The sequence below is a fragment of the Yersinia aleksiciae genome (assembly GCF_001047675.1).
Lineage (GTDB): Bacteria > Pseudomonadota > Gammaproteobacteria > Enterobacterales > Enterobacteriaceae > Yersinia > Yersinia aleksiciae.
Genome location: NZ_CP011975.1, coordinates 226,721 through 342,063, shown reverse-complemented (window position 1 = coordinate 342,063; position 115,343 = coordinate 226,721). Strand labels below are relative to the sequence as shown.

Here is a 115,343-nt window from a genome sequence, read left to right as displayed (position 1 = left end):
AACCAATCTCCACCGCGCCGGATTTGGTGGCGATATCACTGGCGATAATCGAGGCTTCGCTCGGGGTGATGGTCAGAATGCCGATGGCGCTGCTGACATCATTCAGCCCCAGTTTTTTGTAGAGCGCCTTATTGGGATTGGCGATGAGATGTGCGAGGGTGATCTGTTTACCGGGAACATATTCCTGAATCACGCGCTCGGGGGTGCTGCTCTTTTCCATCATGCCTCCTGAACTAACTGACGCCACAGCGCCTCATGGGGACGGGGGATCAGGGTGCTGTACACCAATAATCCCTTCTCACCGGCGCACTGGCTGGCAACCTCGACGGCGGTCTGCACATCGGCAATATCGCCGCTGAGCACTTGGTAACATTTGCCGCCAATACCAAAGGCCATATGGATGCGCACCAAGGTGACGTTAGCGGCTTTCACCGCGCGATCGGCGGCGGTAATGCAAGCCGCCACACTCCAGGTCTCCACCACGCCCGCGGCCTGACGGTTCTCCACCGTATTCAGACCGCTGATTGCCGGTAACACCGACGGGTGCAGATTGGGTAGCACGATGCTGTCGACCAATAAGTGACCGCTGTGCTTTTCGCCATTCTGCACTGATTGGCTGACGGCCCCGATATCACCGCCTACCATCAGCAAATATTTACCGGGGCAGAGGGTCTTACTGACCAGCAGATTGACGTTGGCGCTTTTCAGCATTAGGTCGCAAACTTCCATCCCTTTGGCGATACTGCTTAACTCAACAATTCCAATGGCTTGAGACATGCTCACTCCTGTTAAATGCCGCGACGAAGGGTAATGGCGCTGGCATTGATAGCCGTGACGACCCCCGAAATACTGGCGTGCACGGGAGCACCCAAGGCGTTATTAGGGATCTGCCCGATCAGTTGGCCGTGCTTGACCGCTTCACCGACACTGACCACCACTTCGGCGGCGGCACCGATATGCTGGCGCAGAGGCAAAATCACCTGTTGTGGCAGGTACTCCTGCTCGCTGAACGGCGCGGGCTGATACCAATCGGTGAGATCCAGCCGCGCAATCAGCCGCGCTATCGGCACCATGCGGTAATTCGCCATCGGATCCGCCTCTCGCAGCTCCCCTTGATAGCGAGCCCCCTGCGCACGCAACTGGGTTTTCAGCAGCCGATTGATGCGCATTGGCGAGATATCCACCGGACAAGCGTAGCTTTCACACAGCCCACACTCGGAGCAGGTGAGGGCACTGAGCAAGATATCTGGCGTGGCGACCTGCTGATAGATAATCGCCCGCACCAGCAGATGCGGCGGCAGTTCATGGCCGATAAGGTGGCGCGGGCAAAGTTCGGTACACATGCGGCACTGCTCGCAGACGGCGCGGGCGATGGCGAGCACATCCTGATCACTGCGCGTGCGGCGGGTGATCAGCAAGTGATTGGCAGGTAGCACCAACAGGCCGCCAGTCGTTTTGGTCACTGGCTGATCGAGGTCGTGTAGTGCATGGCCCATCATCGGCCCGCCATTGATATAAGCGGGATTGTCGATGGTCGCGCCCCCCGCCAGTGCCAACACTTCCCGCAGTGAGGTGCCGAGCGGCACGGTCAAGGTTAACGGTTGTGCCACGGCACCATTGACGGTCAGGGTACGGCGGGTGACTGGCCACTGCTGTTCCACTGCCCGTGCGACATTGAGCAGGGTTTGCACATTATTCACCACCACGCCAATACTGACCGGCAGGGCGGCGGGCGGTACTCGTCGACCCGTCGCCAGCCAGATAGTGATCACCTCATCACCGGCGGGGTAAACGTCGGGCAAGATATGCAGCCGAATCTGTGGTGGTAGCAGTGGTGTCAGTGCCGCAATCGCCTCGACATATTTGGCTTTGAGCGCAATGATGCCTTCGCGTGCGCCAGTGGCGACCATGCCATAGAGCACACCGCGCACCAGTCGTGCCGCCTGACGTGGCATCAACTGCTGATCCACTTTCAGCATCGGCTCACACTCAGCGGCATTGACCAGAAAAATCTCAGCCTGCGCTTGCAGTTTTACCGCCGTCGGGAAGCCGGCCCCGCCAGCACCGACCACCCCGGCATCGCGCACCCGCTGCTGAATAGTGGCGGCGTCACACTGCGCCAGTTCACCGCAGGCGAGGGGGGCGCTCAGTCGTGGCGCAACGGGCAACGAGAGCTCACTCATACAGCGCCTCGACAATGCCACGGATATCTTTTTCATCCGCCGAGCGCGGGTTGGTGCGCAGGGTGACGTCCGCCAGTGCGGCGGTGATGATGTCTGGAATGCGCTGCTGCAATTGGCGTTCGTTGACTTTCATCGCCGCCAGCGGCTGTGGTAATCCGCACTGGCGTTTCAGTTGCTCAATCTGATGAATTAGCTGATTCACCGCGCCGCGATCTTCCCCATTGGCGGGGCTGAAATGGCATATTTTCGCCAGCCGTGCATAGCGTTTACGCGCCCGTACGTCAGCGGCATTAAAGCGAATCACCGGGACTAACAGCAGTGCATTGGCTAACCCGTGGGCGATATGGAACTGGCCGCCCAATTGGTGAGCAATGGCGTGATTGATCCCCAACCCCGCCTGACTGAATGCCATGCCCGCCAGTGTCGAGGCGTTATGCATCTTGCCTCGGGTAATCAGGCAGTCGCCCTTCTGGCAGGCGGTTGGCAGATGGCGAAACACCAGTTGCACCGCTTTCTCTGCCAGCGCATCGGTAAAATCACTGGCGCGCGGCGAGACATAGGCTTCCAGCGCATGAGTCAGCACGTCCAATCCAGTATTGGCGGTGATAACGGGCGGCACCGTGACCACCAGTGCCGGATCCAGAATGGCGATATCTGGGTAGATCTCATCGTCAAAGAGCGGATATTTAATGCTCTTTTCCGGATCGCTGATCACGCAAGCGCTAGTGACTTCCGACCCGGTGCCGCTGGTGGTGGGGATGGCGATACAGGTTTCGATCTCCAGCCCTTGCTGGCGGCTAAACCAGACAATAGCTTTGGCGGCATCCAGTGCTGAACCGCCACCAAAACCGATCACCACATCAGGGCGCAGGGCTTGCATCTGCTCAATGCCCTTAACCACAGTGCTGATATTCGGGTCCGGCGTGATGTCGCTGAACAGGCTGATCTGGTTATCCGTCGCCAGCACCGCTTTTAAGCGATCCAGTAGCGGCGAGGTGGCGAGAAAGCCGTCGCAGACAATCCAGATTTTGCGCTGATGGAAGCGTTGCAGCACCTTGAGGCTGCCTTCCCCGCTATAAATACGCGTTTGCAGGAAAAATGTCTTCATACGTCCTCGCTCAGCGAATGGAGAAACCGTTAGTCAGCACACAGCGGCGTTGGCGTGCAAAGGTGCGGGCCGAGGTGGTGCCTTCACCGGTTGGGGTGGCGATGGTAAAGGTGGTAAAGCCCTCGCCACCGACCCCGATCCCCGCATAAGAGGGGCCGTTTTTCACAAAAATGGAGGTCTGCAACAGGCGGGCCGCCAGATTCAAGCGTGAGACATTTTGTGAGTGCATGGTGGCGGTGTGATGCAGGCCACCCTCCACTTGCAGCGCCAGTGTCAGGGCCGCATCAAAATCCTTTACCCGCACTACCGGTAACAGCGGCATCAGTTGTTCCGTGGTCACCAGCGGATCATCACCGGCCACCTCCACCAGCAGCAGGCGCGGGGCTTTGGCTGGACAACTGAGGCCAGCGGCTTTCAGCAGTTCAAGCGGGCTTTTGCCCACCAGATTTTTGTTGGCGTGGCCTTGGGGTGTTAGGCAAGCCTTGCGCAGGCTGTCGACATCTTGCGGATTGCTGATCAGCAGCGCATCGAAGGCCTGCATCTGCTGCAATAAGCGGTCGGCGACACTCTCCACCACAATCAGGCTCTTCTCGGCGATGCAGGGCAAGTTGTAGTCGAAGGATGCGCCGGAAACGATATCTTGCGCGGCTTTCGCCAGTTCAGCGGTCTCATCCACCAGACAAGGTGGGTTACCCGCGCCGGCACCAATCACTTTTTTGCCGCTTTTCATGCCCATCGCCACAATGGCGGGTCCGCCAGTGATCGCCAACAGAGCGATTTTATCGTGGGCCATCATCTGTTGGGTGGCTTCGAAACTCGGCTCTTGCACCGTCACCACCAAGTTGCGGATGCCGCAACTGTTGAAAATGATCGCCTCGATTTGGGCGATAAGATCCAGTGAGACCGCTTTGGCACCGGGGTGCGGACTGAAATAGACTGCATTTCCAGCAGCCAACATGCTGATGCTGTTATTGATAATGGTTTCAGTGGGGTTAGTGCTGGGGGCGACGGAACCAATCACGCCAAAGGGCGAATACTCGAACAAGACCATGCCGCCGTCGCCAGTTAGGGCGGTGGTGGAGAGATCTTCGATGCCGGGGGTGTTCTCTAGCGCCGCCTTGTTTTTCAGGAATTTATCTTCTTTATTACCCATGCCAGTCTCACTGGCCCCACGCTCAGACAGTGACACCAGTTGCGGTTTTAGCTGCTCACGCAGGGCGCTGATAATGGCGCTGCGGGTTTTCATTGGGCTTTGCTGATAGCGCAAAAAGGCGCTGTGAGCGGCATTAACTGCTTCATCCACGCTGGCAAAAATGGCGCTGGAGGCAGACGCAGTCGCAGGCGTCAGTTGCTCGGTGAGGATAGTGCGAATGAGAGATTCAAGGTCATTGGTGTTCATTATTCATTCCTCAGATGTAAAGCCGATATGGCCGCTTCTGCTATGTGCATATCTTGTTCGACGCTGCCGCCGCTGATGCCTAAGCCGCCCACCAACTGGCCATCACGCCACAGGGGGTAGCCGCCACCAAAACTCACCACTTTGCCACCCGTGCTGGCTTCCAGTTGGAACAGGTCAGCCCCCGGTTGTACGGCACTGCTGAGTTGATGAGTGGCGGTTTTCAGGGCCACAGCGGTCCAGGCTTTTTTCGGTGCCAGTTCGCTGCTGACCAGCAAGGTATCGGGCATACGGTAGGTCATGATCAGGTTGCCGTGGCGATCAGTCAGTGCCACCACTACGGCGATTTTTAGTGTCATGGCGGCTTCAACCGCCAACTTAACTAATTGATGGACGTCAGAAAATCCCAGCCCAGCGCGAGTGAGCGGCGTGACTGTCGCGGCGATGGCAGGATGTGCCGCCTCGGTGGCCGCCAGATAACGGGCCAGCACGGTTTGCGCGGTTTGCTGCAACTGTTGGCGCTGATCTTCATCGCGGGCCAGTGCATACAGGCAATCGGATAAGCGGTTGAGATACTGCAACAGCACCGAGCGCACTGGCACCTGTTCAGCCAGTTCTATCAGCCGCCGTTCACAGCGCCGCGCAAGGGTGCGGGCAAAATGCAGACGGCTACCGGCTTCGGTATCGCCGGGCAGAATAAAACCTTTTACTGGCGGTAATTGCGCCATGCAGCGGTCAACTGCCAACTCCAGCGCCTGAATATCGTGCTCGCTGATGCTTTTGCGCCCGACAGGCGGGGTGTCGATGCCTTCGCTGGCTAATTCAGCACTGAAATAGAACAGCTGATGTTGTACGGCATCCAGTAACTGACGGTTCTCCTCGCCTTGCGTCACACGGGCGCACAGGCTCAGCGCGGCGTTAAGTTCATCCAGCGTGCCGTAGGTTTCCACCCGTGGGTGGCTCTTTTTCACCCGTTGTCCGGTGAACAGGGCCGTGGTTCCTGCATCGCCGGTTTTGGTATAGATGCTCATAAAATCACCGTTAACTCAGTAAGATACAGATCATCAGTAAGAACACTCATCGACGATGGCGACAATCGCCAGATCGATAGCATCATTCGGCTCGGCAAAGACCCGTCTGGCACTGGAGCCTCCCGCCAGCAGCACCAGCTCTCCCTGACCTGCGCCGACGGAATCAACCGCCACTTCATCCGGCGTTTTGCTGTCTGGTGGCAATGAGCCGTCACCGGCTACACGGCGCACCAGTAGCAGCTTCTTACCAATCAGCGTCGGCGATTTTTGCGTTGAGACCACCGAACCTACCACTCTGGCCAGTTGCATGATTTACTCCTGCCTTAACAGTTGAATGTGACGGGCTGACAGGGTGTCCTGTGCCAGCGGTGTAACCAGCGTGTGAGCATCAATCAGCAGCCAGCCGGGGTTGAGAGTGGCGATATCGCGATAACTCAAGACCTTGCCTGCATGTAGCCGTACCGCATTCCCCTGACTGTCGCTAAAACTCAGCGGCAATGGGCGCAGTGCGGCGGCGGGCAGGGCGGCCAGCAGTTGGCGATGCAAGCTGATATGCACTTTCATGCCCCATGACCAGGCCTCGTTCAGTGCCATAACCGCAGGACAAGTGGTATCGGACTGCGCCAAGCGGTGCATAAATGCCAGATCCGGCAGCATCAGGTGCAGCGTGGCATGGTGCACGAAGACCGATGAATCAAGCCCGGCGCGCAACTGAGGCAGCAGCAAGGCGTGAACCCGCCGTTCGCGCTCGGTCAACCGCGTGACAATCTGGCTGACCAGTTGTTCGGTTTGCGCCTGAGTCAGATTCATGGCTGCGTTGTCCGTGGTGACGTGAGCAGAGTGGCGAAAGCTGCCGGATCATCTGCGCCAGCGGCATTGGCCTCGTCGGTGTCGATGTGCATCTCCAGTTTCATTTGCGGTGAAACGCGAATGGCCACATCGTCCATGATCAGCCGACGGTCACTGCCCTGAATCGCCACTTGTACCCGATCACCGTGCTTAACCCGGTAGATCAGGGCGTCCAGCGGCGACATATGAATATGCCGTAGCGCCACAATCACCCCATGGGGCAACTCCACTTCGCCATAGGGACTGACCAAGCGGATAGCGGGTGTTCCCGCCAGATTGCCGGACATGCGTAGTGGGGCATTGATCCCCAGCGTACGGGCATCGGTGCGGGAGATCTCCACCTGACTTTGGCTGCGTAACGGCCCCAGAATGCGCACGTTTTTCAGGCTGCCTTTCGGCCCGACCAAGGTCACCGTCTGTTCGGCGGCATACTGGCCTGGCTGGAGCAGCGTTTTTTTCTCAATGAGCGGCTGCTCAGGGAACAGCCGTTGGTAGTCCTGCGCCGAGAGATGCAGGTGTCGGTTGGAAACCCCAAGCGGGATCGGACGAAGACGCATTTCGTCGAGGATCTTACTGACAACGGGTTCCAGTAACGCTTTTTCCATCAGACTTTTCCTCGTTTACCCAAGTGGATGCAGCGAAAGCGAGGCTCACCTTTATGGCGTCGGCAAGCCGGGTCGAGGCAGAGATTGCAGCTCACACGAGGAGCTGATTGGGCCTCACTTTCTGTGTTGTTATTACCCACACTGCTTATATTTATACTCGCCGTAGCTGCGGGGGCATCGTCGGTGGCAGTGTCAGCTGCGGCTGGGGTGTCGGCCTCTTCTGTCTCCTCCGATGCACTCACTTTTTCGGCTTCAACGGGTACCTCGCGGGGGATTTCAGCGGCAGGTGCCTGCCAATAGGCCATCAGGCTGTCTGCCGGACGGGCCAGTACCGCACGAGAGACCAGACCCTGATGCTGTTCGGCAAAGGCGGCACCGGTACTGATTGCCGCCTGAACTGAGGCCACATCACCGGTCAGGCGGATTAACATCCAGCCGGAGCCGTTGGTTTTTTCTATGCCGATCAGCTTGACGGAAGCGGCTTTCGCCATGGCATCCGCCGCGCCGATAGCCAGCGCTAGACCGCTAACTTCAAGTAAACCCAGTGACGTTTTCACGCTGTGCTCCTCGTCTTACCCTTAGGCAGAGGTCGGTAAAATGGCTTCTACATCGCTGTGCGGGCGTGGGATCACATGACAGGAGGTCAACTCGCCTACCGCGCTGGCCGCAGCAGAACCGGCATCGACTGCCGCTTTAACTGCGCCGACATCGCCACGCACCATCACAGTGACCAGGCCGGAGCCGATTTTTTCGTAGCCCACCAGTTGGACGTTGGCGGATTTGACCATGGCGTCAGCCGCTTCAATGGCAGCGACCAGGCCTTTAGTTTCGATAAGTCCAAGAGCATTATTCATAAATTTGATTTCCTTGTTAATTTGCGGGTGATCACTTAAACGGTAAACCTTTCACTAATCGGGCGGCGTTGTTACCGAGCCGCCGTAATTGCTCTTCGTCTTGCCCCCGCGCCTGCCGAAATAACGGGCTGGCGGGGGGTAGATTACGGAAATGCACCACCACTTCGTCGGCAGAACAGGCCAGCCCCACCAATAACGGGGAGCGGGTGGCGGCTTGCCAGGCGCGTTGTGTTGCATCGCCGTCGTCGTCTTGTTGCCACTGCCAGGGAATGCCCTCCTCCTCAATGCCCAGCAACACTTGATGCCAGACGGCCTCGGGTGTTGGCGTGGTCAGGCTGATCAGGATGGCAGGAGCGTCATGGGTGAAATTCATCAGTGGCTCTCCCGCTGATAAGCCAGAATCAAGCCGGTTGCCACGGCATTACGTGGGCCTTCACTGGCGCGGATATTGCCGCGGCCCGCCACCAACTTGTAGTGGGAGAGGGCGTCGGTGACCAATTGCGGGATCTCGAAGTCCAGCGACGAGCCGCCGACCAGCACCACGAACGGGATATCGCGGATATTGCCGGTGGGGCTGACTTGGCGCAGAGCGCGAAGCGCATTGGTGACAAATACCCGCTGTTTGGCAGAGCGGCGAATGTTACGGACTTTTTCCAGTGCGTAATCGCCCGGCAGTGGCACCAAACCTTCCGGTTTGACCACCACCAGTCGGGCAAAAACTTCTGGTGCCAGCGGTTGTGGGAAGAACTGAACGCTGCCATCTTCGTGGCGCAGGTGGAACAGACTCTCCACTTTAGCGAGCGGGTACTTTTTGATGTCCTCGGCCAGATAGCGGTCTTGCAGATCCAGTTCCGAGGCGATGATCATCGTCACCATGTCGCCCGCCCCCGCCAGATGAGTGGCGACGATTTGGCCTTGGGCATTGATGATGGAGGCATCGGTAGAACCCGCCCCCAAGTCGAGGATGGCGAGTGGCCGTCGCGTCCCTGGTGTGGTCAGCGCGCCGAGTATCGCCGCTTCGGCTTCCGCCCCCCCAACCTGTACATCAATACCTAAGGTTTTTTCGATCTCACTGGCGATATGCGCCATTTGCAGGCGGTCAGATTTCACCATCGAGGCGATACCCACCGCTTGCTCAAGGGAGAACTCGCCCGCCAGACCGCCAATGACATTGACTGGCACGGCCGTGTCAACGGCAAGCAAGTCTTGAATGAAGATCTCATTGGTCGGTTTGTTGGTCAGTTCGGCCATGGTTTGGCGCACGTGTTCGAGCATGCCGCCGATATTGGTACCGGCTTCACCGCTGACATTGTCCAGATGCCGGAAGCTGTTAACCGCCGCCATAATGGCTTCACTGCCGGTGGCGACATCCACCCGCACCGTGCGGCCATCGGCGAACAGCTCCAGATGACCCGCCGGAATGGAGCGCGCTTTAACGTCCCCTTCTGGCGTTTTCACCACCACCGCGGAACGGGTACCAATCAAGGCGCGCGCCACCGGAACAATGTTTTTGGTCTCTTCGGCACTCAGTTCAAATACCGTGGCAATGCCATAGGGGTTAGAGAGGGTTTCAATCACCTGACCCGGCATGGCCACTTCCACCGCCGCCAACATGCCCATCGGGATACGGTCGATATGCAGTACCTCATCGACGATCGGCAGTGGGTGGGTGAGGCGGTTACTGACCAAGACGCCATCGTCACGTTGCAAGATAATCGCCGTGATGCGGTATCCGGCCCCGTTGGCGGCATTGACCACCGCCGCGACATCAGCAAAATCGACCGCCGATGGCACCACCAGAATGTAGGGTTGGGCGGGATCACGGGTGACCAGCTCATCAAGGGTGATGGTCAGCCCAACCCCCAACCCCAGTCCACCGGGGGTTTTCGGGTTGTGGCCGATCATGGTGGATTCCGTGATGATGGTTTCCGTGATGGTTTCCATCGCCACATCGCCAATGACCGGAGTGGCCTCGTTGATGCGGATCAGACTGATATCGCCCAGCGCGATACCGGCCTTTTCCACCAACATTGTCAGCGCTTTGTTGATGCCGAAAATGTTACGTTGCGTCCCCTTGATACCGGTGGTTTCGGTCAAGGCACTGGTGACAAACAGCAACTGACCGTCAGCCGCGCATTGTGCCAATGCCACTTCTGTTGATGAGTTACCGATGTCGACACCGACGATATAGCGCATATCCCGTTCCTCTATACCCTTCATCTTTCAAGTTGCAGCGGTGTTGGCTGCGCTCACTTACCCCAGTCACTGACTTGAGTCAGCTCCTGGGGATTCTTTCTCTTGCCGCCTACCTGCAACGTGAAATCTATTGGGTATATCTCCTTTATCTTTCAAGTTGCAGCAGTGTTGGCTGCGCTCACTTACCCCAGTCACTGACTTGAGTCAGCTCCTGGGGATTCTTTCTCTTGCCGCCTACCTGCAACGTGAAATCTATTGGGTATATCTCCTTTATCTTTCAAGTTGCAGCGGTATTGGCTGCGCTCACTTACCCCAGTCACTGACTTGAGATTAATTGATGAATTAATCGTCGCCTTTCAGCTTTTTGCGCTGAACATACAAAACGGCAGCTTCGCGCACGAAGGCAGCACAGATGGTCGCTTGGTAGGTTTTTTCCAGATCATCTGCAATGGCATTCAGCTCTTCTTTGCTTGAGCGGAAAGGGCGCAGGGCGTTGTAGATATCCAACACCTTGTCATCCGGCACTGCGGTCAACTCAGCGGCGCGCTCGAAGTTCATTGCCAGCAGCGGGCGACCCGCGTCTTTGGCAATGGAGGCTTGAATACGCAGGATTTCCGGGGTAATACGCAAATCCTGTGAGGTGACACTGCCGTTCAACACGTTAGCCAGCGTCAGATCATCCAGCGTTTTATTGGTGGCGGTTTTCACCCAATCAGGGTGTTTGTTCGCCAGCGGATAATCTGAGACTTTGGCATCACTGCGCGAACTGACCGCGGGTGCCGAACAAGCCGCAGGCGCTTGGCCTTGCAGGCTGTTCATCTTGTTCAGCACGTCGCGAACCATGGATTCAATAGCTTCGGAATTCATTGTGTTTTCCTTTGTTAAAGCGCCACCCGGAGTTCCTGAGGATTCTTGCCGGTCACCACATATTTGGTTTCTTTAATGTGCAGAATCGCTGATTTGGCCTGATATTTTGGCCGTGCCATCTGGTCGTTCAGGGTCGGCACCGGTTGTGGTGATTCCCGTTTGGCGTAGCGCGCTGCGTTTTTACCAATCAGGCGGTAGGTTTCCAGCGTCAGCAATGGTGCTTGCGGGAACAACTCCAGATTGGAGAGTGGCGGCAGACCTTGCTGATGAATGACCGTGGTGCCTTTGGATTGAATGCCGATAGAGATACCGGAACCGCTCAGGCGGTTGCCTTCGACCGCAACAAAGGCCACATCGGAGGATTTAAAGCAGCGGATCACCCGTGCTTTGATACCCTCCTCTTCGATACCGGCAATCAGCTCGCGCAGAATGTTTTTGTGCGGTATGCCGACGATGTTGGCGGTTTGCGACAGACCAAATGCCGGGCCGACCGCAATGATCACTTCATCCTGATTGCTGCCAGGGCGGGCTTCACCCACTTCGGTGAGGAAATCCCCGGATGCCACGGCCGTTGTCGCCGTGGCGGGTTGGGACTCTTGCTTAAAGGAGACGCTGTTTTTGTCTCCCTGCATTTCCTGCAATACGCCTTCGATAATTTGGCGTAACAGTTTTTCGTTAATATCCACCATCTCGTGAACCCCTTAGCCAAGCTCATTCGGATCAAGCGCGTTTGGAATGTTTTTGATCTCTTCCCAACGTGCACCTTCCAGCCGGTAACCGGTAGCTGGACCCGCGTAGTCATTGACGTCATTCACCGCTGACAGCACTTGGTTGTCACCTTTGATGATCGCCGAGGTGTGCAGGTAGTCACCGGCAATTTTGGCTTTCTGGATGTTGAGCATGTCTTGCGCCACATCTTCGAAACCGCCTTGTGCCAAGGCTTTAACCACTTCCAGACTGGTGCGGTTTTTGCTGATGATCTCCTGAGCGAACTTGATGTCTTCGACGATGTTACGTTCCGGCATATCTTTCGAGCCGTGGGCATAAGTGGCAGCAATCACTTCTTCGTCAGTGATTGGCGGCAGACCCATACCGGCGAACACCGCTTGCAGGGCGCGTGCGGCTTTATTACGAATTGCCACTACGTCAGCTTCCAGCACCGGACGCAGACCGCCATCCACTTTCAGGTCGCGCTGCAACACGTTGTAATCGTCAAAGTCTTCGGCGTCTTCGTTGGAGCCAGCGAACATGTTGTCGTAGTTCGGCACCGCAGAATAACCGGAGGAGATAAAGTCAGTCCCCGGTAGGAACTGCATCAGCAGACGTGCGGTACGGCGCATATCTGAGTGGGTAAAGGTCTGGTCGTTACTGGAGGCACACTCTAAATCCAGCGCCGAACAGATCAGGTTTTCTGCCAAAATGGCGCGAATACCTGACGGCACCGCGGATGGCACACCAACGCAACTGACAGAGCCGTTTTGCAGCCCTTGTACCCCAGCCGCTTTGGTGATGTAGATGCAGCGAGCTTCCAGATAGAGCATGGATTTACCCTCGGCGTAGCCCATTTGGACTTCGGAGCCAGAGCCGGAGGTAAAGCGCATTTTCAAACCGCGTGACGCATAGGAGGAGGCGAGGAAGCCTTTCGACCATGGGGTGTCATCGCCGTCGGTAAATACCGGTTCAGTGCCGTAAACCGAAATGGTTTCGGCATAACAGGTGTGGCCCAGCATCCCTAGCTTCAGCTCGGTGGCTTCTTCCAGCGAACATTGGGTCAGTACCCCGGGGCGGCCCACTTGCGAACCGACCAACAGCGCGATGGCGTTAAAGGGCGCGTAACGGGCCACGGCGACGGTGGTCTCCTGTTCGTCGAAGCCACGGAGTGCCCCTTCGGCCGCATCAGCAGCAATCTGCACCGGGTTATCTTTCACGTTGGTGACGTGAGCTTGCTGTGATGGAGTACGACGCGCGCGCATTTTCTGCATCGACATCATCATTTCCACCACGTTCATATGGGAGACCACTTCGACGATTTTGGCCGGTGTCATGGCGGTCGTCAGCGGCACAATAGTGCGGCGTGATACATTCGGATCACACAACATATTGGCCAGCTTGATGGAGTCCATCTTCATCACTTCTTCCGCGTGGTCCAGATTAATACCGTAGCGGGCGATAAAGTGGTCGATCAGGTCGAAACTGCTCTGTGGTTTGCCGTCTAACTCGGTCACCACACCGTTGACGATCTTGATGGAGGGTTTAGGATCGTTCGGGCTTTCCATGGCAATAAAGCCTTCCTCGATCCACTCTTTGACAAAGCCGTCCTGATTAACCGGGCGTTTCGCCAACGCTTCAAATCTTTTCGATTTCATGAAACAGCCTCACTGTGGCGTCAGATATAAGAAGGGCGGTCGTTTTTCGGTTCAGAACCTAAGGTTCCTAATACCGTTTTGCCGATCTCACGGGCAGAAATGACTGCCTGACGGACTGCGCCAGAATCGCCGGAGATAACCAGAATCACTTCGTTACTGAAGCTGGTGCCTTGTGCTGGCGAGCTGTATGCCACCACGTCAACATTGGCGGATTTCACGGCGGTATCGGCCATCAGCACCCCAATCGACGCTGGAGCGCCGACGATCACGCCACAAGAGCGGCCCAGTGGTGCGCCGAAGGCTTTTTCTAATGCATGACTGGCGCGAGCGCTGTATTGCAGTTCGATGTGGCCCGCTTCATTGGCGTAAACGTCGCCGAACGTTCGGTCCAGCTCTTTCAGTGCCACTTCCACCGCGCGTTTGACGTCAGAAACATCATCGCCACCGAAGATAATCAGCGAACCATGACCGGCACCGCCTTTGGTATCGCGGGGTAACTCAATGCTAACCACTTCGGTATTGGTGGCTTTTACCGCTTCATCAGCCGCCATAATGTGCGGGCCTGCACCGGTACGAGCGCCCAGAATACCGATCGAGCGATAGCGTTTTTCCAGCTTCATTGCGTCCAGTAGGGCGCTATCGACGTTGGCTATTACCAATCCGACCGTGTCACCGATCGCGGTTCCAACAAATTCCGTTAAACTGCAAGTTTTCTCAGCCATAGCCGTATCTCGTTGTTTATGGGAGGGTTGCGTAGAAGACGCCGGGGCGTGTTCACTGACTTTCGCTATCACCTGCGCCATGATTTGGTCGACCAGGTCATTGCTTTTCATTCGTTACTTCCCTTTGATGAGGAGCCCTTTGGCGAACGGCCCTTGGGTAAAAAAGCCTCGACGTCGGTATGCGGGCGCGGGATAACGTGGGTTGATTTCACTTCGCCCACTTTCGCAGCCGCGCTGGCACCCGCATCAGTGGCCGCTTTAACCGCTCCGACGTCACCGCGGACGATGACGGTCACCAGACCTGAGCCGATTTTTTCGTAGCCCACTAACGTCACATTGGCCGATTTCACCATGGTGTCAGCGGCCTCAATAGCTGCGGTCAACCCTTTGGTTTCCACCATTCCTAGTGCTTCTTGTTGCATAAATACCTCGACGGAATATCAGGAGCCTTGTTCTGGCTTGAAATGTCATGTTGAAATATTGAATTGTCAGGTTCGTGCTGAGAACGAATATACAAACAAGCAATGAAAAAGAATGGCTGTATTGAATTTACTGGCAAGAATGGTTAGCGACTAAATAACAAAATATTGTCATCGTTATGCGCTAGTAGTGTGTTTTTTATGGCTATTTTAGTTATCTTGCATGGTAATAACTGGTTATTGAATATTCAGAATTACAATTAATTGGGTGACAGTGTTTATTTATTCTGCTAAATGCGCACCTGCCCAATAAATAGAGTGTATAGCGGTGAACATTAAATATAAATCGATTGGCGGGGGGGAATTAATGGTAAAAGTGCGAGCCTGATAACAATAACGGAAAGAATAAACAGCAAGAAAGTCATATTGGGGAATAAAAACAAAAGGTCTCTGTTTACGCGAGGTTGACCCTAATTTCGGTGGCAGCAATGACAATAATTTGTTATTGAAAGTCTAGTTTTTGTTTAATGAATCACCAATCACGACAACACTTTCATTTTGCGTCTCTTTATAGTGACTGAGTCAAGGGCCGTGCATTACTTCATCTACTCTTGGGTAGATTGATCATAATAATCACAAGCAGGGTAACTCTATGAACGACTCACTCAAGGCTCAGTGTATTGCGGAATTCCTCGGTACTGGGTTGTTTTTATTTTTTGGTATTAGTTGTCTGGCGGCACTGAAAGTGGCAGGGGCCAGTTTTGGGTTATGGGAAATCTGCATCGTGTGGGGGCTGGGGATCTCACTGGCGGTCTACCTGACTGCAGGGATTTCCGGTGCTCACCTCAACCCCGCCATTACCATTGCTTTATGGCTGTTTGCTTGCTTCCCTGGCCGCAAAGTGATTCCTTACTCGATCGCCCAAGTCGCAGGGGCTTTTGGTGGCGCGGCACTCTCCTATCTGTTGTATCACAACTTATTTACTGATTTTGAAACCGCCCATCAGATGGTGCGCGGCAGCCTGGAAAGCCTGCAATTAGCCAGTATTTTCAGTACCTTTCCATCTCCGGCTATCAGTGTATGGCAGGCCGCATTTGTTGAGATCGTCATCACCTCGATTCTAATGGGGCTGATTATGGCACTGACCGATGATGGTAATGGCGTGCCACGTGGTGCCTTAGGGCCATTGCTGATTGGTATTCTGGTGGCGGTGATCGGGGCGTCAACTGGCCCATTAACGGGTTTTGCCATGAATCCGGCGCGTGATTTTGGCCCGAAATTATTTACCTTCTTTGCGGGCTGGGGAAAAATCTCCATGACCGGTGGTCGCGATATTCCTTATTTCATTATCCCGATCGTGGCCCCTATTATTGGTGCTTGCCTGGGTGCGGCGGTCTACCGTTTCTTCATTGGCAAAAATCTGGCATGCAATACCTGTAAATTAGAGGATGAAGAAGCCACTCATTAGTTGTATATCAGTTAACGCGTTTCCTCATCTTACGACTGTAACGCTGTCGCTAGATGAGGAAATTTCGTGATCCATTCACCTTAATGGATCATTAATTGTCCCCTGTAGATTATGACTCTGGTAAAGTGAACTGTTATTTTTCTTCATTTAACCGAAGAGTAAACCTTCACAGGGAAATAGGTTTTTTCGCCTTGCTAACGGGAATGAAAATATAACAATGCGTTAACACATTAAACATTACAGGGATGATTTATAGCAACAAATAAAAACTTAATAACAATAAATTAACTGAGAGGTTTTATCATGATTTCTGCCAGTTCTCTAAACTCAGAGCTCATAAATAAAATCGCGCAGGATTTTGCTCAGGCAACCGGGTTGGCCGTGGTGGTGGTCAATATTCATGGTGAAGAGATTTCCGACTTATTTAATTTCACCCCATTTTGTCAATTGATGCGCCAAGACCCAGTTAACCACCTTCGCTGTCGAATGAGTGATCGTTGCGGCGGCCTTGAAGCCTCAAAATCCAATGAGCCTTGTATCTACCGCTGTCATGCTGGGTTGACGGATTTCTCTATTCCACTGGTGATTGCCGGACATCTGGTGGGTTTTGTTTTATGTGGTCAGGTGCGGCTGCACTCTGATGTTTATCTGATTGATATTTTGAATGTTGATAATCACTGGCAACAGGATCCGGCGTTGATGGATGAGTTCCACAATGTGCCGATCATGGATTTCTCGCGGGTGATCGCCTCGGCGGACTTACTGAAGCTGATTGTAGAAAACTGCCTGAAAAAGCACCTCAATTTTGTGGTGATTAATGACAACATGGGCAGCAAAGAGCCGGGCAAGATACGGCCTGTTCATCCACACGACAGCAAAATGAAGAAAGTATTACGCTACATCGATACCCATCTGTCGGAAGAGTTGCGACTTGAGGATGTGGCGAGCAAGGTGTACCTCAGCCCTTACTATTTCAGCAAATTATTCAAAAAATATCAGGGCATCGGCTTTAATGCCTGGGTCAATCAACAAAGAATGGCCAATGCCCGCGAGATGCTGCAACACAGCGATTGGAGTATTGCCAGCATTGCCAAGAATTTGGGATTCTCGCAAACCAGCTATTTCTGCAAGGTGTTCCGTCAGACCTATAACGTGACACCGCAGGTATTTCGTTCACTGTCATCTGATCGTCACGAAATGGAATAACCGTGACTGAGTTAATATTATTCAATCTTGCCCTGTGCTTTGATTTTCTATTTAAAAATAAGCTAAAAATTAAGTATTAAAAATTATTAATGACAATTTTTTGTTATCCTTCAAATGGATTATTACACCGCAATGTATTGTTTTATATTGATTCTTAAGTTTGCCATGACAATATTGTGTTATACTGCGGCAAGAAAATCATCATCAAAAAATGAAATTCACCATTTTTTATGAACAGAAAGGCGTATATTAATTTTATGACGCGCTAATAAGATACCAATTAATAAACACGCTGTTATAACAGTGTAAATAAAGAGATAAATTAGATAACGAAATAAGAAATTAAATAACGAATACAGATGAAGCTGATAGGTGGAAAATGTACCGAATGGGGCGTAAACGGCATGAGCCGTCGGAGTGCCATAGGAACAGTCGCCCCGCCAGACGCCGAACGATAAAGTGATTTGTTACTCATTTCAGTGCAATTTTTTATATACCGAAATGGTCATGTTATGCACTCATGCATAACTGGGAAGGGGGTGACAATCCCCCGCAGCCCCCGCTGCTGTGATGCTGACGAACCCGCTGTTACCACTGATCCATCGGATTGGGAAGGTTGCGGGGGAGAGTGACGCTAAGCCAGAAGACCAGCCAGATCGGTAAAAGATATTCAACTCCTTCGGTGGGAAGCGGGTTGTCATCAGATGCGCGCAGCGGTGACGTTGCGTAGACGCACCTTTTTGACACTGCATATCCCGCTTGAAATGGCGGGATTTTTTATGCAACGGTCAGGCAAACACGCCTTTATTATCGCCGGAACAGGCAGCGGATGCGGCAAAACCACCGTGACGTTGGGTATTCTGCGCGCCTTAATTGCACGCGGATTAGCGGTGCAGCCGTTCAAGGTGGGGCCGGATTACCTCGATACGGGCTGGCATACCGCCGTCAGTGGTGTAACGTCACGTAATCTCGATGCCTTTATGTTGCCCACCGCGACTCTCAATGGGCTGTATAACCAGCATATGCGCCATGCCGATGTGGCCGTGATTGAGGGCGTCATGGGGTTATATGATGGCTACGGCACCGACCCCGATTATTGCAGCAGCGCCGCAATGGCTAAGCAACTGGGCTGCTCGGTGATCTTGCTGGTGGATGGCAAGGCGGTATCGACCTCAGTGGCCGCCACCGTGATGGGCTTCAGCCAGTTTGACCCCAATCTGGTGATTGCTGGGGTGATTGTGAACCGCGTCAACTCCGACACTCACTATCAGCTACTACGCCATGCCATCGAGCACTATTGCGGTATTCCGGTATTGGGCCGACTGCCGGTGATGGAGGATGTGGCGCTGCCTTCGCGCCATTTAGGGCTGATTCCGGCGCAAGAGCGCGGCGAGACGGGCAAACAACCCGATAGCGACCCGCGCTGGCAGCGACTGGCGCAACAGATTGAGGCGACCCTTGATCTCGATCGGCTATTGGCGCTGACTCATTGCTCAACGCTGCCCGCAGGCACCCCACCTGAGTTATCTCCCCAGGCACTGGCCGACGGCCTGACACTGGCTCTCGCCGAAGATGAAGCCTTCAATTTCTACTATCCCGACAATCTGGATCTGCTTGAGCAGGCCGGAGTGCGCATCCAACGTTTTAGCCCACTGCATGACCGCCAGCTGCCCCCTTGCCAAATGATCTATCTGGGTGGCGGCTATCCGGAGATCCACGCCGCCAAATTGTCCGGCAACACGGCGATGCGCGGAGCGTTACAGCAGGCTCACCGCCAACAGATCCCCCTGTACGCCGAATGTGGCGGCTTGATGTATCTCGGCGATGGCTTAACCGATGAGCAGGGGCAGCGTCACCCAATGGTGGGGATTTTGGCGGGGGAGAGCCGGATGGGAAAACGGCTGACCCGCTTTGGTTACTGTCAGGCTGAGGCCCGCCGCGACACCTTATTGGCGGCGCAAGGCGAGATCCTACGCGGCCATGAATTCCACTATTCCGATTTTACCAGCGCACTGACGCCGGTATTTGAGAGCAGCAAGTGGCGCGATGGCGTGGCAATCCAGCGCTGGCAAAGCGGCTATCAGGTGCAGCGCACCCAAGCCAGCTACCTGCATCTTCATTTCGCCCAACGCCCCAATTTACTCAATGGCTGGCTGCGCGTGGCCCGGAGCCTGCTATGACCCTCGCCGCTTGGTTTGTCGCTTACTTGCTCGATCACTGGCTCGGCGATCCGCCGCACTGGCCCCATCCGGTGCGCTGGATGGGCAATCTGATCACGCTGCTACAACGGATAATTCGTGCTCGATGCCACAGCGAACGGGCGCTGAAGTGGGGCGGGGCGCTGCTGTGGTTGTTGGTGGTGGGCATCACTTGGCTAGTGAGCTGGGGTTTTTTAGCGCTGATGACGCAGATTCACCCGTGGCTCGGCTGGTTGGCGCAAGTGTGGATGATTTACACCCTGCTGGCGGGGCGCTGCCTGAGTGAAGCGGCACTGCTGGTGTTTGATGCGCTGCAACAGGGCTCGCTGGCGCAGAGTCGCGAAAAGCTGTCGTGGATTGTTGGGCGCGATACCTCGCAACTGGAGAAACCGCAGATCACCCGCGCGGTGGTGGAGACCGTGGCTGAAAACAGTGTCGACGGGGTGATTGCGCCACTGTTTTTCCTGCTGTTAGGCGGCCCACCACTGGCGATGGCCTACAAAGCGGTCAATACCCTCGATTCGATGGTGGGGTACAAAACCCCGAAATATCGGGCGATCGGTTATGTGTCGGCGCGAATGGATGATCTGGCGAACTGGCTACCCGCGCGGCTGAGCTGGTTACTACTCAGTGCCGCGGCATGGCTGATTCAGGCTGACTATCGGCAGGCACTGCGCATGGGTTGGCGCGATCGCTATCAACACGCCAGCCCGAACTGTGCATGGCCGGAAGCCACGGTGGCAGGTGCGCTGGGGCTGCGCCTCGGTGGCCCGAATGATTACTTTGGCGAGCGGGTAGAGAAACCCTGGATCGGTGATGCGCAGCGCGAAGTGGCACTCAATGACATTCCGCGCAGCATCCATCTGATGCAGATGGCGTCGCTGTTAGCCCTTTTACTGTTTGCGTTGATTCACCTGCTGCTGGTCGGCATTTAACAAGGATAACCTGATGAACTATATAAAAAATCCGCAGCAGATCGAGCAAAACAGCTTTGTGATTATCGGCGATATCATTGCTGAACAGCGGCCTGATTATCACTTCGCCAGTGAGATGCACCAAGCGGTGATCAAACGGGTTATCCACACCACCGCCGATTTTGACTGGCTGGATATTTTGCACTTCTCGCCGCAGGTGTTGACCCAGATTACCGAGGGCATCCAACGGGGGTGCACTCTCTACACCGACACCACCATGGCGATGTCCGGCATCAATAAAACGCTACTCAAGCAGATGGGCTGTGAATGCCGCTGCTATATCAGTGACCCACGGGTGGTAGAAAGCGCGCCGCAACAGGGCATCACCCGTTCGATGGCGGCGGTGGATGTGGCGCTGGCAGAAGCGGGCGAAAAACTCTTTGTGTTCGGCAATGCGCCTACCGCGCTATTCCGTCTGCTGGAGCGGCAAGCCACGCCGGTGGCGGTGATTGGCGTGCCGGTCGGTTTTGTCGGCGCGGCTGAATCCAAAGATGCCTTGGCGGCAAGTGATTTGCCCTGTATCGCCGCGTTGGGGCGCAAAGGCGGCAGCAATGTGGCGGCGGCTATCATCAACGCCATCCTCTACCAGTTACGGGGGCCGCTATGAGTGATGTTGCCCTGAGTGACAATCAAGCGCGGCAAAATCAGCCATTGGATAGCATTTGGCATAACGGCAAGGAGTACCGCAAAGGCTACACCACCGGGTCTTGTGCCACGGCGGCAGCGAAAGTGGCAGCGTTAATGGTGTTGCGCCAGCAAGTGATTGATCAGATTTCCATTGTCACCCCTTCCGGCATCACCTTGAGCCTGAATGTCGAGCAGCCGCTGATTGAGGGCCAGCAAGCCACGGCGGCGATCCGCAAAGATGGCGGTGATGATGTCGATGCCACTCACGGCATGCTGATTTTCGCCCGCGTCACCCTCACTGAACAGCGTGAAATCACCCTGTGTGGCGGCGAAGGGGTGGGCAGGGTCACTCGCAAAGGCATTGGCCTGCCGGTGGGCAGCTCCGCCATTAATCGCACTCCCCGCCAGACCATCGAGGCGGCAGTGCGCGAGGTTATTGGCCCATTACGCGGTGCGACTATCGAGATCTTTGCGCCAGAGGGGGAAGAGCGGGCGAAGAAAACCTACAACGGGCGGCTGGGGATCCTCGGCGGCATCTCGATCATCGGCACCACCGGCATTGTCACGCCGATGTCGGAGGAGAGCTGGAAACGCTCACTGGCGCTGGAGCTAGAAATGAAGCGGGCGGCGGGGGAAGATCGCGTGATTCTGGTGCCGGGTAATCACGGCGAGCGCTTTGTGCGCGACCATCTGGGCTTGGATAGCCAGCGGGTGGTCACCATGAGCAACTTTGTCGGCTACATGTTGCAAGAGACGGTGCGGCTGGGTTTTCGTCAGGTACTGCTGGTGGGGCATCCCGGCAAATTGGTTAAAGTCGCCGCCGGGATCTTCCACACTCACAGCCATATAGCCGATGGGCGCATGGAGACACTGGTCGCCCATCTGGCGCTGATGGGTGCGCCCCATGCGCTGTTAGTTGAGGTGAATCAGTGCGATACCACCGAGGCAGCGATGGAGCTGATTGCAGAGCAGGGCTGGCAGGGGGTCTACACCCGCATCGCTGAGCGTATTGGTGAGCGTATCGCCGAGATGATGCGCTTCTCCGTTAACCCGCCGCAGTGCGACGCTATTTTATTCTCTTTCGATAATCAGGTGCTGGGCAGCAGCCGACCTCTGGATCAGATTTTGGAGGCGCTACGATGATTACTGTTGTGGGCATTGGCCCCGGTGATACCCAACATCTTACCCCAAGTGCGCTACGGGCCATCGATCAGGCCGAGGTGCTGGTGGGCGGCAAACGCCATCTGGCCACTTTCAGCGGTCATGGCCGCGAAACCCGCTTGTTGGATGCCGATCTGCTGGGCCTGTTGGAGTGGCTAGATAACCATAAACAGCGCGCCATTGTGGTGCTGGCTTCCGGCGATCCTCTGCTGTACGGCATCGGCAAACTGCTGGCGGCCAACTTCAACAGCGACGAACTGCATATCGTCCCCGGCATCAGCGCCATTCAATATCTGTGCGCCAAAGTGGCGCTGGATATGAATGACCTGTTCCTCACCAGCAGCCATGGTCGAGAGCCCGATTTTGACTGGATCTTCCAGCACGACAAAGTGGCGATGGTGACCGACGGCATTATTGGCCCGCGTGCCATTGCCGATGCGCTGCATCAACGCGGCCTGGTCCGCACCCTGATTATTGGTGAAAACCTCTCCCAGCCCAACGAACGTATTCACCGCCTGTCGGTGGAGCAAGTGGCGGCCCGTTACGAGATGAATGTGGTGGTGATCCTCAATGAGAGATGAGCTTTTTATTCGTGAACAAAATACACGCGGACGCACCGTGCCGATGACCAAAGAAGCGGTGCGCGCACTGGCACTGGAACGGCTGGAGTTATCCGCTGCCGCTCATCTGATTGATGTCGGCGCGGGAACGGGCAGTGTGGCGCTGGAAGCGGCGCTGCGCTTCCCCGATTTACGGGTGACAGCCATTGAGCGCAATCCGGCGGCACTGGAGTTGATTAGCGAAAACCGCCAGCAGCTAGGCTGCCGCAATGTTGAGATCATCGCGGGCGTAGCCCCGCTGCCACTGCCCGACAAAGCCGATGCCATTTTTATCGGCGGCAGCGGCGGCCATCTGACTGCGCTGATCGACTGGGCGCTGATGACGCTCAACCCCGATGGCCGTTTGGTGCTGACCTTTATTCTGCTCAACAACCTCAATGACGCATTGGGCCACTTACAGAGCTGCGCGGTGAGCCAGTTGGATTGCGTGCAGTTGCAACTCGCCAACCTGACGCCGCTGGGCAGCGGACACTATTTCAAACCTAATAATCCTACTTATCTTATTTCCTGCCACAAGGAGGCGCGCCATGTCTGAGCATCCTAATAACGTGCAAATCAACCAAATACCCTTGGATACCGCCCAGCCATGGGACACGCAAAAAGTCTGGTTTGTCGGCGCTGGGCCGGGTGACAAAGAGCTGATCACGCTAAAAGGCTACCGCTTGCTGCAACAGGCGCAGGTGGTTATCTATGCCGGATCGCTGATCAATACCGAGCTGCTGACGTATTGCTCGCCACAGGCGGAGTGCCACGACAGTGCGGGGCTGAATTTGGCGCAGATCATCACCTTGATGGTGGAGGGGGTGCAGGCGGGCAAGTTGGTGGTGCGACTGCAAACCGGGGACCTCTCGCTGTATGGCTCGATTCGTGAGCAGGGCGAAGTCTTGGGTGAACACGGCATTGGCTTTGTGTCGGTGCCGGGGGTCAGTGCATTCCTTGGCGCGGCGGCGCAACTGGGAGTGGAGTACACGGTGCCGGAAGTGGCGCAGAGCTTGATTATCACCCGCATCGAGGGGCGTACGCCGATGCCGCCGCTGGAGCAGTTGGAAGCCTTCGCCGCCCACCAAACCTCCATGGCGATCTTCCTCTCAGTGCAGGAGGTGGATCGGGTGGCCGAGCGATTAATCGCTGGCGGTTATCCCGCCACCACTCCAGTCGCAGTGGTGTACAAAGCCACGTGGGCGGAAAGCCGTACGGTGCGTGGCACCCTGACAGACATTGCCGAGCTGGTGCGGGCGGCTGCGATCAATAAAACCGCGCTGATTTTGGTGGGGGCCTTCTTGGGGGATGAGTACCACTACTCCAAACTCTATGACGCGGGGTTTAGCCATGAATACCGTCAAGCCTGAATCGATTGCGGTCTTTTGCCTGACCCCCGGCGGGGTGCGGTTGGCGCGGCGTTTGCAAACCCACTTACCGCTGACCTGTTTTACCAGTGACAAGCTGCTGGAGCCGGGCTTCTTGCCGTTTAACGGGACTTTTGGTGAGACCCTACGCGAGGCGTTTAAGCAGCACTCGGCGCTGGTGGTGGTCGGGGCCATTGGCCTGACGGTGCGGGTGATTGCGCCACTGGTGCATGACAAAATGACCGATCCTGCGGTGGTAGTGATTGATGAGCGTGGGCAGCACGTCATTAGTTTGCTCTCGGGCCACGTCGGCGGCGCGAACACGCTAACCCGCTATCTGGCGGGCATTTTGGGGGCGGATCCGGTGATTACCACCGCCACTGATGTCAACGAAATGGCGGCGCTGGACACTTTGGCAACCCAGTTGGATGCCGAAATGCAGGATTTCCGCCACGCGGTCAAAGTGGTCAATCAAATGCTGGTCAGCAGCCAAAAAGTGGGGCTGTGGTGGGATACGCCACTGCTGGCTGAACGGGCGCGCTGCGACACTCGAGGCTTTATCCCCGTCGACTCGCTGGACGATCTGCCCCCACTGGACGCCTTAGTCTGCATCAGCCTACGCGACAGCCTGCCGCTCTCTGCCGAGCAACAGCACGCTTTGCCGGTTTACAAACTGGTGCCACGCCGCGTGGTGGCGGGCATCGGTTGCCGCCGTGCCACTTCGCTGCAAACACTGGTGGAGCTGCTGCAACAGCAAATGGCAGAAAATCACTTTGATCTTATGGCGCTACGGGCCATTGGCAGCGTCACCATCAAAAAAGATGAACCAGCGCTCCATCAACTCGCACAGTGCTGGCGCGTGCCATTCGAACTCTTCAGTGTCGGCGAACTGAGCCGCCATGAACAACGTTTCCCCGCTTCTGAATTTGTCCGCCAAACGGTGGGTGTCGGCAGCGTTTCACAACCGGTCGCTTGGCTCATGAGCGACGGTAAATTGGTCGGCAATACTCTGCGTCAGCAGGGCGTCACCATCACTCTGGGAGTATCGCATTAATGTTAACCGTGATTGGCATCGGGCCGGGCAGTGAATCGATGATGACGCAGGACGCCATTGCGGCGATCCAAGAAGCTGAAATTATCGTCGGTTATAAAACCTACACCCATCTGGTCAAGTCGATGACCCAGGATAAGCAGGTGATCAAAACCGGCATGTGCAAAGAGATTGAGCGCTGTCAGGCGGCGATTGATCTGGCGCTGGCGGGCCATAAGGTGGCGCTGATCAGCAGCGGCGATGCTGGGATTTATGGTATGGCGGGGCTGGTGTTGGAGTTGGTCACCCAACAGCAGTTGGAGCTGGAAGTGCGGCTGGTGGCGGGGATCACCGCCAGTATCGCGGCGGCCTCCTTGTTGGGTGCGCCGCTGATGCATGATTTCTGTCATATCAGCCTGAGTGATTTGATGACCCCGTGGGCAGTGATTGAAAAACGCATTATCGCCGCCGCACAGGCCGATTTTGTGATCTGCTTCTACAACCCCCGCAGCCGGGGCCGCGAAGGCCATTTGGCACGGGCATTTGAGTTAATGCAGCCGTGGAAAAAATCCACCACGCCAGTGGGGGTGGTGAAAGCCGCTGGGCGTAAAAAGCAGGAGAAATGGATCACTACCTTAGGTGAGATGGATTTCGAACCCGTGGACATGACCAGTCTGGTGATTGTCGGTAATCAGGCCACCTATTGTCGCAACGGCCTGATGATCACCCCTCGGGGTTATTCATTATGACAGGGCATTCATTGTGACCAGCAACGGCCATCCACCGATCCACCTATTCGGTGGTACCAGCGATGCACGGTTGATTTGCCAACGCCTTGATGCTGCTGGCGAGCGCTATAGCCTGTCGGTTGCCACCGAGGCGGGTAAGCAACTGGCGGGGGATATTCGCGGCGAGGTGTTGGTCGGGCGCATGGATGCGGCGGCGATGGTGGATTTTCTGACCACCCGAGCAGTACGTTGGGTGATTGATGCCTCGCACCCCTACGCCGAGCGACTCAGTGACAATGTGGTCGCCGCCTGTGAACAGGCGAATGTGCCGCTGATCCGCTATCAGCGCCCAAGCGAAATTGACGCGCTCAATCATCCGCTGCTGCACAAAGTCGATAGCTTAGCCGCAGCTTGTGCGGTGGCTCAGGGGCTGGGGCCACGGGTGCTGCTTACCACTGGCAGCAAGCAACTGGCGGAGTATCAGCACGGGTTGGCAGGTAAAACGCTGCTGGCGCGGGTGCTGCCGACCGCCGAGGTGCTGAGTCAGTGTGAAGCACTGGGGCTGGGGGTGGACAATATTATCGCGCTGCGCGGGCCATTTAGCGCGCAATTCAATCAGGCGCTGTATGAGTATTGCCAGCCGGATGTGGTTATCACCAAGGAGTCCGGTGCACAGGGGGGTTATCAGGAGAAAGTGGCCCCCTGTCTGGCGCTGAATATCCCCTGCATTGTGGTGCGCCGTCCGGCGACGGTGGTCTTGGGCCGTATCGGGCAGCAAGTGACTTCATTAGATGAATTTAGCCAACATCTGACCCACTGGCAGCAATCTGATCCACGGGTAACCATCTGATCCACTGCAACAACAACGAGGACAATAAAATGAAAAAAGCACTGTTGGTGATCAGTTTTGGCACCAGTTACGAGCAGACCCGCCAGAAGAATATTGATGCCTGCGAGCAGCAGTTGGCAGCAGCTTATAGCGATCGCGATCTGTTCCGCGCCTTTACCTCGGAGATGATCATTCGCAAGCTGCGGAAACGTGATGGCCTGCTGATCAATAACCCGCGTGAAGCGTTGAAACAGCTGGTTGAGTTGGGCTATCAGGATGTCGCCATCCAATCGCTGCATGTGATCAATGGCGATGAGTACGAAAAAGTGGCCAATGAAGTGCGCGCCTTCGGCGACGTTTTCCACTCGCTGGTGCTGGGTACGCCGCTGCTGAGCAGCTTTGCCGATTACCAGCAGTTACTGGGCGCGCTGCAAGGGCAGATGCCCCCACTGGCAGCGGATGAACGAGTGGTATTTATGGGCCACGGGGCCAGCCATTTCGCCTTCTCCGCTTATGCCTGCCTTGATCATCTTATGACTTCGCTGAACTTCCCCGCCCTGGTCGGGGCGGTCGAAAGCTATCCGGAAATCAGCCATATCATCACCCGTCTACAGCAGCAGGGGGTGCGCAAAGTGCATTTGATGCCACTGATGCTGGTGGCCGGGGATCACGCCATCAACGACATGGCCTCTGACGAGCCGGACTCATGGCACTCCCAGTTGGAAGCCGCAGGGATTAGCGCTCAATCATGGCTGCAAGGATTAGGTGAAAACCCATTGATTCGCCAAATGTTCGTGGAACATCTGGATCACGCCCTACAACAGAAACAGCAGGAGGCAGCGTAATGAGCGGCAGACTTTATGCCTTAGGTGTCGGCCCCGGTGCCAGTGATTTGATTACGGTGCGCGCGGCGCGATTAATCGCCAAACTTGATGTGCTCTATGCCCCGGCAGGGCGCAAAGGCGGCGACAGCCTCGCACTCTCTATCGTGCGCGAATACTTGTCGCCCACCACTGAAATTCGCACCAGCCACTTCCCGATGAGTGCCGATGATAGCGAAAAACAGGCGGTGTGGGATGAGGTGGCACAACAGCTGCAAACCGAGGTCGCTAATGGGCGTCAGGTGGGCTTTATCACCCTTGGCGACTCAATGCTATTCAGCACTTGGGTGTTTTTGCTCGAACGCATTGGCCGCCCTGATTGGTTGGAGATTGTACCGGGGGTAACCTCCTTCGCCGCTATTGCTTCCCGCGCCGCCCTGCCATTGGCGATGGAGCAACAGTCGCTGGCGATTATGTCCTGCACCGCGCCGGAAGCAGAGCTGGAGCGAGCATTGCGCGATCACGACTGCGTGGTATTGATGAAAGTTTATGGCCGTTTTGCCCGCATTCAGGCGCTGTTGGCCCGTATGGAACTCTTCCCCCATGCGCTGTTGATGTCGGAAGCCTCGCTACCGGGGGAGGTGTGCTGGCGTCAGTTGGATAGCATTGCCGCTGACCAGCCATTGCCCTATTTCTCGACCATTTTAGTGAATAAGCAGCAATGCGTTAATGGATAACAGGTGAGTTAAATAGCGGTTAATGAATGTTAAATGACTCCCCAAACTCATCGGCGTTGCAGCTAACACCGCTGCGACTGCCAGTCAGCAGGGGAAAAGGAGTACAAAATGGAAAAACAGCTAAAAAAATTGTCATTTACGGGTCTGGCGATGGCCATCCTACTGACAATTGCCCCAAATGATGTTTTTGCGATGCACATTATGGAAGGTTTTTTACCGCCGATGTGGGCGCTGGCTTGGTGGGTGCTGTTCCTGCCATGCCTGTTTATGGGCCTGGTGCGTTTAAAGCAGATTGTGGCGGAAGACAGCAATCAGAAAGTATTACTGGCGCTGTGTGGTGCTTTTATATTTGTGCTCTCCGCGCTGAAAATTCCGTCCGTCACCGGTAGCTGCTCGCACCCGACGGGGGTTGGGTTGGCGGTCATTCTGTTCGGGCCCGTGGTGGTGGCAGTATTAGGGGCGATTGTGCTGCTGTTCCAGGCGCTGTTATTGGCGCACGGCGGGCTGACCACCTTGGGCGCGAATGGTATGTCGATGGCGGTGATTGGGCCAGTAGTGGGTTATCTGGTGTGGAAACTGGCCTGTAAAGCGGGGTTACGCCGTGATGTCGGGGTGTTCCTGTGTGCCATGCTCGCGGACTTAACCACTTACTTTGTCACCTCGGTCCAGCTCGGGCTGGCCTTCCCAGACCCACAATTTGGTGTCAGCGGTTCGATTATCAAATTTATGGGGGTGTTCTGCATCACCCAGATCCCGATTGCCATCGCCGAAGGCTTGCTGACAGTGATGATTTACGACCAATTGACTAAGCGCCAGTTGATTCACGCGGAGACTCACTAACATGAAAAAGACCCTTATCTTACTGGCGATGGTGATCGCACTGGTGATATTGCCGTTCTTTATCAATCACGGCGGTGAATATGGCGGCTCAGATGGCGAGGCCGAAGCTTTGATTCAGGTCACCGCGCCACACTATCAGCCATGGTTCACGCCGCTTTATGAACCGGCCAGCGGCGAGATCGAAAGTCTGCTGTTCACCCTGCAAGGCTCCATTGGTGCGGCGGTGATCTTCTATATCTTGGGCTACTACCGGGGGAAACGCGGTGAGCATGCTGGGGATTGATAAACTCAGTTATCAAAGCCGCTGGCGACAGGCCGATCCGATGGGAAAACTGGTGCTGTATGGGGTTTTCCTGCTGCTGGCCATGCTGAGCCCGCCAATGTATCAGGCGCTGCTGCTGCTGTTTATCGCCGCGCTGACCTGCTATTTGCTGCGGGTTGGCCCGCGCCGCTATCTGCGCTGGCTGGCGATCCCGCTCTCTTTCCTGCTGGTGGGGCTGGTGACCATTGTGTTATCGCTGGCCCGCCAACCGGAGAGCTTGTGGTGGGGGGTACAAATGGGCAACTGGTGGTTCGGCATCGATAGAGTCGGCCTCGCCACCGCCAATCAAACGTTGTGGCGCAGTCTGGCGGCACTGGCGGCCACCTTCTGGTTTGTGCTCAATACGCCATTTCCGCAACTGATTCAGCTATTGAAACGCTGCCATGCCCCCCGTTTGCTCACCGAGCAGATCCTGCTGACCTGGCGCTTTATCTTTATTTTGATCGAGGAGGCGGCGGCGATTCATCAGGCGCAGTCACTGCGATTTGGCTATATCTCGTTACCCACGGGTTACCGCTCACTGGCAATGCTGGTGGGTATGCTATTTACCCGCGTGATGATTCGCTATCAACAGATGGTCATCTCGCTGGATATGAAACTTTATCAGGGTGATTTTCACCTGTAAGGCAGGATCTGATGTTAGCCACCCGACAGTTAAGTTTCAGCTATCAGGATGAGCAGGTATTGCACGATCTGACACTGGATTTCAGTCAGCACGCGGTCACTGGTGTGCTGGGGGCCAACGGTTGCGGCAAATCCACACTGTTTATGAATTTGACTGGCATTTTGCAACCGCAGCAGGGGGCGGTACTGTGGCAAGATGAGCCGTTGAGCTACAAAAAAGCCCCGTTGCGGGCGCTACGCCAGCGGGTCACCACGGTGTTTCAAGATCCAGAACAGCAGATCTTTTATACCGATATCGACAGCGATATCGCCTTTAGTTTGCGCAATCTCGGGATGCCAGAGGCGATAATTGCCGAGCGGGTTGATCGGGCGCTGACTTTGGTGGATGCGCAGGGTTTTCGCCATAAATCGATCCAGCACTTGAGCCATGGGCAGAAAAAACGGGTGGCGATTGCCGGGGCGCTGGTGATGGAAGCGGAGTATCTGTTGCTGGATGAACCCACTGCCGGACTCGATCCCGCAGGCCGACAGCACATGATCAGCCTCATTGAGCGCATTGTGGCAGAAGGAAAACGGGTTATTCTATCCAGCCATGATATCGATCTGATTTATCAGGTTTGTGATTATCTTTATGTTCTCTCTCACGGTCACCTGATGATTGCGGGTGAAACCACTGACGTTTTCATGCAACAAGATAAACTGCAAGCCGCCGGTTTGGTTCAGCCATGGCTGGTTAAAATGCACACTGAATTGGGGTTGCCTTTGTGCAAAACCGAAGAACAACTTTTTGCGTTGATGCGTCAACGTGAAGCGGAGGAGGCGCGATGAGTTTATCGGCGACGAAGGCAGCGGCGACACATTTATCGATCATGGTGCAAGGCACGGCATCTGACGTCGGCAAAAGCGTGTTAGTGGCGGGGCTATGCCGCATTTTTATGCAGGATGGTTATCGCTGCGCACCTTTTAAATCGCAGAATATGGCGCTGAATTCGGGCATTACGCCGCAAGGCGAAGAGATGGGGCGGGCGCAGATTTTTCAGGCCGAAGCGGCGGGTATCGCCCCTGATGTGCGCATGAATCCGGTGCTGCTAAAACCCACCAGTGACCGCAAGGCGCAGGTGGTGTTGATGGGCAAAGTGGCCTGCAATATGGATGCGGTGGAGTACCACCAGTACAAACCGCAGTTGCAGCAGCAGATCAGCGAGGTTTACCACAGCTTAGCCCGCGAGTATGACGTGATGGTGCTAGAAGGGGCAGGCAGCCCCGCAGAAATCAACCTGCGCGATCGCGATATCGTCAATATGGGCATGGCGGCGATGGCAGATGCGCCCGTCTTGCTCGTGGCGGATATCGATCGCGGCGGTGTATTTGCCTCTATTTATGGCACGCTGGCGTTACTGCATCCCCATGAAAAAGCACGGGTCAAAGGGGTGATCATCAATAAGTTTCGTGGGGATATCGCGCTACTTAAACCCGGTCTGGAACAGATTGAAGCCCTGACGGATGTCCCGGTTTTGGGGGTGATGCCGTGGCTGGATATTGATTTGGAAGATGAAGATGGCGTGGCACTGCAAAATGGCAAATATGACGATGCGGATGAAAAGGCGCTGGATATTGCGGTGATTCGCCTGCCACACATTGCCAACTTTACCGATTTTAATGCCTTGGCCGCTCAGCCGGATGTGCGCTTACGCTATGTTTCGCAGCGCTCCACCTTGGGTCAACCGGACCTGATTATCCTGCCCGGCAGCAAAAATACGCTGGGTGATTTGCAGTGGCTGCATCATAGCGGGTTGGCGGCGGCCCTGCTGGCGCAACATCAACGGCAGGTGCCGGTTATCGGCATTTGCGGCGGCTATCAGATGCTGGGTAAGCGCATTGTCGATGGGGTGGAGTCGGGCGTCGAGCAGATGGACGGTTTGGGGTTATTGGATGTCGAAACCCAATTCGCGCCGGACAAAGTCACCACGCGGGTGAACGGTCACTGTCTGGCGGCGCTGCCGGGAATGCTGGCAAGTGCCGCTGAGCACCCACTGGAGGGCTATGAGATTCATATGGGCGTCTCTCATCTGGGGGCTGATGCCACCCCTTTTGCCCGCCTGACATTACGTAACGGGCAGGCGGAGCAGTGGGTCGATGGGGCGGTGAACGCTGACGGCAATGTGCTAGGCAGCTATATTCATGGCCTGTTTGACAGCCACGATTTTACTCGTGCGTTGCTCGACAATTTACGTCAGCGCAAAGGGCTGGCGGTGTTCGATGGCGTGACCGTCGATTACGCGCAACATAAGCAGCAACAGTTTGATCTTCTGGCGGCACAAATGCGCCAGCATATTGATATAGAACGTATTTATCAGCTAATGACAGCACATCAACAGGAGAGCGCGCAGTGATTTTGATTACCGGTGGGGCGCGTAGCGGGAAAAGTTCGCTGGCTGAGCGGCTCGCGGCGCAGGCGTGCGATCGGGTGTTTTACATCGCCACCTCGGTGGTGACCGATGGGGAAATGGCCGAGCGGGTTGCGCTACATCGCGCCACGCGTCCGGCACATTGGCGCACGTGGGAAGGGTATCGGGATCTTGGCACGGTACTGGATCAGCAAGTGGCGGCGGGCGAGGCGGTGATGCTCGAATGCATTACTACGCTAATCACCAACCTGCTGTTTGAACTGGCGGGCGACACGCCACCTGAGCAGATGGATTTTAGCCAGTTGGAAGTGGGGATTCAGCAACAGATCACCGATCTATTAGCCGCCTGCGCCCGCAGCTCAGCGCCGATCTATCTGGTCACCAATGAGCTGGGCATGGGGATCGTGCCGGAAAACCGCCTTGCGCGGCATTTTCGCGATATCGCTGGACGGGTCAATCAACGGCTGGCGGCAGCGGCGGATCAGGTGTTTTTAGTGGTTTCTGGTATTGAGGTCAAAATTAAATGAGCCTGCGGTTATTTCTCGCCACCTTGCAGTTTATGACCCGCATTCCGGTGCCTGAGCGTTGGACCCAAGGGTTGGCAATGGATCAATACGAACGCGGTATTGTGGGCTTCCCATTGATTGGCTTGATTGTTGGGGTGATCGGTGGTCTGGTCTTTACCTTGCTGGCCCCTTGGTGCGGCCTACCCTTGGCGGCGCTGGGCTATGTGCTGGCCTTGGCACTGGTTACCGGGGCTTTTCATCTCGATGGGTTGGCAGATACCTGTGATGGGGTGTTTTCCGCCCGTAAGCGCGAGCAGATGCTGGAGATCATGCGCGACAGCCGGCTCGGCACCAATGGCGGCTTGGCGCTGATCTTTATGGTGCTGGCGAAAGTGCTGGTGGTGAGCGAACTGGCGCTGCGCGATGTGTCGATGCTTGCCATGCTGACCGCCGCCTCAGTCGCGGGTCGCACGGTGATTGTGCTGCTGATGTACCGCCAGCGCTATGCTCGCGAAGGCAATGGGCTGGGCAACATTTACATTGGTAAAGTCACTGGCAGACAAACCGCCATCACCTTGGCGGGCGGCTTGATCTTGACATTACTCCTCGGCAAAGGCGCAGCGGTGCTGGCATTGGTGATCACCATAGCGGTGGTATGGCTGCTGGCAACCTATCTGCGCAGCCGCTTGGGTGGGCAGACCGGTGACACACTGGGGGCCGCTGCCGAAGTGGGCGAACTGGTGTTTTTACTGGCGTTGCTGTGATATCGCAACCCCCTGAACACTCTCAATAGTGGGCCATGCTATGCGACTTTTTCTGGTACGCCACGGACAAACCGAGGCCAATTTGCGCGGTGTTTTTTGCGGCCTGACCGATTTGCTGCTGACCCCACAGGGTGTGGAGCAGGCCGGACAGGTCGCCGCGTGGCTGGCGGAGGTAGATTTTACCCACGCGGTAAGCAGCCAATTGCTGCGCGCGCGCCATACCGCCGATATCGTGCTGGCGGGGCAGGAGATTAACGCCACTATCGATGCGCAATTGAATGAGATGAATTTCGGTGATTGGGAAATGCGCCATCACCGTGATTTACAACGTGAAGATCCCGCTGCCTGGGCGGCATGGGTGGCCGATTGGCAACAGGCCAGCCCCACCGGTGGGGAGTCTTTTCCACAGTTTTTGGCCCGCATCGAAGGGGCCGTTGAGCAACTCAAGTCAGTGCAAAATAACGACAATAATCGGCTATTGGTCGCCCATCAGGGGGTATTAAGCCTGATGTTGGCCCGTCTGCTAACGATGCCCGCAGCGGCCATGTGGCACTTTCATTTTGAGCAGGGGGCATACAGCGTGTTGGAGATCCATGACGGGTTTATCACGCTGCGTGCATTTAACAGTCGGGCTGTTTGGCAGCCTGCGACACGAGGTTAACGAGATGCACACACTTTCATCGATTTTGGCGAGAATTCCACCGTTAGACAGTAAAGCGATGGCGCGCGCCAAAGTGCGGCTGGACGGCTTGCTTAAGCCAACCGGTAGTCTGGGCCGCCTGGAGCAATTGGCGATCCAACTGGCGGGGATGCGCGGGTTATATGGCCATCAAGTCGATCGCAAGCAAATTATTGTGATGGCCGCTGATCACGGGGTCTACGACGAAGGTGTGGCGGTCTCACCCCGCGTGGTTACCATGGTTCAGGCGCTAAATATGGTGAAGGGCGTGACTGGCGTTTGTGTGCTCGCGGCCAATGCGGGTGTGGAAGTGAAGATTGTCGATGTGGGTATTGATAGCGAAACACTCCCCGGCGTGCTGGATATGAAAGTGGCCCGTGGCAGTGGCAACATCGCCCGTGAAGCGGCGATGACCCGCCAACAGGCAGAAGATTTACTGTTCGCCAGTGCGGCACTGACACTACAACAAGCCGCTGATGGGGTAAAAGTCTTTGGCGTCGGTGAGCTGGGGATGGCGAACACCACACCAGCTGCCGCGATGGTCAGCGTGTTTACCGACAGTGACCCCGAGCAGGTGGTGGGTATCGGGGCGAATTTCCCCAGCGAACAACTGCACCATAAAGTGGCGGTGGTGCGCCGCGCCATCGAAACCAATCAGCCGGATGCCAGTGATGGCATTGATGTGCTGGCAAAAGTCGGCGGCTTTGATTTGGTCGGTATGACCGGTGTGATGCTCGGCGCGGCAGCGGCGGGATTACCGGTGGTGCTGGATGGTTTCCTCTCTTATGCCTCCGCATTGGCGGCTTGCCGTATCGCACCCGGTGTGCGTGAATACCTGATTCCGTCCCATATGTCGGCAGAAAAAGGTGCGGTAATTGCCCTTCAGCACCTGCAACTGGAGCCGTATTTGCAGATGGGGATGCGCTTGGGTGAGGGCAGTGGGGCGGCCATCGCCATGCATTTGGTCGATGCAGCCTGTGCGATGTACAACAATATGGGGTCGTTAGCTGAGAGTCATATTGAGTTACCGACGTCCGGTGGCAAAAGAATTTAGCCCGTCATAATACGGCGGGATGGTGAATGGAACTATCCCGCTACCTCTATTCTTTATAATAAATCAGCTTCCATCTAATCAATGAATTTATATTAGCACCTGTTAACCTATTAGCCGTGATACTTAGTTAATTATATAATGTAATTAATGCCATTTAAGTATAGCCACCTTGTATTAAGTAGTAGCGTATTAATCGAAGTAACTTAATTAATACACTTAATATGAGAGGTTATTATGTCATTGGTGCCAGAACACTCTTTTAAATTTGATCAGTCACGTGACTTACTGGATAAGATTAAATCGTCACTATACGAAATAGGTTATTTCTCAGTGACATCAGGAAATAAAAAAGCGGCGAAAGAGTTTCATGAGGGATTATGCTACGCATTATCTGCGCAATTTATGATTGCAGAACGTAATTATGGTGCGGGCGGAGGCAAGCAATATTTCGATTGGCTAAATACTGCAATTGAAAGTTATAAAAAAAATGCTCAAATAACAAACTCTAATCCAGGTGATATTCAGAAGAAATTACTCATGCAGTTTCATCGGCAATTTCTTTATACTGAGTTGGAAAGAATACAAAAAATGCAATACAGCCAAGATGTATCGAATAACTATCTTAATGTCAGAAATGATTTTGGGAATCTGCCAAGGTCAATTAGGAACGATACAGATAATGAAACGAGAATTAATGTATTTTCATTCGCGCAGGAAGTAAAAGAAAAAAGTGTCTCAGGGAGAATATCTAATAATAACTTAATGAATATAATAGAAAAATATTTAAGTGGTAAAAACAATAATGTTAAGGAATCGATTAATAATGCCAGAAAAAATGGAAAGAATAAATCATACTTTATTGACTCCATCGTAAATAAGTTAGTTGAAGCTCATAATGATAAAAATAGTGTCTACAATAGCAAAGGGCAACGAATTGAAATGCCTAGTGAGGAGGTTAAATCGACTGCTTTCGGCGAAATTCTTAAAGTAGCTATCGATAATGAATCGATAAGAGCAAATAGTGAATATGCCGGCATCCTACTGAGTGATGGATTGATCATTTCTGATCCAGATAGGAGTGTAGATAACAGACACATTAAAATGAAAGAAGATTTTTCTTCTAGCTATGAGAAACTTAATTTATTAATAGATGGATTATCAGACGTTAAAAATAATAGCTATATTAGTATTATGTCGCCTAACCATGCGATGGCCATATCTATTACTCTAGATGAGAATAATAAAAAACATTGGACTTTTTTCGATCCGAATATTGGGGCGAAAACATATGATAATCATGCTGATTTTAGACAAGGTATATATGATATTTTTAATAAGCACGTCGGTATAACAAAACTGGGTGCTGCATATGGTTTTGATAAAAAACTCTTCGAGAATATGGATTTTCAAGTTGAGTACATTAAATTTGAGGATGAAATAAGAACGAGTCAAGCTGAAAGTACATGGAAATTAGCACGCGACGGTGAACAATCCTATATTATCAGAGCGCTAAAAGAAAATAATATTACCTTCAATGTAACGCCAGAGGTGACTGCTAGAGTTATTGATTTTTCTGTCGACCAAGAAATGTCAGTTAATCAGAAAATAGCAGACTCGTGGCAGGTTAAAAAAATAGTCATGGAAATTACCACAGATGGCACAAGATTTAATGTGCACATGAATGCGAGTAGTTTTGATAACGCTTTAACGGCACTGAAGCCCAATATCGATATGCTATTGAATTATAAAAATGATAATCCGTTAGTCATTGATATGGATTTTAATCATAATGTCGTAAAAGAATTAGTTGTATCTACTAAACCAATTCCATCAAAGAAAAACAGCGAAATACCTGACTATCATATTGAATTAGAAACCCTCAATACACGCTCTAGGGATGTTATTAAGATATTGGATCGATTGGTTTCAAAAGAGCTTTCATTGGGTGACCTAAGTGAGAATACCCGAAAGTCATTAGTAGAGTTTTTGGGCCATGATGATACTGACTCGACTAATCGAAAAGTTATAAAAGCAATGACAGATGTTGATTATTATTTAAAGCTGCGACTTGAACTCTCCGAGTTACAGCAGGTGAGTGTCAATAATCCAGAATTTGAAAAACTTAAAGCAAGCGAAGCATTAAAAATTAGCCGACAATGGCACGCTGAAAAGATTGATAAAGGATTAAGCCTATCGTCTTTGGCGAGTAAAAATGACGCTAGTGAAGTATCAAATATTAATCAAGTTTTAACGTTATCACCTGATGCAGGTAGAGCTAGACAAAATAAAACGAATTTGGGGTTTTTATACTTACATTCTGCTTATAAGGGTAAATTAGGTCAGTTGAAAGACACGCTATCTGGGTATATGGAATTAAATTACCTTAAGTCAAAAGGCCTAACTACCACTAATGAAAATCTACAGTTGGATGAATTCAATGTGGCATTTAGTGACTTAGATGAGCTGATTGACAGCGATGTTTACAACTCAATTTCTGAGGGGGATGCTTACCGACGCATTGATTTATCTAAATTAGGATGCTATCAACTGATAACTGATGATACTGTCTTAAATATATCCATTGAGGATGATAACGGTAAGAACCTATGCCGTATCTATGATGCAGAGGCGGGGGAGGTAATATTCAGAGATATAAATCTGACGGAGAGTAATGAAAAAATCCATTCTTTAATCGAAAAGTATATTCGAAGTAATAGTAAGGAAAATAGTCAAATCAAATATAAGTTGTATAGCATCAAGTCACCAATTGATCTAGGAGATGGTTATGGATTAAATAATATCTATCACCAAAGTATCATTACAGAAAGACAAAGATTAGTCGAACAGGGGACTACCTTTTTTAACGATCAAAAGATAGCGTTCAGTACGTTGTATGATATGGGCGCAACGCTAAATAGTAAACTGATTAGTGTTGATGCTATTTTAAGCACACCTGACTGGCAACAAAAAATTCGTTTTGACCCATTGCTCTTGAACGAGTTTTATACTTTCCCAGACAGTACATCAACAGAACAAAAACAATCAGTTCAGGTGATGAAGAAAATTTTAGATAATGTGGATGACAATAGCAATATCCTTTTGAATTCTCATCGTGACCCTTCAACCGTCAATGAGATAAAAAAACGGCTAGTGACAATTAAGTCATCTGTTGATTCAGAAGGTAAAGTTAATTCTAATTTATGGAAGCGATTAGAACTGACAACAGCGCAATCAAATCGTTTTCAGTCATATGGACAAAAAATAGGTGCGGGCACCCAGGCAATTGCAATGACCACGTTGGTGATATCAACCATAGCAATGGCAAAAAAATTATCAGATCCAAATATAACAGATGAAGAACGTACTGAAATACGTAATCAACTGGCGATAAGTTGGAGTTCTGTTGCCACCGATTTCGGCACAGATCTTATGCAACCGACATTTTTTAAAATGCATAATTATATTAGCAAGAAGCTATTATCCGGAATGCATTCTGGGGTCGGGCGAGCAGGGTATAAAGTGGCGGCTAAATTCACAAAATTTGCGGGCCCAGTTTTAAATATCGCCTCTGCAGGTTTTGATATTTATGATGCAATTGATAATTTTACCAAAGCAGGGACGGAGAAAAACGTAGATTTAAAAACAGACTATATTGTGAATGCTTCTCTTTCAACGATTGGTGCAGCCGTTAGTGTACTAACGGCTACGGCATTATTTGTGGGACTGAGTACCGCAGGTTTTTTCGGTATCGCGATTGGTGCCGGCATTATGTTGGCTGGGATGATATATAATGCGGTACGTCAGGTAAAATATATCAAGAGTAAGATTAGTCTTAGTGGTTGGGAGGAATTTAAAACTGGTGCGCGACTGGCTTTTAATTTAGAGCCTGAACAAGATATCATACAACGGTTGGAAGATCATAATAAAGAAGAACTAAGATTATCGATTGAACAATATATTAATGATTCTTTTAATAACCGTATAAAACCACTGGGGAGTAATAATTATAGACATGTTAATGAATCACTTGCTCTGATTCCTGTAAAAAAATACGTTTTTGTGTATAAAGTAGATTCAAAGTATATTGATTTTGAACAGTTGCGATTTGAAAAAGTAAATGGGAGTAGATATATATCTGACCGAAAAATGGAGTTCTTATATTCAAAGGATTTTAGTCGGGGAGATATGGATAGATATGCATTAATGCGTTATGCAAGAATTCCGTTGTCAGAGGATGAACTTACGCGTTGGAAAAAGAATGTCAATATTGATGATTTTGAAATTATAGAACTGGACTCAATAGCATTAAGTAGCCAAATTGAGCAAGATAATGCTATTATTTTAAATGATGAAATATTTCATAATCACAATGAAGTTGTTTTGAAAAAAGATATCTGGCTAGATAATAGGTCTAAAACAGATACTATTATATTAGGTGATAATGATTCCAAAGACTTAAATACGCATTTTAATCTTGGTGGTGGTGATGATTTAGCTATTGGTTATAAAGATCATAGAAATAGTTTTGATGTTACGAAAGGCCAGAAAATATTTATTGGTGGGAATAAAGAAGATGTTTTCTACTTAATGAATGATGTCGAGGCTTCAGTTCACCGCGCCCCGAGTTTTCTTGATGGGCAGAGTGGAAGCGATACTATAGTCGCTATGGGGCTACGCTTTAGCCCTGAAGGCTATTTAATTAATTTGGCTGATGGCTATGTGAAATATAAAAATGATAATCTTAAACTTGCCTATGTAAGAAATATTAGAAATGCCTATGGTCAGTCTGGTACTGACGATACCATAATTGGTGATGGTAATATAAATCACTTAAATGGTGGCGGTGGGGGCGGTTATGACATATTGGAGGGCCGAGGTGGAAATGATTTTCTTGCATTGCAAAGAGGAAGGGCTGTAGGTGGTGCAGGATTAGATAGTTACGTTATATTACCTGCTGAAGATGAACTTATTGATATCGTTATCTCAGAATTTGGTCTGGAAGAAGTCAGTGCAATTCTATTACCTTATAAAGCGGAAGATATAGAATCTATTCTTTTGGATGGAAATGATGTTGTGATAAGACTAAATCAAAATAATGATTACCGGGGCAGTATTAGATTAAAGGATGTTTATTGTCCACGAGAGGAAGGAGAAGATAAAGTATTGTCTCATAACTATATTATCTATACTTCGGATAAATTAGTTTTACTACCCGATTGGCCTCAGTCATTAGATAGTAATGTCAATAAGCTTCCTTCATCACTCAAAATGAATGCTAGCTACAATGCAACGTTTGATAGGATGGAAAATAAGCGTTATTTTGATGGCTCTTTCATGAAGAAAAAAGTTATTATCAGTGAAAAAGGGGATGGTTCTGATATCATTATTGTCGATGGTGATAATATTAATTTACCTCCCTTTATCAGAGCGTTACGAAATGGTAATCCCTTAACAAATAACACTATTTTTGGTGCGATAAATATTCATAATTTTGAAAACATTGGCTCTGGGGACTTTGTGCAACCTAACAAAGGTAAAAGTAAATTTACTGTCCCACATGTTCAACTTTCAGATGAAGAGAGGGACCAGGACAATAGATTAGTTATTGACTATGCTGAAACGAAGGGGGATAGCGAAGTAGAAATAGTGCTCGGTGATGTGAGTGGTTATGACTTACGTATTGCTGATATGCCTTGGGGAGGATTTAGAATCAGTCATTTTGATAGGCCGGATGAATTTTTAAATATAGATCTAGTTCACCCTAATTTAATTTCCCATAAAGGAGAAATTAAGTTAATTACATTCTCAGATAAAAATGATGTTAACTTCCGCATTGAAAATAGAGGTGAAGGATATAAAATATATCCATTTAACCCAGTGGAAATAAAACCAACAGATTCAAATGATAGTATTATTGTCCCTAAAGATTATAGGTTGATAAATAATTCCATAGATCTCTTAGATGGTGATGATATTATCAGGGACTTAAGTGGACTAGGAAATATTATTAGTGGTGGTTTAGGTAATGATATTATTTATGTAAGCAGTGGTGATAATACCCTTATCGCAGGGCAGGGTAATGATATCTTAATGGGGGGAAGTGGCCGAGATACATTAATAGCAAGTATAGGAAATAACCAACTGGAAGGGGGAGGGAATGATGATATCTATATCATTGGTAAGGGGAAGGGGAAGACCACCATTCGTGATGAACACGGGAGAAATATCATCATAATTAAAGATGTAGACCATAAAGACTTGCGATTTAATGCGTCTGACAATCAATTATCAATTGAGATAAGGGGTGCCGAAAATGAGGTCATTGTGAAAAACTATTCCAACTCGTCCAATTTTATTTTCCAAACAGACACTCATCAAATTGAAGCCAAAGATCTCAATTTACTCCTAATTGAGATGGCATCAGAACCAGAAAGACCTCTTAGTGGTATTCAAGATACAACGAGTCTAATGTTTGTCGCGAATCGCCCATGCCCGTGGACGATTATTGCGGCCTGATAATTTGCTGTTTTAGCGATATTTCAGCCAAAGTATGGGCATCATTCCCTCATCGCTCGATGGATTGAGCGGTGAGGGAAAAGGGGACTTATTCAATGAAGCAACACGAGGTTGCTTCTCAGTGAGTATGAGCGCTTCACTTGGCTGAATGCAGACCAATGACTAACGCTTATTCTGAATGCCTTTCACGCTCAGATTATTATTATCCACTTGCGGCAAACCGGTGGTTGCAGAGGTGGATAACAGCCCAGTCTCAGCATAGTTGAACAGCTTCTCGCGGGTATCGGTGATATCCAGATTGCGCATAGTTAACTGACCAATACGGTCATCCGGTGAGAACACAGATTCCCCTTTCTCCATAGTCAGACGTTCTGGTTTATAAGTCAGATTGTCGGAGACGGTATTGAGGATCGAATAGTCATTACCGCGACGCAGTTCCAGTGTCACTTCACCGGTAATTTCGCTGGCAACCCAACGCTGGGCTGAATCACGCAGCATCAACGCTTGCGGATCAAACCAACGGCCCTGATACAGCAGACGGCCCAGCACACGGCCATTGGCATGATATTGCTCAATGGTATCTTCGTTGTGAATACCGGTCAGCAGACGCTCATAAGCAATATGCAGCAGTGCCATCCCCGGGGCCTCATAGATGCCACGGCTCTTGGCTTCGATAATCCGGTTTTCAATCTGGTCGCTCATGCCCAGACCATGACGGCCACCGATACGGTTCGCTTCCATCATCAGCTCGACGCTGTCGTCGAAGGTCACGCCATTCAGGGCTACCGGATAACCGCGCTCAAAACGGATGGAGACCTCTTCCGCTTTGACTACCACATTTTCATCCCAGAATTTGACGCCCATAATCGGATTAACGATTTTGAGGCTAGAGTTCAGGAACTCCAGATCTTTAGCTTCGTGAGTCGCGCCCAGCATGTTGGAGTCGGTGGAGTAGGCTTTCTCGGTCGACATTTTATAATCGAAGCCGGATTGAATCATAAATTCGGACATCTCATGACGGCCACCCAATTCATCAATGAAATCGGTATCCAGCCACGGCTTGTAAATTTTCAACTCAGCATTGGTCAACAGACCGTAACGATAAAAACGCTCAATATCGTTACCTTTATAGGTACTGCCATCGCCCCAGATATTCACGCCATCTTCTTTCATGGCGGCGACTAGCATGGTTCCGGTGACGGCACGGCCCAGCGGGGTGGTGTTGAAGTAGGTGACACCGGCGGTGGTGTTGTGGAACGCACCACATTGAATCGCGGCAATCCCTTCAGCAACCAACTGTTTGCGACAATCGATCAGGCGGGCTTTCTCTGCACCGTACTCCATCGCTTTACGCGGAATGGCATCGTAATCTTCTTCATCAGGCTGACCCAGATTGGCGGTATAGGCGTAAGGAATTGCCCCTTTTTTCTGCATCCACAGCAGCGCAGCACTGGTGTCCAGGCCACCGGAGAAAGCAATACCAACACGCTGATTAATAGGAAGGTGTTTGAGAATAGTTGTCATCAATTAAATCCTGTATGAATTAGGTCAGTCTGGCAAAGGTTTCAATGCCTACATTGATATCGCAAAACCGGTATTAGAGTCAAAGACATTTTGCATATTTATGTGAATTTCACTGCATAAGTATTTAATTTGTACTTTGGTGAAATTCCGTTTCATTTAAATTAATTTAACGTTCTGTTATGATATCCACATCGATTTTTTATCGCGTGTAACACGTTAAAATTTAAAGCGGAAAACCGCCATTGTAAACCGGCGCATCGGGATATTTCACCATAGTGGTGAAAAGCGTGGGTATAAGCAAATGGACGTGGTTTCAGGGACAGTTAAGTTGAAAATCTTTCGCGAAAGCGCGTGGTATAGAAAACGAAAATCCTACCGGGTACTCTTTTGGCGTGAGATAACGCCGCTGGCGATTCCGCTGTTTATTGAAGGGCTGTGCGTCCTGCTGATGGGCGTGTTCAGCACCCTGCTGGTGAGCTGGCTGGGTAAAGAGGCCATGGCGGCGGTGGGCTTGGCTGACAGCTTCAATATGTTGATTGCCGCTTTCTTTGCTTCGGTGGCGCTGGGTACCTCGGTGGTAGTGTCATTCAGTCTTGGTCAACGCAAACGCAAGCAGGCACAAACGGCGGCCCGCGAATCCCTCTCTCTGCTGGTTTTAATCTCCCTGCTCTTGGTATTGCTGGTGCACTTTGCCGGTGAGGCCATTATCAATCTGATGGCGAGTCAAGCCGATCCTGCCGTTAAGGCCATGGCGCTGACCTACCTCAATTTGACGGTCTGGAACTATCCGGCGATGGCGATCACGCTGGTGGGATGTGGCGCGCTACGAGGTGCCGGTAATACGCGGTTGCCGATGTTTATCAATATTGCGATGAATATTCTCAATATTGCTATCAGTAGCCTGCTGATTTACGGCCTGTTTAGCTGGCAGGGATTAGGTTTTATCGGCGCAGGTATCGGTATCACGCTTTCCCGCTATATTGGTGCCCTGGTGGTGGTTCTGGTGCTGATTTTCGGTGCCAATAATACCCTGCGTATCCCTTTCAAAGCCTATTTTTTGCCCTTTACCTCGGCCATTATGTTTGAGGTACTGAGCATCGGCATTCCAGCCAGTGTTGAGTCGGTGATGTTCAGTATTGGTAAGCTGATTACCCAGCGTTTTGTGGCGGGAATGGGTACCGAAGTGATTGCCGGTAACTTTATCGCCTTTTCAATCGTCGGGTTGATTAACCTGCCGGGCAATGCACTGGGATACAGTTCGACGATCATCATCGGCACACGCTTGGGCAAAGGGCAGATTTTGCAACCCATCCGCCAGCTCAAACATATCTTCTGGCTATCCACCGTCGGCGTCTGTTTTATCGCGCTGCTATCCATCCCCAGTGCCGGATTTTTGGCCTCGCTGTATACCAACGAACCGGGTGTTATCAATGTGGTGAAGCATCTAATCTGGATCAATGCGTTGTTTATGCCGATCTGGGCCGCCTCTTGGGTGCTGCCATCAGGCCTGAAAGGGGCGAAGGACGCCCGTTATACCATGTGGGTAGCGCTGGCAGGAATGTGGGGTTGCCGCATTATCGTCGGTTATATCTTGGGGATAACACTGGGGTTTGGCGTCACGGGCGTGTGGATGGGGATGTTCCTCGACTGGATAGTGCGCGGCGTGCTGTTTTATCGGCGTATGTCCACGGGCCGTTGGCTGTGGCGCTATCGGCCAGCAGCGTGAGAGCGAGGCATTTGATAACTCATCGGTGAATCCTGCCAACACTTTTATCAAGCGACAGTGACTTACCGCCCACCTATCTCTCCATCACTCACTGATACCGCTCGGCATAGCCCGGTGTTGAGGGTATCAAGTTCCAACTCGCTTTATTTCCCCCATCGTTTGCTTCTTCGTCAGAAATGTTTAGCAGCAATAATTTGAACTTCATCACGAAAACAACAAAACAAACTAAAACAACAAAATGCCAATTTTTAGTTTTTAATTTCTTATTATATTAATTTTAAAGAATATTAATTTAACAACTCTGCTTATTTAATTGATTTGTGAAATTAACTACTGTCACTTTAATGGGGCTAATTGATTCCGCGTGTTGTTTAATGTTGCTTTGAATTGTTATTTCTGTGATTGTCAATTGTCGTTAAAAACATAATAACATTTTCTAACTTTTCTTATCTTTTGAGGCCCGACATGAAAAATGTAGCAATACTCGGAAGCAGCGGGGGAAATCTATTCAATCTCGGTGGTGCATACCCCGAAAGACTGTTGCAAGAAATCTATACCCAACTCCACTCTGCGGGGGTCGGTGTCAGTGCGGTGCAATTTATCGCGGCGGAAGAGTCGATGGATGTGGCGAAACCCACCACCGCGGCCGCTGTTTATTCAATCACTACAGAGCAAAGCGATAAACCCCAGATTAGCTTTAAGGGAAAACTGTCAGCGGTGAATGACGCGGTAAAGTCCTCGGATGCGGCCATCGCGGCACAAATCCGTGCTGGTGATATCGATGGCATTATTATCATGAGTGCTGATCCTGATCGCAGTAATAAAGAAGCTATTCTGGCGGCGATAGAGAAGAAGATCCCAATCGTGGGTACTGGCGGTACCTCGATGGCGATTATCACCTCTAAAGGTGCGAATGTGATTGCGACCTCGGGCACTACCGGCACCAATAGTCGCACTCGGGCCATCTCATTTACCGCCTCCTTGTGTAAACACTGGCAGATAAAATATACCCCGGTACTGGGCAGTGGCGATGCCAATATGCCGGGTAGCGACAAGAGTCTGCTAAAAAGAATCAATATCCGCAGCATTATGATCCCGGCATTACCCGGCTTTATTGCCATGGCGATTGTGCTGGCGCTAAGCCATATTCCGGGCCTGCAATCGCTGAATGCCATCTTTGAACTGTTGCTGAAAGGGCTGCCAGTTATTGTTGCGGTTATTGCCGCAAAACAGGTTTCTGAATTAGATGAAGTATCCATTGTGGCTGGTGTGGTGGCTGGGGTCTTGTCGGTTGAGGGCGGGTTAATTGGCGGTATTTTGGGCGGGATTGGTGCCGGTATTATGGTGCGTTACCTGTTCGGTTTATGCCTGAGATGGCAATTTCCGATGACCACAATCAATATCGTGGCAGGGGGGTTATCCGGTTTATTCTCCGGGCTGGTGATGTATTACCTGCTTAGCCCATTGGCATTAGCGGCGGGTGATTATATTAAGCTGGCCATTGAAGCCACGCTGGCCTTCAGCCCAATTTTAGCGGGATTACTGGCAGGCTTGGTTATTTGGCCCGCGATTCTGGGCGGTGTTTATCACGCGGTCATATTGCCACTGGTATTACTGGAAATGGAAAAGTCAGGTGTCAGTTTCCTCGGTGCTGTGGATATGGTTGGGCTGGTGATGGTTGCCGCTGGAATTAACTTGGCTAACGTTATTGCCCCGCGAGAAAAAAGTGAGGCCGCGGTCGCTGCTCCGGGGTTGCTTATTAACCTTGGTTTTGGGACTTTTGTCGAATCCGCTTATCCGTTTATGTTCTCCAATAAAGTTGTCTTTGCTGGCGCGATATTCTCCGCCGGTGTGGGTGGCATGTTGTTGGGGCTATTAAATATCAAAGGCGTGGCTTATGTGCCAGCTTTCGCTTCACCTTTCTTGTCCAATAACGCCTTTTATATGGCGATAGTGATGACGGTAACGTTGGTTCTGACCTGCGTAATCACCTTGTTAGCCAATAAATTTGTCGCAATTAAAACAGCAGTACCCGAATCGACAACACCAGGGATCTCGGGATAAGAGTTAACAATTAAAAAAGCAGTTTTATATAAATCCAAGTAGAGGTAAGTATGTTCAACGCTGATATGAGTAAGAAACGTTCCGTCGCCATGGATAAAGTACGAAATGCCATTCAGTTGCATGGCGGTCAAACTATTCTGAGTACCGGAATAACCGGCGATGATGCTCGCTTAGCGAAAGCAGTATGTGATTCCGGCGTTAAGTTATTGGAGCCTAATCATCCCGCGCTGGCATTGGCTCGCGGCCATAACGGTGTGACGAATATGCATGCCGCAGAACGTGTTCGCCATGAGATAACCATTGGTCAAATGGCAGAAGCGGTGCAGGGTGTGCGCAATGTGGTGGCTGACGATATCTTTATTACCGTCGGCATTGCTGGCGGCTTTACTGAAACTGTACCGACACCGGTCACTGAACAGGATATGTTATTGATTGCCCAATCAGGCGCTGATGGCTTACATACCCATAAATCCAGTTTTGAAGATTTAAAAGAGTTGGTCGATCTGGCCCATAAATATGGTCTGACCGTCGATGCTTATATTGGTCATCCAAGTGATCTACATACATTTGGTATTGCCGCGGAAACCCCGGCGGATGTTGCTGAAGTCGCTATAAAGATGGAAGCGCTGGGGGTGGATATGATTGGCCTGATGACCGGTATGAGTTATGAGGGGGTGACTGCCGGTGATATTCCCGAGGCTATCAAGCAGCGGCTCATTGCCTTGGTGGGAGCGGTTTCTGTACCGACTCTGGCTGAAGGAGGAATCAATTTGGAAAATGCCAAGGCATTTAAAAATACCGGAGTCAATATCTTGGTGGTCGGCACCGCGATTGACAATGTAGTTTGTAATGCGGCCAAAGAGGTTGTTTCACAGTTTATTACCCACTAATTCTAGTGAGTTAACCTATAAGGGAGAAGCCTATTCTCCCTTTTTTATTGAGAATAAAGATATGTATAGATTATTAGCGATTGATTTGGATGGAACATTGCTTAATCGGGATAGCTAAATATCGGAACGGAAGATAGCGCGAGAAATTCACCGCCAATATTCACTGAGTAAAACCCGTGATCACTATTATGAAATAATGAGTTAGGGGATCAGTAAAGGCAAAGCATTACACCATTTGTGCCAACATCTAAATATACCTTCGCAATCGGTAGTGAGTATTGGCGATCAGGAAAATGATATCAGTATGTTCCAGTTTTCAGCGGTTGGGGTAGCAATGGCGAATGCCAGTGATTGAATCGCCTTTTGTTGCAGACGATTTCTTTTGTTTCAACCGATAGTTGAGTAGAATAGCCTCCATTGTATCGCAAAGGGTCAGGTCGTTATCCTTATGAATCAGATCAAACGTAAACAATTTATTCTAGAAAAGCTTGATAGCCTAGGCGAGGTTTCTGTTATTGAGCTTTCCGAAGAATTGGGCGTAACTTCTGAGACTATTCGGCGGGATCTCTCCTGTTTGGAACAAAGTGGTGAAGTCACTAAAGTTCACGGTGGCGCGATAAAAGTTCAGAATATCCAAGAGGGCAGTTTTGCTCAACGCATGGATTTAAATCGGTCAGAGAAAATGTTGATCGGCAAATATGCCGCATCGCTGGTGACAGAAAACGATTCATTATATATAGACTCTTGTACCACGACACTTATTTTCGCCTCGTTCCTGCCTCTGGTTAAATTAACTGTTTTTACTAATTCATCATTAATTGCCGATCAAATTAAAAGCAAAAATAACATGGCGATTGTCCATGTCTTGGGCGGCGAATATAATCACACCTATAAAGCCAATCTGGGTATTCAGACAATTGAACAAATGCGCGATATCCACACTGATTTCTCGTTCGTAGGGGTCGGGGGAATAGACAGTGATTTCGGCGTGATGGTTAAAAATCTGGACGAAGGGCGTATTGCCAAAAAAATGTTGTCGATGGGTCGGCAGAAAGTGATTTTATGTGACTCAAGTAAATTTGGGCAAAGTGGATTAATGAAGATAAGTGATATCAATGACATTGATATTATCGTTACAGATAAGAAAAAGAATCTCCATAAACAAGAAATTGAAAAGCTGTATGCGGACAAAATAATCTACGCCAATTAGTGAATATAACCGCCTACTCAATAGCAGGAGGTTATATTTTCTATCATTTCAACACTTTGCGGTACATATCACGGCACGAGTCCCTGGTTTGAATCCGTGTTGTCGAGTCTGCCAGACGACGGTTAACCCGATGAGTAATAGCCCTAACACCGCCCATGGGAAGCTCGCCGCACTCGCACCTTGTAACAGCAGACCACCAGTGATACCGCCAGCCGCGATAGCCAAATTCCATGCCACCACAATCATCGATTGCGCGACATCGGCATCTTGCCCTGCGGCATCTGCCGAGGCCGTTTGCAGCAATGTGGGTGCGCCACCAAAGCTCAATCCCCATAGCACCATGCTGCCATAAATGGCGAGGGGGGAGGCTCCGGCAACTGCCATGACCAATGCCGCCAGCACAAAAGCCCCCAAGCTCAGTAATACTGCACCCCGTAGCCAGCGATCGACCACCAAACCGGTTAACCCTATACCGGCCAGAGCGCTGATACCGAATACCAGCAACACTTTATCTACCTGATTCCCTAAGCCGGCAGGGGTGATAAACGGCGCAATATAGGTGTAGAGAATATTGTGTGCCAGCATCCACAGGACAATCACCAATAAAACGGGTCGCACACCGGGAGTGGTAAAGACTTTACGTACTGGTTGCTGTTGTCGGGATGATTGCCCTGGGAAGTCTGGCACCTTCGCGATGACTCAAATGATCAGTAATAGCGTTAATCCCGACATAATAGCAAACGAACTGCGCCAACTTAGCGCCGTTCCCAGCCAAGTCCCCAGTGGTACACCCAGTGCCAATGCTATAGGGGTACCGCTCATAGCAACAGCCATCGCGCGCCCTTGCTGATGAGGTTGTACCATGCGCCGTGCATAGCCAGCGATAAGCCCCCAAGCCAGACCAGCAGCGGCTCCAGCCATAAACCTAGCCAGTAGGGTCAGGGTGAACCAAGGCGAAAGCGTGGTCAGCGTATTGAACAAGAAAAATCCCACAATCGCGCTGAGCAATACTTTGCGCCGATTCCAACCGCGAGTGAGGGTAATCAACGGGATAGCCGCCAGTAATGAACCTAGCGCATAGAGTGTCACCAGTTGCCCGGCCAGTGCTGGTGAGACGTCCAGCCCTTCACTAATTTGCGGCAATAACCCCGCAGGCAGCGTCTCCGTCATAATGGCAATAAAGCCCGTCATTGCCAGCGCCAGTAAGGCCCCCAGCGGGAAGGCGGGCATCGTCACTGGCGCTTTCATCGTATAGCCCCAACGCCATAAACCGCATCGCGCAAGTCATTGACGAATTGCCCGGACATCCCTTCGTATAAGGTATTGGTCAACGCCACCACACTTAAGCCCTGAGCCCGGTCAACAAACCATGCGTGGCCATAAGCACCGCCCCAGCGCCATGTCCCGACGGATTCAGGCGTGGCGGCCGCAACGGGATCGCGCAAGACGGAAAAGCCCAGACCAAAACCCAGGCCGGGGGCATCTGGTAGTAACATTCCCTCCGTTTGATCACGGCCCATCTCATCGACCAGCGCGGCAGTGAGTATTGGCTCTCCGCCCTGACGGAGGGTCTCCAGCAAACGGAGCACATCCCCAGCACTACCCATCATCCCCGCACCACCGGAAGGAAATGCCTGACGGTTGAGTGCGCGGGCGGGGGAAAACTCAATCCCGACAGTCTCTGGAAAAGCCGCAACAAATTCGCCTTCCTGTAATGGGTGTGGCGCTGGGGAGTCACTGACGTAAGCTGTGGCTAACCGACTGACATCGTGGGCAAAAAAATTGGTATCACTCATTTGCAGCGGCTGGGTAACCAGAGCATGGATGGCCTTATCCAAAGGCTGGTCGCAGACTTGTTCGATAACCGCACCTAAGACATCAATCGCCAGTGAATAACCCCATGCGGTTCCCGGCACGTAATGCAGCGGCACACTCGCCAGTCGGCGCATATTTTCAGCCAGCGTGATCTCCGACGAGTCCATACCGTCCGAAATACCCGCGACGGCATAAGGGCCGTGCTGATCGGCCTCTAAAAAGCGATAGTTCAATCCAGCGGTATGGCTGAGCAACTGACGGACAGTAATCGTGGCTGATTCACCGTCTGCCAGCCGTGGCTGAAAATCAGGTAGCCAGCGGCGAATGTCCTCATCAAGATTCAGTTTACCCTGTGATATCAGCACCATTGCGGCAGTGGAGACAATCGGCTTACTGATGGACGCTAAACGGAATAGGGTGTCGGCCGCCATGGGTTGTTCTGTTTTGCGATCCGCTAATCCTGCTGCTCGACTAAAAAATCTTTCACCGTTAAGGGCAATCATGACAACAGTACCGACCAGACGTTGCGCGGCGAGTGCTTGATCAATGACAGCATTGACTCTGGCAGCCAGATGTTCTGTCGGTATTGACGCTAACGAACTTGCGGACATAGTAATTCCTTAATCTGAATGAATATGGCTTAACCCTGCGTAATAACTTATCAATAGAAAGCCATACAACAATAGATAACTACGTAATAAGGAAAAAGTAGGGTAGATTTCCACTGTAAGCGGACAGTTAAGTCCGCAATGGGAGGTGTGATGGATAGCCTGAGTAGCCTGACGGTTTTTGTGCAAGTGGCTGAAACCCGCAGTTTTGTTATGGCGGGACGTCTTTTAGGTGTTTCAGCCTCGGCAGTGGGTAAGAGTATCGCGCGTCTTGAAGCTCGCTTAGGGGTGAGACTATTTCATCGTAGTACCCGCAGCATCACATTGACCTCTGAAGGCACTCTTTTTCTTGAGCGCAGCCGGCGAATTTTGGCCGAGGTAGAGTCAGCAGAGCTTGAGATGTCGCAGCTTACCGATAGGCCGCGCGGCAGATTACGCGTCAGTTTTCCCTTGGTAAGTACACTGCTGTTACCGGTATTGGCTGATTTTATGCGTGCGTATCCAGATATTGAGTTGGATCTCGATTTCTCCGATCGGATTGTCGATATCGTCGAAGAGGGGTTTGACGCCGTGGTTCGTACCGGTGAACTGACAGACTCTCGTCTGTCGGCCCGCAAACTGGGGCAGTCCGAGATGCTACTGGTGGCATCGCCCAAGTATCTGGCGCAGCATGGTGAGCCGCGGCATCCCACTGATTTGGCTGATCATATTTGCCTGCATTATCGTTTCCCCAACAGCGGTAAATTAGAAACCTGGCCCTTATCCGGTGAAGCTGATCTGCGTATCCCCATTTCGATGGTGTGCAATAACATTGAAACCAGAATGTGCTTTGCTCTGCGGGGATTAGGCATCGCCTGTCTACCTGATTTTTCGATGGGGAATGCACTCTTGGATGGCAAGTTGCGCACCATTCTCGGTGACTACGTAAAGCGCACCATCAATATCCATGTGGTATGGCCTTCAGGGCGCTATATGACCCCAAAACTACGGGTGTTTATCGATTTTCTCAGTGACAGGATGTTCGCGGGGAAATGATTAAGCATTTCCCACCCATTGCCGATAAAGAGATAAGCAGAATGTTATTCCTTATTTTCCGAATGACTTAATTCGCCTGGTTACCACTTATCACTCTTCATTCGCATTGGGGAAAGTATGGATAATTTTCAAAAAGAGATAGAGGAGAGAACTAACCTCACTTCATCGAACCGCTTTGAGCTGTTGCTGTTCCGCTTGGGCGAGTCGCAAGATGAAGAGAAATCCGAGCTGTTCGGGATCAACGTGTTTAAGCTGCGTGAAATTGTGCCTATGCCTACACTCACCAAGGCGGCGGGCATGGCATCGCCAATGATGGGGATGGCGAATATTCGCGGGGAGATTATTCCTGTCATTGATCTCCCAGCGATTGTCGGCTGTGAGCCAAAAACTGGATTAAACATTCTGCTGGTGACCGAATATGCCCGTAGTACTCAGGCATTCGCAGTGGAGTCGGTTGATGATATTGTCCGCCTTGAATGGAGTCAGGTGCTGGCTGCTGATGCCGGTGTTAAGAGTCGCAATATCACCAGCATTGCGCGGCTGGATAACGACACTGCAAGTAACCGTCTGGCTTTGGTGCTGGATGTTGAACAGATTTTGTATGACATTATTCCCCCGAAGCGCAATGTCCAAATCGACAGCACGAAGACCAAGGCATTTGATCTGAAGCCGGGTTCAGTCGCCATTGTGGCTGAAGACTCTAAGGTGGCACGTTCGATGCTAGAACAAGGCTTGAAGATGATGGATATTCCCGCCGTGATGCATATCACCGGTCTGGAGGCGTGGAATAAGATTCGTAAGATGGCCGATGAGGCGCGGGCGGAAGGCAAGCCTATCTCGGATAAAATCGCATTTGTGCTAACCGATTTGGAAATGCCAGAGATGGACGGCTTTACATTGACGCTGAATATTAAACGCGATGAGTTCCTGAAAAATATTCCGGTGATTATCCATTCATCGTTATCGGGCAGTGCGAATGAAGATCATGTCCGCAAAGTCGGGGCTGATGCCTACGTAGCAAAATTCGAAGTCAATGAATTGGAAGCAGCGATCCACAGTGCGCTGGATTCCAAAAAAGCCATAAACTCGTAACCACTATCCCCGTTTGGGTATCTAAGCCATTGATCTGCGTAATCATGGCTTAGATGCCGTGCTCTCCCAACATTGTTTTTTCCGGCAGAACTGATATCCGCGCTACCCGCTCCTCCTAAAAATGGCTTCTCAACTGATGGTCTCTAACTCAATTCGTTTTTGCTGCGTTGTTGACACTTACATGGTGGTCGTCATATATTCAGTATAAATGACATGCGTCATTTATAAAATCACCCACAAGAGAGCAAACTCATGAGCACGATCCCCTCGGTTCTTATTACTGGCGCATCATCTGGCATTGGTGCCACCTATGCTGAACGTTTTGCGCGTCGTGGACACGACCTCGTTTTAGTGGCCCGCGATGGTGCGCGGATGGACGTCTTGGCGGCCCGACTTCGCCAGGAAAATGGCGTTACTGTAGATGTTTTACCGGCGGATCTCACCCAGGCGGCAGAACTTGCCACGATAGAGGCGCGGCTGCGCGACGATCACCACATCGGAATTTTGGTAAACAATGCGGGCATGAATGTGGGGGGAAGTTTCATTGAGCAGACTACTGACGATATAGCAGGGCTAGTTGCTCTTAACACCACTGCGCTGGTCCGGCTGGCTAGCGCGGTGGCCCCACGTTTGGCGGCAGCGGGTGAGGGGGCCATCATTAATATTGGCTCGGTTGTCGGTTTGGCACCGGAGTTCGGTTTGACGGTGTACGGTGCCACTAAGGCGTTCGTGCTCTTTCTCTCTCAGGGGCTGAGTCTTGAGCTTGCGGCCAAAGGCGTTTATGTTCAGGCGGTGTTGCCCGCCGCGACGCGGACGGAGATTTGGCAACGAGCAGGCACTGATATCAATACGATTACTGGGGTGATGGACGTCGGCGAATTGGTTGATGCGGCGTTGGTCGGGTTTGATCGTCGCGAATCAGTAACCATTCCACCGCTGCATAATCTTGAACAGTGGGAGGCGCATCAGAGCACCAGACAAGCCATGTTGGCGGGCTTTGCGCAAGAACATGCCGCTGAACGCTATTTAAGCTGAGCAAGGCAATGGATGCCAGCATAAGCAGCATTAAGCCCAATGTATATTTCTGCCAAATTTGCTGATTAAAGAAGCGGACCATGGCAGGAATTACTCTGGTTATCCATCGTTAATACTCCGATCCCTGATGATGAGTCGCACTGCCAACTGATTAATGGCCTATTTGCTCACGGCTTAATTAAGGTCAGTATCCCAGGCTGAAGTGAGTTTTTGGCTCCCTTCAGCGCTATTTATCATCATCATATCCCAGACTGCTTGACGCTGTTCTTGACCATTACCGGCTTCACCGGTGGCAAAGTTGTAATCCATTTTGATCAGATATTGCAGTCTGGCCACATAATCTTCCGGATATTGGGCCTGCTCTATTTTGGGTAACTCTTCATAATGCTTCAAAACAGATTTAAAGAAATTGGTCTGCTTGAATTCACCTTGATCCCACTCGATTTTACTCTGAGCGACGACCATAACCCGCCAGCTCTCTTCTTGATCGTATGATTCCTGCCATGCGGCTCGGCGCTCATTCATGGTAAACAAACCACTGTTATCGTAGGCAATTAAGTCCAGTTGCTCACGTGACATGCCTTTAAATGGATTGTTTCCATGGTCATTAGTAAAAGCGGTGGCCTGTTTGGCTCGTGCCAATAATTCAGGGTTTTGGGTATCAGGGACTTCTTGATCGTAAGATTTTCTACCGTTGTAGTACCCCATTCCGGTGATCTCACTCAGCAAGGCGCGGGATTTTGCCGATAACTCCTGTCGGCCCATTTTCGAATCACGCTCTTCCGCGCGCAAAGCCGCATCACTTAACTGCTGGGATAAGGAGGACAAATGACTACTCTCACTTGAGCCAGTTGAACTTGACCGATCTTCGGTCTGTAAGCTTTCGTTATCCTTTTTAGGGTGACTATTTTTATTTTCATACTGCGTATGAGTGGTGGAAGATAACACATTGATTTTAATCACTCTGACCCCCGGTAATGAAACTGAACACGGCCAATTCCTTACTGGCCAGATCGGTCAACACGGCGTTTTAAAACACCCTGCAAAGCTGCATTAAATTGAAAGCCCAAAGTCTTCCAATTAGTTAACGGCCATGACTGACTAAAACTTCAGTTTTTTCTGTGATGATTAAGCAGTGGTAGGGAGCAAGAATTCGACGTGTTGGTTTTTTGATTGAATTGAACTGCGCTACTACAGGCCCTACACATCAGTCATTTCGGCGGTGTTAGACCGGAAATCATCGAATACCAGATACTCCTGCTCCGCTATCATCTCCTCTAGATTGCACAGACTCAGCGCGTAAGCTTGATACTAGCGGGCACACTGAGCAATAATCCCGACGGGGGATGGCAGCGGCTGAAGGATTCGGGATTAGAGACATAATCAGATGACGCCACAAAAATAGTTTGTTAGCCGATTATTCCCTTATGCGAAAAGATTAAATCAGATTAACCATTAACCAAGGATTGAATAAATGGCTTTTTTCAAAAATCTAGTAACAGGCAAGTTTAGTTTAGCTTTTACATTCTGGGGCATTGGTGTTTTTGGTAGTCTTCTTCTTGGTGGAATGGGTGTTGTTGCTGTTCAATTAAACTTTTATTTATTTTATGTTATTTTATTTTTTAGATTTTTATTGTCAGTAATGGTGTTGTCTGGAATAACGTTTACATTAAGAAAAAATAAAATTACTTTTTTAGGCGTTCTTGCGTGGATTGTTTTTTTGATTCAGGTATTAATATTGATGGTATTTAATTTTTATTTAATCATAGGTCTTGCTCAGTTTGTTTTATCAAAAGTAACTGGTTAATTTTTTCTTATTACGGCCCGCCGCAGGCACAGGAAAACTACCTGTGCTATTTTTTTGGTGAATTCGCCAGTGCATACTCAGTGTTAACTAACCCAGTAAATATTAAGAAGATATGAATTATCTGATGTTTCACAAGGCCCTTACGATGTTTCCTGATGTCAATGGAATGAATCGCCACTGATAAATATAGATTCTTTCGAATAGCGGTTAAGATGGCTTCGGTATTAGCTGGTTATGTCCATTTTTCGCTCTTAGCCTACTGTCAGATTGAACAACCACTACTCTACATCACTAGAAGACCATTATCTCAAGCAAACCGTTCGTATAAACTTTCTCAGATATTCCTATCAAAACTCTCGCATTCATAGCACCATTATGCGGATAAAACGCCGTTGCTGATTTACTATTGATTCGATGAGATTTCCTTTTGAATTATGGAAAAACAAGCGTCCATTTTCACTATAAATAGTAAAAGGGATATTACGTTTCCCAGTGGTCAAATCAGTCGGAACAGCGAATTTTGTGACCATGAGAGGATAAAATGCCTATATAATCATTACGCTTCAGTTCACTATGTTCCGAGTGTGGTTTGCAAAAGCCATAGTCACTTGCGATATAACACTTTCCTCTGTCATCAACTATGTCGCAAGTACAACGATAAAAATCACCTAACGAATTACGAAATACTTCCTTCGGTGTTGGTGCCGCCCCGGTAAATTGGATAGTTATAGTTGCACTCTGGACCCAACTGGTTGGAATGCTTTGTAACTTTAATAGGGTGCTTAACTTGATGGAATAGTTGCTTATCACCTTGTTGAGCAATCTGATCTCGGGCATTGATTCATTTAAGATCAGGTTGAACATAACTTTACTGAAACCATTTATGGTCGCATATGATTTCAACTGCCCAATGGCCCAGTAGCCACCGACATCATTATTTCTGCTATTGAATGAGCCAATCATGCCGTTTGCGATCCCTGCTAATTCTGTCCTACGAGCCATATGTTCTCCCTTAAGCAATGAGCTCTACAATATGATTGTATTGATAGTGGTGATCATCGGTGTTGCTTATGATGAATAAATAGCCACGGATAATCTAGACACTTTCGAGTTATTTTGGGAGTAACCCGCGTCCGTTCCTCCCCCTTAGCCGTCCAAGGCTTTTACTGCTTAGTCGCCGGAAGCATACATTGTTAACTAAGTGTTGTGCCTAATTCCGAGAGCAGATCCTGCGATCTGGTACAGCCCCAAGAATTACAGGTATAATCCCACAAATTATCCAACTGGCTTAGAAACGAAGATGACAAAACTCACCTTACAAGAGCAGATGCTAAAAGCGGGATTAGTGACCAGTAAAAAAATGGCCAAAGTCCAAAGAACGGCTAAAAAATCACGAGTTCAGGCGCGTGAGGCCAGAGAGGTTGTGGAAGAAAATAAAAAAGCACAACTTGAGCGTGATAAACAGCTAAGCGAACAACAAAAACAAGCTGCTTTATCTAAAGAGTACAAAGCTCAGGTGAAGCAGCTTATTGAAATGAATAGAATCGACATTTCAAAAGGCAATATTGGTTTTAACTTCACAGATAATAATTTAATTAAAAAATTAGTTGTGGATAAGCTTACTCAAGCTCAGCTGATTAGTGGCCGTCTTGCCATTGCTCGTTTGGTTGTTGATAACAGTGGTGAGAGTGAGTACGCCATTATCCCCGCAGTCGTAGCCGATAAAATTGCGCAGCGAGATGCGAACAGTATTGTATTAAATAGTGCGCTTAGTCATGAAGAGCAAGATGAAGACGATCCCTATGCCGATTTTAAAGTGCCTGATGATTTGATGTGGTAATTAACGTTTTCAAATGGTTAAGTATGAAAAGCCCCTCAGGGCTTTTCATTAAGATTTTATGTTCAGCCAGTTCATGGCGACTTTTGCGTTCAGAATGGGCTGGTATTACGGGCTTTGATCCACTCTTCGCTAATGGGATGAACAAAATGCAGCTCACTGGCGTGCAGCATCAGCCGTGGTGTTTGTTCGGTACCTGGCAGCAGGCGACCGCCATACAGATCACAACCCAAAATAGGGTGGCCCAACAGCTGACAGTGGATGCGGAGTTGATGAGTGCGCCCGGTTTCCGGGGTTAGCTGTACCCGCGTCAATGGCAGTAACGTTTCGTCTTCCAACTCATGATAAAAGCGCTCAACGACCCGATAGCGGGAGCGAGCGGGCTTGCCGTGGATTGCGCAAATTGACATCAACGGGAACAGTGCCGGGTCTTTGGCAATAGCAGCGTCTATCACCCCTTCGTTGTTGTCCGGATGTCCGCAGAGCAGTGCGCTGTAAACTTTGGTCACTGTGCGCTGGCTGAACTGTTGGCAGAGGGCGGCATTGATAGCCTTATTGCGGGCAATCACCATCAGCCCGGAAGTACCGAAATCCAAACGGTGGACGAGGGTGCAGCCGGGGAATATCTGTACCAGCCGATGATGTACCGAATCGAGATTTTGCGGATTTTTCCCCGAGAGGCTGAGTAGCCCGGCGGGTTTATTGATAAGCACCAGGTGATCGTCCTGATAGAGCGTCTCTATCTTGTCATGGCACGGCGGGGCAATAAAGGTATCGATAATCTTAGACATCAGGCGACCCGGATGGAGAGTGGGTGCGGATGATACCGAATTTTAAGCCGACTGACGAATCTGGCTACTGGCCCAATGGCACGACGACCCAACGACGCGACGGGTGGCAACCGGTCAGGCAGATGACTACGCCATTAATTGGCTGATTAGTAAGCTGAACCTGAATTCCCTTTCAGTCAAGACCACCAGAATGACCACCAATAGTTGCGGGTTAAATAAAGATGGTTTGAGCGATCCTCGGCATGTAGTGATCGTTACTATGGTGTTCCCTGTAAGAGAGCGTAGCTAGAGCGAGCATCGAAGAGTCGGCCCGAAGTGGAACTGTATCCAAAGAGATCTGACAGTCTGTTCAGTGCCAAGAGCGGAAGCTGGAGTGCCAGAGGCCCTCTAAAAATTGATGGTTCGTTTGCAGGGATACTTACAGCCGTACTGGCTCAAGTCGGCTCTCGACCAAGCTATACCGGGGCGGTTCAGCTCAGAATCTGGATGAAATAAAGGATCCAGATGCGGATCCAATACCATTTCGACTTCTTATGTAGCAGGTGAAATGGTCAGTTCCAGTATTCATATTTCGCCGTCATTACGGCGTTATGTTTGTCCACATACTGTTTACCTGTCCGATCAGTTGGGGTGATTGTGATATCCATATTGGCGCGTGTGCATTCTCCATGTGAGTTCCACTCCTCGCAGGTGGTCAGATTCTTTTCGATGGTGAAATACGTCTGGGTCTTGCTCAGGGTCAACTCACGGCCCTCGTTATCATAGCCATACTCTTCTATGGTTGAGGGTGATTGGGTTTTGATCAGGCGATGATTGCCATCATAACTATATACAATCGTATTATTATCTATCGCCATACTTCCTTTGCTTGCCGCGCTTGCCAGTAATCCTGATGAATTGAAGTCGTAGTCGATTGTGCCTACTACGGTTTTATCTTTATCTTCCGGTTTTGTGGCCTCGATAACCGAACGATTAACTGCACGGCTGATAATTCCTTTATCGTTAAGCAGGTAAATTCCCTCAAGAGTCTGCCGATATGCCTGCGTGGTTTTCTGACTGTTTTTATCGGCTATGACCCCGTTTGAGTCCACTTGGATACGCCAGCCAAATTCCGTTTTATTCAACTGAATTTCAGAGGTTGCCGTGAAAACTGCTTTCTGGCCTGTTGAGGTTTTGACCTCTTTCATACGGCCGCCAATTAACTCACCGCATTGACTGAAGTTGCTTTGAACCGATGTGCGAAGATACCCATCAGGACTATCAATAGTGATTGATACAGATTTGGGAATTTCAGTTCTTGTCGGCTGGCTCAGAAGGATGAAGTTGTTCAGTTTGTTTTTAGCGAAGATTTCCGCAGTGCATTGTGCTGCATAAGTCTGAAATGTGCAGAGGGATAAGAGAGTAATTAACAGTTTTTTATTATTGAATGACATTATTTGTTGTCCTCATGAACCGATCAGTTATCCAGATTTGGTTAAGTTGGCGAAGTTTTGTTTCATTGGCTGCTTGTTTGGTTTGACTCACTTGTCAATCAGTGGCTTCACTGTAATCTGGCTACATGCTTTGTACAATAAGGTCCGCTCCTCGCTCTGAGCTGACATTCAGATGCCTTAGGCTGGACAGAAGCACTTGAACATCCCGGAACCGCTGGGAAGTAAACTAAAGACGTAAAAAGTTCGTTGTGCGGCCTCAGTGTGCATAAATATGGAGAGTGACAGTTATCGGTTGAAAATTGTTACCTCAAGGATTCATTCATTTTTATTACTGAAAATTATTCAATCTCTGGAGATATTGGAGTAAAGACAGTTACAAATCTCCATGCGTGATCCGTATATTCTGGGAAGTTTGTTGCCCAATCAGAATGTGGTGGTTCATAGTCTTTGCCATAAAGACCAAAAATATCATCATCAAACTCCTGCTTGATAATATCTATAGCTATCTCATCGATATTTTGACCCTCATGGAGTTGGATTCCCTTCTTAATTCCCAATGCCGGAATCTCCAATGTTACGTAACCAAAACCTTTGTCTTTCAGAGCGACCCATATTCGAAATTGCGGTCTGAATTAGTTTCAGATTCAAGCTTAGTACGCAATGCACAATCGATTTTATGTTTTGCGACGCTAAGATCCGCGCTTGTTCCGTGTTCAACCAGCCAATCAATTGAATCAAAATCACTCATGCGATTTACCTCATCAAGCCTGCATTAAAACTCTACTATTAGGCACTGCGAATAGTATCACACAGAATGATGCGGGAATTACGTCACGACAGCTATTTGCCAGCAGCTTGACGGTTGCCCCGGTGCATTGATGTTGGAATGTGTCAGCACTTATTCAACGGGCAGTGCAGATGCAGGGCTAAACTTATCAGCAATGGACAAAATTCATCGCACGTCCAGTCAGGCCATCGCTCTGAGTGTCCCCTGTGTGCCATGAGCGGACGCATGGTCTGGAAGCACAAGACGGAGCCTTCCTGTGCAGTCGTCGGGGAACCATATATAAATAAAAATCCATTAAACAAATGATTCTTGACTTTAACTCTTTGTCACTTTAGAAGAAGTATAAGCATAAAATTTTTTATAAAGGAAGCTGGCTCATGTTACCGCAGGATAGCCTTCAGCAAGAGCTCATTGAATCTATTAAAAAATCACTCACCTTTGATATCCTATATCAAATAATAAGACCTGATATATCAAAATTCATCACTGCCACCTCAAATATATCCTTAAAAGGCCTCGATGATTGGGAACGATTAATTCGAGCGGAGATTTTCTATTCCCTCCGACAGTATAGTCAGAAGGAAAGTGATAATGATTTCCAGCAAGTAGGATCACTTAGATGGATGGACATATGTAGCGCTGATGGCTTCAGACGAGAAAGAGCGCTGAGGACACTATCAGATGGGGCACCAAATAGTTTTTTATTAGCTTTAGTTGTTCGGAAGCTAAATGACTGGGTTCCGCAGGTAAGAGCTGCAGCCCGTGATGCTTTGCCATTGGTTGCTGAAAAATCTGATCCTGAGTTTATTGTTGATGTCTTATTTATAACTCTTCCTTACTGGGATTCCTGGGGAAGAATGGAAGATATCGAGAAAGAGGTGCTCATGAAAGTGGTTTTAATGGAGAAAGTAGCTAATGCTTTAAAAAAACGGCTTCTAACATCCTCATCAGGGCCTGTCGCTACTATATTTGTGCAGGCAGGACGCACAACCGCTCTGGATAAATTTATAGCTGAGATTTCAGAAAAATCAATTCAACCTTCCCTGCGAGCCAAAGCGTATCGTTGTCAGTTTGAAAGTAAATTCGTTTGGGCTGAAGGGCTGACATGGCAGTGGGTTGACAAAGTACATGGCATACAGCGCCGCATCCCTACTTTAAAAGAGAGAGTAATAGCTACAACTCGCCCCTTTATTGATACTTTGAGGATGGCAACAACCGACCGCTCGCCAATAGTTCGGCGTATAGCTGGCGAAATGCTCATAAAAGAATTGGATAATATCGGTGATGAAGCATTTAAGCTGGCAAATATATTGGCTACTGATATATCACTATCAGTAGCAGAACGCGGAAGATATGCATTAGCCGACTTAGAAAAACGAAACTGACCATTCACACACATACATTGGTGTGCCTGTGGAAAATTAAGCGACAACACATATTGTTTTGCCATAGGTGCATCCGTCAACAGCTGTGAGAGCAATTGGTAACTTCCGCTCCTCGCTCATTGCACACGCCCATAATTCGCTCCAAACGCAAAAAGCCCGCTTAGTTTCCTAAGCGGGCTTCTCTAATTTGGCTCCTCTGACTGGACTCGAACCAGTGACATACGGATTAACAGTCCGCCGTTCTACCGACTGAACTACAGAGGAATCGTGTGAACGAGGCGAATAATAGCGGGGTATCAGGGGCGTGTCAAAGGGGAAAAACGTTATAAATGCGCGTTTGCTGAGAGAATGAGCTTATTGGCTTGTTTTTCAGCAAACTTGCTATTTTCCCCGCAAGTTATCCCCCTTGTTAAGCCGCTCACATTATTCCCCTCAGCAAGCTTCGCATCCTCACGCGGATAAGGTATAGTTCCGCTTTTTGCGAAGGTATCATGCTGACTAACTCCTCCATTCGTCTCAATAAATACATTAGCGAGAGCGGTATCTGTTCTCGACGCGATGCTGATCGCCACATCGAACAAGGCAATGTTTTTATTAACGGCAAGCGTGCTACGGTTGGCGTTCAGGTGTCTGCCGGAGATGTGGTGAAAGTTAACGGTCAGATTATCGAGCCGCGTAATGAAGAAGACTTGATACTGATCGTGCTGAATAAGCCCGTCGGTGTGATAAGCACCACGGAAGATGGTGAGCAGAATAACATCGTTGATTTTGTTAACCACAGCAAACGGGTCTTTCCTATCGGGCGACTGGATAAAGACTCGCAAGGGCTGATTTTGCTGACGAATCACGGCGATTTGGTCAATAAAATCCTGCGTGCTGGCAATGATCACGAAAAAGAGTATGTGGTGACCGTCAACAAGCCGATAACTGACGAATTTATTCTCGGTTTGGGCGCGGGTGTACCCATGCTGGGAACGGTGACCAAGAAATGCAAAGTGAAGAAAGAAGCGACCTTTGTGTTTCGTATCACCTTGGTGCAGGGGCTTAATCGCCAGATTCGCCGCATGTGTAAGCACTTTGGTTATGAAGTTACCAAGCTTGAACGTGTACGCATTATGAATATCAGTCTGAAAGGGCTGCCGCAGGGTGAATGGCGTGATTTGACCGACGATGAGCTCATCGAGTTATTTAAGCTGATCGAAAACTCATCGTCCGACGAAAAACCAGCAAAAAAAGCGCCAGCTAAAACTGTTGAAGTGAAAAGAGTGAGCATCAGCGGGCCGAAAAAAGCCGAAAAAACTGACGGTAACGCCGCGTCCCGTAAGCGCTTTGCTCAACCTGGGCGTAAGAAAAAAGGGCGCTAAATGCGACTTGTTACGGTGTCACTCTCACTAACTGACTGTTTTTAACCTCATTACCCGCATCATTGAAATAAATATAATTCAGGGTTACTTCTCCACTGAGTGATGTGGGCTGCTGTTCAAAATGGTACTGGCGATCAGCGAATGGGATCACCATCATGTCCATCTCTTGGGCGACCAGATAGCTTTTCTGCTGGTTTTTCAACTGAATTTGGCCGAAAGAGACATGGTATGGCGTGGGGTTATGGGCCGTGAGAACGTATTCACTATTTTGCTTTTTGAGGGTGAAACTGACTTTTTTCAGCGCTTCGGCTGGTTGTGGCGTTAACCCGTCGGGGCGATAGAAGATCTTCATCTGGGTGTTCATCGCCATCGCCACCTGCGCATGGGCATCAACGTTGCGCCGCGTTTTTGGCGGTATCTCATACAAGTTTAGCCAATACACTGATTCCCGATCGCTGGGCAGGTTATCCCCTTTATTGATAATGCGCAGCCCTTGAGCCGCGCCCGGCTGCATTTTAAAGACCGCCGGTAACACCATAAAGGGTGCTTTGCTCTGATCCGGTGTGCTGTCCACATCACCATCATCAATCCAGGTCTGTACCACCACCGGATAATCATTGGTATTCGCCAACATTAGCGTGCGCTCGCGTGACTCAGGTTGATAAATCATGCGTGTCGCCCCTGCGACTAAACCGGCCATAGCGTGCGGATTGATGAGGAGCATCAGTAGCAACAGACAAAAGTATCTCATTGTATTTTCACCAAAACGTAAGCTGTGGCATCAATTTTACCGGCGGTGGGGGTGCCGTTAGGCAGTTTTTTCAAGGTGGCGATGAAGTGATGAGAGTAGTCGTTATAACCCGCGGCACTGCTGCCATTGGCGTTGGCTCCGGTTAAAATGGGGTACCAACCGGCCGCGCTGGCACCGGCGACACAGTTGCTGACACATCCACCCCAACCAACAAAATTCATTGCCGCGCCATTGCTGTCACTTAAGCTGATCCCCACCCCAGTGGCAATGCGATTATCGGTACCATAATGGTCGGAGAGCAGATAGCTCACGCCGCCTGCCGCGTTCACCAACCCTAAGCCCTGCGCTTTTAGGTAGCCCGGCAATGAGGTTTGGATACCCAGCGCCGTTTGTCCGCTATTAATGCCCGATTCGGTACCAGATTGGCATTCGATATCCACCGTAATATCAGCGCTGCGTGTTTGGTTATCGTTGAGTTCATTCACGGTGATGATCGGGAAAACCACATAAGGCGTGACGTTGCGCACCACGCAGGTATTTTTACGTGTCAGGATGGCAACTGGCGAGGTATTCATGCCAAACGCCATATAGCGCCCAGTTCCCCAGGTTTGATAATTGGTCGCTGAATCATACCCAGCCTCTGGCACCGGCATACCGGGGCCTTTGAAAACTACATACCCGTTGGGTTGATTGCAGGTGTAGCTGCCGGAGTAGTTATCTGCCGCAGGCCCTGGGCATCCCCAAGTGGAGGGGCCAGGGTTGCGATCCACTGAACCCACCTTTTTTAATTCAGCGCGGATCTGGCTGAAATGCTTGCCTTTAATCTGAATTTTATTTCCAACTACATCGAATTTCTTCAGCGGCACTTGTTGCCAGATGCGGCTGAATTCAATACCTGAATCGACATGAATCAATTTCAATGCGGTATAGGGGAAAAAGGTCTGAAAATAGTTATCCCCCATATTGGTGTAGCCGCCGACATTACTGTCGCCGTTGGTGGCAAAGACTTCGAAAAGACTCTCTTTATCGGCGATATCGCATTCATAGATAACGGCTTCGGGATCTGCCCAGAAACGGGCGGGGACGAGGCTCACAATGCTAGAGGCCAGAATCGAATCGACGGGCTGAATATAGTTGCTCGTCATATTGATATTGCCTAGCTGCAATGAAGCGCCGTAGTTATCGCCGCCAATATTGGCACCTTTCCAGACACACTGCGCATAACTGGGTAACGCAACGCTCAGTAAGCCGAATGCCAAAAATAATCCCATACACTGAGAGAAAAGGGGGCGGCGTCGATCTAGCGTAGCGCGGCGGGTCGTCATAGGATTCATACTGTTTCTCTGATTCAAGGCTGAGTCACGACACACAAGGCATCGAGTTTATAAAGCTGCTGATCGTTCTTGGGCGTGCCTAAATCGTAATCAAGTTTACACCGCTCATCGGCGGCATCCCCCCATGCCAGAATCAGCGTCCCACGAGGGTTTTCCGCTCGTAAGTAGGCTTGGCTGGCCTGTCCGACCATGCCAACTTGATGTTCCTGACTGTTGTCATCATGTCCGTTATCGGCACTGCCGTCGGTGCTATACACCACCGTGCCCATCGGCAGTTGGCTACCATCGGCGAGTCTGACGCTAATCAACACCGGATATCCACTCAGTGTGCGGAAAGTCACTTTCACCGTCGAACCGGCATAAGGCGCTATCTGCCGCTCGCCGTCTTGCAGCTCAGTATTGAAGTCCATCCCATCGGGATCGAGTGTAATGGTGTTGTAGCGATAGGGCGTCAAGGTAGGCACCAAGGCATAGCCAAAGTGGTCAATACGTGCACCTTGCCCGTACATCACTTTGGCCCCACTGGCCCCTTTGGCTTCGATTAGGGCAAAGGTATCGCTCAGGTACGGCCCCAACGTGACCCCGCCACTGTGGAAAGCGGCCGAGCCTCGTGCACTGGCCGATCCCTGCCAATAACCGGGACTACTGGATGCACTGCCGCTCAGGCTGGTTACGGGTAACCGTTTTTGTAAACTCCCGCTAAAGGTGTTCTCTTTGCTCTGCTCACTGCGGGCGAAATCCATGCTGTAACTGGCCGACTGGTCATCCCCCATCACCCCTGATAATGATGTTTGATAGCTGGCACCACTGGTTTGGCTATGGACCGCTCCGGCGGAGATATAGGGCGCTCGTGGGCTACCGCCCAGCGGGAATGAGATGGACATCTGCACCACCGTTTCGCTGACGCCGAGAAGATTGGCGCCATTTGCCGCTGGCATACCACTGCCGGGATCGACAAAGTAAATTTCATTGCTGCCGCCCCCGGTTTTTTGTTGCGAAACCGCCAGGTTGAAGCTGGTATCACGCCACAGGGTATTGGCATAACCTAGCTGCAACTGCGTATCCCGCTTGCGATCATTGCGGTAATCCTGCGAGGAGGCGGTCAAATAGAGCGAACCGTAATGGTTAAAGCTCTGATTAAGCGAAATTTCAGCGCGACTGCGCTGTTGGTAAGTGCCGGAGCTCCAGACTTTGCTATGGCTGGCGGCCCGAACGCCTAATACATCGCTCAAATCACGGTAGCCCTCAGTTGAGTAGCGATAGCCCGCCACCGAGAGTGTGGTGTTGGTGGCTTCAAAAGTGCGGCTAAAAGCAGCTCGCGCCATCCAGCCACTCTGTTGCTCATCATCAGGCAAATTGGCTTTCGAATAAGTGACATCCAGCCCTAACGCGCCAATATAGTGGGTAAAGACGCCTCCTAGCATGAGGGCTTGATAACCGGGGGCCAGACGTAAACCGCTATTTGCCGTAATGGCGTTACTGACGCCACGCTGATAGGTCAGCTCACTGAAGAGTTCATGATTGCCTTGATCACGGACCTTGCCAGCCGCAAAACTGTAGCGGGAGTACCCCGGTCGCAATGACTCAGGCACTGAAGAGAAAGGCACCTGAAAGGTACTCAGGCTACCATCAGCTTCTTGAATTTCGACGGTTAAGTCACCACCGAAGTTGGTGGCTGAGAGATCATCAAACTCAAATTGCCCCGGTGAAACCGTGCTTTGGTAAATGGGCCGACCATTCTGATAGACCGTCACTTTGGCGTTGGTTCTGGCAATGCCGCGCACCACAGGAGCGTAGCCACGTTGTGATTCAGGCAGCATGCGATCATCGGTTGCCAGCGCGATGCCGGTAAACCCCATGCTGGAGAAAAACTGACCGGAGCTGAAGGTCTCACCGGCGGTCACTTCACTGCCAATAGAGGGCAGTGCGCGCTGGCTATACAACCGGTTTGAGGTCCAGTTCGCCCCGCGAATCTGGTCATAACGCAGGGAACCTTGCTGACGAAAACGCCACATCCCCGCATTGATGCCATTGGTCAAGCTCAGATAGCTCGAATCGGTGGCGCGCTTAATCCCATCTTTGTTATAGCCCACGTGATATTGGTTGAAGTTGTAATTGCTAAAACCAATAGTATCGCCCGAAGTGAGATTCCGCGGATCGACATAGCCCCGTGGCATATTTTTAACAAATAGCTGCGGAACCGACAGGTCAAAACGTAATTTGGCGTAATCAAAATGATAATCGCTGGCAGGCAGAATTGTTTTGAAATCCAGGCATTCATCGTCCAAATGGGCACTTTTCAGTGCCGCTTCTTCTACGCCCGCCTGAAGCAACTGGGCACCTGACAGGCAGGGAACAACGTCATCACCTTTGGCGATAAATGTCAGTTCAACACGATCGACAAATTTGTTGTTCATATAGAGATCAACTTGGTATTTTCCTGCCTCATAACTATCTTTTTTGTTGAAGCGAGAGATAGAGCCTAAGCCGAGGGAGGAACCGCGGATTAGCGCATCCTCAAACACGTATTCGTCTTGATTATGTTCATCCGCTGCTGACAGGCTATGACTGACTAACAAGCCGTGCGTGAGCAGGCAGGATAGCCAAGAGGCAAACCTCACTGGCTATCCCTACGCCTGAGTCGATTCTCGATTATCATCAGGAGGTCGATTACAAATGATAATTGCAGGGAATGTTAGTGCCATAATCGTTGACCACATTCAGCGTCAGCAATTCGCCTTTTTTTGCCTTTACCCCAGAGGGGAAGGCTAAATCGGTGGTTGAATTGGGGGCAAACATTTCACTGGTGGCAAACGAAATGGTTTTCCCATTGCTGACCAATTTGGCATCACGCAGGCTGATATAATAACCCGTTGGATTATGTATTTTGACTTTATCACCGGTCACACCCTCTAGCGTGACTTGGATTTTTTCACCTAAGGTATCGACGTTCTCTTTTAATGCCGCAGGGCGGTAAAAGACCTTCAGCCGATTATTTACGATCAAAACCAGTTTGTTTTCAGTCTGCTTATCTGCTTTTAATGCGGGGATCTGCAAAAAGTTAAGATAGAACACTGATTCACGATCTTTGGGCAAGTTACGCTCAATATATGACAGCCGTATCACTTGTCCACTCTGGGGTTCCATACGAAATATCTGTGGTGTCAATGTAAAGGGAACATCACTTTTTGCTGGTGAAGACTGATTATCGCCATCATCCATCCAGAGTTGGACTAAATTGGGGTAATCATCTTTATTACTGAGCTGCAATACTTTCTCCCGCGTACCTTCAGGATAAATAATACGAGTCCCTGTCATGACAACACTGGCTTTGGTCCATAAGGGTACGCCGCTGAGCAGCAACAACGAGCAGGCGATAATTTTGTGGGCAGTCAGTGTCATAGCGCTTACTTATCCTTGGTTTTTCCTGGTTTATTTAGGCTCCGTTACCGGTTGGCCAACCTTTTCATGAAACAGTCCGGTTTCACGAATAGTTAGGGATAGGTAATCGCATATTGAGCAGAGGCAATGACACTCCCTGCCGTCGCACGACCTTCTTCCGTAATATATTGTGCTGCCAGATCTTGTGATGCTGATGTTGCGCCCGCGACCAATGTGATACCGGGGACTTCAACACTGCCTCCAGACATACGAATTGGCGCACCCTTGGTATCAAGCAGCTGAATTGCCACGTTTTGTGCTGTACCGACATTGCCCAGATTACCGGCGCTCGTCACGTTCATTCCCTGAAAAACCGAGCTAATTTTGGTGTCTTGAATGGCAATGTTGCAGCCGGTGAGATTAATCGTGAAATTGGTCTTGCCCGCAACCGAATTAACTTGGTTCAGGTTGCTGGTTGAGACGGTGGGTAATAAAACAACTGGGGTGTTTGCTGTACCATTAATATCAACCATGCAAGTCTGTTCGGCCACTTCGCCCTGAAACTTAATCGTGTTATTTGAGGTCGCTGCCAATGCCATGCCCGGTAGGGCAAGTAGCATCAACGCCATTAGAGTTTTTCCCATGTAATTCCTACTTAAATTTATGATTTATATTTTGGCAAACACGGACCTTTTGCATTCAGCGAAATGAGCGATCATTAAGTTGAATAGAATTAGCCGTTATTTCGATTTTTCTGTTCAGTTTTTGGGCCGATGCCAGTGTAGGGGGAAATGGAGGTGAGTTGAATGAGATGCGTCCTTGTTTTATATCCGAAATTTCCCACAAATTATGTAGGAACATATCCGATGAAAAATAGAACAATAATAAAATTGTTTAACTTCATTGTGTTAGGGTGTTTATCATGCTTGATGACAGAATTAGACTTTTATCCAAGCCATAAATAATCACGCGCTAAATAAGAAAACCCGCCAAAAGTTCTGACGGGTTTTCATGGGATGCTCGCTAATTTTCTATTTTATTGAGTCACGACTACCTATTTTGGTGTATGAAGCGACGAGCTCAATTAATAATTGGTTAGTTTCGGTTAACAGTGCCAGATATTCGATGCCCTGCGCAATAATTGTGGGCTTATCATGTGTATGCAGCAGCGATTCGAACTTAATACAGCTGTCTACCAGTTGTTGCGCATCAATCAGTTGTACACCGCCTTTAATGCGGTGCACCAGACTCGCCATCTCTGGGTAAATATCATCAGGGATTTCGGTGTCATCAGCCGTCGCCAACTGATTATATCGCTGTGTTAGTGCCTCAGTATCCTGCGAACTACTCTCCAGCAATGATTGCAATAACTGCAACTCTACCTCAGCACTGCCTCCAGAGAGCGATCTTAACTTATCTTGCGCCGCCGTAAGCGGGGATTGCGGTAATTTAGCTGCTTCACTGCTTTTTGGGCTAACAGGATTGTCACCTGCGGTGTGATGACGGTCTGCGCTCATACCACCAATAATCTCCTGGCGCAGCAGAACCGTGCGTAAGGTGTCGATGGTCACAGGTTTGATCATGCAATCATTCATTCCGGCGTCAGTACATCGGCTGGTGCTCTCTTCCCGCGCATCCGCCGTGCAGCCAATGATGATCATCTCTTTTATCGCAGGGCTACTCCGGATATGCGCCGCCAGTTCATAACCATTCATCAATGGCATATTGTAATCGGTGATGACCACATCAAAGCTATAATGCTGCAATATTTGCCAGGCTTCCGCGCCATTCTCTGCACTCATCACCTGCTCGATACCGATAAAGGCCAACTGCTGCTGGAGTAACTGACGGTTAGCCGGTAAATCATCCACCACCAAAACACGTAGATTTTTTAAATGACCCAGCTGTTTTTCATCAGCATGCAGAATGGTCGTATCTTGGGGAATATCATCCTCAGTGGCGATCTCTAGCGGCAAGGTAATAAAGAGGCTAGTGCCTTTACCTAGTTGGCTCTCCAGGATGATTTGCCCGCCCATCTTATGAATCAACTGATGGCAGATCCACAGCCCCAATCCAGAGCCACCGAAGCGCGGTGATTTCCCTTCGTTAGCTTGGCTAAAGGGTTGGAATAGGGTGGCTTGTGCTGCCAGGGAGATACCAATACCAGTATCGGTAATATCGATATTCATTATGCCGCGCGTGCCATCCATCGGCTCCCAAGTGACATCTATCGAGACACCGCCTTGCTCGGTAAATTTCAATGCATTGCCCAACAGATTTCCCATCACCTGCCGCACTCTTAGCATGTCGACCATCAGCAACGGCGGGATATGCTCATCCAGCCAGCCAGAGAATCGCAGTCCGCGCTCATCGGCAATCGGCTGATAGATAGTGAACATCCGCTCCATTTCCTGACGGAAATCAACTACCGCCGGGTGAACACTCAGTTGACCGGCCTCAATTTTAGCGGAGTCGATAATGTCATCCAGCAGCAGCATCAGAGACTGGGCGGTTTTGGATACGGTAATTAACGTATCTTTCTCGACCGGCTGATCACTGCGTATTTCCAGCTCCAGCAAGCCCATAATGGCGTACATCGGTGTGCGCAGTTCATGACTGATGGTGGCAAGGAAGGTACTTTTGGTGCGGTTGGCGCTTTCGGCTTCGACACGGGCCGCTTCCAATTCACGCTCAACCGTTTTACGTTGGCTGATATCCAGCCAGCCACCGAGCAAACTGCGCTCTGCATTATCCAGCGGAATAATCCACAGGAAGATATCCCGCAGCTCCTCGTTAATCTCAAGGGATAAATCCACCAGTTGTGGCTTTCTATCCAGCAAGACATAGCGACAGTATTTATCTATCTCACGATCGAGCTGACTGGTCATTGGCCAGTGGGCTGACTCACTCTTCTGATTGAGCATATCGTTAAGCTTATCTTGGTGCGCGGCAGCAAAGTGGCTGTTATAAACCGCTAGCTCTCCATTCGCAGTCCGAATGAATACCGCGAAGGGCAAGGCATTAATGATCGACTCTTGTTGCAATAAACGGGTATGTAACAACATGGCCTGACGGCGCTTATTGAACACCAGATAACAGAGATATAAGCCAAAGACCAATAATAGCCCTGAACTTATTTTCAGCGCGATCATCAGTAATTCATTATCTAATGTCTTGCTATCAAAACTCACCGGGTTAGGTTTAAATGTGCTCCAGTCGCTGATCAGATTGTCTAACTCTTCCGGCGGAATAGATTCAATCACTTTATCAATGATGGCTTTTAATTCTGGCAACCTCGGGCTGATACCAAATGCCATCATCAATGGCTCTTCACCTGCCACCGCCACGGTTTTAATATTAGGGCTAAAGTTCTGCGCTGACAGATAGTTGGCCGTCATCATATTTTTGATGACCGCATCAACTTTACCCTGCTGTAACCAACGCACCAACGTCATGGTATCGGGGGCTTGCACAAAAGTAATCTTCTGAGCCAAGAGCGGATTACCAATAATCCCACTGGAAGCACTGCCCGCTTGTATGCCGACCCGTTTTCCTGCCAGATCGGCCACATTGTTGATATCAATACGGTCTTCGCGAGTCAGTATCCCCCATAGGGATTGGGCAACTGGCGAGGAGTAAAGATTGTGCCCATACATACCGTTTCTTACCGCCACAATCGGCAGCATATCGATTTTACCGGCGACAAAATCACGGACCCCTTCACCGCTATCTTTGGTGTAAACCGGTTCGAATTTAATCCCGGTTCGACGTGAAATAATATCGATAAGATCGACGGCGAAACCGGCCATCTCACCTGTCTGGCGATCACGAAAAATCAGAGGGGCCAGATCAAGGGGAGCGACATAACTCACCACCGGATGTTGTTGAATCCAGCTAACCTCTTGTTCGGTCAAAAGCAACTTAGCATCAATATTGTAATGATGTTTGCTACCAAACCAACGTTGCTGAATATCTCCGGTCGCCCGAGTGGGGAGCAGTTCTAGGATCTGATTAATGTAATCAATGAGTTTTTGATTACTTTCCCGCGCCAGGAATGTATAGGGGGCAGGGTGGTAGGGCGCAAAGTTGCGAATTTGCAACGTCAGCAGCTGCAACTGGTCAATCAAATAGTTGGCAGAGGTGGCATTAGAGACAAATACATCGGCATTACCATAGGCAACAGCCAGCAACCCCTGTAACTGATTAGGGTAGGCGACAATTTTGTCGGCATGATAATTAAACAAAAACTCTGGTGAGAGCGGCTCGTTATTGACGATAGCCACGGTTTCCGGGTGAGTGCGTTTGGTTGGGTCCCAATTTTTGCTGCGGACTTCAACATGCCGGTTAGTAAAGAAGGCATGGGAAGCAATCAACCCCGGCTGAGCAGGCATCGGGGTTCCGGCCATTAAATCAATCTGACCATTCTCCAGCGCATTCAACACTAATCCATAGTCGCAATAACCAATCATCTGGAAAGAGAGTTGGCTGGCATCACTGATGATTTTCAGGTAATCCGCAACAATACCTTCAATGGCATTATCATCGCGGTTAACCACAAATGGGGTATTGGCATCAATGACCACCCCCACTTTCACCGTGCGCCGACTTGATTGGCGCGTGTCGGTGGAAGGGGTAAGTAATAGGTCTTCGCTATAGCTATTAGCGATGCTGTGTATCGACAAGGGCTGTCCAGTGTCACACCCTTGGCGGCCGGTCATCACGGCGGCATGAAGTTGCCCGCTAAGTAATAGCAAGCAGGACAGTAAGATGAGTAAGGAAAACCAACTACGTAAAGAAGACTCGGTTCGTCGGAAACCAGACCCGACTGAACTACACCAAATTATGGGTATGCGCATAATCTGCCAGTTCAATGACCGAACTTAACCCTAATTTAGTCAGGATTCGGGTTTTATAGGTACTGACAGTTTTGTTGCTGATAAACATTTCGTCGGCAATTTGTTTATTAGACAAGCCATTCACCAGATAACGTAAAACATTAATTTCTCGCTCTGACAACAAACGCGCCCGATTGACAGGATCATGGCTTGAAGGTTGCCCGGCTAATTGGGTCAAAGCTTCAGATGGGAAGAATGAATAACCTCGTAATACGTTCTGTGCGGCAAACAGAATTTCGCTAATATCTTTATTCTTACTGATGAAGCCGTTGGCACCAGCCTGTAATGCGCGTACCGCAAAAACTTGCTCATTCTTGGCGGACAAGAATAATGATTTACCGGTAAACCCGCGTTGTTGCAGTTTTTTCAGCAACGAAAAGCCATCGAAATTAGGTAATTCAATATCGATAATGACTAAATCAACAGGATTGTTTTTTAATGTTTCTAGTGCTTCACTGCCATCGACAGATTCATAAATTGTTGAAAATTCATTACTTTGCGATAGTAACGCCCGAATGGCGACACGTATAGCCGGATGGTCATCAACGATCATCACTGATTTTGTCATGTTATCTCCATAAACTGTTATATCTTGGGATTCGCAGGGTTAATTCACTGCCCCTCACTCGCACCGATAGACTCCAAATGATTACCCAAGACGAGATAAACAAGAACCACTACTGCCGATGCCCAAAGTACTATTTCGGTGATTCTAATCTCTAATTATAGATTATCAAGAAAAGATTCTTGCTTATGTATAGGCTGCTGGACTCGAACCAAGCCAATGGGCTTATTCTACCTAGTGAGTTGATTATAAACGAGTTAGGAATTTTTTTAATTAAATAATAATAAATGCGTCAGGAAAACAGATGAGAAATAGTTAATTTATAATTCTAAATGTAAATATATACGATTTTTCGGGATGGGTGTAGGAAATTTCTATAATCGATTCTGCTACTTATTCCAGCATAAGTATCATAGGGATAGGTAATGCGGTGATAATGGCATCGCACTCACAGCATAATGCCAATACATTAGTGATGCTTAGGTTACTATAGGTTGTGACGCGACAGATCGAAAGCAAAAAACCCGCTTAGTTTTCTAAGCGGGTTTCTCTAATTTGGCTCCTCTGACTGGACTCGAACCAGTGACATACGGATTAACAGTCCGCCGTTCTACCGACTGAACTACAGAGGAATCGTGTGAACGAGGCGAATAATAGCGGGGTATCAGGGGCATGTCAAAGGGGAAACCGTAAATTTGAATCGTTTGCTTAGAGTTTGTGCAACTTATTGAGATTTTTGGCTTTTAGCTCAATGTTTATGCGGAAAATATCCGGTGGATATCCGATAAAGGGGCGGGCAGCCCTGTTCTTCGCTGCCCGCTCACCGGTTTACTCGGGGGTATCCGCCAACACAAACATGCCATACGGGTGGATTTGCAGATAATAACTGTCGCCAGGTGCCGGTTGCAGTTGCGTGGCGTTTACTTGCAGCAGCAATGATTGCCCATGCCAATCCACCAGAACTTCATACTGCGGCCCCATATAGGCCACTTTATTGATGGTGCATCGCTGGCTGGATTCGCCCTGCTGGCTCAGGGTGATGGCCTCCGGCCGTACGCCCACGGTGGCGTGCTGGTATCCGGTGGCAAATCCTAGCGGGCGTGGGATGTGATAACCCAATATCTCAACGCTGTCACTGTTGATTCGCGCAGGGAAGACGTTGGCATCGCCCATAAAACTGGCCATAAAGTGGGAGGCAGGCTGGCGGTACAGGGTTTGTGGCGCTCCCATTTGCATAATTTTGCCTTTATTCATCACCAAAACGGTATCAGAGACGGCAAAAGCTTCACTCTGGTCATGGGTGACATACAGCGATGTAATATTAAACTGCTGCTGCAATTCACGGATTTTATCGCGCATACTGCGGCGCAAGTTGGCATCCAGATTGCTCAGTGGCTCATCAAATAGCAGCACTTTTGGCTTGAGGATCAACGCCCGCGCCAGTGCTACCCGCTGTTGTTGCCCACCGGAGATCTGGTCAACAAAGCGGTCAGCAAAACCCGCTAAATCCACCAGCGCCAATGCTTCTTGCACGCGCTCACGAATCTCATCTTTGGGTCGCCCAAGCATTTTCAGGCCATAGCCTATATTCTCCCCCAACGACATATGGGGGAACAGGGCGTAGGACTGAAACACCATACAGATATCTCGCTGTTGGATAGATCTGTCGGTCACATCTTCACCGTCGATAAAAATCTGGCCGCCAGAGGGTTTCTCCAGCCCTGCCACCAGCCGCAGGACCGTGGTTTTGCCGCAGCCGGATGGCCCGAGCAAGGTGACCATTTCCCCTTTCGGGATCGCCAGATTTAAGTCGTCAATCACGGTATGGGTGCCAAAGCGTTTGGTGACGTGCTTGAGTTCGACAAAATGTTTTTTATCAACAGCAGTATCGTTATTAGACATAATATTTGGCCTTATCAGTACGTCATTATTCAGCATTGCTGGCTTTTGAGCGGGCAATACGCGCTTCGCCAACCAGATAATCAAACAGGAAGATGATGGCGAGCATCACCACAATCAGAATGGAACCATAGGCAATTGCTATACCATATTCTCCATCTTCCACGCGGTTAAGGATGTAAGAGGTGGCGACGCGAGTATCCGGTGTAACCAGGAAGACGATGGCACTGACGGTGGTCATGGCGCGTACAAAGCTGTAAATCAGCGCGGACAGAATCGCCGGACGCAGCAAGGGCAGCAAAATATAGATCACGGTGCGCAGTGAACCGGCCCGCAAGCTCAGTGATGCCTCATCCAGCGATTTATCTAACTGCCCCAATCCGGCAATCCCGGCACGTATCCCCACCGGCACATTGCGCATCACCATCGAGATAATGACGATGGCGGCTGTCCCAGTCAGATAGACCGGTGCACTGTTAAAGGCCAGAATATAGGAGACGCCCGCCACCGTGCCCGGCACCGCGAAGCAGAGCATGGTGCTGAATTCGATGGTTTTTTTGCCACGGAACTGTTGGCGTACCACGATATAGGCGATCAGCAGACCGAAGGCGGCAGTGATAGGTGCGGCAATCCCGGCATACAGTAAAGTATCGAGCAGCGAAGGCCATGCGCCATCACTGAAACCTTGGCCGAATAGCTGATTAAAGTTATTCAGCGTCAGGGTATAATCGACCCCCCAGTTGACGGTAAAACTGCCGTAGAAAATGCTGCCGTACAGCAGGACATTAAAGGCGATCCACACATACAGCATGGCGGTGGTGCCCCACACCAATGACACCGGCAGTGGTTGCACGTCGCCACGGGAGGATTTGCCGGAGATGGTGACGTAGGAGCGTTTACCTATCCACATATACTGGATGCAGAAGATAAACAGCGAGAACATCAGCAGAATGACGCCCAGTGTCGAGGCTGCCGGATAATCGAGTTGTGCACCGGTAATATAGAAGTAGATTTGCGTGGCGAGCACGTCAAAGTTCCCCCCCAGCACCAGCGGGTTACTGAAATCCGCCAGCGACTGCACAATCACAATCAAAAATGAGTTCGCCAGCGCGGGTTTCAGCAGCGGCAGAAATACCTGCATAAAAGTCTGCCAACGGCTGGCACGCAGAGTGTAGGAGGCTTCTTCCAGTGACGGATGAATAGTTTTAATCGCGCCGTCGAGGATCATAAATGACATCGGCGTAAAGGCCAAAACCTGTGCCAGCCAGATGCCGGTGAAACCATACAGCCAGTTGGTATTGGTCAGCCCAAACCACGTGACCATCAACTCGGTCACGTAGCCGGAGCGGCCCATCATCAGGGTGACGCCCAGCCCGACCACAAAAGGCGGGGTGACAATCGGTAAAATCGAGAAAATACGCCCCAGCAGCGCTGAGCGTTTGGCAATGCGCGTGGTGTAGATCGCCAGCACCATGCCGAAGAAAGTACAACCGATACCGACCGCCACCGACAGCAGGAACGAGTTCCAGATAACTTGCAGGATATGGGCCTGTCCGAGGATCGCCATAAATTGCCATGGTGCAAAAGCCCCGCTCTCATCGGTAAAAATCGGGATGAAAATCGCGATGCTGGGGAACAGGATAAAGACGGTAATCAGGGCAATAATGGTCACCAGTGACCCAAGGACAAAGCGGTCGCCCCCCAGCCACTCAAGGCGAGCCAGTGCCAGCGTAATGATTGCGCCCAAGGCAATAAACAGCCCAATGGTGGCAAAACCTAGCCCACGCTCTAGCCAGGCGGAAGTGACCACCACGAACAGGGCGCAGAACAGAGCATAACCAGCATCAAAATAGTGGCGGCTACGCTGCTCGCGGCCCGCCGGTGATAGTGGGCGGAAAAGCAACAGCAGCGGCAGGGTAAACCACAAGGTGCTGATGTTCAGTCCAGACCAACCATAAGCGGCCAATAGCTCAGCGCGACTGGCTTCAAGTAGGCCGTAATCCAGACTGAATGCGGGTAACAAGGCAAAAGCAGCCACGGCGAAAGCCAACCAATAGAATATGGCATCCCGTGACTGCGGGATCCGCAGAGTGTGTGTCATGGTGTTCCCCAGAGATAACCTTTGTCATTGACGCCGCAACTGTGTTCACAGGTTGCAACGCCAATGACAGGGTTATAGAGATAAGCGATAAATTATTTACCGGCGTCGAAATTGCGTGTGGGCTGTTATTGCCCCATCTTGACGTCATTAACCCACTTGGTGATCAGCTTCTTACGCATCTCGGTAGCACCGTAAGTGTCCATGTCGTAGTCAATCAGCTTCAGGTCATCGAGCTTGAGTGAGTTAGGAGAAGTCGCGGCGGTAGTATTGGTCAAAATCTGGTAGGACTGACCTTTCTGCCACGCCAACTCTTGTGCGTCTTTTGATAGCACCCAGTCAACGAATAACTTGGCGTTATCCAGATTACGCGCGCCTTTCAGAATGCTGACGCCGCCGATTTCATAGCCAGAACCTTCACAGGGTGAGATCAGTTTCAGCGGCGCACCTTTCTCTTTTTCCAGCGAGTAATCATGCAGGAAGCCAATGCCGATGGTGGTTTCACCACGGGCGGCGTTACGGGCCGGAGCAATCCCCGACTTGGTGTATTGCGACACGTTAGCGTTCAGTTTTTTCAGATAATCGAAGGCCGCCTCTTCACCCCACAGCTGCGAGAAGGTGGCTAACGCGGTGTAGGCCGTGCCGGAGCTTTGCGGATCAGCAATCTGGATTTCGCCTTTGTAGACCGGATTGGTCAGGTCTTTCCAACATTTTGGCTCCGGCAACCCTTTTTCTTTCAGGCGGTCGGTATTTACGCCTATGCCCAGAATGCCAATGTAGACCGCCGAGGAGTAGTTACCCTTGCGTTTTGCCGGGTCACGGAATTGCGGCATGATCTGCGACAGATTGGGGGATTGGTAGGCATAGAGCAGATCCATCTCACCGGCTTGGGATTGTGGGTCCAGCGTGCCGCCATACCAGACATCCGCCTGCGGGTTCTTTTTCTCTGCATCCACTTTGGCCAGTGTGCTGCCGGAGCCATTACGGATAAAACTGGTTTTGACATCATATTTTGCGCCGAAGGCTTTGGCTTCTTCTTCACACATGGCATTGGTGGCACTGCAATAGATCACCAAGCGGCCTTCGGCCTTGGCGACAGTCGTAAAGGCGCTCAGTGCGAGGCCAGCAGCAATCAGTACAGAGAGAGGTGCAAGTTTCATAACATTATCCTTTTTATTCCCTGATGGCCCGAAACCGGGTCACAAACAGAGTTATCGTTGTAGGAGAGGTATTATTTGACGTACTTTTACTCTTTGTCCGCTGGGATAAAGCGCTTTCCCGTCGGTTCAAACCCTAATCGATTGATGCCGGTCATCAGTAGCGGCATCAATAACAATCCAACACCGGCCGATGCCAGTGTGAGCAAGGCGAAAAACCCTTGCCAGCCATAATGTTGCAGCACCTGTGCCAGTGGCCATCCGGCCAATGCAGCGCCGAGATAGGCAAACAAGCCGAGAAATCCGGTGACCGTTCCCGCGGCATCTTTATGGGTGTATTCCGTTGCCGCCAGGCCAATCAGCATTTGCGGCCCAAAGACAAAAAAACCGATACTGAAAAAGGTCACTGACAGCAGCGGATAGTTATCTACCGGAGCCAGCCACAGCGCGGTCATGGTCAGAAACAGCCCCAGAGCGAATAACAAAATCATCGGCGCACGCTGGCCGCGAAACAGCAGGTCCGATCCCCAGCCAGCAAACAGCGCACCACACAATCCCCCCAACTCAAACAGCGACAAGGTGGCGTTGGCACTGAGTAAATTCACCCCGTGGCTCTCTGCCAGCCAGATATTGCCCCAGTCGTTGAGGGCGATGCGGATCAGATAGACCAGCACATAAGAGACCCCCAGCAACCAGATAGTGCGGTTGCGCAAAATCGCATCGCGGAAGATACGCCCCATCGGCATCGGTGGGCTTTGCTGCTCCTGCCACTGATCCTGTGGGTCGCGCCGCCACTGGCCGATAGTCGGCAAACCTTGCTGCTGCGGCTTATCGCACAATTGCCAGCACAGCCAAATGCCTAAAACGATACCGATGGCACCCGGCACCAGTAGCGCGGCCTGCCAACCATATTGCGAGGCCAGAAACGCCGAGAGCAGCGGCACTGCGGCACCGCCAATGCTGATAGAGGTATTCCAGCAGCCCCACCAAGTGCCACGTTCATTGCGTGAATACCATGTGCTCAGCAATTTGGCGCAAGGTGGCCAGCCCCATCCCTGAAAGAAGCCATTTAATGTCCAGACCAGCAGCAGGGCGGGTAGGGTATGGCACAGGGTAAACACCACATTCAGCACCCCGGTCATCATCAAGCCGATACCCATAATCCAGCGAGCTTGGGTGCGGTCACTGACGATACCCGAAACAAATTTAGAGCCGCCGTAAGCCAGATAGAACAGCGTGCCGAGCAAGCCGATATCCCCTTTATCCAAGCCCAGCTCCAGTTGCATCACTGGCATGGCGTAGTTGACACTTTTGCGTGTCAGATAAAAGGCGGCGTAACCCATCACCATGGCGGCCATCAGGCGCGGTCGCCAGTAGCGGTAACGCGCATTCACCTGTTCCGGCGTCAAAGGCTCAGGGGGTAAAGTCTTTGACGACAAAAGCGATGCAGCCATGGATTCCTCCGGTAATTGAAGTGAGTGTAAGGAAGGTCAAGGTGAAAGAGATGAGATAAGGTTTTAGACGGCTAGGAATAATGCTTATTTATGCCGGCTTTTGATCCGGTTCTGTGGGCAGGCTCACAGAGTCGGTGGTGCGGACATGAGTCGGCAGGTTCACCACCACGCGCGTCCCTAAACGCCGTTGCAATAACCAGTCACCGCCCAGCGCCCGTACTCGCTCCTCAATGCCGCGCAGCCCCAGCCCGCCGCTTTGGGGTTGTACCGGAATGCCCATGCCATCATCGCGCACCTCCAGTGTGATGATATTATCGGCAAGGCGTAGACTGACCTGAATATTGCACGCGTTAGCATGCTTATTAATGTTATTGAGCAGTTCCTGCACCAGTCGATACAGGGTAAACACCACCGCATCCTCACCGGGGCTCGGTGGCAGTGAGTAATCGAGTTGGAAAGTGATCCCTTGCTCGGCAAAAGCAAACTCTTCTGCCAGATGCTGTAGCGCTTGATCCAGTGGCATTTCATCCAGCACCGGCGGGCGTAATTGGCGCAATAGTTGGCGGGTGGTTTGGTGGATTCGCTGCGACAAATGACTGATCTGATTGGCCGCAGATTGCGCCGCAGGGGTCGGCGCACTGCGATTGACTAGCATCGCCTGAATTTGAATGGCGGTGATGTTCTGACCAATCTCATCATGTAGCTCGCGGGCAATCTCTTTGCGCACATCCTCCTCGGTATGCACTAAGCGCGCCATCAGCTTGCGGCGGGTTTGCAACTCTTGCTCCAACTGATTGCGATAGCGGTGTAGGCGCTGTGCAAGCTGCTGCTGACGACTGATGGCGATCCCCAGTGTCAGCCCCAATAGTGCTTGGGTCGAGAGGAAAAGTTCCAGCTCAGTTAAATCATGAAATGCGCCGCTGGCTTGACGCGTGACGGTGATCATCAGACTACCTAATACCGCCGCCAATACCCCACCTTGCCAGCCGAATTTGTAGGCCATAAACACGTTGGGCAGAAAGACGAAAATTAGCAATAGGCGCTCCATATTCGGCGCAATCGCCACCTGCACACACACCAGAATGGCAAAGATCAACGAGCACCAAATCAGCAGCGAGGTGCGCAGCGGCGGGTCAGGAATCTGCTGGGAAAATAGATTTCGAATATGCTGCTGCTTTAAGTATTCATAGATTAGATAGGTGAACGGCACCAGCAGAATACCGCCGGTAAAGGTGGCGAGCAGCGTCTGAGCGACAGGCAAGGGCAGCCACAAGCTCAGTACCGCGCCGTGTAGCAGACTGTTCCCCGCCACGGCGGTCAGCAGCAGCAACAACCGTTGCCAATAGAGGCTGTAGTGATGCCAGAAGCGTTGGGTCAGCCAGGCGGGCAGCAAACTCAAGAACGGCGACAGCAGAATCAGCGCGGAGGTCTGTAATTGCTCGCTATGTAGCCACCAGAGTCCGGCGCACTCCGCCAGCAATAGTACTGGCCAATAGCGCCGAGGCAGCAGAATCATCAACGCCAATCGCAGCCCTTGCGGCAGCAATAGAACGGCGTGCAAGCCGTCATCGCTCAGATAAAAACTGATGGTCCACAGGGCCAGCCAACTCAGAGAGAAGAAGATGACCAGAAACAGCGATAGCCCCACAGACCGCAGTTGCCACATCTCAATTACCTGCCAACAACTGGTGTTGTAGCGCAAAATGCACTAACTCGACGGTGGTTTCACACTGGAGTTTGCCCAGAATATTCGCCCGATGCACATGCACAGTTTTGTGGCTGAGTAACAGTTTCTCGGCAATAGATTTGACACTTATTCCATTGATCAATAGCTGGAAGATCTCTTTCTCCCGAGGTGTCAGCACGGCCAGTTGTTGCGGCTGCTGCGGCATATGGCGTAGCGCCCGCAGCGCGTCGGAGCAGAGATAGAGGCCACCGCCACTGACGGTGCGCAGCGCTTGGACTAGCTCATCCGGGCCGCAGCGTTTGGTCAGATAGCCACTGGCTCCAGCATCCATCGCGCTTTGCACAAAGGCGGTGGTGTCATAAATACTCAGAATAATGGCGCGGAAATGGGGCATTTTTTGGCGCAGGCGCTTGAGCAGACTTAGCCCGCTTTCGTCTGGCATCGAAATATCCATCACCGCAACCTGGACATCAATATTGGGGAGATTGGCCCATGCCTCAGCCGCTGAACCATATTCGCCAATAATGCGAATATCTTTTTCCAGTGATAGCAACTGGGCAAACCCTGAGCGGACGACAATATGGTCATCTATCAATGCAACATTAATCATGATTTTTCATTATTGTGGAGCAGATAGATGCATGATGCTGATCAATCATTAGCTGAGCAATAATTGTTATCAGAAATGTTAGAGGCTTAACATATGCAAGCTAAATTTGGTGAGGAAACAGGCAATTGTTGCGGTAAAATACTGCGCTCCACGGGGAAGTGGAGCGCAGAGAGTGGGCTTACGCCAGTTTCCTGCTGCGATAAATACGCTGCGGCCGGCCAACCTTGCCATAAATGATCTCTGCCTGTAGCGCTTGGTTGGTGGCACAGAACTCCAAATAACGGCGAGCGGTGGTGCGGCTTAACCCGAGCGCTTGCGCGACATTTTCTGCGGTGTACTCGGCGGCATTATTACTGAATAGCGTTTGGATTTTATCCAGCGTCATCTGGTCGATCCCCAACGGCAGTGTCACTTTTTGCTCGCCACGGGCATAGGTATTGTACATCTCATCGATCTGGCGCTGATTGACCTTAGTGCCATCTTGCAATACCTGATGACGGTGGCTGTATCGCGCCAATGACTGCTCCAGTCGCTCGTAGGCCACCGGCTTAATCAGGTAATCAAACACCCCATAGCGGATAGCTTCCGACACGGTTTCACTGTCGCTGGCGGCGGTGACGAAAATAATGCCACCCGCGAAGCCCTGTAAGGTCATTTCACGTAATAATTCCAAGCCACTACCGTCGGGCAGATAGTTATCTAACAGAATCAAATCGGGCTTAAAGCGCGCCACCATACTGCGGGCTTGCTGCAAATTGCCCGCCAGCCAGACTTCATGGCAGTAGCTGCTCTGCTTGATAAATTCTGCGTGCATCTCTGCCAGTGGTGTTTCGTCTTCTACCACTAAAATATTAAGCCATTCCATGGGATCTCCCCGTCTTTGAGATCAATGCGTCTTCGGAATAAAGACTGTAAATAGGGTGCCACGTGGCGGATTTTCTTCTATCGTAATGGTGCCGCCACTTTGCTGAACATAGGTCGCCACCAAATACAGGCCGATACCGTGTTCATCTGAGTTTTTAGAGCTGATACCCCGTTCGAACAGGCTATCTTGCAATTGTGGGTCAATGCCGCACCCGTGGTCAGCGACCTCGAGAATCAAATCATCACCTTCATCAGACAGGTAAATCTCAATCTGCTTATCGCTGTCCGGATTTTTTAAGCTGGCCTCAAAGGCGTTATCCAGCAAATTCCCCATGATGGCGGCCAGTTCATTCTCGCCAATAGTTGGGGGCAGGTTGCTCAACTGACAACCGGGAACAAAGTTCAAGTTCAGCCCTAACTCTCTGGCGCGGTGGTATTTACCAAACAGTAACGCGGCAATCTGCCGGTTATTGAAGGCGGTACGCAGCATATCAATCAGGGCCTGATGGGAGGAGGATTCGGTTTTCACCATCTCCAACGCCCGATCAAACTCTTTCATCTGTAACAGCCCGCTCAGGGTTGACATCCAGTTCAGATGCTCGTGACGGACGGTGCGCAGATTCTCGACATATTGTTGAATCTGGCTGAGCTGAGCACTGAGGGTATGGATATCATCCCGACTACGAAAACTCACCACCCAGCCTTGAAACACACCCTCTTCCGACCAGATACCGGCCCGGTTAGCGATAGTATTCAAGCCATTAAAGGTACAAAGTTCATCTTGGCGGTTATCGCCGGTTTGATCGAGGAAGAAGTGGTCAGGTGAGACGACCTCACTGACTTTGCAACCAATCAACTGCTGTGGCGTGGCTGAGATGCGTAGCATTTTACGCGCATTTTGATTGATTGCAGTGATCTTCCCCTCAGGATCAACCGCAAGTAGCCCTTCAAATACCGCCCCGAACAGTGCCTCTTGTTGGCGCAATACTCGCGCTATCTCTTTCGGTTCCATCCCCATCATTTGACGGCGGATATGGTGGGCAAACAGCCATGACAGCAATAGCAACACCGCCAGCACGATGATAAACGAGTGGGTGAGGGGTAGCAGGTAAATAAGCCGCCAGTGATCGATTTTGCTGATCAGGTAACCCAGCGATACTACCCCAATGATTTTGCCTTGCTCATCGCGGATCGGGGTTTTGGCGCGCATGGCTTCACCCATCGAACCTTTACCAAAGATAATGTAGCTCTCGCCCCTTTCCAGTGCGCCGGGTTTGGTCCACTGCATCGGGTAGCCGATCATCTCCGGATTGGGATGGTAAAGGCGAATGGATTGGGTATCGCCGATCACCAGATAATCCAGGTCAGAGGTATTGCCCAATCGACCGACAATCTCTGCCAACTGGGCTTTATCGCGATGTTTAACCGCATTCACCACGGAATCCATCGACGCGATAATTTTGGCCTGATTCATTGCGGTTTTACTGACTTGATCCAGCAGGTATTGCTCAAAATTGTGACTGAGGAAGCGATCCAATGCACCAACGAGCAGAATCGAGACAGTGAGTAGCAGAAAGAATATCCGCAGCGGGAAGGCCATATTCTTTAACCGGCTCCACATTCGGCCGCGCCATGTTAATTTACTTGTTGCGGAAGAAACGGGAGACATTCTACTCACCTTAATTAACATATGAACCATTAGTACAGGCGTTAACATAAGTCAATTTAGGCAATAATTAAATAGCTAAGAAAAATAAAAATATATATTAATAATTAAGAAAATTAAAACCATTAAATAACTTATATTTACTGCTTTATATGTGAAATAGGTCAATTAATCAGGCTATTTTTATGTTTAGCATGTGCTCGTCAAATAATTCTAATTAAAAAACGAGTTCCAATATCTTATTTCGTATTGTTGTTTTTATGTGAATTTTTTATTTAAAGAGTAAATGCTAAGTTATTTTATTTTTCGATATTTAACTTGTTCTTTATTTGTTATGCAAACGTTATAGCAGAGAGTCAATTATGGATGCGGTATTTAGCCGAATTAATCGTTCAGACCATCAGCGGATTGTAGAAATAACACGTTTCTTACGTGCTAACGATCTGAATATAGATACCACTGTCGACGTATTTATTACCGTAAGCCGTAATGAAAAATTGGTGGCCTGTGGTGGCATCGCTGGCAATATTATCAAGTGCGTGGCCATCAGCGAAGAGGTCAGGGGCGAAGGCCTGGCGCTAACACTGGCAACCGAGCTGGTCAATTTGGCTTACGAGCGTCATCACAGCCATCTGTTTATCTATACCAAAACGAAAAATGAGAGCTTATTTAAAGATTGTGGCTTTTATCCGATAGCCAGTGTCCCTGGCATTGTGGTGCTAATGGAAAATAGTGCCTGTCGTTTACAGCGCTATGCCAAACAGTTGAGCCAATTACGTCAGCCGGGGCAGAAAATTGGCAGCATCGTGATGAATGCCAATCCTTTTACCCGTGGACATCAATATTTAGTGCGTCAGGCTGCGGCACAGTGTGATTGGTTACATCTATTTTTAGTGAAAGAAGATAATTCACGTTTTCCCTATGACGATCGGCTGCAATTAGTTCTCGATGGTACACAAGATATTGCCAATCTCACCGTGCATCCCGGTTCGGAATATATGATCTCTCGCGCCACCTTCCCCTGTTATTTCATTAAAGACCAGGGTGTGGCGGATGACTGCTATACCGAAATCGATCTGAAAATATTCCGTCAATATTTAGCGCCAGCACTGGGTGTGACTCACCGCTTTGTGGGTACAGAGCCATTTTGCACCGTGACCGCCAAATATAACCACGACATGAGCTACTGGCTGGAAACGGCGTCATTGCCATATCCACCGATCTCACTGGTGGAAATTGAGCGCCTTAAATATCACAACACTGCCATTTCCGCCTCTTGGGTGCGCAAATTATTAGCGCAGGGAGACGCCGAAACCATACGCAAACTGGTGCCGCCTGCCACCTGTCACTACTTACAGCGACTGCTGGCACAGCGCGCGCAAAAGGCCGCCAGCACCGAGAAAAGCGCCTTACCCGCAAAGAATCCAGCCCTGTTTTAGTCGATTAACGTGGGTCGATAAAGCAGGGCGCAAAGATAGGTACTGAGACGTCAGTCAGTCACCACTGAATTTGAAGATAAGTTAATCAGGTGAAAAATGAAAATTATCAGAGAGGCCGTCGCCGGAACACTGGAGTCGAGCGACGTTATGGTGCGTATCGCGCCATTAAATCCACCGGAAATAGACCTACAAATTCACAGCAGTGTGGATAAGCAGTTTGGTGAGGCCATTCGCTACAGCGTACTGGCGTTGCTGGAACAGCATCAGGTCACCGGGGTGCAACTGATTATTGATGATAAAGGCGCACTGGATTGCGTTTTGCAGGCACGACTGGAAACCGCACTGCTCAGAGCCTGCGATGAAAAAATTCTGCCATGGAGAGCGCAGTGATGAAAACTGAAATGAAAAACAGAATGCGCCGCAGCATGTTGTTCGTCCCCGGTGCTAATGCCGCCATGGTGAGTAACGCCTTTATTTATCAGGCAGATGCACTGATGTTTGATCTAGAAGACTCGGTTATCCTGCGCGAAAAAGATGCTGCCCGCCGTTTGGTTTATCACGCCTTACAACACCCGCTTTATCAAGATGTAGAAACCATTGTGCGGGTCAATGCGCTGGATTCCGCTTATGGACTGGCAGATTTGGAAGCGGTGGTGCGCGGTGGGGCCGATATCGTGCGCCTGCCGAAAACCGATAACGCGAAAGATGTGGAGGATATGGCGCGAGAAATCAGCCGTATCGAGTCCGAGTGTGGTCGCGAAGTGGGCAGCACTGGCCTGCTGGCCGCCATTGAGTCAGCGCAAGGGATTACGCAGGCGCTGGCAATTGCACAAGCTTCTGAGCGCCTGATGGGGATCGCATTGGGGGCGGAGGATTATGTCCGCAACTTGCGCACCGAGCGCTCACCAGAAGGCATTGAACTGCTGTTTGCACGCTGCTCAATTTTGCAGGCCGCCCGCGCAGTGGGGATTCAGGCTTTCGACACCGTCTACTCCGATGCCAATAACGAAGCCGGATTTTTGCAAGAAGCCGCGTTGATCAAACAATTGGGCTTTGATGGCAAATCGCTGATTAACCCGCGTCAAATCGAACTGTTACACAACCTCTATGCCCCGACCGAAAAAGAAGTTCGCCATGCGCAAGCGGTGGTTGATGCCGCCACGGCCGCGGAAGCTGAAGGGCGCGGGGTGGTCTCCCTGAACGGCAAGATGGTGGACAGCCCAGTGATTGAACGGGCGCGGTTGGTTTTGCAACGTGCAGTCAGCGGTTTGCGTGAGGAATAAAAGATGAATAGGCAACAACGAGTAGAAAGCTTCAGTGTTCGCCAGGATAACGGCCCGGCGTATCAGCTATATCAAAACGCCTCTAAAGCTAATTTGCAGGCGCAAAAGCCCCGTGACATCAAAATTTGCGATTCATTGGAAAAGGCGATTCGCCGTTCAGGGCTGCAAGATGGCATGACCATCTCTTTCCACCACGCTTTCCGTGCCGGTGACTTAACCTTGAATCTGGTGATGGATGCCATCGCTGCCATGGGTTTCAAAAATCTACGATTGGCCTCCAGCTCCTTGAGCGATTGTCATTCGCCACTGGTGGATCACATTCGCAATGGTGTGGTCAGCGAGATCTACACCTCCGGTATGCGCGGGCCACTGGCCGAAGAAGTGTCACGTGGATTACTCGGTAAACCAGTACAAGTTCACTCTCACGGTGGGCGGGTTAACCTCATTGAATCCGGCGAATTGACCATTGATGTGGCCTTTATCGGCGTGCCAGCTTGTGACGAATTCGGTAATACCAATGGTTTTGGTCAAATAAATGGTCTTAGCGGCAACGCCTGTTGCGGCTCTTTGGGCTACGCCAGAGTGGATGCCGAATATGCAGCGTGTGTTGTGCTGCTGACTGAAGCGCTGGTGGCTTATCCCCATCACCCCGCCAGCATTACGCAAGATCAGGTTGATTTGATTGTGCAGGTTGAAAAAGTGGGTGATGCCGACAAGATTGGCGCTGATACCACCCGCATGACCTCCAATCCCCGCGAATTACTGATTGCTCGCCGTGCTGCTGAGGTTATCGCTGGATCGGGCTATTTTGTCGATGGATTTTCACTGCAAACTGGCACTGGCGGGGCATCACTGGCGGTCACCCGTTTTCTCGAAGATAAAATGCTGCGGCGCAAGATCACTGCCGGTTTTGCTCTCGGCGGCATCACCTCGACCATGGTGGATCTGCATGAAAAAGGGCTAATTACCAAGCTGCTGGATGTCCAAAGCTTTGATCGGCAGGCGGCCTCCTCACTGGCCCGCAACCCGTGTCATATCGAAATCAGCGCTAATCAATATGCCAATTTCAGCTCAAAAGGGGCGTCTGTCGACCGACTGGATGTGGTGGTGCTCAGTGCGCTGGAGATTGACACTGGTTTTAACGTCAATGTGCTGACGGGTTCAGACGGCGTATTGCGCGGTGCTTCCGGCGGCCACTGTGATACGGCGGTCGCGGCGCGATTGTCGATTATCGTCGCACCCTTGGTACGTGGGCGCATTCCAACACTGGTGAATGAAGTGACCACCTGTGTCACCCCTGGCTCCAGTATCGACATTTTAGTGACCGATCACGGTATTGCCGTCAATCCGGCTCGACCAGAGCTGGCCGAGCGCTTGCAGCAAGCAGGATTGCCGGTGGTGACCATCGAGTGGCTCTATCAGCGCGCATTGATCCTGACTGGGGTGCCACAGCCTATCAAATTCACTGATCGCGTCGTGGCCGTGGTGCGTTACCGCGACGGCTCGGTGATTGATGTTGTGCATCAGATAGAGGAGTAGGCGATGAATACGCTCTCTCCGGCATTAGCGGCTAACCGGCCCATCAGTTTGCCCGAGTTGCTCACCAGCCGTGAATCGCGCCAGCACCGGCAACAACTCTGGTTGGCGCGCCATCAGGTGAGCTTGATTTCACTCACGCTGGTGGCCCCCGGCGCGGTGAAGGATAACCCGTTGACCCGCAAGCTGTTTGCACTGGCATGGCAGGCCATTACTACTTTGTGCCAACAACAGCGCTGGTCGGTGTTGCAGCAAGAAGTTTTTCCTTTACCGACTGGCTGTGAAGGCTTGATTGCCGTTGATTTACCTGCTGAGCAGGTGAAAGACGCGGCAATGCTCCTCGAGCTGAAACACCCGCAGGGCCGGTTATGGGATATCGATGTGCTTGATGCCACCGGACAGATCTTGTCGCGCCGTGACGTTGGCTTGCCGCCGCGCCGCTGCCTGCTGTGTCATCGCCCCGCCAATGTGTGTGGTCGGGCGCAAACCCACAGCGTCGACGAATTATTGACTCAGATGGAGTTGATGCTCAATGCCACAACTGCAACGCACTGACGCAAGGGCGACGCTATCACCCTCGGTGCTGGCTGGGGGGGCTTCTGGCTTCTCAACCTACTGGGGGGGGCTGGCTTATCGGGCGATGCTGACCGAGGTCAATCTGACACCCAAGCCCGGTTTAGTCGATCGCTTCAACTGTGGCGCACATCGAGATATGGCACTGATCGATTTTTATGACAGTGCTGATGCTATTGCCCCCTGGTTGCCGCGCTTTATTGAGCATGGTATCAGCCATCACCCTTTGCAGGGGCAAGCGGCGCTGAGCAGTTTGCGCCCACTGGGATTGGCGTGTGAAAACAGCATGTTTCGCGCCACGGGCGGCGTCAATACCCATAAAGGCAGCGTTTTCTCACTGGGATTGCTCTGCTGCGCGCTGGGGCGGCTGAAAGCCCGTGGTGAATTGATTCACGCTGATGCCGTTTGCCAAGAGGCAGCGAGTCTCTGCTGCGGGCTGACCCAACGGGAGCTGTGCCAGACCAACCCACAGCAAACAGCGGGGCAACGCTTGTTCTATCAACATGGACTGACGGGCGCACGTGGTGAGGCGGAATCGGGCTTCGCCACCGTATTAACCCATGCCTTACCTGCGTATCAGCGCTTGTTAGCTGCTGGTACGCAACCTGATCACGCCCTATTGCACACCTTGCTGATTTTGATGTCCGTCAACCGCGATACCAATGTGGTCTCCCGTGGCGGTATGGCGGGGCTGCAATGGCTACAACAACAGGCGACGGAAATTCTGGCTTCACTCTCACCGGCAGGGATGGGTGACCCCCTCAGCCAGAGGCGGGTGCAAGAGTTTGACGCCCAATGTATCGCTCGCAACCTGAGCCCTGGCGGCAGTGCTGACCTGCTGATCTTGACCTGGTTGCTGGCGCAGTTCCCTCACCATCCCGCTCACAAAAATAATAACGGTGTTATAGGAGTCTCTTTATGTTGAAGTCGCAAGAGAAATTATGGAAAGCGCTCGCGCCCTTTGTGGTGCTGGCCGTTCTGCTGCTGATCCCGACCCCAGAAGGAATGCCCCCTCAAGCATGGCGCTATTTCGCGATTTTTGTCGCCATGATTGTGGGTATGATTTTAGAGCCGATCCCCGCCACGGCGATCAGTTTTATCGCGGTGACGATTTGTGTGCTCAGCTCTGACTGGGTGCTATTCAGCGCCGCAGAAGTGGCTGATGCTGGCTTTAATGGCGGTAAAGAGTCATTGAAATGGGGGCTGGCAGGATTCTCCAGCACCACCGTCTGGCTGGTCTTCGGCGCATTTATCTTTGCTCTCGGCTATGAAGCCACCGGACTGGGTCGCAGGATCGCCCTGTTCATGGTGAAGTTTATGGGTAAGCGCACCCTGACACTGGGCTATGCCATTGTTATCATCGATATTCTGTTGGCCCCTTTCACGCCATCGAACACCGCCCGTACCGGTGGCACTGTGTTCCCGGTGGTGAAAAACTTACCGCCGCTGTTCGATTCCTTCCCTAATGATCCGTCGTCACGGCGCATTGGCGGCTATCTGATGTGGATGATGGTGATTGGTACCAGTATCAGCTCCTCCATGTTTGTGACGGGCGCGGCACCTAACGTGTTGGGTATCGAGTTTGTGAATAAGATCGCTGGTGTCCATATCGGTTGGATGCAGTGGTTCTTGGCATTCTTGCCGGTTGGGTTAATTTTGCTGATCGTGGCACCTTGGCTCTCTTATGTGCTGTATAAACCCGGCGTGACGAAAAGTAATGAAGTGGCGGCGTGGGCGCAAACAGCACTGAATGAGATGGGGGCACTGACTCGCAAAGAGATGATTCTGATCGGATTAGTGCTACTAAGCTTGTGCTTATGGGTGTTTGGTGGCGCATTTATTGATGCGACGGCAGTCGGCTTGCTGGCCGTATCCCTAATGTTGGCGCTGCATGTGGTGTCGTGGAAAGATATCACCAAATACTCCAGCGCTTGGAACACCTTAGTTAACCTGGCGACACTGGTGGTGATGGCAAACGGCCTGACCCGTTCCGGCTTCATCGATTGGTTTGCCAACACCATGAGCACTCATCTGGACGGTTTCTCACCGACGATGACGGTGGTGGCGCTGGTACTGGTGTTCTACTTCTCTCACTACCTGTTTGCCAGTTTATCTGCGCATACGGCCACTATGCTGCCAGTGATTTTGGCGGTAGGTAAAGGGTTGAGTGGTGTGCCGATGGAGCATCTATCCATGTTGCTGGTGCTCTCTATCGGCATCATGGGGGTGCTGACACCTTACGCCACCGGCCCTGGTGTGATTATCTATGGCTGCGGCTATGTGAAATCGAAAGATTACTGGCGGTTGGGCGGGATCATGGGGGTGTTCTATATCTCCATGCTGCTGCTGGTCGGCTGGCCAATCATGAGCCTATGGTACTGAGTTAAAATCCTGTTCTGACAACAAGTTATGTGGTTAGACAGGGTTCTAATATTGTGGTGGCGAAGGTTAACTACTACTATAAAGCCGATGAATCAATAGGATTAGGATAATTTGTGACGTCGGTATTTATCCGTAACTTTACCTTTGCCGCACTGCCCGCCAGCGGTTTGAATGGTCAGCCACTGTTTCACGGCGTGTTGGCGAAATGCGATTTTGATGTCAATGAATACCGGGATGAACTCTTTGCTGTCTACGGCATTGCGTTTCCCAGTAGCTTGCACAAAGCCGTGAATAAGCGGCGTGCTGAATATCTGGCCGGGCGCTTTGTGGCCCGCCAAGTTCTGAATATGCTGGAAATCCGCGACTATCCACTGACCAATGGACTGGATCGTGCACCACTGTGGCCCACCGGCCTAATTGGTAGCATCAGCCATAACAGCCAACGTGCTTTATGCTCGGCTCAAGTCATCACTCCCGCTGTAGGGCCATTAACTGAAAGCCGCGCTGCCCATGGTGTTGGGCTGGATATCGAAGGGTTGATTCCTGTGGAAAGGGCCAAAGATCTGTGGCCCGGCATTCTCAGTGAGGAGGAGTACCGCGATTCTCAGGAAGGCCCATTGCCTTTCAACCATCTACTGACGTTAGCCTTTTCAGCCAAAGAGAGCTTATTTAAAGCGATATATCCACAACTGGGTCGCTACTTTGATTTTCTTGAGGCGCGTCTCATTAGCTATTCGCTGGTCTCAGGGCGCTTTGAATTGCAGCTATTACGCGGTTTAAGTGATGATTTCCCCGCGGGCCGCTGTTTTACGGGCTGTTTCACGGTTAATGACAATGATATTCAAACATTTATTGCTTATTAATCTTGATGCTATCGACGCCGATGACGTGTGCTTCTCGCTAAGATTCCCTTACACGTAAAACCGCTAATTCTATTTATAACGCAATGATTTAAAATCGACTTTATTTCTCGGGATGCCAGCGCGCTTCGTGGTTTTCGTGCAGCTCAAGCAGTGCTTCAGCAAAGCTATCATCGAGGGTATAAAAATAGCTTTCGGGGACATTCAGCACGCGGGCAAAGGCACAAACAGTCTCAAATGTTGGGCGGTGAGTGCCGCTCTCATAATGAGACATCCGAGAATAAGCGGTTGCTTCATCAATACCAGCAAGCACGCCCAGTTTTTCTTGCGTCAGGTTTGCCTTTAAACGAGCTGTTTTCAAACGTTTAGGGATCATCAGTTTTTTGCCGTGAACATCTATATTGACGACATCTTTAGCATTCCTTAAGATTGATTTTATTTAGAGTTACTAAAGTCGCTAACTCTGGGTGAAAAACCGTGACTGGTTTTTCTGTTTACGTCAAAAAAGGAAGGTACTTTTATGGATAAAAGTGATTGGCATCAGGCAGATATTATTGCGAGCTTGCATAAGAAGAAGACTTCGTTGGCCTTTATCTCTCGTCAAGCGGGTTTGAAATCATCAACATTGGCGAATACGCTGAAGTGCCCGTGGCCAAAGGGCGAATTTCTGATCGCGGCAGTGTTGAATATCCATCCCTCAGAGATTTGGCCTAGCCGGTATTATGATGAGGCGGGTAACCTAATTGATCGCAAGAAGCGGATCAGGATCAGATAAGTTGCTTTTTGCTTTGATAAAGCAATAAAACAAAAAGCCCGCTTAGTGACCTAAGCGGGCTTCTCTAATTTGGCTCCTCTGACTGGACTCGAACCAGTGACATACGGATTAACAGTCCGCCGTTCTACCGACTGAACTACAGAGGAATCGTGTGAACGGGGCGCATGATATCTAGCATGCCTGTGACTGTCAACGTTAAATGAGTGCATTTGGATCGACTGCTCAGCATCTGAGCAATCGAGGGCCAAACGGCGCTATTGTTTTTCCCAACGTTTCAGCCGGGCCAACGGGTCTTGGCGATAGAAAGCGCAAAAATGTTGATAAACCGCAGGGAAGCGGCCTTCCAATAACTCAGGCGCGCTGAAAAAATACTCAGATAGCACGGCAAAACACTCCGCTGGGTCACTGGCGGCATAAGCATCCATGCTGGCGGCCTCAACCCCCACCATATCTATCTCATCTTGAATATTATCCATCGCCTGATGCAGGTCATACTCCCACGAGGCGACATCACGCATGGCGATGGGCGGCACACCGTTTGAGTTGCCACCATTACGCATATCCAACTTATGTGCGGCCTCGTGAATGACCAAATTAAAGCCTGATAAATCAAAAGAATCTTGGACATCTTGCCAATTCAGGACAATCGGCCCCTGCTCCCAACTCTGGCCAGATTGTACCGTTTGACCAGAATGCACCAAGCCGAGATCATCTTGCCACTCATCCTCAACCACAAAAGGTGAAGGATAGATAAGCACCTCATGAAAGCCATCTAACCATTTGGCGCCCAGTTCCATGACCGGCAGCGCGAACAGCAGTGTAAGACGAGCTTGCATCAGTGGGGTCAAAACTAACCCCTGTAACGGCACTAGCCGTTTTTGTTGCAGCAGATGACTTGCCACAGAGACCAGGCGCTCTTGCTCCTGCTCATTCAACGGCGCTAACAAGGGGATATTTAGGGCTTCATGCCACTGCGCAAGTATCTCCGCTTGCGGTTGATTTGCTTTCCACAGCCACTTAATCATCAGGTTGCTCACAAAGTGATAATTCGAACGTCTAAAGCAGGGAGGTGTTGTTGTAAACATGCCGCAAAAGGGGCCATGTTCGCAACCATTTCATGGAGAGAGACATGAGCGGTTGAAAAGGCCGCCTCGAAAACACCCGAGGAGATACTCTTTTAGCGGGGGAGAATTCCTCGCACACTGCCATTATTCAAGCACTTATAGAAAAAAGATTCAGCGATCCTTATCACACTAAGTCTGTTGCGTGGGGCGATAACGTCAGGTTATCGACGATGGTGACAAAACACTCATTGAAATGGGTGTCAAAGAGCAGCGAATTTAATTCTGAGGTACCTATATCGCACCCCGGATAATAATTCATTAGGAATGACCACAATATAAAATAATAAAATATTGAGTATAAAAGGTGATTTATTCAGCAAGGTACTGATTCAATATGCATATTGAAAAATGACAATATTAAAAGTTAGACTTTAATGAAATAAATTGATCAATAAAGCTACTGTTTAATTTCCACGTAATTAGCAAGGTAATTATTTTTTTGATAAATAAAGCGTGCGTAGGACGATAAATAACTGTGCCGTAGGATTTTTCCTACACCAGATCGACATCTTATCTTATATACAGAGAAACGCTTAAAACGTCTAATGACAACATTATTATTAAATTCATATATTATTCTTCTTAAACAGATAATAAATGAAATTAAGCCACAGGCGTCAGCCTATAGGTCGATTAAGTATCGAAATGTGATACATTTTATATATCAGGATTATTAAAATGAAAAAGCAACTGGCCCAAATTACCGTACTCTCCTCTTTAATTTTTGGTATTAATGCTGCCAATGCAGACGCACCTACTGCGACATTAAAAGTAGTAGGTAGTTTGACAGTGCCAAGCTGCACCATCGTTGCGCCAGATGACGGCGTGTATAACTTTGGTCACTTGTCTTCATCTTTAGTGAAATCAGGTACTGCAACGACTGCCTTGACACCAATAACTAAAAATTGGACGGTAAACTGTGATGCAGAAACCTATTTGAACTTTATGCCTATCGATAACCGCACTGCTTCTGCAAGTGTTGCGAGTACAACTAACTTCGGCATGGGTAACGTAAACGGTACCGGCAAAATCGGTTACTACAATGCGCAGATGAAGAATGGCACCGTGGACGGTAAAGCGTCTAACGTGTTCTCTTCTGCTACGACAACCTTTGCCGCAGCATCGACGGCTAACCTGACCACAGGTTTGCGCACGGGTTGGTCTTCTGCGGCTAATACCCAGAGTGTCGGCAAAGTGTTCACTGCTGATATCACAGTCAGCCCGGTTCTTGCAGGTACCACCACCATGGGCGGTCCGATCACTGAAGATGCAGAGATCGATGGTTCAATGACGATGAACTTCGCCTTCGGTATCTAATTCTCGCCTAGATAACGACATAAAAGCAGGGGCGGAATTAATCTGCCCTTTATTTAAAATGAGTCAGATTTTTTGATAAATACTAGCGATATTCTAATATCGGGAGTTGCTCAAATATGATGAAAACGCACATCTTACAATTAACTGTTTTTGCATCGTTAATGTTGTCTATGGCTACCCAAGCAACCACTCCTTCTACGGTATTAAAAGTTAAAGGAAACATGGGGGTGCCGACCTGTATTGTCAATGCACCTGATGGTGGTATTTATAATGTGGGTAAGGTTTCATCAACCAAAATAAAGGCGGGGACGGTCGTGACTGAACTGGCCCCGATACGTAAAACCTGGACTGTTATCTGTGATGGGGTGACGTATCTTAGCCTCACCTCACATGATAACCGCATAGCATCCATTAGTGATGTCACCGGCATTCATAATTTTGGATTGGGTTTCGTGAACGGCACTGGGAAAATTGGTTTTTATAGAACAACAATGAGTAATGCCAAGGTCGATGGCGCGAGTAGCTTCTTGTATTTTATCGATGCCAGTAACGCCTTACAGGGCGGACACTCCCTGGAAACGTTGAGAAATAACTATCGTTTTGGCTGGGCTGAGAATACCACCACAGCGAAAGCCGGTAAGATATTTAGTGCTGATTTTACAGTGACGCCGACACTGGCGGGTGCAAGCACTATGGGGGGCCCTATCACTGAAAATATAAATATTGATGGTTCATTAACTATGAACTTTGCATTCGGAATTTAGCTTATATATTCACATATACACAGAGTCGTTGTTTACTTAGATAGCGTCGTGTGATTTTTTTTAAAACAAAAATGATTCTGAACTGATAACAATAGTTAATTTTTAATAAAAAAGTTCTGTGCTTACCATTAGTGACGCTTATTTGTTCACCTTATTTACGGGACTCTATTTTGTTTGTCTGCCGTTTTTTGTTCCCGTTTACAGTGTTCCTTTTTTCGCTCCTCCCCATAGCGGCTGTATCCGCAATTAAAGAGGGGGCAGTAGTGTTTGACATAAAAACGTTGGAAGGTTTAGGTTACTCAGCAGAATTAGCTGAGTTCTTTAGCACACAGGATAAATTTTTACCGGGCCAGCATGATGTCACCATTATTATCAATGCTAATAAAACCTATCATGTCGTCGCGACTTTCGATAGTGAAGGTCAATTGTGTGCGGATAAAAAATTATTGATGGAGCTGAAATTACGCCATAAAAACAGTAATGACAGTTGCGAGAACTTTGAAAAACTGTGGCCTGGGGTGGCTGTTAAGTTATTTCCCGGCCAATTCCGCGTTGAGATGACATTACCGCAGGACGCTTTTGACCCTGAAATGGAAGGCAGTGATTACCAACAGGGTGGTCATGCATTATTACTTAATTATAATTTATTTGGTCAGCGCTTCGAGAGTAACAACGACACCCTTAATCTGTTTCAAGGGCAATTTGAGCCAGGCATTAACTTTAATAACTGGGTACTGCGAAACCGTGGTGCCTACACTTATAGCCAAGGAGTCAGCAGTTACGACAATCAGGAAACTTACGCATTGCGTGCTGTGGAGTCATTAAAGTCTGTTGTGCAACTGGGTGAATTTGGTCTGGCTGGCGAGACATATTCTGGCCTGCCAATAGCTGGCGTTCAGTTATATTCCGATAATGCTCAGTTGAATAATACGCAGCTCACGGTGCCGATTGAAGGGATGGCAAATACTAATGCCACTATTGAAATTCGTCAGCGTGGGCGGGTTATTTACCGAACAGTTGTCGCGCCGGGACCATTCTCGTTATCCAATATTAGTAATTTTTCCAGCGGTGTCGTGACGGATGTCGACGTGATTGAAGAAGATGGTACACGTCAGCATTTCACGGTATCCAATGCCCTTGACCCCAATTTTGAGCAGCAGGCCAGTACACACCAGTTGGCGATAGGCCGCTATCGGAATACGTTGCTTGATGCTAATGGCCAGTCGCCACTCTTGGTTTCGGGCGAAATGTCGTTTAATCCGGCGAACTCTTTTCGTATGACGTCAGCCGGGCTTATTTCCACTGATTATCAAAATATCAGTGTGCAAAATCTTTATAGCGGTTTGGCTAATGCCTGGTTTTCAGCGGCGGTAAGTTATACCAATACCAAGGATGTAGGTCAGGGATACCAGTTTATGTTGCAGAACCAGATGGCCATTAACGGTAATTTAAGTGCGTCACTGTCGACGCTATACAACTCAGTGAATTACTGGTCGCCCGATAATGCCCTGAGCAGCGGCAATAATCTAAATGACTTGATGTATGGGAAATTACAAAACTCCACCTCGGCGGCTGTGACATGGGCGCATCCTCGATGGGGCGCATTTTCCTATGTACTGTCCAATAATAGGTATTATCAGGCAGCAGACAGTATTTCTCAGACTTTTTCGGCGAGTGAGCAATTTGGCCGAGTCACCACCACGTTGAGTTTCCAATCTACCTCACAGGGGCAGAATGCTATTTATGTCGGTATTAGCATGCCATTAGGTAAAGGGTCACTCAGTGGGCGGATGCAACGCGCCAACGGTAATATGACGTTAGGCAGCACTTATCAGGGGACCTGGGATGATGATAAAGGGTACTCAGTGGGAATCACGGGCAGTGATGCTCAACGACGAATCAATGGTGCACTGAATATGAAAACGGCCTATTCACAGCTAGCTGGCGGAGTTTCTCAGGCAACCAATAATAGCCGCTCGGTATATTTTTCATCCAGTGGATCAGTGGCTTATGCGAACAACACCTTTGCCACTTCATCGTCAGCGATTGGTGATACTTTTGCGGTAGTGAATGTACCAAATCAATCTAACTTGCGCGTATCTTCACCAAGCAGCGGTATGGCGATTACCGACTATGCCGGGACGGCTTTGCTGCCGTCAGTGATGCCTTATACCGCATCGAAAGCACAAATAAGTACCAAAACATTGCCATTGAATATCCGACTTAATAGCACCAGTACTGATTTGAAGGTGACGCGTGGCACTGTGGCAACCCGTAATTTTGAAGCGACAGAAACTCGCCAACTATTGCTGACAATTCGTAGTCGTCGCGGCGAGATGATGCCGGTGGGTGCTAACGTGCTCGATGAAAAGGGTAACTTTCTGGGCACCATTATCGGTGATGGTAACTTTATGTTGGAAAACAAGGCGATTGGTATCATGTTACGCATAAAACCTGCCAACAGCAGTGAGTGCGTAGTGAGTTATACAGAACCGGATAAGTTTGATCCGGATACGTTGTATGAAGTTGCTGACGCGGTATGCCATTAATTTTTTTAAAACAGTCCAGCAAGCAGGCACTCAGTAAATATTTTTTTGAAATAGGATCTATTATGCAAAATACGATGGTTAGCTATACCAGCATGAATACCGTGGCTACATATACCAATATCTACAAACGTTTTAATTCGCTATTTATTTTGGTTTTGCTGGTTCTGTTAAGCTGCTGGAGCATCGCATCTTATGCTTCATTCAAATTAGAAAGTACAACGGTCATGTTGAAAGAGGGTGAGGGGCGCACCAGTTTCACCATAGATAACACCTCCACTCACCCGATATTATTGGTCACTAAGTTGGCTGATTTGGATGGCAAAAATCTGAGTAAGCAGATTTTGATTTCGCCGCCCGTAACACGCATTGACGCTGGACAAAGCCAGCAGGTTAACTTTGTGCTGAAAAAAGGCACGGTGCTGGATACTGAAGTGCTATTAAAAGCCTCATTTGAAGGTGTCGAACAGGTGCCGGGTAATGCGACTGTGATGCCCATTCGCCAGGAGATTGGTTTTCTGATCCAACCGGATGCAGTACCACAGATCAAAACACCATGGCAGGAGTTAGTCTTCTCCACCTCAGGTAATCAGTTAATCATTAAGAATCCGAGCAAACATGTCGTTCGACTTGGGCCACAGGTGATTGTAGTGCCAAGTAATGAAGTCGTTGCTTTAGGTAACCCTTATATTATGCCCGGAGCCACTAAACAGTTTGCGATTACATCTGTACCAACGTCAGTTAAAGTCAGACCACTGAGCCGATATGGATTTGTGCAGGCAGAAGTTACAGTTCCGGTTACGCGCTAACATCTTATTACCTGGAATATGAAGAATTTTTAATATTAGAAATTTATGGCGGCCAGTCATGGCCGCTTGGTTATTATAAAATATAAGATTAATGATGATACAATAAAAACACTGCCAATCTAATTAGCCAGACTGCCGAAACGGTGATAAAAATCGTTAATATTTGTATTTAAGTGGTAATCAAATTGATTGATAATGTTGTTATTTGTGGTGGCTAATGTTAATTATTCTATGGGCATTAAAGCGCTAAATATTTTTTTTAATTTTTTAACGTAAATAAGCTGTAAATTTTTTTTTGGAATTACTTCTCATTGGCTTTTATTAAACATAGCACATAGAATTGCGATGACATCAGTCCTGCCGGTAAAGATAATCGCAAGAAACATCCTATTTTACTGTTTTACAATGTTTTTTAATTCATCTGCTATTGCACTATTTTTAATTTTTAATTTACCCAGGTTTTTATATTATCTTTTGCGTATGAATCTTCCTACGCGCAAAGGTGATCATTCATACGGATAAGTTCCACTATTCTTTTTGTTCTATTTAATGATTCTTAGTTTCCAATAAAAATGTTAATAGTTTTACACTTTAGTCCGAATTGACAATGTTCTAAATGTTGTAATAATGGCCATAACGAAATCGGATTTCACTGATTCAGAATTTTAATCCTAATTAAAAACTTTGGTCTAAGTTTTATTTTAAAACACGGGAAATTAATATGAAAATTAAATCTGGCAATTTATTAATTGCCGCTATCGCTGGCATATTTATTGCGCAATCTGCTATTGCTGCCGATGGAACTATTACAATTAACGGTCAAATTACAGATACCACCTGTGGCATTGCCGTAAACAATGGCACTAAAGATGCGACTGTTACATTACCCACTGTTTCTGCAAGTGCGTTGAGCACGATTAATTCTGTTGCCGGCACGACACCTTTCAATATCGTACTGTCAGGTTGTACTGGGACGACAATGAATAATGCTTACGCCTATTTTGAGCCTGGTGCCAAAGTGGAAACAGCGACAGGCCGTCTGAACAGCGACGGAACTGCAACGGGTGTTCAGGTTCGTCTGTTGAATAAAAACAGTGCGCCAATTTTGGTGGGTAGCGCTAGCCAAGGCGGAGTGGTGGAAGATATTACTGGTGGTGGTGCAACATTAAACTACTATGCCCAATATTATGCCAATAATGCGGCTGTTGGCGCGGGTACAGTCATAACTCAAGTAGATTATACTATTGTTTATGACTAACTAAAGTGTCTGATAAAGCATTGTTATCTGCTACAACATGGGAGCTTATTGCTCCCAGTTTTATTAGCACAATGGTTAGAAATATAATCACTGATAGCAACTAAATAGTCGCTGGAAACCACATAATAGTTGGAAATCACATGCGTAGAATATTCGTGACAGCATTTACCCTTTTAACATTACTGGTTGCAACGACAGTTGCCCATGCTGAAGTTATGATCGGTGGTACGCGTGTTATTTATGATGAGAAACAGCGCGAAGCTGTGGTAAAGGTTTCCAATACCGGCGATATGCCTGTTCTTTTACAAGCCTGGATCGATAAAGGCGATATTAATGCACGGCCAGATACTATTAAGGTTCCCTTTAGTGTTACGCCACCAGTGGTACGTTTAGATCCTAAAAGGGATCAGACTATTCGTCTATTTCGTACCGGTACTGGGTTAGCCGCAGATCGTGAAACTCTTTTTTGGTTTAATTTATTAGAAATTCCACCGAAGCCAACCAAAAGTGTCAATGGTGATGATAACAAGCTGCAACTGGCTTTCCGCACCAGAATTAAAATGTTCTATCGCCCCGCAGGATTAACAATACCCTTTGAGCAAGCTACTCAGCATCTGACGTTCTCTATGAAGGGCAACCAATTAGTCATAAAGAATGCGTCACCGTATTACATCACTTTTAGGAAAATTGAGTTACGGGCATCGAAAGAAGGGCTTGTATTAGCGAACTTGAGCAAAACAAATAATAAGATGGTGGCACCCCTGGGTGAGATTAGCTTATCGGTGGCAGCTAAAGGCTTAATTAATAATACGACGCAAGTGTTTTACTCCATTATTAATGATCAGGGGGGCGAGGTTCTCGTTATACAGAAATTGACACAATAAAGTAGATATAAAATTAACTAACGTTTTTCAGCGTCTTTATTGTGCACTTTCACTTAATGACCTCGATATAATGCTTAATTCAGAGATGTATTATCAAAAATGCGATCGCCTGAAATACTTGTCGGCATTTTCCGTTGCCATTTGTAGTTTGGCGGGAATGTTATCTAGCCAGCCAGTTGCCGCTGAAGACGCTGAAGACGCTGAGTATGTTGAGTTTAGCGATTCCTTTCTCCGTTTTTCTGTTGATGCTGCACGTTATAGTGAAGGGAATCCTGTTGCTCCCGGTATGCGTAGTATTGATATTTATCTTAATGAGCAGTGGGTTGGGCGTCAGGAGATGCGCTTTGAATTAACCTCATCAGAATCCAGTGTTGCCTTACCCTGTTTTGATTTAAGTCTGTTTGATGAGTTAGGAATAGATCCCAATAGGGTAACCGCTGAGATCCTGAAACAGCTGGAAACGACCGGTATTTGCTCGCCATTAAATCATATTCTGGAAGGTGGAAATGCCATCTTTGATGAAAATATACAACGTTTAGATATTCAGATACCTCAAGCTTATTTAATCCGTCAGGCACGCGGCTACGTCAACCCTAAATATTGGGATGACGGAGTGACGGCGGCCACATTGAAATATGACTACACCGGTTATCGCAGCCATCAACGCGATGCCAGTAGCCAGACGTATCAATATCTTGGGTTGTTAGGTGGGTTTAATTGGCAAAGTTGGCGTTTATATTATCGTAGTGCACTCAATCGGAGTGACAGCCAGGGCTTCGATTATCAAAATCTGGCGACTTATGTTGAACGAGCGGTGCCATCTTTGTACAGCAAAATGGTTATTGGCGATTCGAATACTGATGGTCAGGTGTTCGACAGTATCAGTTATCGCGGCATTCAATTGACCTCAGATGATCGTATGTTCGCTGATTCTCAACGAGGCTACGCGCCAGTGGTGCGAGGTACTGCCCGCACCAATGCTCGTGTTGTTGTCCGCCAACAAGGCCAATCCATATATGAAACCACGGTTCCGCCAGGGCCATTTACAATTGATGATCTCTACCCTACAGGCCAGGGAGGAAATCTGAATGTCACTATCACAGAAGCGGATGGCAGTGAGCAGTCGTTCACGGTACCTTTTGCCTCGATAGCGGAATTGCTACGGCCAGGAACGACGCGCTATTCATTAATGGCAGGTGAGTATCGTGACAATTCAATGGTGGAAAAACCGACCCTTGTGATGGGAACCCTGCGCCATGGATTATCCAATTTAATTACCGGTAACGGCGGGGTGGTTGCAGCTGAAGGGTATTTATCTGCATCTGCCGGTCTGGCATTCAATACGTCAGTCGGTGCTTTGGCATTCAATCTGACACAGGCGCAAACCAAGTTACCTGGTGAAGATGATCAAAACGGCCAAAGTTTGGGGGTTACCTACGCCAAATCATTGCCGGAAACCAATACCAGTCTGACTATTTCTAGTTACCATTATTCCAGTAGCGGTTTCTATTCACCGGCAGAAGCTATGCGAATGCGTGACTATTTACAACACGGCGAAGTTAATAAGACCGTTTTTAATTCGAGTTTGCCAAGTGATAGCGCGAGCTACGATGATAGCTTTAAATATCGTCGTCGTAATCAGGCGCAAATCAGTATTACGCAAGGTTTGCCCGAAGGTTATGGTTCTTTTTATGCCAATGCTAATGCGCAGGATTATTGGGGCGGGCATAGTCGCGATATGAACTTCCAGCTTGGCTATAATAATAACTATAAGTCCCTGAGCTATAACGTGGCCCTGAATCGGTTGCGCAATATGTCTAGCGGGGATTGGGACAATCAGCTGAGTGTTTCTTTCTCTATTCCTTTAGGGAGTAAAAGTGGTTCACCTCGTTTGAGCTCCAGTTACGCTAACGCGCGTGGCAGTAGTTCAATACAGACCGGTGTTTCTGGTTCTGCAGGTGAAGAGAATCAGTTTAACTATGGTGTTTCGGCGGCGAATAATCGCACGGATGACAATGGACGTTATAACACGTTAGGTGTGAATGGCAGTTGGCTGGCACCTAAAGCCACCATCGGTGGCAGCTATTCGAAAAGTCATGATTATGATCAGGCCAGCACCAATATTTCTGGCGGCATCGTGGCATACGGTGGTGGTGTGATATTGGCCTCATCTCTGGGCGATACCGTCGGCATTGTCGAGGCACCGGATGCCGCCGGAGCACGTGTTGCCAACTATTCGGGTATGCGTCTGGATAGCCGTGGTCGGGCTGTTGTGCCTTATTTAAGCCCGTATCGGCAAAATGATGTTGAACTTGATCCGAAAGGCCTATCGTCAGATGTGGAGTTTAAAACCACCAGTCAACGGGTAGCTCCGACGGCAGGTGCGGTTGCGCTGATGAAATTCGATACCTCGACCGGCTATTCAATTTTAGTCACAGGTCATCGACTGGATAATACCCCTTTGCCGTTTGGCGCAGAGGTGAAAGAGGTCAATGGTGCTAGCGTCGGTTATATCGCTCAGGGTGGGCAAGCGATGGTTCGGGTGAATCAGCTGTCCGGTAATCTGCGCGTGATATGGGGTGAAGGTGCGGGAGAGAGTTGTGCCTTTGCTTATACGTTATCCCGTGGCGCGTTGGCCCAGGGTGAGTTTCGACAGTTAGAGGTGATATGCAAATGAGTTCCAATTTTAATGGTGTGAAACGTTACATGGCGGAACTCAGTGGCGTGATGCTTCCTCGAATAGCCCGTTTAAAACTGATTTTGTTACTGCTAATAGTGGCGGTGGGTTTAGGGGGAAGTCACCCCAGTTGGGCATATGGCACTGCGTTGGATTGCACCTATAACAACGGCTATTATATTTTTGGCTCAACCACGACCATCAGAGTCAAGCCTAACACTGCTGTCGGTGACCCAATAGGTGGCTGGGTTAATATCATCTCAGCCAATGATTGGCCTTGCCGGATTTTATCTGCATATCAAAATGATGTGATCATGGCTGGCGTTGATGTATTTTCACCTTATACCGTCGCCACTACCACCAATATTGATGGCACCACCTACAATGTTTTTAACTCTGTAGTGAAAACTGGACTAGGCTATGTGGCACGTTTTCGCGTCACGGGCGCAGGCTTTGCCAGTAATTGGATGACAATGAATGGTTATTCACTGGCTAATGCGGTTCGATCTTCACCATTATTGGGGCCCATTCCCTACAATAATGGTGCCGCCTTCAATTTAGGTTTTGAAATACAGGTCCATTTTGTCAAAACAGCGACGAATTTAGTCGCAGGTTCGGCCACTGCTTTTGATCCCGCGTATATTTACGTGTATCGCACTTATAATAATGGTGCCAGTAGTTCACGTGAGCCAAACGGTTATCGAATTGTACAATTCCCATCCAATGCGGTAAATGTGCAGGTTATGACCCAAACATGTGTGACACCCGATGTTATTGTCAATTTACCGGATGTGGCTGCCAGTCAATTTAACTCAATTGGTGATGTTAAAGGGCTAAAGCCATTTAATTTGAACTTTAATAACTGTCCTGCTGGATTAGTGGGGATTAATTATAAATTTGGCGCGACCACTAATGTGCTAAATACCGCTAATGGTGTGGTGGCGTTGGACGCCAGTGCGACGGCCCGTGGGGTGGGGGTATTACTTCGCAGCCAGACAGGTACAGCAATTGAGCTGAATAAGGAGTACACCATGAGTGGTTATAATACCGCGAGCGTACAAAATTATACTGTGCCGATGCAGGCGGGTATTTACCAAACCGAGAATACTGTTAAGTCAGGAACAGTTAAAGGTGGTTTCACATTTACGTTGATCTATAAATGAACACGTTATGGCATTTTCTGATTCAGGCAGGTCGCCAGTCAGACAGCCGACGTGGGCTATTGATTACGGCTACTTTGGTGACTCTGGTGTGCAGTACGGTCGCTCAAGCAGGTGTTGCGATTGGGCTAACCCGTGTCATTGTCACCGGTGATGATAAAGCAGGTAGTGTGCAGATCCTTAATGATGGTCCTCGTCCTGCACTGTTACAATTATGGGTTGATAACAATATTTCTGAAATGGATACACCCATTGAACAGATAAAAGTGCCATTTGTCGTTGATACGCCAGTCTTTCGCCTCAATCCTAAAACCAATAAATCCGTCCGTATTTACTATACTGGCAAGGCGAGTCAACTCCCCTCTGATCGCGAGTCAATGTTTTGGCTGAATGTATTAGAAGTGCCACCGAAAACTGCCACAACTCAGGCGGCGAACAATGAAGTTCAAATCGCTTTCCGTTCCCGGATTAAATTATTCTATCGTCCGGCAGGTATACCGGCCAGTTCAGAAGGGATTACTCGCCAACTCTCTTTTAAATGGATCCCTCAGGGAAAGAGTGCCGTGCTTCGAGTCACGAATCCGACACCATTTAATGTGACATTCCAAACCTTGGAAATTGCGCAAAATAAGAGTGCAACGAAAACGGCTATCAAGTTGAGCAATGACGATATGGTGGGGCCGAAAAGCAGTGTTGATGGTGTGCTGGTCGATAATAAAGTGCCGACTAAGAATATGACGGTGTTTTTCTCAATTATTGATGATTTTGGCTCGGCAATTGAAGGGCAACAAACGCTGCAATAACGGCCATCGTAGACGGCTTGGCTAAGCGCCGCCTACGATATTTATTCAGGCACATTTAGAGCACAAACGCTAAATAGGCTAGCTATCTTTTTTCTTACCAAAAATCTTCAGTAAAGCGCCAACGGCACAGCCAATAACCACACCCAGAATTACCCATTCAGTAAATGACATAATCAGACCTTTTCATTTGTTTGGCCTGATTATATAAATTATTCCCCGTTTGTCCATGTCAGGCCCGATTAGCGTTTTTGTTGTTTATTGCTTTCGCACATGGTGATGCCCGCGATCGTCAACCATACTCGTTGTGGCAAAAAATATTCGTAGTTTTAATAAGGATGTAAAATTATGACAATAGCAATTAATAGCATGCGATTAACCGCGCTGTCCTTAATGCTCGGTAGCTTTGCGATCAGTGCTGCACCGGTTGCTGCACCAGCGACCGGTTACACTTTAGAGCGGGTAGTTATCTTGAGTCGCCATGGTGTCCGTTCACCGACGAAACAGACACAGCTAATGAATGATGTGACACCGGATAAGTGGCCGCAATGGCCGGTACCAGCGGGGTATTTAACCCCCAGAGGTGCGCAGTTAGTCACATTGATGGGCGGTTTCTATGGTGATTACTTCCGCAGCCAAGGGTTACTTCCAACAGGGTGCCCGGCAGGCGGAACGCTCTATGTGCAAGCTGATGTCGATCAACGAACCCGCTTAACGGGGCAAGCATTCCTTGATGGTATAGCGCCGGGATGCGGCCTAAAGGTACATTATCAGGCTGATTTGAAAAAGGTTGATCCGCTATTTCATCCCGTCGAAGCCGGTGTGTGTAAGTTAGATTCAGCACAAACCCACAAGGCCATTGAGGCACGACTGGGGGCTCCATTAAATGAGGTGAGCCAGCGCTATGCTAAGCCATTTGTCCAGATGGGTGAGATCCTCAACTTCGCCGCGTCACCCTATTGCAAGTTGCTACAGCAGCAAGGAAAAACTTGTGATTTTGCCACCTTTGCCGCCAATGAAGTTAAGGTGAATAAGCAGGGGACAAAGGTCTCGCTTAGTGGGCCGCTAGCATTATCATCCACATTGGGTGAGATCTTCTTACTGCAAAACTCGCAAGGGATGCCGGATGTTGCCTGGCATCGGTTAAGCGGAGCAGCGAATTGGGTTTCATTATTATCGCTACATAATGCGCAATTTGATTTGATGGCCAAAACACCTTATATCGCTCGCCATAAGGGAACGCCATTGTTACAGCAGATCAATACGGCGCTACTCCTTCAGCGGGAGGCTCAAGGGCAAACATTGCCATTATCCGAGCAAACTAAGCTCCTTTTCCTTGGCGGTCATGATACCAATATCGCCAATATTGGGGGGATGCTGGGGGCCAACTGGCAACTACCGCAACAGCCGGATAATACGCCGCCGGGCGGGGGATTGGTGTTTGAACTATGGCAGAACCCAGATAACCATCAGCAATATGTTGCGGTCAAAATGTTCTACCAAACGATGGATCAGTTACGAAATAGCGAAAAGTTAGATCTGAAAAGCAATCCAGCCGGTATCGTCCCCATTGAGATAGAAGGCTGTGAGAACAGTGGGGCGGACAAACTTTGCCAGCTTGATACTTTCCAAAAGAGAGTGGCTCAGGCAATTGAGCCTGCCTGCCATATTTAAATCGTGCTATCCGGTTGGATTTAACGCTAGCCGGATATATTTCTTCAGAGTTGAATTCCGTGATTAATATAATTTTGTTGATGAGTATTATATAAATGATAACGCCGGAGTAACCTGGTCAATATAAGTTCACTCCGGCGTGAAAGCACTGATGCTACTAAAGTGAGATATCAACTTACAAACAAAAAAATAGGATAAAAACGATTAACCCAGTCTAACTAAATCGAAAGGCACATAACGTGCACCGGTATGCTGCAACTCCACAACAGGCGCACGCTCTGCCTGTACAGGGGCTAGACCATCCGCATGGATAGCTTTTGCTACGTCTATTTCCCCTGTTTGCGCGACCATAACACGTTTGCCTGGGATAATTTGGTTTCTATTTCTGTCATAGACTTTAACCATATTAACCTCCAATGCGCTAGCTATTATAGCCATTGCTGACTCAACGTGAAAAATGATATTTATTTTTTCATTGGGGATCAAGTGGGGTAGCCAATTTTTTTTGCAGTGAACCGATGGGGAATACAGTTTCGCGCGGCGACGTTAAATTAATAAGGAATCCGGCTATTACGGATTCCTATGCAGAATGTACTCGGTAATAAGCGATGAGCTATATTAGTGTCTTTTGTGTCAATGATTCCAATATTTTTAGCGGAGATTGCTGAGGGGTTTTCATTCCGGTAACAGGCAGCAGGAAAGTTTGTTCCAGCATATATTGCCCACCCATCGCCGCGTGAGGAGTTTGATCAGAAAAACAGATCCAACTGCTGCCCGGAGGGAAATCAATCGCTTGTTGCAGACCATTTTTTTGATAATTCAGGTCTGATTTCATTTTATCGTGTAGCTGAAGCATCAGATGGTCGTAATGGCTACGGCGGCGCTTAGTGATACCCACCTTATGTTGCAACCAACTACTGAGGGGAGAATAGCGCTCAAGTTGGGGTAAATACCGGCTAGCAAGCTGCGTAAAGTCTTCACCTACCCGCCATGAGCGAGGCTCACCATGCGGATTGATATTAGAGAAGATGCGTATAATACGCTCGCCATAATTAGGACGCGAAGGGAAAGCATCAACATGTAAGCGGCTATCATCTTTACGCCAAGACGTCTTATCGCGCCAAGCGGTTACGGGGTGCAAACGCAGGCTATTGGTCGGGCTATGCAGGACGGAGGTGTACTCCGGCAATAATTGATTGACCAGATTGAGGCAACTTTGGTAATAACGTTCAAGCAACTGGCGGGTGAGGGCGACTTTGCTTTCATCGGTGACACCGGTAAGTACGCCTTCCTGTGGCTTGAAGCTGATATTCTTACGTTTCACATCAACCAATGCAGGATTAAGCAACTGCTTTTCCTGTTCACTTAGTTCAAAAGCAAGATGGGGTAAGAACAGGACTTTACCTTGCTCCAGGGCTTCAACGGCACTGTTGCCTTCCGTATAACTTTGGTCCCAACGGCTGTTGGGTAGCGTAAGAATCAATGAATCTGACGCCTGATTTAGATTATCACTGCTCATCGATTATCCGCTGTTAGATATTCATTCAATGATTGGAATCATAACTCTTTATTTAAGACAAAGTGAGGTTTGTAACACAATTTTTAGCATTTACAGCGCCCAACCAACGGCGCTAATGGCGGTAACCGCCGCATAATAGGTGATGATTTTACAATCGAAGTTTGGATTTCAGCGTGTTCTGACCAGCGATCAGTGATGGTATCCAATTGTTCCATCGATTGAATATGTAAGCGGCTAATAAAACAATCGTCACCGGTCACTTTGTCACATTCAACGCACTCTGGTGTAGCTTGAATCATCTGCTGGACAATATGCAGCGTCCCTACCAAGGGCTTAACGCGGACAATAGCTTGCAAGTTATAACCAAATGCCCGTTGGTCTAGGTCTAATGTATAGCTACGGATGATATTTCGTTCTTCAAAGCGCCGGAGACGTTCGGATGTGCTGGGGGAGGAGAGATTCACTTGTTGGGACAAGTCTTTCAGCGAGATACGGGCGTTTTCCGCTAAAATGGCAATCAATTGTTCGTCAATCTTATCCATACCAATACTGGCCTCTTATTATTAGGTGCATTAGCATTATTATAGGCGATTTTTTAATGGGTTACTGACATTTGCCTAATAAATCTAATGTATCTGATAAATAAAAAGGCCAACCTATTGTGAACACTCTGGCCCCTGCGGGGCAAAAGTGTTTTTGAATCTGAACGCTTGTTACTGTCTCAAGCAGAGGTGCGAGTTAATGAGGTGATTGCACTCATCTCATTGGATGACGTCGACTTTTTTTGCAGATAGGCCAAGTCATAGACATCGTAAAAATCTATCTCGCCTTTGTTGCTAATAATATGTTTAAAGCGATTCTTAAATTCATCGCTGATATTTTCACTATTCAATATTTCATCAATAGCCTGTGTTGATAACGCGCGACTAAAGAACCACTCGCCGTTGTAGCAGACACGTAAATCAAGCACGCCTATATCCTCAAATCTAAATACGGGTTTGATCTCCATCATCAAGATTGCTGACATTAGGACAAAGAAAAGGGTAAAGGCAATCATATATCCAGTGCCAAAATAGGGTGTTAAGTACATCAAAACTAAAACAAAAAAGTATGATACTAACATCGCCAGACACAGATATGGGTGCTTGTAGACAAAATCGCTATTAAATTTTAACCGACCATCTCTTTTTTCTTTATGATTAATTCTTGCGATATCGTCGATTAATATCTTCTTAATTATGTCCATAATTATAACCTTGTGATTAAAAACTCTTAGAATTAAACCATAACGCTCGTTATAGATTAGCATGGAAGTTTAAAGCTAAAGTATAGCAGTTTAATAAATTCGCTAGCTAAACTGTTATAGGTGAGTAGGCGGATAATTGAAGTGTAATTTATTTATTCATCAGGTGAAAGCGATCGTTTAATACTCGCTCTCACCTCATAGGTTATCACCATGCGGGTAATCATGGTCTCAAAACAGCGTTAAGCTGTCAGGACAATTTTGCCGATATGCGTACTGCCTTCCATTAATGCATGTGCTTTTGATGCCTCTTCTAATGGGAAGGTGCGGAAGATCTGTGGCTTGATTTTGTTCTCACTCAGTAGCGGCCAAACTTGTTGCTCCAGCTCTTTGGCTATCAAGGCTTTCTCTGCCACGCTGCGTGAACGTAATGTAGAACCGGTGTGTGTTAAGCGTTTTAGCAACATTAACATTAGGTTAAGGTCCTTGGCATGAGCATTCTGCGTACCAATCTGAACAATGCGGCCATTCATGGCAGCAGCTTCATAATTGCGTGCGACATAATCTCCGGCAATTAAGTCGACAATAACATCAACGCCTTTTCCTGATGTGACCCGCTTGGTTTCAGCGACAAAGTCCTGAGAGTGATAGTTAATGGCAACATCTGCACCCAGAGCCAGGCAGGCCTGGCGTTTCTCCTCAGAGCCCACTGTGACTATCAGGGTTTTTGCGCCAAATGCCTTACCGAGTAATATTGCCGTGGTTCCTATACCGGAAGATCCTCCATGAATTAACAGGGTTTCACCTGCGGTAAAATGCCCACGCTGGAATAGATTGGTCCATACAGTGAAAAATGTTTCTGGTAGCGCCGCAGCCTCAATATCAGTAAGGCTATCGGGGATAGGCAAGGCATTGGTTTCGTGTATAACGCAGTACTGAGCATACCCCCCACCCGCGATTAACCCACAGACTCTGTCTCCGATCTTAAAGCGGCTAACATCGGCAGCGATAGCAACCACTTCGCCAGCAACTTCTAGTCCGGGGATATCGGATGCCCCTGGTGGTGGTGCATATTGACCACGACGTTGCATGACATCAGGGCGGTTAACACCTGCTGCGGAAACCTTAATCAGTACTTCACCCGAAGCAGGCATAGGAATAGGCCGAGTTACCGGCACTAATACTTCCGGTCCGCCAGACTGTGTAATTTCAATCGCGACCATGTTTGTCGGAAGATGAGTTGATAATTTCATAGAATTCCTCTGTCGCATGAAGGTGCTAGGTCAAATGCTATAACAGTGATTGAGTGAGTATCTTAGCGCTGTAATCGAAATAATTCATGGCGAGAATGTGCTGAAGTAATGACCTGAGTCAGGAGGTTGGCGGCATCGTAGTCGCTAAAAAATCAAAAAAAAGCGCCCAATAGGGTGGGCGCATAAATTTACAAAGGAGTCGTACATGTATGGACAGACTTGCATGGCGACAAACAAGGCATTGTAAAAATCAAGACTAAGAGATGTTTGAACGCTTTGATTGTATGAGTGTTACGCCAGTGTCGATATAGGTATAAATCTGAAACTGCGCACTAATATCGTTACAGGCTCAATGGCTCTTTGCTCCACAAGTCTAAACTTACCCCCACAAATCTAAGCGTTGTATTGCCAGCAAACTTGGTACTGATAGATTTTGTCTGTCAGTAAGTCATTTAAATGGACACTAGGACTCCATGAGTCGTCGCCGCCAACACCCATATGGAAACCGTCAATATTCAGCCAAGTCCCTTGCTCTGGTTTAAGTAGGTGCTGGTGGCTGGTGGTCATGAGTTGCTCTGTGCTGTAACGGCTGATACCGAAATGGAAGTGGCCGGTCATTCGCCAATGACCGTAATTCAAGGTGCTGGTA

102 protein-coding genes, 3 tRNA genes, 2 pseudogenes and 1 riboswitch (2 of these 108 running past the window's edge) are annotated in these 115,343 nt (G+C 49.6%); of the genes and pseudogenes, 55 read left to right on the top strand and 52 right to left on the bottom strand.

Going from position 1 to position 115,343, the window contains the following annotated elements; translation table 11 throughout:
- The 18 genes from pduU to pduA form a co-directional block, all read right to left on the bottom strand.
- Positions 1 to 220, bottom strand: the 5' portion of a protein-coding gene (gene pduU, locus ACZ76_RS01740; RefSeq protein ID WP_032813079.1) for a propanediol utilization microcompartment protein PduU. It extends 131 nt beyond the left edge of the window; 220 of the gene's 351 nt are visible here — the first part of the coding sequence; it begins with the start codon at positions 218 to 220; the stop codon falls past the left edge of the window.
- A complete protein-coding gene (locus ACZ76_RS01735) occupies positions 220 to 777 on the bottom strand; it encodes a BMC domain-containing protein (protein ID WP_048616247.1) in 558 nt (185 codons plus the stop codon). Before ACZ76_RS01735 ends, pduU begins: the two co-directional genes overlap by 1 nt.
- 11 nt (positions 778 to 788) lie before the next feature.
- The gene (locus tag ACZ76_RS01730) at positions 789 to 2,183 is read right to left on the bottom strand and encodes a 4Fe-4S dicluster domain-containing protein (RefSeq protein WP_048616245.1); all 1,395 of its coding nucleotides are present in this window, start codon (positions 2,181 to 2,183) and stop codon (positions 789 to 791) included.
- Positions 2,176 to 3,291, bottom strand: a complete 1,116-nt coding sequence (locus tag ACZ76_RS01725) for a 1-propanol dehydrogenase PduQ (protein WP_048616242.1) — start codon at positions 3,289 to 3,291, stop codon at positions 2,176 to 2,178. Before ACZ76_RS01725 ends, ACZ76_RS01730 begins: the two co-directional genes overlap by 8 nt.
- Positions 3,292 to 3,301: 10 nt before the next feature.
- Positions 3,302 to 4,690 carry an aldehyde dehydrogenase family protein gene (locus ACZ76_RS01720; RefSeq protein WP_048616241.1) on the bottom strand — a complete coding sequence of 463 codons (1,389 nt, stop codon included), beginning with the start codon at positions 4,688 to 4,690 and terminating at the stop codon, positions 3,302 to 3,304.
- The gene (locus tag ACZ76_RS01715) at positions 4,690 to 5,718 is read right to left on the bottom strand and encodes a cob(I)yrinic acid a,c-diamide adenosyltransferase (RefSeq protein ID WP_048616239.1); all 1,029 of its coding nucleotides are present in this window, start codon (positions 5,716 to 5,718) and stop codon (positions 4,690 to 4,692) included. Before ACZ76_RS01715 ends, ACZ76_RS01720 begins: the two co-directional genes overlap by 1 nt.
- Positions 5,719 to 5,751: 33 nt before the next feature.
- A complete protein-coding gene (locus tag ACZ76_RS01710) occupies positions 5,752 to 6,027 on the bottom strand; it encodes a EutN/CcmL family microcompartment protein (protein ID WP_004873635.1) in 276 nt (91 codons plus the stop codon).
- A gap of 3 nt (positions 6,028 to 6,030) precedes the next feature.
- A complete protein-coding gene (gene pduM / locus ACZ76_RS01705) occupies positions 6,031 to 6,528 on the bottom strand; it encodes a microcompartment protein PduM (protein ID WP_048616235.1) in 498 nt (165 codons plus the stop codon).
- Positions 6,525 to 7,172 carry a phosphate propanoyltransferase gene (locus ACZ76_RS01700; RefSeq protein WP_048616234.1) on the bottom strand — a complete coding sequence of 216 codons (648 nt, stop codon included), beginning with the start codon at positions 7,170 to 7,172 and terminating at the stop codon, positions 6,525 to 6,527. The genes pduM and ACZ76_RS01700 overlap by 4 nt, the downstream gene beginning before the upstream one ends.
- Positions 7,172 to 7,729, bottom strand: coding sequence for a BMC domain-containing protein (locus ACZ76_RS01695; RefSeq protein WP_048616232.1), 558 nt, complete (start codon positions 7,727 to 7,729; stop codon positions 7,172 to 7,174). The genes ACZ76_RS01700 and ACZ76_RS01695 overlap by 1 nt, the downstream gene beginning before the upstream one ends.
- A 21-nt stretch (positions 7,730 to 7,750) precedes the next feature.
- The gene (pduJ, locus tag ACZ76_RS01690) at positions 7,751 to 8,026 is read right to left on the bottom strand and encodes a propanediol utilization microcompartment protein PduJ (protein ID WP_005274628.1); all 276 of its coding nucleotides are present in this window, start codon (positions 8,024 to 8,026) and stop codon (positions 7,751 to 7,753) included.
- Between the two features lie 31 nt (positions 8,027 to 8,057).
- Complete coding sequence (locus tag ACZ76_RS01685; protein WP_048616227.1) at positions 8,058 to 8,399, bottom strand: glycerol dehydratase reactivase beta/small subunit family protein; 342 nt, start codon at positions 8,397 to 8,399, stop codon at positions 8,058 to 8,060.
- A complete protein-coding gene (locus tag ACZ76_RS01680; protein WP_048616225.1) occupies positions 8,399 to 10,222 on the bottom strand; it encodes a diol dehydratase reactivase subunit alpha in 1,824 nt (607 codons plus the stop codon). Before ACZ76_RS01680 ends, ACZ76_RS01685 begins: the two co-directional genes overlap by 1 nt.
- Positions 10,223 to 10,564: 342 nt before the next feature.
- A complete protein-coding gene (gene pduE, locus ACZ76_RS01675) occupies positions 10,565 to 11,089 on the bottom strand; it encodes a propanediol dehydratase small subunit PduE (RefSeq protein WP_048616223.1) in 525 nt (174 codons plus the stop codon).
- Positions 11,090 to 11,103: 14 nt separating this feature from the next.
- A complete protein-coding gene (locus tag ACZ76_RS01670; protein ID WP_162489035.1) occupies positions 11,104 to 11,775 on the bottom strand; it encodes a propanediol/glycerol family dehydratase medium subunit in 672 nt (223 codons plus the stop codon).
- A 15-nt stretch (positions 11,776 to 11,790) separates the two neighbouring features.
- On the bottom strand, positions 11,791 to 13,455 hold the full coding sequence (pduC, locus tag ACZ76_RS01665; RefSeq protein WP_048616220.1) for a propanediol dehydratase large subunit PduC: 1,665 nt from the start codon (positions 13,453 to 13,455) through the stop codon (positions 11,791 to 11,793).
- 20 nt (positions 13,456 to 13,475) lie between these two features.
- A complete protein-coding gene (pduB, locus tag ACZ76_RS01660; RefSeq protein ID WP_032813071.1) occupies positions 13,476 to 14,288 on the bottom strand; it encodes a propanediol utilization microcompartment protein PduB in 813 nt (270 codons plus the stop codon).
- A complete protein-coding gene (pduA, locus tag ACZ76_RS01655) occupies positions 14,285 to 14,599 on the bottom strand; it encodes a propanediol utilization microcompartment protein PduA (RefSeq protein WP_048616216.1) in 315 nt (104 codons plus the stop codon). The genes pduB and pduA overlap by 4 nt, the downstream gene beginning before the upstream one ends.
- A gap of 649 nt (positions 14,600 to 15,248) precedes the next feature.
- On the opposite strand from pduA, the gene pduF reads away from it, so the two are divergent.
- From pduF to ACZ76_RS01535, 24 genes are all read left to right on the top strand, one after another.
- Positions 15,249 to 16,064: a propanediol diffusion facilitator PduF gene (gene pduF, locus ACZ76_RS01650; RefSeq protein WP_048616214.1), complete on the top strand. Its 816-nt coding sequence runs from the start codon at positions 15,249 to 15,251 to the stop codon at positions 16,062 to 16,064.
- A gap of 303 nt (positions 16,065 to 16,367) precedes the next feature.
- Positions 16,368 to 17,270, top strand: coding sequence for a transcriptional regulator PocR (gene pocR / locus ACZ76_RS01645; protein WP_048616212.1), 903 nt, complete (start codon positions 16,368 to 16,370; stop codon positions 17,268 to 17,270).
- A gap of 485 nt (positions 17,271 to 17,755) precedes the next feature.
- Positions 17,756 to 17,940: riboswitch (cobalamin riboswitch) on the top strand.
- Between the two features lie 109 nt (positions 17,941 to 18,049).
- Entirely contained in the window at positions 18,050 to 19,450 is a 1,401-nt protein-coding gene (locus ACZ76_RS01640; protein ID WP_048620149.1) for a cobyrinate a,c-diamide synthase, read from the top strand.
- On the top strand, positions 19,447 to 20,403 hold the full coding sequence (gene cbiB / locus ACZ76_RS01635; RefSeq protein WP_048616210.1) for an adenosylcobinamide-phosphate synthase CbiB: 957 nt from the start codon (positions 19,447 to 19,449) through the stop codon (positions 20,401 to 20,403). The genes ACZ76_RS01640 and cbiB overlap by 4 nt, the downstream gene beginning before the upstream one ends.
- 13 nt (positions 20,404 to 20,416) lie before the next feature.
- Positions 20,417 to 21,049 carry a cobalt-precorrin-8 methylmutase gene (locus ACZ76_RS01630; RefSeq protein ID WP_048616208.1) on the top strand — a complete coding sequence of 211 codons (633 nt, stop codon included), beginning with the start codon at positions 20,417 to 20,419 and terminating at the stop codon, positions 21,047 to 21,049.
- The gene (gene cbiD, locus ACZ76_RS01625) at positions 21,046 to 22,212 is read left to right on the top strand and encodes a cobalt-precorrin-5B (C(1))-methyltransferase CbiD (protein WP_048616206.1); all 1,167 of its coding nucleotides are present in this window, start codon (positions 21,046 to 21,048) and stop codon (positions 22,210 to 22,212) included. Before ACZ76_RS01630 ends, cbiD begins: the two co-directional genes overlap by 4 nt.
- Positions 22,209 to 22,811: a cobalt-precorrin-7 (C(5))-methyltransferase gene (locus ACZ76_RS01620; RefSeq protein WP_048616204.1), complete on the top strand. Its 603-nt coding sequence runs from the start codon at positions 22,209 to 22,211 to the stop codon at positions 22,809 to 22,811. The genes cbiD and ACZ76_RS01620 overlap by 4 nt, the downstream gene beginning before the upstream one ends.
- The gene (locus tag ACZ76_RS01615) at positions 22,801 to 23,385 is read left to right on the top strand and encodes a decarboxylating cobalt-precorrin-6B (C(15))-methyltransferase (protein WP_048616202.1); all 585 of its coding nucleotides are present in this window, start codon (positions 22,801 to 22,803) and stop codon (positions 23,383 to 23,385) included. The genes ACZ76_RS01620 and ACZ76_RS01615 overlap by 11 nt, the downstream gene beginning before the upstream one ends.
- Positions 23,378 to 24,199, top strand: coding sequence for a cobalt-precorrin-4 methyltransferase (locus ACZ76_RS01610; RefSeq protein WP_048616200.1), 822 nt, complete (start codon positions 23,378 to 23,380; stop codon positions 24,197 to 24,199). The genes ACZ76_RS01615 and ACZ76_RS01610 overlap by 8 nt, the downstream gene beginning before the upstream one ends.
- The gene (cbiG, locus tag ACZ76_RS01605) at positions 24,180 to 25,250 is read left to right on the top strand and encodes a cobalt-precorrin 5A hydrolase (RefSeq protein ID WP_048616198.1); all 1,071 of its coding nucleotides are present in this window, start codon (positions 24,180 to 24,182) and stop codon (positions 25,248 to 25,250) included. The genes ACZ76_RS01610 and cbiG overlap by 20 nt, the downstream gene beginning before the upstream one ends.
- Positions 25,250 to 25,975 (top strand): precorrin-3B C(17)-methyltransferase, encoded by a 726-nt coding sequence (locus tag ACZ76_RS01600; RefSeq protein WP_048616196.1) that lies wholly within the window; start codon positions 25,250 to 25,252, stop codon positions 25,973 to 25,975. Before cbiG ends, ACZ76_RS01600 begins: the two co-directional genes overlap by 1 nt.
- A gap of 13 nt (positions 25,976 to 25,988) precedes the next feature.
- A complete protein-coding gene (locus ACZ76_RS01595; RefSeq protein WP_048616194.1) occupies positions 25,989 to 26,804 on the top strand; it encodes a cobalt-precorrin-6A reductase in 816 nt (271 codons plus the stop codon).
- 29 nt (positions 26,805 to 26,833) lie between these two features.
- Positions 26,834 to 27,628: a sirohydrochlorin cobaltochelatase gene (gene cbiK, locus ACZ76_RS01590; protein ID WP_048616193.1), complete on the top strand. Its 795-nt coding sequence runs from the start codon at positions 26,834 to 26,836 to the stop codon at positions 27,626 to 27,628.
- Positions 27,628 to 28,341: a cobalt-factor II C(20)-methyltransferase gene (locus tag ACZ76_RS01585; RefSeq protein WP_048616191.1), complete on the top strand. Its 714-nt coding sequence runs from the start codon at positions 27,628 to 27,630 to the stop codon at positions 28,339 to 28,341. Before cbiK ends, ACZ76_RS01585 begins: the two co-directional genes overlap by 1 nt.
- 108 nt (positions 28,342 to 28,449) lie before the next feature.
- Positions 28,450 to 29,181 (top strand): cobalt ECF transporter S component CbiM, encoded by a 732-nt coding sequence (gene cbiM, locus ACZ76_RS01580; RefSeq protein ID WP_048616189.1) that lies wholly within the window; start codon positions 28,450 to 28,452, stop codon positions 29,179 to 29,181.
- 1 nt (position 29,182) lies between these two features.
- Positions 29,183 to 29,464: an energy-coupling factor ABC transporter substrate-binding protein gene (locus tag ACZ76_RS01575; RefSeq protein ID WP_048616188.1), complete on the top strand. Its 282-nt coding sequence runs from the start codon at positions 29,183 to 29,185 to the stop codon at positions 29,462 to 29,464.
- Complete coding sequence (locus tag ACZ76_RS01570) at positions 29,451 to 30,128, top strand: energy-coupling factor ABC transporter transmembrane protein (RefSeq protein ID WP_048616186.1); 678 nt, start codon at positions 29,451 to 29,453, stop codon at positions 30,126 to 30,128. The genes ACZ76_RS01575 and ACZ76_RS01570 overlap by 14 nt, the downstream gene beginning before the upstream one ends.
- 11 nt (positions 30,129 to 30,139) lie before the next feature.
- Positions 30,140 to 30,955: an ATP-binding cassette domain-containing protein gene (locus tag ACZ76_RS01565; protein ID WP_048616185.1), complete on the top strand. Its 816-nt coding sequence runs from the start codon at positions 30,140 to 30,142 to the stop codon at positions 30,953 to 30,955.
- A gap of 41 nt (positions 30,956 to 30,996) precedes the next feature.
- Positions 30,997 to 32,520 (top strand): cobyric acid synthase, encoded by a 1,524-nt coding sequence (locus ACZ76_RS01560; RefSeq protein ID WP_048620148.1) that lies wholly within the window; start codon positions 30,997 to 30,999, stop codon positions 32,518 to 32,520.
- Positions 32,517 to 33,062 carry a bifunctional adenosylcobinamide kinase/adenosylcobinamide-phosphate guanylyltransferase gene (cobU, locus tag ACZ76_RS01555; RefSeq protein ID WP_048616183.1) on the top strand — a complete coding sequence of 182 codons (546 nt, stop codon included), beginning with the start codon at positions 32,517 to 32,519 and terminating at the stop codon, positions 33,060 to 33,062. Before ACZ76_RS01560 ends, cobU begins: the two co-directional genes overlap by 4 nt.
- Positions 33,059 to 33,805 (top strand): adenosylcobinamide-GDP ribazoletransferase, encoded by a 747-nt coding sequence (cobS, locus tag ACZ76_RS01550; RefSeq protein ID WP_048616181.1) that lies wholly within the window; start codon positions 33,059 to 33,061, stop codon positions 33,803 to 33,805. The genes cobU and cobS overlap by 4 nt, the downstream gene beginning before the upstream one ends.
- A gap of 40 nt (positions 33,806 to 33,845) precedes the next feature.
- A complete protein-coding gene (locus tag ACZ76_RS01545) occupies positions 33,846 to 34,466 on the top strand; it encodes an adenosylcobalamin/alpha-ribazole phosphatase (protein ID WP_048616179.1) in 621 nt (206 codons plus the stop codon).
- A gap of 4 nt (positions 34,467 to 34,470) precedes the next feature.
- Positions 34,471 to 35,538, top strand: coding sequence for a nicotinate-nucleotide--dimethylbenzimidazole phosphoribosyltransferase (cobT, locus tag ACZ76_RS01540; RefSeq protein ID WP_048616177.1), 1,068 nt, complete (start codon positions 34,471 to 34,473; stop codon positions 35,536 to 35,538).
- 234 nt (positions 35,539 to 35,772) lie between these two features.
- Positions 35,773 to 42,054 carry a hypothetical protein gene (locus tag ACZ76_RS01535; RefSeq protein WP_048616175.1) on the top strand — a complete coding sequence of 2,094 codons (6,282 nt, stop codon included), beginning with the start codon at positions 35,773 to 35,775 and terminating at the stop codon, positions 42,052 to 42,054.
- 162 nt (positions 42,055 to 42,216) lie between these two features.
- Here the strand turns inward: ACZ76_RS01535 and argG are convergent, their stop codons facing one another.
- Positions 42,217 to 43,578, bottom strand: coding sequence for an argininosuccinate synthase (gene argG / locus ACZ76_RS01530; RefSeq protein WP_048616173.1), 1,362 nt, complete (start codon positions 43,576 to 43,578; stop codon positions 42,217 to 42,219).
- Between the two features lie 328 nt (positions 43,579 to 43,906).
- On the opposite strand from argG, the gene ACZ76_RS01525 reads away from it, so the two are divergent.
- The 5 genes and pseudogenes from ACZ76_RS01525 to ACZ76_RS01510 all read left to right on the top strand — a co-directional run bounded on the left by ACZ76_RS01525 (position 43,907) and on the right by ACZ76_RS01510 (position 49,468).
- Positions 43,907 to 45,304: an EmmdR/YeeO family multidrug/toxin efflux MATE transporter gene (locus ACZ76_RS01525; RefSeq protein ID WP_048620147.1), complete on the top strand. Its 1,398-nt coding sequence runs from the start codon at positions 43,907 to 43,909 to the stop codon at positions 45,302 to 45,304.
- A gap of 465 nt (positions 45,305 to 45,769) precedes the next feature.
- The gene (locus ACZ76_RS01520) at positions 45,770 to 47,368 is read left to right on the top strand and encodes a PTS sugar transporter (protein ID WP_048616171.1); all 1,599 of its coding nucleotides are present in this window, start codon (positions 45,770 to 45,772) and stop codon (positions 47,366 to 47,368) included.
- A gap of 50 nt (positions 47,369 to 47,418) precedes the next feature.
- Complete coding sequence (locus ACZ76_RS01515; RefSeq protein ID WP_048616169.1) at positions 47,419 to 48,258, top strand: histidine biosynthesis protein; 840 nt, start codon at positions 47,419 to 47,421, stop codon at positions 48,256 to 48,258.
- Between the two features lie 148 nt (positions 48,259 to 48,406).
- Positions 48,407 to 48,610: pseudogene (locus ACZ76_RS19660) on the top strand (HAD-IIB family hydrolase); the annotation flags it as partial.
- 96 nt (positions 48,611 to 48,706) lie between these two features.
- Positions 48,707 to 49,468, top strand: a complete 762-nt coding sequence (locus ACZ76_RS01510) for a DeoR/GlpR family DNA-binding transcription regulator (RefSeq protein ID WP_048616167.1) — start codon at positions 48,707 to 48,709, stop codon at positions 49,466 to 49,468.
- A 48-nt stretch (positions 49,469 to 49,516) separates the two neighbouring features.
- Here the strand turns inward: ACZ76_RS01510 and ACZ76_RS01505 are convergent.
- Both ACZ76_RS01505 and ACZ76_RS01500 read right to left on the bottom strand, forming a co-directional pair.
- Positions 49,517 to 50,716, bottom strand: a pseudogene (locus tag ACZ76_RS01505) (MFS transporter).
- Positions 50,713 to 51,894 (bottom strand): serine hydrolase domain-containing protein, encoded by a 1,182-nt coding sequence (locus tag ACZ76_RS01500; RefSeq protein ID WP_048616165.1) that lies wholly within the window; start codon positions 51,892 to 51,894, stop codon positions 50,713 to 50,715. The pseudogene ACZ76_RS01505 and the gene ACZ76_RS01500 overlap by 4 nt, the downstream one beginning before the upstream one ends.
- A gap of 150 nt (positions 51,895 to 52,044) precedes the next feature.
- On the opposite strand from ACZ76_RS01500, the gene ACZ76_RS01495 reads away from it, so the two are divergent.
- The 3 genes from ACZ76_RS01495 (at position 52,045) to ACZ76_RS01485 (ending at position 55,053) form a co-directional block, all read left to right on the top strand.
- Complete coding sequence (locus ACZ76_RS01495) at positions 52,045 to 52,926, top strand: LysR family transcriptional regulator (protein WP_048616163.1); 882 nt, start codon at positions 52,045 to 52,047, stop codon at positions 52,924 to 52,926.
- Between the two features lie 117 nt (positions 52,927 to 53,043).
- Positions 53,044 to 54,018 (top strand): chemotaxis protein, encoded by a 975-nt coding sequence (locus ACZ76_RS01490; protein ID WP_048616161.1) that lies wholly within the window; start codon positions 53,044 to 53,046, stop codon positions 54,016 to 54,018.
- Between the two features lie 252 nt (positions 54,019 to 54,270).
- The gene (locus ACZ76_RS01485) at positions 54,271 to 55,053 is read left to right on the top strand and encodes an SDR family NAD(P)-dependent oxidoreductase (protein WP_048616159.1); all 783 of its coding nucleotides are present in this window, start codon (positions 54,271 to 54,273) and stop codon (positions 55,051 to 55,053) included.
- Between the two features lie 174 nt (positions 55,054 to 55,227).
- Here the strand turns inward: ACZ76_RS01485 and ACZ76_RS01480 are convergent, their stop codons facing one another.
- Positions 55,228 to 56,016 (bottom strand): hypothetical protein, encoded by a 789-nt coding sequence (locus ACZ76_RS01480; RefSeq protein ID WP_053082168.1) that lies wholly within the window; start codon positions 56,014 to 56,016, stop codon positions 55,228 to 55,230.
- 511 nt (positions 56,017 to 56,527) lie between these two features.
- On the opposite strand from ACZ76_RS01480, the gene ACZ76_RS01475 reads away from it, so the two are divergent.
- A complete protein-coding gene (locus tag ACZ76_RS01475) occupies positions 56,528 to 56,860 on the top strand; it encodes a hypothetical protein (protein ID WP_048616157.1) in 333 nt (110 codons plus the stop codon).
- 501 nt (positions 56,861 to 57,361) lie between these two features.
- Here ACZ76_RS01475 and ACZ76_RS01470 read toward each other — a convergent pair.
- The gene (locus tag ACZ76_RS01470) at positions 57,362 to 57,862 is read right to left on the bottom strand and encodes a hypothetical protein (protein ID WP_048616155.1); all 501 of its coding nucleotides are present in this window, start codon (positions 57,860 to 57,862) and stop codon (positions 57,362 to 57,364) included.
- 298 nt (positions 57,863 to 58,160) lie between these two features.
- On the opposite strand from ACZ76_RS01470, the gene ACZ76_RS01465 reads away from it, so the two are divergent.
- The gene (locus ACZ76_RS01465; RefSeq protein WP_048616153.1) at positions 58,161 to 58,700 is read left to right on the top strand and encodes a DUF2058 domain-containing protein; all 540 of its coding nucleotides are present in this window, start codon (positions 58,161 to 58,163) and stop codon (positions 58,698 to 58,700) included.
- An 89-nt stretch (positions 58,701 to 58,789) separates the two neighbouring features.
- Here ACZ76_RS01465 and ACZ76_RS01460 read toward each other — a convergent pair whose 3' ends face one another.
- From ACZ76_RS01460 to ACZ76_RS01450, 3 genes are all read right to left on the bottom strand, one after another.
- Positions 58,790 to 59,488: an RluA family pseudouridine synthase gene (locus ACZ76_RS01460; RefSeq protein ID WP_048616151.1), complete on the bottom strand. Its 699-nt coding sequence runs from the start codon at positions 59,486 to 59,488 to the stop codon at positions 58,790 to 58,792.
- A gap of 551 nt (positions 59,489 to 60,039) precedes the next feature.
- Positions 60,040 to 60,921, bottom strand: a complete 882-nt coding sequence (locus ACZ76_RS01455) for a hypothetical protein (RefSeq protein WP_048616149.1) — start codon at positions 60,919 to 60,921, stop codon at positions 60,040 to 60,042.
- Between the two features lie 338 nt (positions 60,922 to 61,259).
- Positions 61,260 to 61,478: a hypothetical protein gene (locus ACZ76_RS01450; protein ID WP_048616147.1), complete on the bottom strand. Its 219-nt coding sequence runs from the start codon at positions 61,476 to 61,478 to the stop codon at positions 61,260 to 61,262.
- Between the two features lie 607 nt (positions 61,479 to 62,085).
- Between ACZ76_RS01450 and ACZ76_RS01445 the strand changes: the two genes are divergently transcribed.
- A complete protein-coding gene (locus tag ACZ76_RS01445) occupies positions 62,086 to 63,093 on the top strand; it encodes a hypothetical protein (RefSeq protein WP_048616145.1) in 1,008 nt (335 codons plus the stop codon).
- A gap of 188 nt (positions 63,094 to 63,281) precedes the next feature.
- On the opposite strand, the gene ACZ76_RS01440 is transcribed toward ACZ76_RS01445, so the two are convergent.
- Positions 63,282 to 63,357: transfer RNA gene (locus ACZ76_RS01440), tRNA-Asn, on the bottom strand.
- A 227-nt stretch (positions 63,358 to 63,584) separates the two neighbouring features.
- Here ACZ76_RS01440 and rluF point away from each other — a divergent pair.
- Positions 63,585 to 64,457: a 23S rRNA pseudouridine(2604) synthase RluF gene (gene rluF / locus ACZ76_RS01435; RefSeq protein WP_048616143.1), complete on the top strand. Its 873-nt coding sequence runs from the start codon at positions 63,585 to 63,587 to the stop codon at positions 64,455 to 64,457.
- Positions 64,458 to 64,467: 10 nt separating this feature from the next.
- On the opposite strand, the gene ACZ76_RS01430 is transcribed toward rluF, so the two are convergent.
- The 16 genes from ACZ76_RS01430 to dpiB all read right to left on the bottom strand — a co-directional run bounded on the left by ACZ76_RS01430 (position 64,468) and on the right by dpiB (position 86,773).
- Entirely contained in the window at positions 64,468 to 65,208 is a 741-nt protein-coding gene (locus tag ACZ76_RS01430; protein WP_048616142.1) for a fimbrial biogenesis chaperone, read from the bottom strand.
- A complete protein-coding gene (locus ACZ76_RS01425) occupies positions 65,205 to 66,542 on the bottom strand; it encodes a fimbrial protein (protein ID WP_048616140.1) in 1,338 nt (445 codons plus the stop codon). The genes ACZ76_RS01430 and ACZ76_RS01425 overlap by 4 nt, the downstream gene beginning before the upstream one ends.
- A gap of 14 nt (positions 66,543 to 66,556) precedes the next feature.
- A complete protein-coding gene (locus tag ACZ76_RS01420) occupies positions 66,557 to 69,163 on the bottom strand; it encodes a fimbria/pilus outer membrane usher protein (RefSeq protein ID WP_048616138.1) in 2,607 nt (868 codons plus the stop codon).
- Between the two features lie 49 nt (positions 69,164 to 69,212).
- Entirely contained in the window at positions 69,213 to 69,944 is a 732-nt protein-coding gene (locus ACZ76_RS01415) for a fimbrial biogenesis chaperone (RefSeq protein WP_048616136.1), read from the bottom strand.
- Between the two features lie 92 nt (positions 69,945 to 70,036).
- Entirely contained in the window at positions 70,037 to 70,567 is a 531-nt protein-coding gene (locus ACZ76_RS01410) for a fimbrial protein (protein ID WP_048616135.1), read from the bottom strand.
- 387 nt (positions 70,568 to 70,954) lie between these two features.
- Positions 70,955 to 74,779, bottom strand: coding sequence for a response regulator (locus ACZ76_RS01405; protein ID WP_074007658.1), 3,825 nt, complete (start codon positions 74,777 to 74,779; stop codon positions 70,955 to 70,957).
- Positions 74,754 to 75,386 (bottom strand): response regulator transcription factor, encoded by a 633-nt coding sequence (locus tag ACZ76_RS01400; protein ID WP_048616131.1) that lies wholly within the window; start codon positions 75,384 to 75,386, stop codon positions 74,754 to 74,756. Before ACZ76_RS01400 ends, ACZ76_RS01405 begins: the two co-directional genes overlap by 26 nt.
- Before the next feature lie 553 nt (positions 75,387 to 75,939).
- Positions 75,940 to 76,015: transfer RNA gene (locus ACZ76_RS01395), tRNA-Asn, on the bottom strand.
- Positions 76,016 to 76,211: 196 nt separating this feature from the next.
- On the bottom strand, positions 76,212 to 77,285 hold the full coding sequence (gene fbpC, locus ACZ76_RS01390) for a ferric ABC transporter ATP-binding protein (protein WP_048616129.1): 1,074 nt from the start codon (positions 77,283 to 77,285) through the stop codon (positions 76,212 to 76,214).
- A 25-nt stretch (positions 77,286 to 77,310) separates the two neighbouring features.
- Positions 77,311 to 79,383 (bottom strand): ABC transporter permease, encoded by a 2,073-nt coding sequence (locus ACZ76_RS01385; RefSeq protein WP_048616128.1) that lies wholly within the window; start codon positions 79,381 to 79,383, stop codon positions 77,311 to 77,313.
- A gap of 125 nt (positions 79,384 to 79,508) precedes the next feature.
- Entirely contained in the window at positions 79,509 to 80,540 is a 1,032-nt protein-coding gene (locus ACZ76_RS01380; RefSeq protein ID WP_048616125.1) for an ABC transporter substrate-binding protein, read from the bottom strand.
- Between the two features lie 86 nt (positions 80,541 to 80,626).
- Positions 80,627 to 81,991 carry an MFS transporter family glucose-6-phosphate receptor UhpC gene (gene uhpC, locus ACZ76_RS01375; RefSeq protein WP_048616123.1) on the bottom strand — a complete coding sequence of 455 codons (1,365 nt, stop codon included), beginning with the start codon at positions 81,989 to 81,991 and terminating at the stop codon, positions 80,627 to 80,629.
- Between the two features lie 88 nt (positions 81,992 to 82,079).
- Positions 82,080 to 83,657 (bottom strand): MASE1 domain-containing sensor histidine kinase, encoded by a 1,578-nt coding sequence (locus tag ACZ76_RS01370; protein WP_048616121.1) that lies wholly within the window; start codon positions 83,655 to 83,657, stop codon positions 82,080 to 82,082.
- Between the two features lies 1 nt (position 83,658).
- A complete protein-coding gene (locus ACZ76_RS01365; RefSeq protein WP_048616119.1) occupies positions 83,659 to 84,288 on the bottom strand; it encodes a response regulator in 630 nt (209 codons plus the stop codon).
- A 178-nt stretch (positions 84,289 to 84,466) separates the two neighbouring features.
- Entirely contained in the window at positions 84,467 to 85,153 is a 687-nt protein-coding gene (gene dpiA, locus ACZ76_RS01360) for a two-component response regulator DpiA (protein WP_048616117.1), read from the bottom strand.
- A gap of 21 nt (positions 85,154 to 85,174) precedes the next feature.
- A complete protein-coding gene (dpiB, locus tag ACZ76_RS01355; RefSeq protein ID WP_071840456.1) occupies positions 85,175 to 86,773 on the bottom strand; it encodes a sensor histidine kinase DpiB in 1,599 nt (532 codons plus the stop codon).
- Positions 86,774 to 87,180: 407 nt separating this feature from the next.
- Here dpiB and citC point away from each other — a divergent pair, with 407 nt between their 5' ends.
- From citC to ACZ76_RS01315, 8 genes are all read left to right on the top strand, one after another.
- The gene (gene citC, locus ACZ76_RS01350) at positions 87,181 to 88,257 is read left to right on the top strand and encodes a [citrate (pro-3S)-lyase] ligase (protein ID WP_048616116.1); all 1,077 of its coding nucleotides are present in this window, start codon (positions 87,181 to 87,183) and stop codon (positions 88,255 to 88,257) included.
- A gap of 96 nt (positions 88,258 to 88,353) precedes the next feature.
- Positions 88,354 to 88,647 carry a citrate lyase acyl carrier protein gene (gene citD, locus ACZ76_RS01345; protein ID WP_032898964.1) on the top strand — a complete coding sequence of 98 codons (294 nt, stop codon included), beginning with the start codon at positions 88,354 to 88,356 and terminating at the stop codon, positions 88,645 to 88,647.
- Entirely contained in the window at positions 88,647 to 89,540 is an 894-nt protein-coding gene (locus tag ACZ76_RS01340) for an aldolase/citrate lyase family protein (RefSeq protein ID WP_048616111.1), read from the top strand. The genes citD and ACZ76_RS01340 overlap by 1 nt, the downstream gene beginning before the upstream one ends.
- A gap of 3 nt (positions 89,541 to 89,543) precedes the next feature.
- Positions 89,544 to 91,079, top strand: coding sequence for a citrate lyase subunit alpha (citF, locus tag ACZ76_RS01335; RefSeq protein WP_048616109.1), 1,536 nt, complete (start codon positions 89,544 to 89,546; stop codon positions 91,077 to 91,079).
- Between the two features lie 3 nt (positions 91,080 to 91,082).
- Complete coding sequence (citX, locus tag ACZ76_RS01330; RefSeq protein WP_048616106.1) at positions 91,083 to 91,631, top strand: citrate lyase holo-[acyl-carrier protein] synthase; 549 nt, start codon at positions 91,083 to 91,085, stop codon at positions 91,629 to 91,631.
- A complete protein-coding gene (citG, locus tag ACZ76_RS01325) occupies positions 91,609 to 92,574 on the top strand; it encodes a triphosphoribosyl-dephospho-CoA synthase CitG (protein ID WP_048616104.1) in 966 nt (321 codons plus the stop codon). Before citX ends, citG begins: the two co-directional genes overlap by 23 nt.
- A complete protein-coding gene (locus ACZ76_RS01320) occupies positions 92,568 to 94,031 on the top strand; it encodes an anion permease (RefSeq protein WP_048616102.1) in 1,464 nt (487 codons plus the stop codon). The genes citG and ACZ76_RS01320 overlap by 7 nt, the downstream gene beginning before the upstream one ends.
- Positions 94,032 to 94,144: 113 nt before the next feature.
- Positions 94,145 to 94,894 carry a 4'-phosphopantetheinyl transferase family protein gene (locus ACZ76_RS01315; RefSeq protein WP_048616100.1) on the top strand — a complete coding sequence of 250 codons (750 nt, stop codon included), beginning with the start codon at positions 94,145 to 94,147 and terminating at the stop codon, positions 94,892 to 94,894.
- Positions 94,895 to 94,994: 100 nt separating this feature from the next.
- On the opposite strand, the gene ACZ76_RS01310 is transcribed toward ACZ76_RS01315, so the two are convergent.
- Positions 94,995 to 95,267, bottom strand: a complete 273-nt coding sequence (locus ACZ76_RS01310) for a helix-turn-helix domain-containing protein (protein ID WP_048616098.1) — start codon at positions 95,265 to 95,267, stop codon at positions 94,995 to 94,997.
- Positions 95,268 to 95,411: 144 nt separating this feature from the next.
- On the opposite strand from ACZ76_RS01310, the gene ACZ76_RS01305 reads away from it, so the two are divergent.
- A complete protein-coding gene (locus tag ACZ76_RS01305; protein WP_048616096.1) occupies positions 95,412 to 95,666 on the top strand; it encodes a helix-turn-helix domain-containing protein in 255 nt (84 codons plus the stop codon).
- A gap of 70 nt (positions 95,667 to 95,736) precedes the next feature.
- Here the strand turns inward: ACZ76_RS01305 and ACZ76_RS01300 are convergent.
- Both ACZ76_RS01300 and mtfA read right to left on the bottom strand, forming a co-directional pair.
- Positions 95,737 to 95,812, bottom strand: a tRNA-Asn gene (locus ACZ76_RS01300).
- 108 nt (positions 95,813 to 95,920) lie between these two features.
- Complete coding sequence (gene mtfA, locus ACZ76_RS01295) at positions 95,921 to 96,691, bottom strand: DgsA anti-repressor MtfA (protein ID WP_048616093.1); 771 nt, start codon at positions 96,689 to 96,691, stop codon at positions 95,921 to 95,923.
- A gap of 777 nt (positions 96,692 to 97,468) precedes the next feature.
- Here mtfA and ACZ76_RS01290 point away from each other — a divergent pair.
- The 10 genes from ACZ76_RS01290 (at position 97,469) to ACZ76_RS01245 (ending at position 110,679) form a co-directional block, all read left to right on the top strand.
- The gene (locus ACZ76_RS01290; protein WP_048616091.1) at positions 97,469 to 98,107 is read left to right on the top strand and encodes a DUF1120 domain-containing protein; all 639 of its coding nucleotides are present in this window, start codon (positions 97,469 to 97,471) and stop codon (positions 98,105 to 98,107) included.
- 119 nt (positions 98,108 to 98,226) lie between these two features.
- Positions 98,227 to 98,871 carry a DUF1120 domain-containing protein gene (locus ACZ76_RS01285; RefSeq protein WP_048620144.1) on the top strand — a complete coding sequence of 215 codons (645 nt, stop codon included), beginning with the start codon at positions 98,227 to 98,229 and terminating at the stop codon, positions 98,869 to 98,871.
- A 170-nt stretch (positions 98,872 to 99,041) separates the two neighbouring features.
- On the top strand, positions 99,042 to 101,420 hold the full coding sequence (locus ACZ76_RS01280; protein ID WP_082146887.1) for a fimbria/pilus outer membrane usher protein: 2,379 nt from the start codon (positions 99,042 to 99,044) through the stop codon (positions 101,418 to 101,420).
- Between the two features lie 62 nt (positions 101,421 to 101,482).
- On the top strand, positions 101,483 to 102,226 hold the full coding sequence (locus tag ACZ76_RS01275; protein WP_162489027.1) for a fimbria/pilus chaperone family protein: 744 nt from the start codon (positions 101,483 to 101,485) through the stop codon (positions 102,224 to 102,226).
- Positions 102,227 to 102,947: 721 nt separating this feature from the next.
- Entirely contained in the window at positions 102,948 to 103,484 is a 537-nt protein-coding gene (locus tag ACZ76_RS01270) for a fimbrial protein (RefSeq protein ID WP_048616089.1), read from the top strand.
- A 140-nt stretch (positions 103,485 to 103,624) separates the two neighbouring features.
- Positions 103,625 to 104,368 carry a fimbrial biogenesis chaperone gene (locus tag ACZ76_RS01265; protein WP_048616087.1) on the top strand — a complete coding sequence of 248 codons (744 nt, stop codon included), beginning with the start codon at positions 103,625 to 103,627 and terminating at the stop codon, positions 104,366 to 104,368.
- A gap of 70 nt (positions 104,369 to 104,438) precedes the next feature.
- The gene (locus tag ACZ76_RS01260) at positions 104,439 to 107,045 is read left to right on the top strand and encodes a fimbria/pilus outer membrane usher protein (protein WP_048616085.1); all 2,607 of its coding nucleotides are present in this window, start codon (positions 104,439 to 104,441) and stop codon (positions 107,043 to 107,045) included.
- Positions 107,042 to 108,208 carry a fimbrial protein gene (locus ACZ76_RS01255; protein WP_048616083.1) on the top strand — a complete coding sequence of 389 codons (1,167 nt, stop codon included), beginning with the start codon at positions 107,042 to 107,044 and terminating at the stop codon, positions 108,206 to 108,208. Before ACZ76_RS01260 ends, ACZ76_RS01255 begins: the two co-directional genes overlap by 4 nt.
- Positions 108,205 to 109,008 carry a fimbrial biogenesis chaperone gene (locus ACZ76_RS01250; protein WP_048616081.1) on the top strand — a complete coding sequence of 268 codons (804 nt, stop codon included), beginning with the start codon at positions 108,205 to 108,207 and terminating at the stop codon, positions 109,006 to 109,008. The genes ACZ76_RS01255 and ACZ76_RS01250 overlap by 4 nt, the downstream gene beginning before the upstream one ends.
- Positions 109,009 to 109,353: 345 nt before the next feature.
- Positions 109,354 to 110,679 (top strand): AppA family phytase/histidine-type acid phosphatase, encoded by a 1,326-nt coding sequence (locus ACZ76_RS01245; RefSeq protein WP_048616079.1) that lies wholly within the window; start codon positions 109,354 to 109,356, stop codon positions 110,677 to 110,679.
- A gap of 204 nt (positions 110,680 to 110,883) precedes the next feature.
- On the opposite strand, the gene ydfZ is transcribed toward ACZ76_RS01245, so the two are convergent.
- From ydfZ to ACZ76_RS01215, 6 genes are all read right to left on the bottom strand, one after another.
- Positions 110,884 to 111,084, bottom strand: a complete 201-nt coding sequence (gene ydfZ, locus ACZ76_RS01240; RefSeq protein ID WP_048620141.1) for a putative selenium delivery protein YdfZ — start codon at positions 111,082 to 111,084, stop codon at positions 110,884 to 110,886.
- A gap of 208 nt (positions 111,085 to 111,292) precedes the next feature.
- The gene (locus tag ACZ76_RS01235) at positions 111,293 to 112,198 is read right to left on the bottom strand and encodes a Kdo hydroxylase family protein (RefSeq protein WP_048616077.1); all 906 of its coding nucleotides are present in this window, start codon (positions 112,196 to 112,198) and stop codon (positions 111,293 to 111,295) included.
- Between the two features lie 83 nt (positions 112,199 to 112,281).
- Positions 112,282 to 112,740 (bottom strand): Lrp/AsnC family transcriptional regulator, encoded by a 459-nt coding sequence (locus ACZ76_RS01230; protein ID WP_048616075.1) that lies wholly within the window; start codon positions 112,738 to 112,740, stop codon positions 112,282 to 112,284.
- 179 nt (positions 112,741 to 112,919) lie between these two features.
- A complete protein-coding gene (locus ACZ76_RS01225; protein ID WP_048616073.1) occupies positions 112,920 to 113,444 on the bottom strand; it encodes a YlaC family protein in 525 nt (174 codons plus the stop codon).
- A gap of 239 nt (positions 113,445 to 113,683) precedes the next feature.
- The gene (locus ACZ76_RS01220; protein WP_048616071.1) at positions 113,684 to 114,694 is read right to left on the bottom strand and encodes an NAD(P)H-quinone oxidoreductase; all 1,011 of its coding nucleotides are present in this window, start codon (positions 114,692 to 114,694) and stop codon (positions 113,684 to 113,686) included.
- A 393-nt stretch (positions 114,695 to 115,087) separates the two neighbouring features.
- Positions 115,088 to 115,343, bottom strand: the final stretch of a protein-coding gene (locus ACZ76_RS01215; RefSeq protein WP_048616069.1) for a beta-galactosidase. It continues 2,891 nt past the right edge of the window; the window shows 256 of its 3,147 coding nt (coding positions 2,892-3,147); the start codon falls outside the window, past its right edge; its stop codon occupies positions 115,088 to 115,090.

Coding starts and splice junctions, on each gene's coding strand:
- ACZ76_RS01735 (WP_048616247.1), bottom strand. CDS start 777: ATGTCTCAAGCCATTGGAATTGTTGAGTTAAGCAGTATCGCCAAAGGG.
- ACZ76_RS01730 (WP_048616245.1), bottom strand. CDS start 2,183: ATGAGTGAGCTCTCGTTGCCCGTTGCGCCACGACTGAGCGCCCCCCTC.
- ACZ76_RS01725 (WP_048616242.1), bottom strand. CDS start 3,291: ATGAAGACATTTTTCCTGCAAACGCGTATTTATAGCGGGGAAGGCAGC.
- ACZ76_RS01720 (WP_048616241.1), bottom strand. CDS start 4,690: ATGAACACCAATGACCTTGAATCTCTCATTCGCACTATCCTCACCGAG.
- ACZ76_RS01715 (WP_048616239.1), bottom strand. CDS start 5,718: ATGAGCATCTATACCAAAACCGGCGATGCAGGAACCACGGCCCTGTTC.
- ACZ76_RS01710 (WP_004873635.1), bottom strand. CDS start 6,027: ATGCAACTGGCCAGAGTGGTAGGTTCGGTGGTCTCAACGCAAAAATCG.
- pduM (WP_048616235.1), bottom strand. CDS start 6,528: ATGAATCTGACTCAGGCGCAAACCGAACAACTGGTCAGCCAGATTGTC.
- ACZ76_RS01700 (WP_048616234.1), bottom strand. CDS start 7,172: ATGGAAAAAGCGTTACTGGAACCCGTTGTCAGTAAGATCCTCGACGAA.
- pduJ (WP_005274628.1), bottom strand. CDS start 8,026: ATGAATAATGCTCTTGGACTTATCGAAACTAAAGGCCTGGTCGCTGCC.
- ACZ76_RS01685 (WP_048616227.1), bottom strand. CDS start 8,399: ATGAATTTCACCCATGACGCTCCTGCCATCCTGATCAGCCTGACCACG.
- ACZ76_RS01680 (WP_048616225.1), bottom strand. CDS start 10,222: ATGCGCTATATCGTCGGTGTCGACATCGGTAACTCATCAACAGAAGTG.
- pduE (WP_048616223.1), bottom strand. CDS start 11,089: ATGAATTCCGAAGCTATTGAATCCATGGTTCGCGACGTGCTGAACAAG.
- pduC (WP_048616220.1), bottom strand. CDS start 13,455: ATGAAATCGAAAAGATTTGAAGCGTTGGCGAAACGCCCGGTTAATCAG.
- pduB (WP_032813071.1), bottom strand. CDS start 14,288: ATGAAAAGCAATGACCTGGTCGACCAAATCATGGCGCAGGTGATAGCG.
- pduA (WP_048616216.1), bottom strand. CDS start 14,599: ATGCAACAAGAAGCACTAGGAATGGTGGAAACCAAAGGGTTGACCGCA.
- pduF (WP_048616214.1), top strand. CDS start 15,249: ATGAACGACTCACTCAAGGCTCAGTGTATTGCGGAATTCCTCGGTACT.
- pocR (WP_048616212.1), top strand. CDS start 16,368: ATGATTTCTGCCAGTTCTCTAAACTCAGAGCTCATAAATAAAATCGCG.
- ACZ76_RS01640 (WP_048620149.1), top strand. CDS start 18,050: ATGCAACGGTCAGGCAAACACGCCTTTATTATCGCCGGAACAGGCAGC.
- cbiB (WP_048616210.1), top strand. CDS start 19,447: ATGACCCTCGCCGCTTGGTTTGTCGCTTACTTGCTCGATCACTGGCTC.
- ACZ76_RS01630 (WP_048616208.1), top strand. CDS start 20,417: ATGAACTATATAAAAAATCCGCAGCAGATCGAGCAAAACAGCTTTGTG.
- cbiD (WP_048616206.1), top strand. CDS start 21,046: ATGAGTGATGTTGCCCTGAGTGACAATCAAGCGCGGCAAAATCAGCCA.
- ACZ76_RS01620 (WP_048616204.1), top strand. CDS start 22,209: ATGATTACTGTTGTGGGCATTGGCCCCGGTGATACCCAACATCTTACC.
- ACZ76_RS01615 (WP_048616202.1), top strand. CDS start 22,801: ATGAGAGATGAGCTTTTTATTCGTGAACAAAATACACGCGGACGCACC.
- ACZ76_RS01610 (WP_048616200.1), top strand. CDS start 23,378: ATGTCTGAGCATCCTAATAACGTGCAAATCAACCAAATACCCTTGGAT.
- cbiG (WP_048616198.1), top strand. CDS start 24,180: ATGAATACCGTCAAGCCTGAATCGATTGCGGTCTTTTGCCTGACCCCC.
- ACZ76_RS01600 (WP_048616196.1), top strand. CDS start 25,250: ATGTTAACCGTGATTGGCATCGGGCCGGGCAGTGAATCGATGATGACG.
- cbiK (WP_048616193.1), top strand. CDS start 26,834: ATGAAAAAAGCACTGTTGGTGATCAGTTTTGGCACCAGTTACGAGCAG.
- ACZ76_RS01585 (WP_048616191.1), top strand. CDS start 27,628: ATGAGCGGCAGACTTTATGCCTTAGGTGTCGGCCCCGGTGCCAGTGAT.
- cbiM (WP_048616189.1), top strand. CDS start 28,450: ATGGAAAAACAGCTAAAAAAATTGTCATTTACGGGTCTGGCGATGGCC.
- ACZ76_RS01575 (WP_048616188.1), top strand. CDS start 29,183: ATGAAAAAGACCCTTATCTTACTGGCGATGGTGATCGCACTGGTGATA.
- ACZ76_RS01570 (WP_048616186.1), top strand. CDS start 29,451: ATGCTGGGGATTGATAAACTCAGTTATCAAAGCCGCTGGCGACAGGCC.
- ACZ76_RS01565 (WP_048616185.1), top strand. CDS start 30,140: ATGTTAGCCACCCGACAGTTAAGTTTCAGCTATCAGGATGAGCAGGTA.
- ACZ76_RS01560 (WP_048620148.1), top strand. CDS start 30,997: ATGGTGCAAGGCACGGCATCTGACGTCGGCAAAAGCGTGTTAGTGGCG.
- cobS (WP_048616181.1), top strand. CDS start 33,059: ATGAGCCTGCGGTTATTTCTCGCCACCTTGCAGTTTATGACCCGCATT.
- ACZ76_RS01545 (WP_048616179.1), top strand. CDS start 33,846: ATGCGACTTTTTCTGGTACGCCACGGACAAACCGAGGCCAATTTGCGC.
- cobT (WP_048616177.1), top strand. CDS start 34,471: ATGCACACACTTTCATCGATTTTGGCGAGAATTCCACCGTTAGACAGT.
- ACZ76_RS01535 (WP_048616175.1), top strand. CDS start 35,773: ATGTCATTGGTGCCAGAACACTCTTTTAAATTTGATCAGTCACGTGAC.
- argG (WP_048616173.1), bottom strand. CDS start 43,578: ATGACAACTATTCTCAAACACCTTCCTATTAATCAGCGTGTTGGTATT.
- ACZ76_RS01520 (WP_048616171.1), top strand. CDS start 45,770: ATGAAAAATGTAGCAATACTCGGAAGCAGCGGGGGAAATCTATTCAAT.
- ACZ76_RS01515 (WP_048616169.1), top strand. CDS start 47,419: ATGTTCAACGCTGATATGAGTAAGAAACGTTCCGTCGCCATGGATAAA.
- ACZ76_RS01510 (WP_048616167.1), top strand. CDS start 48,707: ATGAATCAGATCAAACGTAAACAATTTATTCTAGAAAAGCTTGATAGC.
- ACZ76_RS01500 (WP_048616165.1), bottom strand. CDS start 51,894: ATGTCCGCAAGTTCGTTAGCGTCAATACCGACAGAACATCTGGCTGCC.
- ACZ76_RS01495 (WP_048616163.1), top strand. CDS start 52,045: ATGGATAGCCTGAGTAGCCTGACGGTTTTTGTGCAAGTGGCTGAAACC.
- ACZ76_RS01490 (WP_048616161.1), top strand. CDS start 53,044: ATGGATAATTTTCAAAAAGAGATAGAGGAGAGAACTAACCTCACTTCA.
- ACZ76_RS01485 (WP_048616159.1), top strand. CDS start 54,271: ATGAGCACGATCCCCTCGGTTCTTATTACTGGCGCATCATCTGGCATT.
- ACZ76_RS01475 (WP_048616157.1), top strand. CDS start 56,528: ATGGCTTTTTTCAAAAATCTAGTAACAGGCAAGTTTAGTTTAGCTTTT.
- ACZ76_RS01470 (WP_048616155.1), bottom strand. CDS start 57,862: ATGGCTCGTAGGACAGAATTAGCAGGGATCGCAAACGGCATGATTGGC.
- ACZ76_RS01465 (WP_048616153.1), top strand. CDS start 58,161: ATGACAAAACTCACCTTACAAGAGCAGATGCTAAAAGCGGGATTAGTG.
- ACZ76_RS01460 (WP_048616151.1), bottom strand. CDS start 59,488: ATGTCTAAGATTATCGATACCTTTATTGCCCCGCCGTGCCATGACAAG.
- ACZ76_RS01455 (WP_048616149.1), bottom strand. CDS start 60,921: ATGTCATTCAATAATAAAAAACTGTTAATTACTCTCTTATCCCTCTGC.
- ACZ76_RS01445 (WP_048616145.1), top strand. CDS start 62,086: ATGTTACCGCAGGATAGCCTTCAGCAAGAGCTCATTGAATCTATTAAA.
- rluF (WP_048616143.1), top strand. CDS start 63,585: ATGCTGACTAACTCCTCCATTCGTCTCAATAAATACATTAGCGAGAGC.
- ACZ76_RS01430 (WP_048616142.1), bottom strand. CDS start 65,208: ATGAGATACTTTTGTCTGTTGCTACTGATGCTCCTCATCAATCCGCAC.
- ACZ76_RS01425 (WP_048616140.1), bottom strand. CDS start 66,542: ATGAATCCTATGACGACCCGCCGCGCTACGCTAGATCGACGCCGCCCC.
- ACZ76_RS01415 (WP_048616136.1), bottom strand. CDS start 69,944: ATGACACTGACTGCCCACAAAATTATCGCCTGCTCGTTGTTGCTGCTC.
- ACZ76_RS01410 (WP_048616135.1), bottom strand. CDS start 70,567: ATGGGAAAAACTCTAATGGCGTTGATGCTACTTGCCCTACCGGGCATG.
- ACZ76_RS01405 (WP_074007658.1), bottom strand. CDS start 74,779: ATGCGCATACCCATAATTTGGTGTAGTTCAGTCGGGTCTGGTTTCCGA.
- ACZ76_RS01400 (WP_048616131.1), bottom strand. CDS start 75,386: ATGACAAAATCAGTGATGATCGTTGATGACCATCCGGCTATACGTGTC.
- fbpC (WP_048616129.1), bottom strand. CDS start 77,285: ATGTCTAATAACGATACTGCTGTTGATAAAAAACATTTTGTCGAACTC.
- ACZ76_RS01385 (WP_048616128.1), bottom strand. CDS start 79,383: ATGACACACACTCTGCGGATCCCGCAGTCACGGGATGCCATATTCTAT.
- ACZ76_RS01380 (WP_048616125.1), bottom strand. CDS start 80,540: ATGAAACTTGCACCTCTCTCTGTACTGATTGCTGCTGGCCTCGCACTG.
- uhpC (WP_048616123.1), bottom strand. CDS start 81,991: ATGGCTGCATCGCTTTTGTCGTCAAAGACTTTACCCCCTGAGCCTTTG.
- ACZ76_RS01370 (WP_048616121.1), bottom strand. CDS start 83,657: ATGTGGCAACTGCGGTCTGTGGGGCTATCGCTGTTTCTGGTCATCTTC.
- ACZ76_RS01365 (WP_048616119.1), bottom strand. CDS start 84,288: ATGATTAATGTTGCATTGATAGATGACCATATTGTCGTCCGCTCAGGG.
- dpiA (WP_048616117.1), bottom strand. CDS start 85,153: ATGGAATGGCTTAATATTTTAGTGGTAGAAGACGAAACACCACTGGCA.
- dpiB (WP_071840456.1), bottom strand. CDS start 86,773: ATGTGGAGCCGGTTAAAGAATATGGCCTTCCCGCTGCGGATATTCTTT.
- citC (WP_048616116.1), top strand. CDS start 87,181: ATGGATGCGGTATTTAGCCGAATTAATCGTTCAGACCATCAGCGGATT.
- citD (WP_032898964.1), top strand. CDS start 88,354: ATGAAAATTATCAGAGAGGCCGTCGCCGGAACACTGGAGTCGAGCGAC.
- ACZ76_RS01340 (WP_048616111.1), top strand. CDS start 88,647: ATGAAAACTGAAATGAAAAACAGAATGCGCCGCAGCATGTTGTTCGTC.
- citF (WP_048616109.1), top strand. CDS start 89,544: ATGAATAGGCAACAACGAGTAGAAAGCTTCAGTGTTCGCCAGGATAAC.
- citX (WP_048616106.1), top strand. CDS start 91,083: ATGAATACGCTCTCTCCGGCATTAGCGGCTAACCGGCCCATCAGTTTG.
- citG (WP_048616104.1), top strand. CDS start 91,609: ATGCCACAACTGCAACGCACTGACGCAAGGGCGACGCTATCACCCTCG.
- ACZ76_RS01320 (WP_048616102.1), top strand. CDS start 92,568: ATGTTGAAGTCGCAAGAGAAATTATGGAAAGCGCTCGCGCCCTTTGTG.
- ACZ76_RS01310 (WP_048616098.1), bottom strand. CDS start 95,267: ATGATCCCTAAACGTTTGAAAACAGCTCGTTTAAAGGCAAACCTGACG.
- ACZ76_RS01305 (WP_048616096.1), top strand. CDS start 95,412: ATGGATAAAAGTGATTGGCATCAGGCAGATATTATTGCGAGCTTGCAT.
- mtfA (WP_048616093.1), bottom strand. CDS start 96,691: ATGATTAAGTGGCTGTGGAAAGCAAATCAACCGCAAGCGGAGATACTT.
- ACZ76_RS01290 (WP_048616091.1), top strand. CDS start 97,469: ATGAAAAAGCAACTGGCCCAAATTACCGTACTCTCCTCTTTAATTTTT.
- ACZ76_RS01285 (WP_048620144.1), top strand. CDS start 98,227: ATGAAAACGCACATCTTACAATTAACTGTTTTTGCATCGTTAATGTTG.
- ACZ76_RS01275 (WP_162489027.1), top strand. CDS start 101,483: ATGCAAAATACGATGGTTAGCTATACCAGCATGAATACCGTGGCTACA.
- ACZ76_RS01270 (WP_048616089.1), top strand. CDS start 102,948: ATGAAAATTAAATCTGGCAATTTATTAATTGCCGCTATCGCTGGCATA.
- ACZ76_RS01265 (WP_048616087.1), top strand. CDS start 103,625: ATGCGTAGAATATTCGTGACAGCATTTACCCTTTTAACATTACTGGTT.
- ACZ76_RS01260 (WP_048616085.1), top strand. CDS start 104,439: ATGCTTAATTCAGAGATGTATTATCAAAAATGCGATCGCCTGAAATAC.
- ACZ76_RS01255 (WP_048616083.1), top strand. CDS start 107,042: ATGAGTTCCAATTTTAATGGTGTGAAACGTTACATGGCGGAACTCAGT.
- ACZ76_RS01250 (WP_048616081.1), top strand. CDS start 108,205: ATGAACACGTTATGGCATTTTCTGATTCAGGCAGGTCGCCAGTCAGAC.
- ACZ76_RS01245 (WP_048616079.1), top strand. CDS start 109,354: ATGACAATAGCAATTAATAGCATGCGATTAACCGCGCTGTCCTTAATG.
- ydfZ (WP_048620141.1), bottom strand. CDS start 111,084: ATGGTTAAAGTCTATGACAGAAATAGAAACCAAATTATCCCAGGCAAA.
- ACZ76_RS01235 (WP_048616077.1), bottom strand. CDS start 112,198: ATGAGCAGTGATAATCTAAATCAGGCGTCAGATTCATTGATTCTTACG.
- ACZ76_RS01230 (WP_048616075.1), bottom strand. CDS start 112,740: ATGGATAAGATTGACGAACAATTGATTGCCATTTTAGCGGAAAACGCC.
- ACZ76_RS01225 (WP_048616073.1), bottom strand. CDS start 113,444: ATGGACATAATTAAGAAGATATTAATCGACGATATCGCAAGAATTAAT.
- ACZ76_RS01220 (WP_048616071.1), bottom strand. CDS start 114,694: ATGAAATTATCAACTCATCTTCCGACAAACATGGTCGCGATTGAAATT.